The sequence below is a fragment of the Clostridium sp. NkU-1 genome, from assembly GCA_001312405.1.
The window spans coordinates 1-101,636 of record BBDR01000016.1 but is presented as its reverse complement, the minus strand read 5'-3'; the positions used below and the strand labels follow the sequence as shown (position 1 = coordinate 101,636).

Genomic DNA, 101,636 nt, shown 5'->3' with positions numbered 1-101,636 from the left:
GGGTCCCTGGACCCAGGGAAAAACAAGTATTCTTGTTTCCTGGGCCAGGGACCCCTCTTTTTTCTATCCTGCTCATTGCTTAGCCATGTTTGCAAACTTCGTATACTCTGGTCTCCAGACCAGATTAATGGTCCCGATGGGGCCGTTTCTCTGCTTTGCAATAATTACCTCCGCAATATTAGGCATATCCGTATCTTTATTATAATAATCATCACGGTATAAGAACATAACTACGTCCGCATCCTGCTCGATGGCTCCGGATTCTCGGAGGTCGGAGAGCATGGGGCGGTGGTCTGGTCTTGTTTCACAGGCCCGGCTTAGCTGGGATAAAGCGATCACGGGAGCGTTCATCTCTCTTGCCAGGGCTTTTAGGGATCTGGATATTTCTGAGATCTCCTGCTGGCGGTTTTCGCCGCCTTTTCCGCTTCCGCTCATCAACTGAAGGTAGTCGATGATGACCACGCTAAGACCGTATTCCAGCTTCATCTTACGGCATTTGGAACGCAGTTCCCCGATAGAGATTCCCGGGGTATCATCAATGATCAGCTTGGAATTGCCGATGACTCCGATCCCCTCCACGACGGCATCCCAGTCGGTATCCGATAAGGTTCCGGTTCTAAGCTTCTGGGAATCTACATTGGATTCCATGGCCAGCATACGGTTTACCAGCTGTTCCTTGGACATCTCAAGGCTGAATACCATACAGGGCAGGCCCTTTTTTTACAGCAATATGGTCTACCAGGTTCAGCACAAAAGCCGTCTTTCCCATGGAAGGGCGGGCGGCGATCAGGATGAAATCGGAAGGCTGAAGGCCGGAAGTCTTATAATCCAGGTCAATAAAGCCTGTGGGGATTCCGGTTACGGTTCCCTGGTTCTTGGAAGCCTCTTCGATCTTTTCCAGAACATTCATGGCAACCTGGCGGATGGGTACGAAATCCCCGGAGTTGCGGTTCTGAAGCAGATCAAATATGGTCTTTTCCGTAACAGCCATAATGGTTTCCAAGGGTTCTTTTCCTGCGTAGCAGGTGTTGGCTATTTCCTCATTTACCTTAATAAGCCGCCTTAGAACCGCCTTATCACGGACAATATTGGCATAGGATTTTATATTTGCGGATGTAGGGACCGTGGTAATGATGTCCCTTACAAATTCCAGGCTTGAAACTTCGGGAGGAACATCCTTTTCCTTTAAACGGTTTTGAAGAGTCACCAGATCCACCGGCAAATTCTCATTAAAAAGCTCCAGCATGGCCTCAAACATGATGCCATACTGGTGCTGGTAAAAATCTCCTGCTGTAACAATCTCGGAAGCCGTGATGATTGCATCCCGGTCCATCAGCATGGAACCGATGACGGATTGCTCTGCCTCAATGCTGTGGGGCAGCACCCGTTTGATCAGGGCATCATCCATGTTCATGCCTCCTAGCTTTCCACTACCTTAACAATCAGTTTTGCAGTTACATCTTTATGAAGCTTGATTGAAACCTCATGGGAACCAAAGGTCTTAAGCGGTTCGGGGAGGACCAGCTTCTTTTTATCAATGTCATATCCCAGCTGGCTCTTAATAGCAGCGGAAATTTCTTTTCCGGATACGGAACCAAAGGCTCTTCCGCCTTCTCCTGCCCGTATGGACAAGGTGACAGACGATTCAGAAAGCTTGGCTCCAAGCTCCTTTGCAGCCTCCAGCTGTTCCGCTGCGATCCTTGCCTCATTGGCCTTCTGAAGCTTTAAGTCATTTAAATTCTTAGCCGTTGCTTCGATTCCCAGCTTTTTAGGGAGAATGAAATTTCTTGCATATCCGTCGTTAACCTTAACGATCTGTCCCTTCTTACCTAATGCCTTTACGTCTTCTAATAATACAACTTCCATTATGATATGTCTCCCTTCTCTAACATCTCTTTAATAACCGCTTTTACACGGGTTTTAGCTTCTTCAATGCTGACGCCTCCAAGCTGTGCGCCTGCAATGGTACGGTGTCCGCCGCCGCCCAGCTTTTCCATCATGACCTGTACATTCACTTCATCAATGGAACGGGCGCTTATATACACCGCATGATTATAATCAGTCATTACAACGGATGCCTTGATTCCGGCTATGTCCAGCAGCTCATTGGCTGCCTGGGCTCCTACGACCGTAGGGCTTCCGATTCCTTCCGAAGAACATACGCTGATAGCAAAGGATCCCTCGAAAATCTCCGCATCCCGGACAGCCTCCGCCTTTGCCTTGTAATCTTCCAGGTCATCACGGAACATCTTACGCACACGGACCACATCCGCACCGTTTCTTCTTAAGAAGGCGGCCGCTTCAAAGGTCCTGACGCCTGTCTGGTTGGTGAAATTATTCGTATCAATGACGATCCCTGCATATAGGGCATCTGCCTCCGCAGATTTGATCTTAATCCCATCTGCAATGTATTGCAGCACTTCCGCTACCATTTCACAGGAAGAGGAAGCATACGGCTCTACATAGGAAAGGACCGCATTGTCAATGATCTCACTGCTCTGTCTGTGATGATCCAGGACTACAATGGTCTTTACAAGACGCAGAAGCTCCGGCGCATCGGTAATGCTGGGGCGGTTTACATCCACCACCACCAAAAGGGTATTGGCATCCACCAGCTCTGCTGCCTTCCCCCCTGTCAGGAATAAATCTTCCGGGTAATCAGGATTACCCACAAAACGGTCCAGAATAGGACGGACTGAGGTAGTCACTTCATTAATAATGATATGGGCCTTCTTATCCATGGCAGTAGCAATTCGGTAAATTCCAATTGCAGCACCAAAGGCGTCGATATCTGTTAACCGGTGCCCCATGATCAGCAGCCGGTCCTTTGTTTCCATCAGCTCTCTGAGGGCGTGAGCCTTTACGCGGGCTTTTACCCGGGTGGTCTTCTCTACCTGCTGGGCCTTGCCTCCGAAATACTGGATCCGTTCCCCATCTTTAATTACCGCCTGATCGCCGCCCCGTCCAAGGGCCATATCAATAGCAATTCTTGCAAATTCGTAATTCCGGTAGTAGCTGTCTCCATTCATTCCAAGACCAATGCTTAGGGTCACTGCCATCTCATTGCCGATATTGACGGTCTTAACTTCCTCCAGAATGGAAAAACGGTTCTCCTTAAGCTCGGTGATATAGGACTGCTTAATAGCGATAAAGTACTTATCCTTTTCCAGCTTTTTAACAATTCCATTCATATTGGTAATGTACTTGGTGATCTTCCTGTCAATGAGGGCAGTAAGCAGAGAACGGCGCACTTCTTCCACACTCTCCAGCGCCTCATCATAATTATCCAGATAAATAAGGCCGGCAACCATTTTCTGATCATCCACCATCTGCTTGTAGGTGAGGATTTCCGTTTCATCAAAAAGATAGACTGCCACAAGCATCTGTCCGGCAGCCTCCACTCCAAGCGATGAAACAATGACCTCCGGTGATTCTTTCATATAGACAGCCTTTAAGCGGATCTGGTATTTCCGTCCATTGCACTCGGCATGGAGAACGGCAATACCCTCGTTAAGCTTTAACACTTCCTTCGTTATCTCCGGAAAAATGGTCATGATGTTCTTTTTCGTGACCTTTAGAGGCTTTTCTTCCCCTAACACCTCTGAAAACGCTGTATTCCCCCATAGAATCCTTCCGTTTTCATCCGTCATTCCATACGGAAGTTCCAGATCGGTAAGGAGCTGCTTCTGCGTCCAGGAATATTCTGCAGAAAATTCCACAAGTCCGCTCATCAGAAGTCTCCTTCTGTAAGTATAAAGCCAGACTGCTATGCCTACATACAGGAGTGTAAAAAAACGCCATGATAATGCCCGCCTTTGTACTGGCTGCGCCGATCACCGTATTGGCAGCGATCAGCAATGCGCTCAGATAAAGCGGCCACTGCATATACGTCCTCAGCTGTCCCTTTATTTTGAACTTTTCTTTCATATCTTTCTCCTTATGGAAAAAAAGGGTTCTCTTTTCACTGTCCTAACATTATAACATAGTCATCTGTGTTCGTCCATTAAAATACAAAACTAAGGAAATACAAGGTCTTCAGCAGATTTGAAACAATTTTTAAAGGGTTTTTGCGTTACATAAAACGCAAAACCCCCTGTGACGGTATAACCATATGCCATTGCTATTTGATGCAGCCCCCAGCCTTTTTCCTGTTTTATACGACTTTGCTTTTATCCATTCTATATTGATCAATCATTTTAACAATCTGCGTCTTTTTATAGGGCTTTATAATAAAGCCAAAGGCCCGGATCTTCCAGGCTTCCAGCGAAAAGCCGGGAATACCGGAAAGCAGTACCACTTCCGGCGGTTCCGGCAGCTCATACAGCTTCGCCGCAAGGGTAATTCCGCTGATATCCGGCATAACCACATCCGAAAACACCATATCAACCGGATTTTCCCTTACATATTGCATGGCTGCAATGGCTTCATTGAAGCTTCCGCACAGTTCAATGCCGTCTATTTCCTTTAAAATACGAGTCAGTTTCACTAATAATTCCTCTGAGTTATCCACTGCTACAACCCTGATGCTCATAATTCCTCCCTGGTTCATTCTAACTTTTTCATTGAATGTAATAATACTATTATACATAAAATTGAATATTCTTTCAACGGGGACAGTAACAAATTCATTTATAACCTGTTTCTGATTTTTTTATTCCGTTTCTATTTAATCTTCTGGTTATTTTTACTGAATTTGCTCCTTGATTCAGTCAAGCGGGCATTCGCAATCCGCGCCCCTACTTGCTTACAGCAAGCCCCGCTCCATCGGGCATAAGCGAACAGCAGCTATTGCTGCTTGATTCGGTTAAAATAAAAGAATGGATAAAATGACGATATTTTTTTGTATCTGGATTGCGTGTACTGGCTTTTTCAATGGAATTGGATCACAATGGCGGCCGGGACAGGAAATTACAATGAATATGGCTTACCAATGGTTTCCTGGATCAGACTTGAATGAGCGTGGGATTGTGGGCTATAACGAAAATAGGGAGCAATGTCACCAAGACACTGCCCCCCGTAATTACTCCTATACTCATAATAGCTATCTAAGCTTTTTGCTAAAATACAGAATTAAGTTATCATCGTTGCAATAAGTTTTATGCGGCTCAGCTATTTTATCTTTATACCATACACCCTTGCCGTCAGGTATGTAACCACGCTTATAATACATTCTTTGAGCGCTGCCATATCCGCTGTGTAAGCCTACCCCAAGATAAACTACATCTGCATATTCCGAAGCAATCTTTTCAGCGGTATCCATTAGTTTAGAGCCTATTCCGCAACAACGGTATTTTGCTAATACGCCAAAATCAACAATTTCGCAATACCCCATATTTGCAAAAGAACCCCAGGAAGCATCGATATACACATTTATATATCCAGCGACGTTGCCTTTGTATTCCGCGACAAGAGAAACAGCTTTACCAGAAGTGTTGTCCGCTAATCTGGTCAAATACTTTTCTTCGTTTGCCTGCCATCCTTGTGCTACTTCCTCTTTACAAATAGTTTTAGGGTCCGTTTCAATAATTGTTCTTATTAAAACCTCCTCATCAAAGTAATAAACCATACCTCCACCTCCTATTATATAAATAATCAGAAACTCAACTTTTCTTATTGTCATCATACCATACATTACAGTAATTATCTATCCGTCTTATGCAGGGATCAATACATATACCCCGCTTTCCAATTAGTGGAGGCAGTGCTTTCTGCTTATTTCATTTGCCGCATAACTTCATTACTGATAATCTCCACAGCTCCCTCGATTTTTTCAATATCAATATTTGCAACGTCGAGTTTTAATCTTTGATCCGTTTGACTATTTGTATAATAGTTCTTCTCCAAACCCTCAATTATAACATCTTTCCTGCGCAAAGAATTTATTAAAAGATGTTTGCTTATAGAATCAGGTATTTCCAAAAATGTCTTTGCCCCCTTTATCTTCGTATCGGGCAACAACCAGCCGATTTTATGGAGTTCAAATGAATCCACAAGCTTTTTTGCTTTTTCATCATAAACTTTTCTAACTTGATGAATATGTCTGTTGAACATACCGCTTTTTATATAAATATCCAGTGCTCCTTGCGAAAACATTGAGCTATCAATGTCAATCAATCGTTTGTACTCTGCAAATTGTGAACAAATAGTCTCAGGGAGTACCGCAAATCCAACCCGTAAGCCTGGAAACATTATTTTGGAAAAACTTTTCAGATAAATGACTCTCTGATTTATATCATAAAAGTATAATGGGTCGGCCTTTAAATCCGTTTCAAAGTCTGCTATATAATCGTCCTCAACTAAATAAACATCATATTTGTTTGCCAAAAAGACAATCCGACTTTTTTGCGCCTTGGTATAAGACACGCCCAAAGGATTATGAATACGGGGCATAAGGTAAAAAAAACTTTATATCTCCAGTACGAAAGATTTCTTCTAATTTATTAAAATCAATTCCATCAGGTTCTCTTTTTATAGTAGAAACAGATATATTCATGATTTTTAATGTTTGCATGAATAGGTGATAGCCAGGTTCTTCAATCAGAACGGTCTTTTTGTTATTAGGAAAGGGGATTTGGCATAAAATAGTCAACGCCTGCTGTATACCAGAGCAAACAACAATCTGTTCGTTTTTACAATAAACCTGATATGATTCCAGAAGCCGTTTGCCTTCGTCAATTAAAGACGGGAGGCCACGGAGCGTTCCGTATTGAAATAAATCCTGTTGATAAGTGTCAATAGCCTTATTAAGACAATGCTGAAAATCGGAATAAGGAAAATGCCTCCAGTTGGGAGCGGTGTTAGTAAAATCAACCAGCCCTTTGTTTTCCGGTAATTCATCAAAGGTTCTCTTTATAATATAATATCCGCTTTTGGGTACTGCATAAAGCAGGTGTTTGTTCTTTAAATGCTCAAGCGCTTTTATGACAGTGCTTTTACTGCACTTATATTCTTGTGATAATGCCCGAATGGATTTTAGTCTGGCTCCTTCCTGTAAAACAGAAGTGTGTATAAGCTCTTCCAATTCATTAGATATCATAATATATTTTTCCATATATACCTTCCCCGTTTTGTACCGGTACAGATTAAATTTATATTGATTGTAGCAGTTTCCTTTCTATAATACAATATAGACAGGAGCATACAGGCTGAAACAGCAGTTTATCTATCAGTTTGTTTCATGTGGGCTGTATTCCAGAAGGGTGGTTTTAATGAAAAATACTATAAAAGCATATTTAGCAATAACACTCCAGGCATTGATTATTGGCTTTTCTTTTCTATTTGTTAAAATAGCACTGAAAAGTGCTGATACCTTATCCTTATTGGCCCATAGGTTTACGTTGGCGGCCCTTTGTATTTTTATTTATAGATTTTTTTACTCCCAATAAAATCAGGGTCAGTGCAGCTGACTGGTTCAAGATTATTCCCTTTAGCATCGCTTATCCTATTTTATTCTTTTTGTTTCAAACACTTGGGCTGAAAATAATATCTTCCTCTGAGGCGGGGATTGTGCAGGCCACAGCTCCTGTTTTGACACTCATTGCTGCCAGAATCATATTAAAAGAACAGGTACGGAACTTGCAAAAGCTTTTTATGGCCATATCTGTATCAGGTGTTGTTTTCATCAATGTAATGAATGGATTTAATATTGGCAATTACAGTTATCTTGGTTTCCTGTTTATTCTAATGTCCGCAGTATCATTTGCAATTTATAATGTGTTAATTAAAAAAATATCGAAAAATTATTCTGTTTTTTTCAATCGTTTATGTTATGAGTATTGCAGGCTGTATTGTTTTCAACTTGATTTCTATCATTCAACATATTTTAAATGGTAATATTTCCGCCTATTTTGAACCATTTTCAGACCCGTCCTTTGTTTGGGCAATTATATATCTTGGTGTGTTTTCATCTTTAATAACAGCTTTGCTTTCCACATATGCATTGGGCAAATTGGACGCAACCAGAGTTGGTCTTTTCAACAATGTATCAACCGTTGTAACTATCTTAGCTGGAACCATCTTTTTACATGAACCATTGTTCTATTATCACTATATAGGAATCATTGCAATTTTATTTGGAACCATGGGATTCAACTTAATCAGATTTCCCCTAAAGGATATTCGTAAATGAAATGGCTTCATAAAGAATCATAGCGATTTCCATATATGATTAGTCAATCGTTAGATAAAGCAAAAAGATGAAGCCATAACCCTGTGCGCCGCTGCACAATGTTATGGCTTCATTGTTTTGAAGTTTTCTGCTATCTCCAGTATATGGCCGGATTAAAAGAGAGCAGGCCGCTGCTTTTACAAAAGTATTATTCCGCCGTTTTTCCTGATCTCCACCTCAGAATGCCTTTTCAAATAATCCAGGGCCATCTGGGGAACCTCTGTCCCAATGCGTTTTATGACCCGGCATTCCCTGTATACCTCATAGCCGCCGGTGCCGCTGGCCCGGTAATCGCTCATGCAAAGGCTTAAGGAACGGTCTCCCAGAGGCTCTCCCTTATACAGGATCTTTTTCACCCGTTTTCCCACGGGCTCTTTTAAGTCCACTTCAAAGGTTATCCCGGAAAAGTAATCATAATTATAATGCTCCACTTTAGGCTTTAAAAACACATCTGATATTTCAATATTCCCATCTTTTAAAGCAAAATATTCGGCGCAGCGTTCCAATGCCTTTTTAAGGGATTCTTCATTTACCTCCAGGACCACAAGGGTATTGGAAAATGGATACACCCGGACCATGTCCCGCATGGTCACATGATCCGGCAGACTGATGGGCGAATTTCCCAAGCCAACGCAGGAAATATCCGCTCCCGAATATTCCAGCTGGACCTGATTAAAAAAATCTGCGATGGCTGACCCATGGAGGGCCATTTCCAGCTTATTCTTTTCCGGAACCGGCTCTTTTAAGCAGCCGATGTCTACATCCAGCCATTCCTGTACTGCCTCCTCCAACGGAAGCAGGGACTCATAAGGCTCTTTCCCATGAACCTCTCCGGCAGGGCAGATGGAAGACTCCACTGAAACCTTTCCGTTTTCAAGCCTGATATCCAAACAGGCATATTGTATGGCATTAGGGGCCAGCTGCAGGGTATGGGTCCCAAAAAGCTCTCTTCCGGAAACGGACATGTGCTGGTGTGCCGTCAAAAGGATATCATAATCCAGCTCCTTTAAAATACGGCAGCCCACATTTTCACCTGTTGTACTTAAAACCATTCCGTTGTCAAGATCACATTCATAGCCGCCATGATAAATGCATACAGTGACATCTGCCTGGCTTTTCAGCTTATGCAGCTCTTCTGCAGCCGCTTCAAACGCATCGGTAATGCGGATCTTCTCTAAATGCTCCGGCTGCTCCCACACGTTTACATAATCCGTAACAATGCCGGTCACTCCCAGGCGAAGCCCGTTTTCCAGGGTAAAGACATGGCTCCCTGATATCCGCGCCTTTCCTTCCAGGTCCTTTGCATTGGCACAAAGGCAGACTCCCTGAAGCGCCTGAAAGTATTCTGCAAGGCATTCATAGCCAAAATTAAAGTCATGGTTTCCCGGGACTACGGCATCGTATCCAGCTTCATTATACACCCTTGCTATGGGGTTCATCTCCGGGACAGCTTCTTTCCGGGAAGTGATATAGGTAGCAAAAGGGGCTCCCTGCAGGGTATCCCCTCCGTCAAAAATAAGAGTATTTCCATCCTTTTTAAAGTTGGTAATACAGTTTAAAAGCCCCATGTGCCGCTCTTCTCTGTCTCCGTAAGAGGTAGGGAACAGGTATCCGTGAACATCCGAGGTGTAATAAATTCTTGCCTGTTTCTCCAACTGATCACCCCCTGGCCAGCTTTACGCGGATTTTGGTGGAAATGTATTCCACAATAAGAACCAGAACCACAAGGCCTACCAAAATAGCTCCCGCCTCATTCCACCGATAGGAATTCATGGCAAAGATCAATGGTGCGCCAATGCCGCCGGCTCCTACAAGTCCCAGAACCGTTGCATCCCTTAAATTAATGTCAAACCGGTAGATCACCGTTGATGCAAAGTTTGGAATGAGCTGGGGCAGGATTCCATACCGTATTTTCTGGAAGGTATTGCAGCCGCAGGCATCTAAGGATTCCAGAATCCTGGTGTCTAAATCCTCAATGGCTTCTATATACATCTTGGATACCATACCAATGGAGCAGACGGACATGGTCAAAAGTCCGGTAAAAGCACCGGGTCCGCTGACGCGGATGAACATAAGGCCATATACAAAGGCCGGAATGGTCCTCACCGCCATGATCACCAGGCGGCTTAAATAGGCAATGGGAGCCGGCATTAAATTAGAAGCAGATAAAAAGGACAAGGGAATGGCAAGAACTGCCCCCACAATGGTTCCTAAAAATGCAATACAAATCGTTTCCAAAAGAAGATAGGGAACTCCCTGTACGGTCAAGTTAAACAGCAGTTTCCTGTCCGGATGAAAGATGCCGTTTAAAATATTTCCGGCAATCTGAAGCCTCCAAGTCCGCCTCCTGAAAAATCCACGGCAGAACCGGACCATAGAATGAGGGCCAGGATGACCATTGACACGGATATCTTATAAACCGTGTTTCTTGGGCGCTCTTCATATGCTTTTTCAATCTGTTTATTCATCTGTCAGCCCTCCTACACCAGTTTCCGGCGGCAGTAACGGCTCACCGACTCAATTAAAAATACGGCAACAAACAGCATAATGAGGATCATGCCCACGCTGGGGTATTCTCTCCAGCCTAATTTCTCATTCAGGATCAGGCCAAGACCGCCTGCACCTACATAGCCTAAAATGGCTGCGTAGCGGACATTTCCTTCAAAGCAGAACAATCCATTGGAAATATAGGAAGGAAGCACCTGAGGAATGATGGCACTCACAAAAGCCCGGACCTTGGTGGCTCCAATGGCTTCCATGGCCTCAAAGGCCCCCATATCGGCAGTTTCGATCTCTTCATATAAAATCTTACCCATATAGGCAAAGGTGAAAATTGCTATGGCCGTAGTTCCTGCCAGGTACCCAGGCCGAACACATAAGTGGCGATCAGAGCGGTCACCAGGGTGGGAAGTGTCCTTACAATGCTTAAGAACAATCTCATGATACCGACGATTGCAGCACTTTTTATGATGTTGGTGGAAGCAGCCATTGCAAAGGGAATGACCACCACGGCGCCTGCCACGGTCCCCAGAAGAGACATCTTAATGGTGTCAAACAAAGGCTTCCACACCTGGGCACTATAGGAAAATGCCGGTGGAACCATCATCCCAAGAATAACAAAGAACTGGTTTCCCCTTTCCATTAAAATCTTCATGTCAAAGCCGGTGATTTTCACGGACAGCACGGTTAAAAAAACCAGGATTAAGGCGATCAGAGGAAGCTGGAAGCCGGCCGAAAGACGGTCTTTCCGTCAGACAATACGATTTTCCTGGGCGGAAATATCTTGTCATATAAACTCATCCTGCTGCCTCCTCTTCTTTTCCTTCATATATTGTATCTAAAATATCCTGGGTAACTTCTGAGGCCGGGCCGTCGTATACGATCTGGCCGGCCCGTATGCCTACAACACGGCTGGCATATTGGAGCGCCAGATCCACATGGTGAATGTTCAACAGGATGGTAATGTTCATTTCCTTATTGATCCTTAAAAAAATCCCCCATAACCTGTTTTGCCGTAACCGGGTCAAGGGAGGCTACCGGCTCATCCGCCAGGATGATCTGAGGGTTCTGGGCAAGGGTCCTTGCAAGGGCGACCCTTTGCTGCTGGCCTCCTGACAACTGGTCCGCACGGACAAAGGCCTTATCCAGGATCCCCACCTTGTCAAGGGCTTCTAAGGCCCCCAGCTTATCCTCTTTTGGATAAATGCCGAATAACGCTTTTAAAAACGGCAGTTCCGGTACCTTTGACATAAGGACATTGTTAATGACCAGGGTCCTGGTCACCAGGTTAAAGGACTGGAAGATCATGCCGATCCTGCGGCGGAAGCGCCTTAACTCCTTTCCCTTTAACTGCATCACATCAGTCCCATCCACGGTCAGGGTACCTTCCGTGATATCATGCATGCGGTTGATAGTCCGAAGAAGGGTGGATTTTCCGGCGCCTGAAAGGCCGATAATCGCCACAAATTCTCCCTGCTCAATCTTTAAGTCAATATCTTTTAAGGCGTGAAAGCCATTGGGATACTTTTTTTCCCACCTGATTAAATTCAATCATATTTTCCTCATTTCCCAGGATAGAGAACGGAGGCGCCGCAAATGTTTTCCGTTTACGACGCCTCCGCAGCCTGTATGTATTATTTATTTTGCATTTAATTCCTTAATCATCTTCTGTGCTGCACGTTCGTTATCATAGTCGGCGCTCTGCGCAGGCTCATATCCCATGTGGCTATAGATGGCGATGACCTTCTTGCCCTCTTCTGTGTTTCCGATATTGATAAACGCATTCTGAACTGCTTTTTTTAAAGTCATCATCCATGATCTTGGAGGTTTTGCTTACGCTGACCGTATCATTAAAGATTGGAGGGGTCACACCGATTACACCTGTTTCTTCCCAGATGGAACCGGCTCTGCCGTATTCGGAGTTCCATTTGTCCACATAATCTGCGGGCATCTGCATAGGTACAGAGAACATCCACCTGGCCGGAAGCAAGTCTTGCAAATGCACTTCCATAGGAATCAGACTGTACGGCATGGGAAAGATTTAAAATATTCTTCTGGAAATTATCCTGAAGCCATAAGGAAGGGTAAATGTATCCTGCTGGGGAGGAGGATGACATAACGCTCCAGTTTGCTCCGTCTAAATCCTCAAAGGTCAATGCTTCGCCTTTGTTTACCTTATCTGCTAAGGCTTTCCCCTTTTCAGAAGGTCCTGCAATAATAAGCGCCCGGTAGGAAGTTGCCTGATCCGTAGTTCCCTCGGTGGCCTTCCCGTCATTCCAGTCTTTTGGGGAATCAGAATTCTTATTCAGTGCATCTCTGGTAGCCGTAAGAACCACTTCTGCACCATCATCATAAAGAACATAAGTTCCTCCGGGAATCAGACCGATATCTGCGGTGCCTGCGGAAAGGGCTTCTCCAACCGCTTCATAGCTGGTGCCAACCGTAATCACTACTTCACCGATCTCATAGCCTTCTTTTCCCAGCTCTGACTTCAGCATGTCTTTTAAAGGCTCTGTAGCGGTGACGATCTCTTCTGGCTCTCTGGAAGGAACAAAGTAAACATTCAGTTTGTCAATCTTCTTGTTCTCTGCTTTTGCAGTCTCTCCTGCTGCAGAGGTCGCTGTCTCCGATCCTGCTGCGGTTGTGGCTCCTGTTTGGCTGCCGCCAGAACATCCGCCGATCATTGCTGCACAAAGTGCTGCTGCCATTAATACAGAAACTGTTTTTTTCATACTGCTCTCCTTTTTGTTTGGTTCATCGGTTCTTGGGATCATGGGTCATTACGCGCTGTCCCCTACCTCTAGCTTTGTCGGGAGATAAATTGTCATATTGTCTTTGCGGCCTTCCTGGATCTGCTCCAGCAGAAGCTTGATCGCTGTCTGCCATACGATATCAGGAAACATCCGGACCTTGGTGTAAGAGGGCCATTTGGATTCTAAGGTCTCAATGTCCTTATAGATGACTACCGCCACATCCTTTGGCACGCGAAGTCCCGCATCCTGAAAGGCTTCCAAAGCACCTTCCGCAACTTCTTCGCTTCCTAAGAGGACCGCTTCCGGCAGACGGCCTGTCTGGATTGCCTGCTTTGCCAGCACATAACCGCTTTCCCTGCTGATATCGCCTATGTAAAAATTCCCTTCCTCATAAAAGCCTCTCTGCTTAAAAGTCGCCCGGATTCCTTCCAGCCTCCGGTAGCCGATCCTTACCTGGCCTTCTTCATAAAGGCCTCCGATATAGCCGACACTGCAGTATTTTTTCCTGTCCATAAGATAGTCCAGCATTTCATGGATTCCCTTATTAAAGTCCATAACAATGCTGTCGTAGGCATAATCCTTTGGATCTGAATTGATGAATACGATTGCATAGCTCTGCATCCGCAGAAACTCCATCTCTTCCTCAGAAAAAACGCCGAAGGCCATGATACCGTCGTACTGTCCAGGCTTATTTTTATCCAGCCGCTCAAACCGCACATCATTTTTTCCTGACATGGACTTTACGATCAAGTCCAGGGAAGAAAGCCTGATATTAGTCCGGTCCTTCCGGATAATATGCCAGTCAGCCACTCCTATGACAATTTCTCTTTCTTTTTGCGCATGACGCCTCCTGGGTGGGACATATTTTAATTCGTGGGCAATTCTGAATATCCTTTTTTTTCACTTCCTGACTCACCACAATGGTATCATCCTGATTCAGCACCCTTGATACCGTTGCAATGGATACATCCGCAAGCTGTGAAATTTCTTTTATTGTAGCCATAATCTATATCCTCACCTTTCAATTTTCATTATAATTGCAGTTTCTGCCACCGTCAATAAGCAAAGTAAAATTTTACTAAATTTTTACTTTGCTGGAAGCCCATATTCAGAAAAAGGATGTCTCAAGCGTATATTTCTTAGCAGAAAACATACTTGAGACATCCTCTCATTGACCAGGCCGGCACATGGGCCTTAGGCGGACAGGCTACTCCTCATTCCCTCCCAGGTTCAGCTTTGCAAAGGCGTCTGCAAAGGCCGAATTAATGGGCTTATTCCCTTCCTTTTTCTGCTGGTTCAAATACTTCGCCACATCCTTTTTGGATACCCCGGCCCCTTCCCTGGTACGCCGTTCCTTAAAGGCTGAAAGCTTTTCCTTATAGCCGCATCTGCATACAAAGATCTGTCCGTCTCCCTTTCCCCTAAGCTCCAGCTTCTTATGGCAGACCGGACATCTTGCATTGCTGGTCCTGGAAACCACCTCCCGGTGCCCGCACTCCCTGTCCTGGCAGACCAGCATCTCGCTGTTTTTCCCTTTGACTGCCAGCATCCGCTTGCCGCAGTCCGGGCATTTGTGATTGGTCAGGTTGTCATGGTTAAAGCTGCCTTCCCCTGCCCTGATCTGGTGGATCAAATCCCCGGAATACTGCCTGATATCCTTCATAAACGCGGCCCGTTTTAATTTTCCCCCTGCGATTTCAGAAAGCCTCATCTCCCATTCAGCCGTCAGCTCCGGTTTCTTTAGATCCTCCGGCACAAGAGACAGAAGCTGTCTGGCCTTGGAGGTCAGATAGATATCCTTTCCGTGCCGTTCCAGAAGAAAGCTGGAAAACAGCTTTTCAATGATATCCGCCCTTGTGGCCACGGTTCCAAGCCCACCTGTTTCTCCCAGGGTCCTTGCCATATCCCGATCCTTTGTTTCCATATAGGAAACAGGATTTTCCATGGCAGAAAGAAGGGTCGCTTCCTGAAATGGTGACGGTGGCTTTGTCTTTCCTTCCGTCATGGCGACTGCCAGCCCCTTAAGCCAGTCCCCTTTTTTCATGGCAGGAAGCTTCTGTTCCTTTAATTCCTGTTCCTCATCTTCCTCATCCTGGCTTTCATATACTTCCTTCCAGCCCAGGGCTTTTACGGCCTTTCCTCTTGCTGCCAGAGTCTCTCCCCCTAAATCCAGGGTGATCTCTGTCTGTTCATATTCAAAGGGCGGATACAATACCGCCAGGAATCGGCGGACCACCAGATCATAGATCTTCCGTTCATCAATGGTCATATGATCCAGCTGGACAAACTGCTCCGTAGGAATGATGGCATGATGGTCTGTTACCTTCTTGTCATTTACAAAGGAAGGAGATGCCTTGATCTTCTGGTTCACCATTCTTCCTGCCAGCTTCCGGTACGGCCCAACGCCGCAGGCTTCAAGCCTTTCCCTGATGGATGGAACGATATCAGAGCTTAAATACCTGGAATCTGTTCTGGGGTATGTCAGGACCTTATGGTTTTCATAAAGCCTCTGCATGATATTTAAAGTCTCTTTTGCAGAATAGTTAAATCGCCGGTTGGCTTCCCTCTGCAGCTCCGTCAGATCATAAAGCTGGGGAGAATCGGTCTTCTTTGGGACGCTTTTCACCTCTGTGACCACGCCTTCGCCCTGAGCTTTCATTTTACTTAAAAGGACTTCCACCCGGTCCTTGTCAAAGGAACGGAAGCTCTTTGATTTCTCATCCCGCCAGGTAAAGGAAAGAGCCGGGCTTGTACATTTGGCCGTAATCCCATAGTAGGGCCTGGGAACAAAATTTTTGATCTCTTCTTCTCTTCCCGCGATAATCGCCAGTGTAGGCGTCTGCACCCGGCCACAGCTTAAGCTTGCGTTGTACTTGCAGGTCAGCGCTCTGGTGGCATTGATTCCCACCAGCCAGTCCGCTTCGGCACGGCACATGGCTGCATCGTACAGGTTATCGTACTCATGGCCGTTTTTTAATTTTGCAAAGCCTTCCTTAATGGCCTTATCCGTAACGGAAGAGATCCACAGTCTTTTTATGGACTTCTTATTCCCTGCCTTTTCCAGGATCAGCCTGGCCACAAGCTCCCCTTCCCGTCCGGCATCAGTGGCAATGATGATTTCACCCACATCTGCCCGGTGGATCTGGGATTTTACCACACGGTACTGCTTTCCGGTCTGTTTGATGACTTCAAGCCGGAACTGCTCCGGCATCATGGAAGATCTTCCATCTTCCATTCCTTATATTTGGGATCGTAATCTTCAGGGTCAGCCAATGTAACCAGATGGCCAAGACCCCAGGTGACCACATATTTTTCTCCTTCTATCACACCGTCATGATTCTTTGCGCAATGCAGCACACGGGCAATGTCCCTGGCTACTGACGGCTTTTCCGCTATAATTAATGATTTCATCCAATTCCTCCAAACTCAATTCTTATCCAATTATAACGTATTGCCTGGGTTATTACAACTTTTACATAGGATCCTGACCTTTTTATTTTCCCATTGAACCCATAACAAAAAGGCCGGCCCTGTCATGCGGTTACAGGGGCGGCCTTTCCGTAGGAGTTATGGTCCTTCACAGGTTAATGAAGGATATTCTCAGAGGGTTAGTCTGATGTATAGAATATTCACATTTAGTTAGTGTAGGCTAACTACCTTTATATTAGCATAAGACGGCTTATAATACAAGAGTTTTTTTGAAAGGATTTCTCATTAATCCTCTTGTCCCAATACGATGTTTTGTATCCAGAGTCCCTTCTTTACCAGTACAAAGCCAATGGCGCACTTCATGATATCCACCATCTGGCACGCAAAATATAGGGGAACGATAGGAATTGCCGTATACCGGCTGAGAACATAGGCAACCGGAATGCTGGCCACCCACATGAACACGCTGTCAAACAAAAAGGTGACAATGGTCTTTCCGCCGGAGCGCAGGGTAAAATAAGAAACATTTATAAAAGCATTCATGGGCATACATAAGGCCAGAATACGGATAAACTGTGCAGCCAGGCTTTTGACCTCATCCGTAGTGTTGTAGATCATGGGGAAAAGCGGGGCCATGAAAGCCAGAAGGCCTCCGATCGCCACACAGGAACCAACGGAAAAAGCAATCAGCTTGTTATCCGTATCCCTGGCTTCCTCCATTTTCCCAGCCCCCAAAAGCTGGCCCACGATAATGGAAACCGCACTTCCAAGTGCTATGTATACCACGTTAAACACATTTCCTATGGTAGAGGATATATTAAGCCCTGCAATGGCTGTCAATCCTCTCACCGAATAGCACTGCATCAAAAACGCCATTCCTCCGGCCCACAGAGCCTCATTTACCATGAGGGGAGTCCCTTTAACCAGAATCTTGCCCACAAGGCCGGCCGGTATGTGAAGGCTTTGATAAGCTCCCACAATAAATGGATTTTTCTTTTTATTTTTGTGGGTCCATCCTATGACAATGGCTGTTTCCACAAATCTGGCAGTGACGGTAGCTGCTGCTGCCCCTGCAACGCCCAGGGCCGGAGCGCCGAATTTTCCAAAAATCAGGATGTAATTGAGCACAAGATTTACCAATACTGCTGCAATCCCCGCCTTCATGGGAACCACGGTTTCCCCGCACTCCCTCAGCGTACTGGTATAAGCCTGATTCACTCCAAAGGGCAGCATTCCCAAAATCATGACCAGCATATATATTCTTCCGTGGGCCAATGCGGCAGCAAGCTCCGGATCATTCCCTTCCCCATGGAGATACATGGCGATCAGGCTTTCTCCTGAGAGAAAAAAACACTGCTGCTGCAGCTACACTTAAGAGCACACAGCAGATGATCTTAAACCGGAACGTATGACGGACACCGTCATGTCTGCCGCAGCCGAAGAACTGGGCTCCGAATATACCTGCGCCGGATATGATTCCAAAAATGCTGATGTTAAAGACAAACATCAACTGGTTTACAATGGCTACACCGGACATCTGTTCCGTTCCTACCATTCCCACCATAATATTATCCAACAGGCTGACAAAATTTGTGATACCGTTTTGAATCATAATGGGAATGGCAATTGTCAGCACCATTTTATAAAATGCCTTGTTTCCAATAAATTTTTTTCATACGTGTTTCCAGTAAAAGCGCGCTTTTCTGTTATACCTCCGCGATGTGTATTTGCCGCCATATGCAGCCTTAATTTTTCCGTATTATAACTTTATATGGAATAGCGGTTTATGTCAACAGAATCCCACAATTTTATCTGGTCTTCTTTCTATTTCAGTTCCTCCCCGTTGGTTTCAATTACCCTTTTATACCAGTCAAAGGATTTCTTTTTCCTTCTGGATAAATCTCCGGTTCCATCGTCATATTTTTCTACGTAGATAAAACCGTAGCGTTTTGCCATTTCACCGGTGGAGGCGCTGACTAAGTCAATGCAGCCCCATGGGTATACCCCATCAGATCCACACCATCCTCCACGGCTTCCTTCATCTGTTCAATGTGTTTCCTTAAGTAATCAATGCGGTAATCGTCCCTGATGCTTCCGTCCTCTTCCTTCTTATCATAAGCGCCGAGACCGTTTTCCACTACCATCAAAGGAATGCGGTAACGTCCGTAAAGCTCATTTAATGTATAACGGAGTCCCTTGGGATCGATCTGCCAGCCCCAGTCGCTGGATTCCAGGTAAGGATTCTTTGCCCCACCCATTAAGTTGCCTGAGGCCGCTGCCTGATCCGGAGAAACGGTGGCGCAGTTGGACATATAATAGCTGAAGGTATAGTAATCCACACAGCCCTCTTTTATGGTTTCCAGATCTCCAGACTCCATCTGGATGGTGATCCCGTTTTCCCTGAAATAACGGTTCATAAAGGCAGGATATTCTCCCCTTACCTGCACATCGCCGCAGAACTGGTTTAAAATCTGGTTCCGTCTCTGGGCCTCTAAAATATCATCCGGATTGCAGGTCAAGGGATAGGTCGTAATATGGCAGATCATGCAGCCGATCTTACAGTCCGGATCAATTTCATGTCCGGCCTTAACCGCCAGGGCGCTGGCTACAAACTGATGATGAAGGCCCTGGAAACGGAGCTGGGGAATATCCAGCTGATTGGTAAAATCTGTTGTTCCCTCATTTAAAATGCCTAAGGAAAGGAAACCGCCCATGGGCATTGTCCCTGCATTGATCTCATTAAAGGTCAGCCAGTATTTCACCTTTCCCTTATACCGTTTGAACAGAGTTTCTGCATATTTAACAAACAGCCCGATGCATTCTCTGGATGCCCAGCCATTGTACTTTTCCGTAAGGGCAAAGGGCATCTCGTAATGGGATATGGTGACCAGCGGCTCTATGCCATGGTTTAAGCACTCTTCAATCACCCTGTCATAAAACTCCAGACCTGCCTCATTGGGTTCCTCTTCCATGCCCGTAGGAAAAATCCTGGTCCATGCAATAGAGAAGCGGAACACCTTAAAGCCCATCTCCGCAAACAGGGCAATATCTTCCTTATAATGGTGATAAAAATCGATGGCTTCATGGCTGGGGTAACATGTGTCCGGTTCTATGGTCCGGGTGATCCGCTTGGATCTTGTATATGAACCTCCCGTACATACATCAGGATCTGCGATTCCTTTTCCTGCCTCATCCCATGCGCCCTCACACTGGTTGGCTGCCACTGCGCCTCCCCATAAAAAATTTTCAGCAAATACAGACATATTCCACCTCTTTCTAAATAAATCAAGCGGATATTCGCAATCCGCGACCCTGGTTGATTCGGTTAAACAATGGTCAAAAGCTTTTCTCCTGCCTTGACCTGCTTTTTATCGCTGGCCTTTAAGCTTACAAAGCTGTTCATATTGGATATAAGCACAGGAGTGGTTAAGGATAAGCCTGCTTCCTTAATTTTTTCCATATCAAATTCTAACAGCAAGCTTCCCTTTATTACCCGGTCTCCTTCCTTGCAGTGAAGGGTAAAGCCTTCTCCTCCAAGACGCACCGTATCAAGCCCTACATGGATGAGAACCTCTGCTCCTGTATCCGTAGTGATGCCAACCGCATGCTTTGTGTCGATCACCGCACTGATGGTTCCGTCCGCAGGAGCATATACCTTTCCCTCGTCCGGATTATGGCTATCCCTTCTCCCAGCACTCCGCCTGCAAATACCGGATCCTCCACCTCTGTTAAAGGAATCACAGATCCTGTAAGAGGACTTGCCAGCTCAATGGTCTCCACCAGCGGCTTTTTCTCCTCAGAAGGTGCATCCCCGGAAGCTTCCGGCTCCCCTGCCTTTTCCTCCGGCTTATAAAGTATAAGAGTCATGGCAAAGGATACAGCCAGAGAGATAATCATGGCAATCACACCATTTATCAGGTTGCCGAAGCCTCACCGCCGATCATGGTAATCAGGGTCAGGGAGGATGGCGAACCACCCATGGAATAGGCTACCAGATGGGTAATTCCGGCATAAAGACCTGATGCTGCTGCACCGATCACAGCTGCTATCATGGGTGTTTTGTATTTTAACGTTATACCATACATGGCAGGCTCTGTGACACCTGCTACAATTGCTGAGATTCCGGAGGCAGATGCAGTAGATTTTACATTTTCATCCCTGGAACGGACTGCAACACCCAGGGAAGCACCACCCTGTGCCAGGTTGGAGCAGAACATGGTAATGAGTACTATTGCATCAAATCCAAAGGTTGCCATACTGATGGCGAACATGGGTATCAATGCATAATGCATTCCAGTCATAACGATAAACGGCATGGCCGCAGAGATCAGCATAATGGTGAGCCAGCCGGCTTTGCCATATAAGAAATTGATTCCGGCTGCCAGATAATTTCCGAGAATGCTTCCCAGTGGTCCGACAACAACCAATGCAATGGGCACGGTAATGAATATGACCATCAGCGGTTTCAAAAATACCTTTAAAAGGCTGGGGCAGACCTTATCAGCAAACCGTTCAATATATCCCATAATCGGAACGATAAGGAAAATAGGAAGAACGGAGGAGCTATATACAGCCGCCGTAACAGGCAATCCAAAATATGTGGTGTTTCCCTGGCCCAGCAGATCCACAATTTCCGGATGGATCAAAAGCGCTGCCACTGCCATAGCCAGATAAATGCTGGAGCCAAGGCGCTTTGCTGTGGTCATGGCCAGTAAAATGGGCAGGAAGTAGAAGAATGCATCTCCTGCTGCAGATAGAATCACATACGTGCTTCCAGTCGTATCCACCAGTCCAAAGGTAGTCAGAAGGGTCAGCACGACTTTTAGCATACCGCAGCCAAGCATGGCCGGAAGCAGAGGGGTCATGCAGCCGGCTACAAAGCCGCACATACGTGAAAACAGATTCTCTTTAGGACCTTCCCCATTATTCCCGGTGTTTTCTTCAAAATGTCCAAGCTTTAAAAGCTCCTTATATACATTTGATACCTCGTTGCCGATGACCACCTGGTACTGTCCGCCCTGGCGAACCACCCGGATCACTCCCGGTACCTTTTCAATTTCAGAATCCTTTGGAATTGTGCTGTCTTTCAGCACGAACCGCAGACGCGTCATACAATGGGACAGCCCGCTCACATTTTTCTCTCCGCCAACCTTCTCAAGCATGGTCTGCGCGGACTTTGCATAATCAAATGCCATATTGTCTCCCCCTTATTCTAAGGTTTATTCATTGTTATCTATCTGAAAAGACGTCTGCCGGCTATCTTAAAACGTCTTATCATTCAATAAAACAGGATTCCGGTAAGGAATTTCCGTAATATAAATAAAAAGGGCCCTGCCGAAAAGCAGCCTGCAAATAAAAAACCTGTGCAGCCTACTCTCCATGCAGGGTCCTGCCCGGACCATATTTCCCGTCCGGTAACAATCCCAGCCCTCTATTTTAAATCAGTTCTCTTGTAACTTTCTCTATGTGGATCATCAGATACATCATTTCTTCCCGGTCTATTTCATAGTAATACCGGTCATGTATATAATCTGCTATTTTAATAATACAATTATAAGCTCTGCGGTACTTATCCTTCAGCAGCTGATACCACTCTTCATTGCTTTCTTCATATTGCTTATTCTGGAACATGCGCTGGGCAAAAAAACGGATATGGGTAACAAAACGCCTGTAATCCCAGGACTCCGTATTCAGCCTGATCTGAAAAGAAGCCTCCACAATATCCACAATATCCTTGATAATTCCTGTAATAGCCTCCAGATCATCGGTTTCCTGCCGGTTTAACTGTCCATAAACAAAATGAAACGCCAGGAACATGGCTTCATCCTCTTCCATGGAAATATTCAGCCTTCTCCTGATTAAGTCAACCGCATACTGGCCCACCTTAAACTCATTGGGGTAATACCGCCTTCCCTCCCAAAGCATGGCATTGCGGAGAATGGCCCCGTTTTTGTAACGGTCTACCGCACCGGCGATATGATCGCATACCGGAAGGATGATCCGGGAATCCAGCCGCATTCCAAACTCGCTTTTGGCGTAATCAACCGTCTGTTCGCTGATCTCCCAGTATTCCTGGGGAAGCTTTGCGAAGTACTCTTCAAAGTGTCTGGCTTCCCGCTTATCATTCTGTACAAATACCCGTTCCACCAGCTTCCGGTCCACCTCATCGCCCTTTTTCTTTCCAAAGCCGATGGCTTTTCCCTTCAGTATGATTTCTTTTCCCTCGGTATTGTAAGCTGATACCATGTTATTGTTCAAAACTTTTTCAATCTTCATATGCCCTTCCAGTAATAAAAAAAAGACAAGCTACGCGGACTATCACATAACAAGGATATGTGATAACAACCCTGTAGATCTTGCCTGCCTTACCAGTCACAAACTACTAATCTATTTTCTAAACGCAGTATATCATGAATCATTGAAGAAGTCTATTTGCAAATTTGTTTAATAACACAAATATTTTTTTGTGCAATGTGTATAATAAATGCAAAATGTTCTGCATTCCTTATACCAACATACTGCAGCCTTATACACAGAAGCAGGGAGATTGCGAAATTAACCTGCGTTAGTTTCACAGCCTCCCCTTCCCTTATGAAATATCCTATTATTCAGCTTTTCCGTCTTAATCTTCTAATGGAAAACAGCTTCTTACTTAATATCAGTCATCTTCCTCCGGAATCAGTTCTGTAGTTTCTTCCTTAGGCGGCATGGCAAAGGAAAAAATAATAAAACAGATAAATGCTGCAATCAGTCCGGGTATGATTGGCTGGCTGAATTTGATCCCAAAGAGCACACCTCCGGAAATATGCTCCAGATATACGACTACAATGGTTCCTGCTATTAAAGAGGCAATGGTCCCTGCCGGCGATGCCTTTTTCCAGTAATGTCCCATGACATAGGGGAAGAAAGAACCAGCCGCGCGAAGGGTAAAGCAGAACATGAGGATGGATACAATACTCTGGGTATTAAATAAAGCAATCAGCATGGAAGCCACACCCACCAGGCACATGACGATCTTTGTAACTCTCATAACAGACTCACTGGAAGCGTTTGGTTTTAATACTGCCTTGTAAATATCGTTGGAAAAGATCGACCCTGCCCCCAGTAAGTCGGAATCTGAACTGGACATAGTGGCTGAAATAATGCCGGAGAATAAGAGTCCGCAGACAACGGCCGGCATGGTATTGATCGCCAGGATGGGAAGCGCATAGCGGCTCCCACCTCTGCAAACTGATCAGAGCTGAATTTCCCCATATTCATTAATGCCAGTGTTATAATACCGAGAATTGTGGGAACAAAGGCATAGATGAAGTTAATAAGTGCTGCCAGCCAGGCGCCGTCTCTTGCCGCCTTCTCATCCTTTGCCGCATAAAAACGCGATACCGCCTCCTGCCCCACGGAGAATGTAGCGGTGTACATGATAATAAGGGAAAGAATCCCAAATAAATCATAGCCCTGGAACATGCTTAAAGTCCCCTCCGGAATGTTAGCGGTCACATTGCCCCAGCCCCCTGCATACCGGAGCGCAAAAGGAACCGCTATGATCATACCGATAACGATCAGGAATACCTGGACAAAATCCGTTAAAGTAACGCTCCATAAGCCTCCCATAATGGAATAAACCGTTACCACCACCGCTACGATGATGACTGCCACCTGATAATCAATACCAAGCATGGTGGACAAAATGACCGCCGATGCAATGAACTGTCCTGCCGTAAGCCCGACCAGGGGAAGAAGCATGATAACAGCCGTGATAATGCCGCAGGTCTTATTGTAACGTCTTCTGAAATATTCCGGCACGGTCTTGACCGTTGCTGCCCTGAACCTGGGCGCAACAAAGCTTAAAATGGAAAATGCGATTCCCATAGTGATTATGTACCAGGCTGCGCTGAGTCCAAAGCCTGACATCCCGTTCTGCACCACTCCCAGCGAGCTTCCCCCTCCAATTTCCGTAGCCGCCAGCGTTCCGGCCATAAGAAGCGGCCCCAGACGCCGGCCTGCCACCAGAAAATCCGTATTGGTCGTAATCTTGGTGGAAGAATACCAGCCGATCCACAGCATGAGCAGCAGATAAATGATTACAATGGCAGTTACAACAACATTTGCTCCCATAAAAACCCCTCCTGTTTTCTGTAAGAAAATTCTTTTGTAAATCCAGTTTAACATAATCACCGGCCCGGTCACACAACCGATTCTGCCAATTTCCCACCAAATATGCAGATTCCTTCTCTTATCTTGACTTCTGACAAAAATCTAAATACAATGGAATGAGATCGGAGGGATTTTTCTATGCTGAAGATTGCCATCTGTGACGACAGCAGAGAAGACAGAAAGAGAATTCTTGACTCTGTGTGCGACTACTATAAAAAGCATGATATGGATGCTCAGATTGATGACTTTGAAACTGCCGGAAAATTACTTTCCGCAGAGGAAGCCTATGACATCTATCTGCTGGATGTCATTATGCCTGACATGACCGGCATAGAAGCTGCCGAGCGACTGCTTAAAAAGGCCGAAGCTCCTGTTATCATATTCATCACCTCATCCCTGGAATCCGCTGTAGACGGTTACAGGGTGAATGCCGCAGGCTTCGTCCTAAAGCCCTTAATCCAACAGGACTTTGAGGAAACCTTAAGACGGGTCATGGAACAACATTTCAAATCCAGGGAAGCCTCTATTTCCATTGTACATAACCGGGTTCCCATGGAGCTAAAGCTAAGCCGGATCCTGTATTTTGAAAACAGACTGCACCGGGTCTACATTGTCCTTAGGAACGGAGAGATCCTTTCCATCCACCAAAAGCTTAATGAGCTTCAGGAAGAATTGAAGCCTCAGACCAGCTTTCTCCGCTGCCATCAAAGCTATATCGTAAATTTGAACTATGTGGAAGCTCTGGAACCTATGGGCTTTTTGATGATAAACGGGCAGACCGTTCCAGTTTCCCGTAATTTTTACAAAGAATGCAAGCATGTTTACTACCATTTTCAATTAAAGTGAGGCCGACATGAATGAAGCAGCATGTAACGTCGTATTAAATCTGATCAATCTTGCAGTCCGCATGATGCCTATTTTCGTTTGTCTGGAGCCAAAGAGAAAGAACCGGGAAAACATCGCGGCAATATCGGCATATCTCTGGGTCATCATGGTTTCCCTCCAATCCCTGTTTCCTATCAGGGAACCGGTTTTTCTCATGGTCCAGTGGATATTTTCCTGCCTCTTTTTTTTCTTCTGCTCCTCATATTTTTTTAACGGGGAATTGATGAAAAAGGTATTTCTCTACTTATCCGCCTGGCTTTTTGCAGTCCTGTCCATGTCATTAAACGAGTTTGCCGCCTCAGTTCTGGGAAGATCCATATTCCTTTCCTATGGCCAGATCTGCGTCATTGTCTCTCTCCTGTCTGCCTGCGGATTCTATATCTTTGTCCGCTGCTGGCTGAAAGACATGACAAGCCAGCTGTTCATCCAGCTGTCCAAACGCTCCAACTTACTCCTGACCGCCTATCCGGCCATTTCACTGGCCATTTCACTGTTTGGCACCTCCACCATATTTTCCAGAGAATCCCTGACAAAAAGAGGCTTTGAAGATGTTGTATTTTATCTTGCATTCTGTACCATGATCCTGGTGCTTTATGTCATGATTCTGGCCAGTACCCTGGAGGCTGCTTCAAGAAAAAAAGACAGAGGAAGAGCTTTTATTTGCAAGACAATTAATCGGAAAACAGAGAGAACATTATAACCAGATGCTGGAACATGCAGAGGAGCTTCGGATCATACGCCACGATTTCAGGCACCACATCCACGCTCTTCTCAATATGGACAGGAACGAACAGAGGAAATACCTCCTTGACTTAAATAAAGAACTGGATACCTCAAGGGAACAAAATTACTGCGAAAACCCTGCCGTCAACCAGATCCTTCAGGAATATGGCATCCGCTGCCAGGAAAACCAGATAGAATTCATGGCTGGCCTGGATATATCCGCTCATATCCCCATTGATGACCTGACCCTTTGCATTGTCATAGGAAACCTGTTGGAAAATTCCATGGAAGCCTGTATGAAGCTTAAGGAGAACCGCTTTATCCATTTGCAGGCAAGATGGATGCAGGATCACCTGATGATGCTGGCGGAGAATTCCTATAACGGTCAGATCAAAGAAAGCGGAGGAAAACTTTTATCCAGCAAGCAGGATGGCGGCCTGGGACTTTTAAGCATCCGCAGGATATTAAACCGGCCCGGTGATGATTTTGACGTATACTTTAATGAAACCACCTTTACAGCCATGGTAAATATCATGGACCGCTCCAGTATTTCATTTGAATAGGCATAATCCTGAAATTCATCTGCAATACTTCCACCAGCCAGTAATAAACCTGGATTCTGCACTTGAATCATATATAGAAATTTTCTATTAATATACTTTATCTATAGCATATTTCAATTTGACTATTTTATATGGCTGCGGCATAATAAAATAGTCAAATTGAAACAGCAGTCTGATACAAAATAATCGACATCAACAGATTAGGGGCAGCCGTGATTGAAATAAAAAACATAAGTAAAACCTTTGGAGATCTGCAAGTTTTAAAAGATATCAGCCTGACCATAGAAGATGGAGAGGCATATGCTGGTAGGGCCAAGCGGAGTTGGAAAATCTACACTTTTAAATTGTCTGGCCGGACTGGATTTTTATGAGTCCGGCTCTATTATTGTGGACGGTGTGTGTCTGGAGTCCCTGGGAGAGAAGCAGGCAAGGCTTTTCCGTAAAAATATGGGAATGATTTTCCAGAACTTTTCCCTGGTAAACAGAAAAAAATGTATACCAAAACATTGCTCTCCCCATGGAGTGCTGGAAGATTCCAAGATCTGATATCAAAAAAAGGGTCTATGAGCTGGCAGAGATGGTAGGGCTGCAGGACAAGCTAAAGGCCAGGCCTTCCGAGTTAAGCGGCGGGCAAAAGCAGAGAGTCGCCATTGCCCGGGCTCTGACCATGAACCCCAAATATATACTTTCCGATGAAAGCACCTCCTCCCTGGATCCCAGCATCACCGCCTCTATTTTAAATCTTCTGGATAAGATACGAAAAGAAACGGGCATTACTCTTATCATGGTTACTCATGAAATGCCGGTGGTACAGCAGTTTTGCAATAAAATGACAATTATGGAGGCCGGAAAAGCAGTTGTCTCCGGAAATGTAAGAGAGCTTTTCTTCCAAAAGCCTCCTGCCCTGCAAAAGCTTCTTGGGATGAAGGAAGGAGAAATGATTCCCGGATCAGGGTCAACCTTATATTTGAGCTTTCCTTTGATTCCCTGCTGTGGGAGCTTGGAAAATTGCTGGAAAGACCTTATACCATGGTAAATTCAGACTTTTTTTGAATTTCAGAACCAGAAGTATGGCAATGTAACGATAAATATAAATGCAGAAGATTTGCCCGTTTGTGAGAACTATCTTAAATCTCACGGCATCGTTTACCGAACCGAGAGGAGGGCCCTTTGATGAACACCATATCACAATGGCTGGAAAGATCCTATTTACTGCAATATCTTCCTACGGTAATCCTACCGGCTATCTTAGCTACCCTTCAGATGGTTTTTGTCTCTGCCGTTTTATCCATCTTTTTCGGTATGATCCTGGGCATTATTCTCTTTATCACAGACAAAGATGGGCTTTCTCCCAATCGAACAGTGAATTATGTCCTTGGAAAGATAACGGATATTATCCGGTCATTTCCCACCATGATATTGATTGTTGCCGTTGGTCCATTGACCAGACTGGTGCTTGGAACAAGAATCGGAGCGGAAGCTGCCATATTTGCAATTACCATCGGCTGTACGCCCTTTGCAACCAGAATGACGGAGAATTCCCTCCAGACAGTGGATCCTCAGCTCATAAAAGCGGCCAAGGCCTTCGGTGCTTCCAAGCCCCAGATTATATACAAAATCATGTTAGTAGAGGCATTGCCAAGCCTAGTATCCAACTTCACCCTTATGATGATCAACATGCTGAATATGACAGCCATGGCAGGAGCCGTGGGAGCCGGCGGTCTTGGGGCTGTCGCCCTGACATACGGATACCAGCGGTTTGACTATGCAATTATGTATTTTGTAGTTATCATTCTTATTTTGTTCGTTCTTCTGATCCAGGGATTAGGAAAAATGATATATAGCAAGCTGAATTAGCAAAGGAGAAAATTATGAAAAAAAGAACTTTATTTTTAGCTTTAACTGCCATGCTGGCAATCGCAGGCACAGTAGGATGCGGAAAAAATGATCTCCCGCCGAAAGCAGAAGAAGCCACTCAAAGCGCAGAAAACCAAAAAGAAGCTTCTAAAAAAATTGTAATTGGCGGAACCTCTATATCCAAGGTTTACTACGATGCCATTAAAGATATTTTCGAAGCAAACGGTTACGAAACAGAATTCAAAACCTTTGATTCCAACCCGGTGGTTCTGGAAGCATGTGCAAGCGGAGAGACGGACATGGCTTTGGGACAGCACAAAAAAATTTGTTATGAGCTACAATAAAAATAACAATGCAGATCTTGACATGGCAAAGCCATACGCCATGTATACAGGAATCGGCCTGTATTCTGAAAAACATTCCTCAACCGCAGAATTCCCTGACGGTGCAAAAATTGCAGTGATGAATGATGCCATGAATGAAGACATTGCCCTTCGGATTCTGGAAAGCCAGGGTCTGATCAAATTGAATGCGGACCAGAAACAGGCAACCGTCGCCGACATCGTGGAAAACCCCAAAAAACTTGAAATCATTGAGATGGATCAGGGACAGACAGTGACCACTTTATCTGACGTAGACGGTGCATGTGTTTTTTTTACCCATATGGCTGCAGCAGGTAAGGATGCATCTTCTTATATTGCAAGAGATACTTCCATGATCAATTATCCCATGGGTGTCATTGTACGGAAAGAGGATGTGGATTCCGACTGGGCTGCTGCCTTTGCAGAATGCTTTAAAGACCAGACTGTTCAGGAAAAGATAAACGAGGCATTTCCAAATGTATTTGAATTCTATACAAGCGACGATCAGGTAAATGAATAATGTCTGACCATTGGAAAGAAGATGTTTCAAAATTATATGCTTCTCTGGACCTTGCCCGTAAGGCCGTAGGAGTAAAACTGATTGAAACAGAAGCCGAATTTCAAAGCGTGGAAGCGGTATTTCCTCAAAAGCCCATCCGTTACTGTCAGATGGTGAAAGGAGCCAGCGCAGGGCACAGCATTAAGGCCAATGCAAGCTCTTTCTCCTGCCAGAGCGGCCCAAGAGTCCTTGGAATCAACCAGGCCGATGAAAAGAACGCTCACGGAGAAAACTGGGCCAGATTAGGTCTTTACTCCAGCCTGGAATTAAGTGCGCAGGTGCGGGCAGGACTTTCCTACTCCCAGCAGCCCATGTACGGAGTGCTGGTACAGCCTTTAGAAAAATATGAGGAAGCGCCGGATGTGGCCGTGATCGTGGCCAATCCCTACAATATCATGAGAATCACCCAGGGATACGCTTATTCTTACGGCATGCCTGGGAACATCAATATGCTGGGCAATCAGGCCGTCTGCCTGGAATGCTCCGCAAGGCCATATGTGACCCAGGACATGAATATTTCCCTGTTATGCATCGGTACACGGCATCTGGCCTGTTGGGGAAAGGATGAGATGGCTGCCGGAATCCCTGCATCAAGGTTTTCCAAGGTAGTTGACGGAATTTATCAGACCATTAACATCATGGAAGATGATGAAAGCAAAAAGAGGATTGCAAAGAATTTTGCGGAATGCAACATTCCATTTGATATGAAATATCAGTATAATTACTATAAGGATTGTTAAGACAGGTTTAAGATCCTGCAAAAAACAAGCATGAAAATCACCAGGAAAACCGGTATTTTTCATGCTTGTTTTATGTCCTGGCTTTTATCACAAAAGAGGTATATCAAATAATCTGTACTGTATCATACAGTCTATTTGACATACCCCTTTTGCTAAACATGAGTATTCAGATCGCTACAGGATATTTTTTTACTATTTTACTCAGTCTTTTGTCTTCTCACTGCATTTACAATCCATAATAAAATAACGGAACCAACGATAGAGACGATCAAGCTCCAGACATTAAATCCGGTAATGCCGGTTCCTCCAAGAAGGTTCATTAAAAACCCGCCAATTAAACCGCCGATGATCCCTACCACGATATTGGCGCCAGCGCCCATACTTTTATTATTACCAGTGAACATACTGGCAATCCAACCGGCAAGAGCACCAATAATAATCCAACTTATAATTCCCATCGTTTATTACCTCTCTTTAAAAGAATTATTTATAATGAAATTCATCATTATTTGTGTAAAACCTGTCAGTCAATAAATTCAAAAAAACAAATCATTTTGAATTATTATAAAACCAAATAAGCATCCTCGTAAGACATACGGGATACCATGTATAAGTTTTGTCCTCACCAGGTATTTATAGTTAGTTTGTACCATAATTGTATTTTTTTATACACAGCGTAAAAAAAGGTGCTGTTTCCAGCACCTTTTGGATAATAAAAGAACCAATGATCTCATTATTTACTCTTGACTAAGATTTATTCCCATGATTCCTGCCTGCACTTCATTAATCCTGTCATTGGCAATAATTGCTTTCCCCTTTACACCCTCCAGACTATTTATTATCTCTCCATCCGGTACATTGGAGTAAGCACCATTCTTAAACTTCAATACAGAATACTGAGCCTTGTCTTCGTAATAATACGGAACAATTAATTCATGATATCCATTTTCTAACTTATCACTGACAATGATTGGTTCGTTGATTAATGTAAATTCCTGGACAACGTGCAGCTTTCCACCATTTTCGGATAACAGCAATGCACTGCTTCCACCGGAGCCACTGGTATAAGGACCTGTTACCATTACAAATATTTCATCCTTACCATCATCATTTAAATCAATATAGTTATAAAAATAATTTGTCGTTTCATAATATTCCTTCGGTACCTCCATGTCTTCAATGATCAGATCTCTTAGTTCTTTCAACGGTTTTGACTCCGCCTTCATGCCTGATATGCCTTCCGGTAACTTCAGCATTGGTACTTCATCGGTTCCGCTGTTATTGGCAGCCGATGTTTCTTTAGAGCCAGCATTTTCAGAATTTGTACTTTCTGACTGGGCCGGCTCTTTCTGGGTTACTTCCTTTGTTATTTCTGCAGACCCAGTATCCTTTTGTGTGCTTAATGCCCTATTTCCGCAAGCACTTATGGACAATGTTGCTGTAATTACAAGGCTTCCTAATAGCAGCATCCCGTATTTTTTTTGTTTTTCATCTGAATATCCTCCATTTGTTTTTAGGTTATACTGTATTCTCACAAATAAATGTAACAAACTTGTATTATGCCTATGGGTTTTTTTAATATTTTTCCCACTGCATTTCCAAAATATCATCTTTTTCTCCTACTGGCTGAATGAACAATATCTTGCCGCTTTCCTCTTCCAGAGTGATTTGATATTTGATATCCTTTATTGTCAAAGAGCCTTTCCAAATGAGTATGGAAATTGATGGTGTCTCTGGGTCAATTAACAGGTAAGGACTGATATCAATCTCTCTTAATATGGGACCATATATACTCATCTCCAAAACGGGAATTTTACTCAGTTCCCGAAAGCACTGTCTGCGTGCCTCATATAAACTAAACCTGTCTCCGGTTTTAAGTTCAATATGCTTTAGGTTTGCATTGCCGTCACTTAACAGCTTCATTTTTTCATCTAGTGTTAACATATTATTTTCTGTTTTATCCATCTGAAAAACGTTCATATCCATTTCTTTTATCTCACTTAACAGCTTCCTGTCCTGATATTGAAAATAAAGATATGGAAAAATCAGGATTCCCAAAGCTAAGACAGCTGCCTTGGCCAGATATAATACATAGTCAAATGTCCTGTTCATCTATATTTCCTTTCCACATCATTGTCACCGTAGTCCCTTTACCCACTTCACTCTCAAACAGCATCTCTCCTTTATGGATACTCATAATATTAGAACAAATAGCTAATCCCAGGCCTGCTCCCCCATCTGCTGGAACGGGATTTATCCACCCGGTAAAAGGCTTCCTGAATTTTCGAAATTTCCTCTTTTGGCATTCCCAGCCCGTTATCCGTTATTGAAATCCACACATTACCGCCCTTACAGCCGGTTTCAATCGTAATCTCACCATTCACGCCAGCCGCTTTTCCGCCATTATCTAATATATTTAATAAAACATTTTTCATAAGTTCCATATCTGCTTTTATAGGAAAATCTACAGAAGATTTTTTTACGGCAATTTTCTTTTTGTCAAAAACGGGTTTCATTGCTTCCAGGGCATCTTCCAACAAATTCTGTACTGTACTAATGGTATAATTAGGTATTGCATTCTTTTCTATTAACAGCTGCATCATTCTGTTAGAGAGTGCCTCCAGTCTCTTTCCTTCCGAAATAATATAATTCACGGCATATAGGAAATCCTGTTCCTCCATTTTGCTTCTCTTTATTAAATCTGCATATCCTATCATGGCAGTAAGAGGCGTTCTGATTTCATGCGCCAGACTTCCCGCCAGTTCTTCCTGCTTTTTTTGCGGTTTCCTTCAGCAACCGGATTTTTTTCTTCTAATTGCTCCGCCATACCATTAAAATCGGAGCCAGAATGCCAACTTCATCCTTTTCCTTATATTCCACTCTCTCAGAGTAGTCTCCTGACCTGATTTTTTTTACCGCATAAATCAATTTATGAATTGGTTTTGTTAACTTTATAACATTGACAGCATTGATCAATGCGCTTATGGCTCCCACAATAATTATGGTTATAATAAATATTTTTTTGCTGCTCTGCTTTCTCCAGAAAAATCTGTGTAAGCTCTTTATGAACCTCTATTATAACAGGTCGTCCAAGCAGTTCTGTCAGAACCGACATTTGTAAAAAAAATAACCCTTTGCATTCTTTTCCACACGGTATACTATCCTATAAAGAGATAATTCATCACTCTTTTTATCTAAAAATCCTGCATCATCGTTCTGAAATAGTACCTTTCCACTTTCATCGGTTATTCTATAGGATTCTCCAGACCAATTATCTTTCAAAATATCAATTGCTTCCTCAATGCTTTTCATTGGTTCTTTGTACAATGTACTGCTGTCATTGGCAAGCAATGTCACCAATTCCCGATGAATGTTTTCGATATTTTCTTTTTCCCTCTCAACCTCCAGCGAATATGCTTTATGGAATGTCATTGACAACAGTGCAACCCCTTCTAATGTCAATGCGAATAGAACGACCAGAAATGTATTTGAGAATATCTTCCAGGAAAGCTTCATCTACTCCTCCAAACGGTATCCGATTTTAAATACCGATACCAATTGATCATATAAATCTAATTTTTTTACGCAGCCTTTGTATATGCATATCAACCGTTCTGCTATCTCCAGTATACTCCCCTTCCCATACTCTCTCATAAATCTGCTCCCTAAATAATGCTAAATTTTTATTGTTAATAAATAGCACCAGTAATTTAAACTCTTTCTCTGACAATGTAACCTCCTGTTCATCCTTTGTTACCTTGTGAGATGATACATCCACAAAAATATTTCGATAAGACAAGATCTCATTTATTTTATAATACCGCCTGAGCACGTTTTCAACCCTGACTTGCAATTCCTCAATTTGAAAGGGTTTTGTCAGGTAATCATCTGCACCTAACTTGAAGCCCTTTACTTTGTCCTGCACACTTCCTTTTGCAGTCAAAAATATTACCGGGATCTCCATGGGGCGGATAAATTCCATTAATTCAAATCCATCGGCCTTTGGCAGCATGATATCCAGAAGAATCAACGAATACCTCTTTTCCAAAATTTTATTTGCTGCCTCTTCCCCGTCATAGACCTGTTCGCATTCATACCCCATCGTTCTCAAGCTTAGCTTGATAAAATCAGATATAGGTTTTTCATCTTCCACAATTAAAATATTATGCATTATTATTTCCTCTCTATCCAGCATCCCTTTTCCCATTTGATAAGTCAGATCCAGAAACTAATTTATGGTATCTGTTTTTTTCTTATCATCTCATATTGTTCTCCTTAATATATAAAAAAACATATATATGTATCAATCTTGTAAAAAAACCGGCACGCAACATAATCAATGATAATACGTGATTTTATAAATTTCAACAAAAAAGACCCCACACTCTCATGTGAAGTCCTTTTTATCACCGGGTGCTCTTCCCGGCTGCAAATGCAGCTGAAAAAATCATCCCGATTTGTTTTAAATTTTTATATACTCTTTATCCTGTCTGCAAATCCTCATAAATTAAGGTTTTACTTTATTGAAAAAGACAGAAGCGCTATTTATATACCATTCATACCATCACGCTTCATCAGCACTTATTAGCTGCTTTTCTGTCAGTCTATATCATTTCCATTGCTTTCAATTACCTTTTTATACCAATCAAAAGATTTCTTTTTTTCTCCGCTGCAGTGTCCCGCTTCCGTCGTCTGCCTTGTCCACATAAATGAAACCATATCGTTTGCTCATTTCTCCTGTAGAAGCAGATACAATGTCAATACAGCTCCAGACCGTATACCCCATTAACTCCACTCCGTCGTCCATGGCTTCTTCCATTGCCTGGATATGGTTTCTTAAATACTCGATACGGTATTCGTCCTGTATGCTTCCATCCTGTTCTATCTCGTCTTTGGCACCTAAACCATTTTCAACAATAAACAAAGGTTTCTGATAACGATCATACAACTGGTTCATGGTAATGCGAAGTCCCAACGTCAATGCTCCAGCCCCACCCGCTTGTTTTTAAATAAGGATTCTTTACAGAACGGATAATATTGCCATCATTTGATGCTTTATCACTCATATCCGCGGCCACGCAGCGGCTGGTATAATAGCTGAAGGAAATGAAATCCACCGTATTTTTTTAGAATCTCCAAGTCTCCCTTTTCCATGGCAAGGCTGACTCCCTTATCACGAAAGAGTTTACGGGCATAAGACGGATAAGCTCCCCGAACCTGTACGTCAATAAAGAATAAATTTTCCTGTTCTTTCTTCACAGACTCCCAAACATCCTCAGGATTACAGGAATAAGGGTAAAAACTGCCTCCTGCAAGCATACATCCTACCTGATTGCCAGGATCCCATTCATGTGCCAGCTTCGTGGCCAAAGCACTGGCTACTAAAATATGATGTGCGGACTGATAGGTGACCTGAGCTTTATTTTCCCCATCCTGAAACGCAATTCCCGCACCGGAAAAGGGGCTGTGTAAAATAATGTTGATCTCATTAAAAGTCAGCCAGTATTTTACTAATCCTGAAAACTCCTTAAAACAGGTTTCCGCATAGCGCAGAAAGAAGTCTAAAACCTTTCTGTTTCTCCACGAACCGTATTTTTCCACCAGTCCCATGGGAGTATCAAAATGACACAGCGTTACCAAAGGTTCCATACCATATTTTTTTACACTCCAGAAACATATTGCGGTAAAAATCAATTCCAGCCTGGTTCGGCTTTTCCTCATCCCCAACAGGGAAAAGCCTTGACCAGGAAATAGAAGTACGAAATACTTTAAAGCCCATTTCCGCCATTAAAGCAATATCCTCTTTATAATAATGGTAGAAATCAATTCCCTTATGGCTTGGGTAATATTCCTCTTTCTGCAATTTGGGACAAGGAACCTTCCCTGTCTTTACTTCCAGTCTTCGCACACCATGAGGAATTACGTCAATATTACTTAACCCCTGCCCCCTTCACGAAAGGCGCCTTCCGCCTGATTGGCGGCAATGGCCCCTCCCCAAAGAAAACCCTCCGGAAATTTAAACTCGCTCAAATTATTCCTCCTCTTCCGGAATATCCTTAAAACCGATCACTAAGGTCAGTACAAACGACAATACAATAGATAAAATCGTAATACCTGCAATCCAGGCAATACTGGTTCCCGGATGTTCCGGATCAATAAACTGCACTCCTGTTAAAACACTGGGGGAAACCATGGAACGGCTGGCAAGTCCCCCGATTCCCGCCAAACAGCCGCAAACAAATCCTGTAATCAAAGACGCAATCAAAGGACGTTTTAAACGAACTGCAACACCGTAAAGCGCCGGTTCCGTAGTTCCTGCAATCAAAGCAGAAGACGCTGCCGCAAGAGCAGTTTGACGAAGCTCCCTGTTTTTGGTTTTTAAAGCTACTGCCAGGGAAACTCCGCCCAGGGAAAGATTAGCCCCTATTTCAGACGGCATAACGGTTCCTTCCATTCCTGTATCAGAAATTGTCTGCAAAATAGTAGGTGTAAACACCCTGTGCATACCAGTAATAACCAGTAAAGGCCAGATTGCACCCATAATACCAACTGCCAGGAAACCAAGTTTGGCCTGTACAAAGAATACAAATTTAGAAATTGACGTACCAATAAAATTCCTGCAGGTCCGATGATTAAAATCGCAATAGGAGCGGCAATTAAAAAAAATCAGCATTGGCTTTAAGAAATTTTTCGTCACTGCCGGTGTAATTCTGTCAACGCCCCGTTCAATATAAGATAAAATCCAGGTCATGCAGATTGCCGGAATTACTGTATAAGTATATTTTACGGACGCTATGGGGACCCCCAGGAAATGTGCCGCCGTTTCTCCAACCGTTACAGCCTCCATCAAACCACGGAAATCCGGATGAATTAAAGTTCCCGCAATGGCAATGGCAAGAAACATATTTGTTTTAAATTTCCTGGAAGCAGAAGCTGCTACCATCACAGGTAAGAAATAAAAGGCACCGTCACCAATGGAGTTAATGATCTTGTAAGTGTCGCTGTCTGCTGACAATATGTTTGCCATAGCCAACAGCATAACTAACAATTTTACCATGGAACCGCCGATAATTGCCGGAATTAATGGAGACATGGTTCCCACAATGGCATCTAACATGTTATTTCCGATTTTCTTCAGGGTCAAAGGTTCTTTCTTTTCTCCCCTTGCAACTTTACTTTCTTCCCCAAAGTCACCTAATTTTAAAACTTCCTGATAAGCAGTTCCCACATGGTTTCCAATAATAACCTGTAATTGTCCTCCCTGCCTTACAACTCCCATAACGCCGTCAATGGCTTTGACTGCCGCTTCATTTGCCTTGCTTTCATCTTTCAGGACAAATCTTAAACGGGTCATACAGTGGGTAAGGCTGGAAATATTGTCGATTCCCCCAATATGTTCCACAATCGCTTTTGATACAACCGCATAATCTCTCGCCATATTTACATTCCTTTCTTATCAGTTGATGATTTTACATCGTTTACGCTGATTGTGATTATACTGTTTATCAAGTTCCTTGTCATCAATTCCAGGGCGTAAAAAACAAGTGACGGAAATTCTCACTTGTTTTTTCTACGTAACAGTATGTTTTTTTAAATTCTCAAATTTCCTAATTTAAAGTATTGTCCGTTCCTTCGGAAGTATACCGATACAGCTTCTTTCCCAGCCGTTCCACAATACTGATGGCAGGCATTTGAGTGGTAATATCATAGATCTTTAGGCGCATATAAGTTACATAGTAAGCAATGTTATAATCGGATAATTTCGCCGCCGTACAATTTTCCGTATTGGTCACACTTAAAATCTGGCAGTTTTGTTCCTTAAAACGGATCACATGGCCAATGGTATCGTTAGACTCTCCGGAAACTGAAAATACAATGACCAGGGCATTTTCAAAAAAACCTGCTTTCTGTGGGATAATGAGGTTCGTCAATATAAAGACAAAACTTTCCCATACTGGAAAAATACCTTGCCCCATATTTAGCCACAATTCCAGACATGCCGCTGCCCACAAAAATTATGTGGTTTGCACGGACAATCACTTCCGTCAGCATTTCCAGCTTTTTCTCAAATTCTTCCGAAGTGGTTTTCTTTAAAAAGTCAATGACTTCCGTTACATCATCCGCGGCATGCAATTCTTTTCCCTTGTCAAAATGCTGCTTTAACTTTATCTTAAACTCGGCATAACCGTTGCAATCCATTTTCTTACAAAAACGCAGCACCGTAGAGGTGGAGACATGGGCTTCCTGAGCCAGTTCCCGAATTCTCATGTATTTTACTTTATCATAGTTTTTCGTCACATATTGATATACTTCCATTTCCAGATCATTCAGTGACTTAACCTGCTCCACTCGAAACATCCCTGTGTCCCCTCCTATGAAATTACGCGTTCCGTAATTTTAATTTTATGCTTATAACCACTGCCCAAATTGAAATATGACAAGCTGGTCCTGCCTATAATTTTCGAACAGGAAAAAACATATAAACTTTACCCGTCTCTGGGCAATTAAAATCATGCACAGCACCTGCAAGAGAAATATTATTTTCTTCTAAATACTTAATAACACAAGGAAAAGTATCGTTATTTTCTCTTTCAGCATAAATATATTCATATCCAGGAATCACCCATTTAGTCCAGCCATGCGGTGCTGCAGCATCATCTAAGCACTCAGCACCAGCAAGATATAATCCTTGGGAAAAGTTATCCCACGGTTTAAAGGAGCGGGAGAAATCAGTCATCGCACCCCAAATTCCCAAAAGATTCCCATCGGCATCCTTTTTCGCCAAATGTGCTATTTCGTTAAAGTGTGAGTTTGCATCATTCCAAAGTTTTTGAATGAAACCTTTTCCGTCATCTGTAGTACCTTCTTTTCCAATGACAGCAAATGATTCTTTTGCGCATTTTTCAATTTTCATCAATATACCCCCGTCAAATTCCTATTTATATAAACATAATTAAAAATTCAAATTATACTACAAATTATAATTTATCTAACAATTAACTAATTCAAACGATTATGTAAATCAAATCCATATATACACTTCTCTGTTTCTCCGTTCAATCTCATATCATTTTGATCTGGCAATTGAACTACTTCTTCTAAAATTCCGCCGGCATACTCACAGGTCTTCCTTGAAGCATAGTTATCCGGATTACAGGTAATAATTAGGTATTCCATATGGTGCTTTCTTGCAAGTTCAAATAATAGCATACAAGCCTTTCCTGCAAAATGATGTCCTCTGTATTCTTTGTCTATGCCATAACCAATATTGCCCCCATAGTAAACTTTTTCGTTGTGACCGATACGTAAATCGCATTTTCCTATTTTGGTTCCATATTTATCACAAATATCAAAATGATATGCCGGAAGCCAATCTTTATCTGCGTTACCTTCAACAGTTTTTTTCTAATTTAAGAAATATTTCATCACCTCTAAGAAGTTTGTATCTATAAACATAATTTGTCCCTCCCGAAGCTAACACTTCAAATAGTTTATTCTTCCTGTTTATCATTATAGCCAAATTCAAAAGTGTATACATTCCTTAAACCAGATAATTTTATGGCATTCATTTTTCAAACAAACATAACATTAAAAATCCCGCTTCATTTGCTCTAAATAAAGCGACTTATTATCAACTGCACGCATTGTAGCTAATATCCCATCTAAATGATCATACTCATGCTGTAATAGCCCCCAATATTCAGTACTCATTAAAATTGACTTTTTCTACAGCTTCGCATTCTGTTTATTTGGTGTAACGATGCTTAGACCCAATTATTTTTCTTTAACAGGCATTAGGTAATCTATGATTACTTTTTCACCTCGGCGCAGCGGCTCAGAAAAACGCTGATGGGTGTAGACTTCACCCCAATAGAAATTTTCGTAGTCAATTACTCCACCGGTTTTTTCAATAGCTTCCGTTATCAACAAATATGCTGAATCAAGTATATCTGCAATATTATTGCCCTCAATTTGAACATGTGCAATTAAACCTTTCGGAATATGTTTAGCCAACAGTCCTTCTGGTATTTCGGTATTTGTTTGCACAAAGTCACCGATGATGATATTGAAGTTCTGTTGATCGCTAAAATCATACATGAAGCCTATGCCGTCATTTTCGTCAATATCATCACAACATTTGACATCTGAAAGCTTGTTAAGCTTCTCAATTGTATCGCCCTGAAAAAAGTCCTGCCATACATGACCAGCACTTGAAAAAGAGGTTTCACGGAACATACCGACCATCAGGCGTTCTTCTGCTTCCTTGTAGATGATTTTTTTCATTTCTGCCATAATTCGTTTTCCTCCTATAAATCTCATTTCTGAAAAGTTAATCGGAAGGTAATCATTCAGTTTTGCAGACTCGCATTTTGCCTGTGAAGGCGTAATCCCATGATGCTCTTTGAATGCGCGGGTAAATGCAGAATGAGATTGAAAACCATATTTAATTGCTATGTCTAAAATAGAAATATCGTTATTCTTAAGTTCATGACCAGATATTGTTAATCTGCGTTTTCTCACATAATCAGAAATACTGATTCCTGAGACAAAAATGAAAATACGCTGAAATAAGGCTGCGGGGCTCATAGTGATTTTAGATATTTCATTATAATCAATATCACAGCCATCAGATATAATCTTTTCCAGATACATTATAACGTCGTCAAAAGTTTTGCTGCTATCCATGATTACCTCCGTCATTTGATATATTATCAAATTTATAGGTTATGTGTTTTACATCTTGCGTACTGTTTTTGTTCAGTTACTCTGCTTTATATTAAATTTTCCAATACACTCCATTAGGTAATTTACATATATAACCAGAATGTTTTTCTTTTACCCTTCCCGTATCAAAATCTCTGATTATAACATTTTCATGATATTCCGGGTCTTCATACCATTGGGAAAAATATAAATCTTCCCCATCTCGGAATAATAATCCTTCTGTTTCCCCTATCTCTATTTTTTTTACTTTCCGGCCAAACAATCTCGTAGATTCCATCGTTCCCAGCCCGGCAAAGCATAAGGGGAGAGACTTCTAACATAAGATTATAACAATCTTCCACAATCCCCAATGGCAGTGCTTTTATCATTTCAAGTCTATTGTTATCTGGAATATAGCTGTATATCTGTATTATTTGTTTGTAAAAATCAACACCTAAAAAATACAATATTCCCTTGTCCCAGATTGGCCGCTCAATATATACATTTTCCTTCCGTTCAAATGGGCTGTATACAGTTCCCTCCGGATAATGAATCAAATGACAGACCATACCAGGAAACACTTCTCCAGATTTAATTATTTCTTCAGCCTCATATAAATCACAAAAGCAATTATTGCTGTCTTTGCAAAAATACCACTCATTGGTACCAACGACCGGTTCAGGATATGAATCCCATACTCCCTTGATTTTTATTATGTTCATCCAGTTCTCCCTTAAAAAAACTCCTGTTTATTTGATCATAACAAAGTTTAAGTTAAAAATACAGCACTGAATATTTATGACCAATATTCAGTGCTTATTTAAGATCAACCTGTTCTGCCGTTTAAAAAGGAGAACGGAAGCCACCTTTTTAATAATATTTAACAGTTTTTATAATGGAAATAAGTTTTACTTTTTCATTCCGACTTATGTATTTAATTATACCTAATAAGCATAACTTCTTCAATAGAAACTCGGATTAATTACTTTGACTTACTATAACACCCGCATCTGATTCAATATTTTCATATCATCCAACAATTTCTGCTAGCCACCATCCAAACTTTTATGCGCGTATTTCCTTGTTGTTTTGCTGCCTGCCTTTTTCGTATGCCCTGATCTGGTAATTAACTTCAAAAGTGCGTCTAGTTCATTATCTTTTTAAATTCATCACTAATATTTGTTTTTAACATCCCAAATAAAATAAATTATATTTTAAATAATAACATCTATCATACTTCATCTTTTAACGAATAAAGGAAAAAAAAGGCCCCCACACTCTCATGTGAAGTCTTTCCATATCACGAAACTCTCTTCCCGACTGAAAACCAGTCAAAAAAATCATCCCGATTTGAGTAAATTTTGAGTAAAAATCCCTTACCCAACTCGCAAACCCTTATAAAATAAGGATTTATTCCATAGTGTAAGGCATAAGAGTGGCATACCACTTCTTCGATACATCATGCTTCATCAACTACCATCTTCTTGTAAATATCAATGACTGGACTTTTATTTTAACTCATTTTAAGTTTAATGTGTCCATTTCCATGGAATGATTCATATTCCACACACTTATTATTTGTAATTGTGCTAAGAGTTCTTTTCATAGGCTTAATAATAGCAGTTTCCCCTGAATCAGAAAAATCTACTAATTTACCATAAAGACATCCAGTACATTTTAATAATTTTTGAGCAATGAAAGGTTTTAGTGCACAATTTTTGTGTTCATAATTTCTTATTGAAGAGTAAATAAAACCTTCTATAGAATTTTCTGCATCAAACATATCTTTAATTAAATTAGTAATATTGTACAAATATTCGGTACCCATGCCAACATCTTTAACAAACTCCGACCTTATCAAATTACAAATAATTTGATAATTACAAAATCCAATTTCTGACAAACCAATTTTTCTTATTTCTTCATTCGATATAGATGGCACTCCCTCTATCATTAATGCATTAATTTTTCACAGGAGTTATATGAATAAAACATAAGTGTTAAGTTATCACCTTTTTGTATCTTTGCCTCATGGATTGGGGTAACAGGATCTAAACTTATATAGAACATGGATTCGTTTTTTTTATTTAATCGCCCTAACGATGCCAAATTTGCAGGCGGCGCCCAAAAGTCTTCATAAGTTTTAAGTGGCTTTAGACTTTTCCGAACTCTATAAAATTCCGGCGCATTAACTGTGGTAAATGCGATTAAGTGTACAGGAATAGCATTCCCTAATCTCTCATAAAGCTTTTCTAATGGTGTAGTACGTGGAGAAGACTGATAATAAATGTCTATAAGACTCAATAAATGAGCAGTATCAATCTTATTTAATATCGTAACTACTGATGAATAATTATGAAATTCTGTTAACATCATTTAGTCTCCCAAACTTTACCTTGGATAATTTTTCTGAAGAGTTTTAATAACTGTTTATGGTAATAAAATCAAATACCTTTATTATTTTACTTTATTACCATTCTTACTTTTGCAAACTCATGCCTCAAACAATATTTCCCATTATTGTTATAATGCTAATCTATAATTAAAGAAATTAACATCTAACTCCGAATTTTGTTATATTCGTTTATTGCATAAGAATCCGTCATGCCAGCGATAAAATCAGCTATATTTCTCACAAGTACTTCATTTTTTTCAAGATATTCATTATTCGCTAAGTCACAATCACCTTCGTCTGATTCGGCATTAATAACCTTGCGCCATTCTCTTTCAATGATAAGCGGATCCCCTTCTTCAAAGTCAATAACGTTTTTTGTAATTTTGCGGAAATCTTGCATTATTCTATGGAGTGTACCTCTATGCAGTAATCGAGGATTATTATAATATGAAGTAAAAAGTGACTCAATGACTGCCGCTCCATTACTGTCAAACAAAGACACTTCTGAACTGTTTATAACTTTTTTTTGAAATAATCTTTTCAAGATAGTCACATAGTTTTTTTCCCTTCAACGGAAAAATCAATAAGAATTTTAGAAACTCTACAACCATCTCTCTCAAATATAGATGCTCCATCAGCAGAAAGATAGTTATCAATATTTGCAGTAGATTGAATTAGAACATTATTTATAAAATAATATATGATTCTTGACGATATACGTTCTTGTAAAAGTTCGTCATCGTCAGCACCAAAACGGTTGGCATTTTTTGCATCTTTAAAAGCTAGTTCTATCTGCTCAATCTGACTTTTCAATTCAATCATCTTACTAAGAAGCAAATAATTTTTTTAGTTCTTCTATTGATAACCTTTTTGCCGCAAAGGCATCTTCCAAATCATGGCTTCGTTGTGCTATTTCGTCCGCAACCTTAACAACTTGTCCTTCCAGGGTACATGGAACTTGTTTGCTTTTTAAATATTTGTATAATTTTTGAGAAGAAACAAATTTTATGAGTGTTTCATCTGCTAAGTTTGTTTTAGTATGCTTCCAAATTCCATCAAGAGTTTGATATGATAAATTCAGTCCATCAAACTCAATATAACTTTCTTCTAACCTAGTTGCTACCCTAAGTGAATGATAATTATGCTTGAATTCTCCATAGGTAACCCCTTTTTCTAAGACGTTTCTTAGTAATGGCTTTTTACCAGTTAATATTGCGTTTATAGTGCGCTCTCCTTGATGCCCAAATGGAGTATGCCCTATGTCATGACCTAAGGCAATTGCTTCTGTTAAAAAGTTATTCAAGTTTAATGCATTACTTATACTTTTGGCAATTTGGCTAACTACAATAGAATGTGTCATCCGAGTCCTATAGTGATCACCCTTTTCAGCTGAAATATCTGTGCTTTATCTACCATCCTCCTAAATGATTTAGAATGCACTATGCGCTCATAATCTCTTTGGAATTCTCCACGGTTGTTGTCTATTCTAGCTTGCGAATATTCCCGAATACAGTATTGATTTTTTTTGAGCTAATAAATGTAATGACTTCTCTGAATTTATGGCACTATATGTAACAGTTCGTGATATATCAATATTTTTGTATGGAGAATAGGTAACAAAATTCATTTGCCTAACAAGACTTGGGGAGTTTTCGATAGATATATAGGAAGCATATTCAAAGTCTTCATTAAGGTCAATTTCTGAACAAGACAAAAAAATTTTCTATAATTAGCCTATTCAGGACTTTTTGCAATATAGATACTTTTAACGAAATCCCTTTGTGCGAGTTGCATTTACTTCCTGATCCCAAATAAATATGTTCTACCTTTTTTACTCTGTCTTTCTCGGAAAATACCAAAACGTAAATAGGATAGGAGACCTCTAACAAACCACTTACCGTCTCCTTATCTAACTTGCTTCCAGTAATATTAAAGTGCCTTTTTGCTCCATTGGCCATATAGCTTTCCTCTATAAATTTTAAAGAAGGCAAGGAACTCTTAGCTTTTATCATAATAAACTCACTCATAAAATCACCCCTATAAATATAATTTAAATATTTTACTGTTTCTACTATAGTTCATTTTTTTATTAAATTAAATTTGAAACTGATTCTCTATTATTAAAATAAAAAAGTATACCATCTACCCCTTTCTATATATAATAAACTAATTTAGAAATACATTGTTTTTTTATAACTAAAACATTTTTATTGTGTAAGTACTTTACGATAAATACTACTGTGTATAAAAGTAAATCATATTATTAAATGATCTGCTACCACCGATTATATACTATATTGTCTTAATTTTCTATAATATCATGATATTTTATTGGTCATTTAATTATTGCATCAAATTAACCTGATACCTTTTAAATATTGGTATCTATTATATTTAATCTACACTTGTATCACATATAAACAAATTATTCAATAAATTTTTACAACAAAAAAAGACCCCACACTCTCATGTGAAGTCTTTCCATATCACGAAATTCTCTTTCCGGTTTCAAAACCACTTGAAAAAAACCATCCCGATTTGAGTAAATTTTGAGTAAAAATCCCTTACTTTACTCACAAACCCTTATAAAATAAGGATTTATTCCATAGTATAAGGCATCAGAGCGATATGTCTTGCTCTCTTAATTGCAACTGTAAGCGCTCTCTGATGCTTTGCGCAGTTACCAGTGATACGTCTAGGAAGGATTTTTCCTCTCTCAGACACATATCTTTTTAATTTATTTACATCCTTGTAATCAATAACGCCGTTCTTCTCTCCGCAGAATACGCATACTTTTTTTTCTTCTGCGCATGCCGCCTCTTTTGAACTTAGCGCCATCAGCTTTATCATTCTTATTATATGCCATTGGTACTACCTCCTGTTAGATTTAGTTGAATGGAAGCCCTTCGTCTTCGACTCCATCCGGAATATTCATAAATCCATCGCCGATTGCACTGGAGGGTGCCGGTCTGGAGACTGGCTGATAGCCGCCGCCTTCTCCGGAAGATCCGCCCTTGCTGTCTGCGAATTCCTGGTCTTCTACAACGATATCTGTTGTATAAACTTTAATGCCGTCTTTATTCGTATAACTTCCAGTCTGGATCCTTCCGGAAATCAGTACTCTCATGCCCTGACGGAAATACTTCTCGGCAAACTCACCTGCTCTGTCAAATGCAACGCAATTGATAAAATCGGCTGTCTGCTCATTGCCGTCCTGATTTCTGCGTCCTCTGCGGTCAACTGCAAGGGTATACCTTGCGATCGCCATAGTACGCTCTCCCTGGGAATATCTTACTTCTGGATCACGGGTCAATCTGCCCATAAGGATTACTTTGTTCATACGATCACGCTTTCTTTATCTATTATGCCTCTTGTCTTACGCATAAGTATCTGATGACAGGCTCCATAATACGAATGTGTGCTTCCAACTCGTTGGGAGTTGTGGAATCGCCATCAAATTTGATGAAGTAGTAGAATCCTTCTTTCATTTTCTGAATCTCGTAAGCTAATCTCTTCTTACCCCATTCATCAACGTTTGTTACAGCGCCGCCGAAACGAGTGATATAACCTGTAACTTTTTCGATGGCTGCTGCTCTCTCTTCATCCTCGAGCTTTACGTTAAGAACAACGGCTAACTCATATTTGTTCATGCTTCTTTACCTCCTTGTGGTCTCTGGCCCCTGCTTTCAGTTTCAGGAGCAAGGAATCTATATGTCACGGATTAATATTATACCGGAAACATCTGATAAAAGCAAGTCCTTTTCTCATCTTTCCCAACTTTTTCCTTTGGTTTTCATCGTTTTAGGCCTTTGGCTGACCATCCTGCCCTTTTAAGCCCCTGGTGTTCTTTTCCACCAGCTTCCTTGGCACCATGACCTGATGACTGCATCCCATGCATTTTAAACGGAAATCCGCACCGACTCTTAAGATTTCCCACTCCTGGCTTCCGCAGGGATGGGGTTTTTTAAGTTTCACAATATCTCCAACCTCGTAATTCATATCATTCGCTGTCCCTTCCATCCTGGCAAACGTTCATTGCTTCCTGTTTATTTTAAAATAGAATCGATCCTTTCCAATTCTTCCTGTGTAAATTTAAGATTCTCAAGACAAGACGCGCTGTCCTCCAGCTGTTTTACGCTGCTTGCTCCGATCAGAACGGAAGTCACTGCTTCTTCCCGAAGCACCCAGGAAAGGGCCATCCGGGCCAGTGTCTGTCCCCGCTCGAGTGCCAGCTCATTTAATTGTCTTATCTGCCCCAGCTTTTCCTCTGACAAATAACGTCCGCCTACGGTCGTTCCCTTTCTTGCTGCTCTGGATTCCTGAGGGATTCCCTTTAAATACTTGTCAGTAAGCGCTCCCTGAGCCAGAGGGCTGTAACAGATACAGCCTGCGCCGTTTTCAAGAAGGGTGGAAAACAGTCCATCTTCCGCCCCTCTCTCAAACATGTTGTATCTTGGCTGATGGATCAGGCAGGGAACTCCCATATCCTTTAACATGAGAATCGCCTTCCCTGCTTCCTGATCTCCGTAATTGGAGATACCCACATAAAGGGCTTTTCCCTGTCTCACAATGTCAGCCAGCGTCCCCATGGTTTCCTCTAAGGGTGTCTCAGGATCCGGCCTGTGGTGGTAGAAAATATCCACATATTCCAGCCCCATCCGTTTTAAGCTTTGGTCCAGACTGGCCATTAAGTACTTTCTGGAGCCCCAGTTTCCATAAGGTCCGGGCCACATATCGAATCCGGCCTTAGTGGAAATGATCAGCTCATCCCGGTATTTTCCAAGATCGCTTTTTAAAATCTCTCCGAAATTCTCCTCGGCCTTCCCCAGTGCCGGAGAGCCATAATTATTGGCCAGGTCAAAATGGGTGATCCCAATATCGAATGCCCTTAAAAGAATCTCCCGCTGCTCCTGCAAAGGCTTTTCCAGGCCAAAATTCTGCCATAACCCCAATGACACCTTAGGAAGTAAAATTCCACTTCTTCCGCAACGCTTGTATTCCATTTTCTCATATCTGTCTTCTGCTGCCTGATACATACCTTTTCTCCTTTAATTCCTTTTAATCACTTTTTCATTCTTCGACCAGCAGCATATTCCGCTGCCAGGCAACTGATTCTAAAATATAAGGCGGATTCAAATGAACCCGCCAAAGCTGACCTGCTTTATTTCCCTTCCAGGAAAGTTCTTAAGTGATTTCGTCAAAAAAAGACTCCCTTTAAAGGACGGATTCGCTCCACCATGGATCTTCTGTCCTCAGGCACATCCGGCATCCCATATCCAAACAGCCAGGAGGTCATTTCACTGATTCCCATGGACAAATGTGGCTTGATCCCAGCCTCATCTTTTACCGGGATAAGGGAGGAGCCTTCGAGGTCCAACCGCCACCGGAACACCCCGTCATTCTGACGGATAAAGCCATCCTTTACTTCAATAAACAGTTCCATCTCGCTGACCGGGCATTCCTCTTTTAGGCGTATCACGGTAACAAACTGTTCCAGATGAATGATCCTGCCCATAACAGCCGGTTTTAATGGACCTGCTTCCTTTATATAATCAGACAGACAAATAAGCTCTCTCTGATTTTCTGCCGTTTCTCCGTAATAAGCCCATACACCGGCCATTTTCTCTCTCTCATCTCTGGTAAAAAGAAGGATCAGATCCCCTCTATCGCTTCTTACTTCCCTGCTTAGGTTCAGATAATATTCCTCATCCCTGAGTGCATAGACCTCATACCTTTTTTTCCAGCTGCCTACCCACAAATCTTGCAACTTCCCTGCATTCATCCGACCGTTCCACGAAAGCGCGGCGGCTAAGGCGCTGCCGTCCTTTTTCGTTTAACGCCACTTCCGGCAGATCGCATATATAGGTAAAATCAAAAGGAAAGTAAATCGCCGGATTGGCGGGCACCAGAAAACAAAACCCCATCCGTTCCATGTACATATCAGAAAAACAGCGGCTTAAAAGCCGCCTCATATATCCCTGATGGCGGCAGTCCGGATCCGTAGCAACCCCGGCAATATAATCGATCTTCCATAAACGATCCTTCACCACCACCTCATAAGGATTGCGGTGCAGCATGGCTACTACCCGCTCATCCTTCCAGGCAGTGAGAATCTTATTTTTCTTTACCCTGTCCGAATAATAATAATCCATAAAGCTCTGGGAATCCTCAGAAAAAAACCTTTTCCCAAAGCGGCCGGCTCTCGCCTTTTTCTTCCTGCTTCAAATACCGTATCATAGTTAAAAGCCCTTCTGAACGACTCCGTACTTTCTTGCAAAATCAATGGGGTAATAAGACATTTTTGCCTTTCTTAAGCCTTCCATTCCAACATCATCCTCCCGGTTGATAAGCACCGGTTTTTCCGGGAATGCATGGATCAAAAACTGCTGGTTAATAAACTGATAAAGCCCCTTAACAGTGGGGTCAGCCTTTTCAATGTGGATGACTGCCATGTTTTCAAAGGGGTTGTAGGTGCCGATGGTAAAGGCTTTTAAAGTTCCGTCAATATAAACGCCTGCCATCCTCACGTTAAGCAGGGAACAGTTCTTAAGTATATCATGGATCCCCATAACCTCATAGTCCAGCTGCCGGACGAATTCTGCGGCTTCCACCTTATTCTCCCACCAATCATCCAGGAATTCCAGCACATTATCCCGGTCAGAGCAGCAAAGAGCCCGGTATTCGTATCTGCCCTCATATTCCCTTAAAAATGAGTTTAAGTGATTTTTCTTCTTATGAAGCTTTTTCCCAGCCAGGGTCCTCATGGCTTCCCCGTCGTAAAGATAATCCTTTAAGTCCTCTTGTTCTTTAACCTCAAACTTTTCCGGATCCAGCTTTAAGAATTTAATTGCCTCTTCATCCGCAAGAAAAATGCGAAGGGGCTTTTTTTAAAACCTGATTAAAATAATCTACCATTTCCTGAAAATAGTGAGGAAGATCTTCCTCTTTGCACATGGGCATTGCGGAAAAAGGCTCTCCATCTTTTTCCATCAAAAACTGCAATGCCTTATCATCGCTTATGGCATATTTCACATGATAATAGTCTCTCCAGATAAAGCTGTCTAAATAAACACTGTCACAGGTCCTGTTGGGCCGCAAGGCATAAAAAGGCGCTATCTTCTTTATGTCCTCTGCCTCGATCGGCTTAAATTGTAAATTCATAGTTGTTCCCTTCTATATTACTGTTAACTTTTTTTTATAAAATCATTGCCGCATTTCGGACAATGAATGCTGATCCTTCCTTTTCCTCTGGGAATCCTGATCTTCTGCCTGCAATTCGGGCATTTATAAATATGATATTTCCTGGCTTGCTGAAGCTTGAAACGCCACCTTCGGAATACTTCCGAGATTTGAAACCAAATGCGTTCAAATTTCTGGTTTTCCTTAAAACGTTTTCCAATATCCTTTGAAAACACGCGAAAATAGCATAAAATCAGAAAAACCAGAGCTCCAATGTCCAGCCACCTGCTGCCGCCAAACAAGCCGGCCACAAGAAAAATACAAGCTGCGGCGTTTAAAAACTGTCCCAGCCTGTCCATGCCGTATCTTCCAATCATAAAACGCGCAAAACGTTCTCTAAATCCATTCATCCTGTATCTGCCGCCTCTTTTCACTTTGCCTTAACTATAATAACGTATTGATTGAAAGTCAATGTTCCCAGGAAATATTTCATAATCTTTTCAGAATTGATGCTTAGACTTATCCCTGTACTGCTTGGGCGTCATACCATACCGTTCCTTAAACAACCGGTGAAAATAACTGTTGTTTTCATAGCCCACTTCTGCAATGATCTCTTCTACCGGCTTTGATGTGGAGGTAAGAAAATTTGCCGCCCTCATCATCCGGATAAGCTGCAGACATTCCGTAAACGTCACCTGATAATGCCGCTTAAACAAACGGCTGATATAATATGGCGGCTGCATGGAAAGAGCTGAAAACTCCTCTAAGGTTGCGGAAGGATAATTATTCTCTAAATATTGATATGCATTCATTGCAATTTTTTCCTCATATTGGGCCATATCATGCAATTCTGCCTTATCCGCATTATGAAACAGCTCCATGATAAGGATTCCCATGGTATCCTGATCAATGTCCTGTCTGTCCTTTTTACCTCTCATCATTGACCAGATCATATTCTCCAGCAGATTTTTCGCAGGCAGCATATCCTGCAAATGAAAGTGGAGGTAATCTGCCATAGAATTCTTTCCTGATGGGGACCCGTTAAAAAAAGTGGCGCAGAACATTCCCCTCCTCGGCATCAGCTCAAGATGGAAGAAAAATTCCGGCAGCAAAAAGAAATGAACTGCAATATCCTCCCCGTCTGCGGGTTCAACGGCATGGCTCGTCCCCTGCTTTATGAGCAGAAGATCATTGGTATCCAGCCGCAGGACACTGGTTTCGTTAATCACATGTACGGTGGATCCGCTATACATATAAACCAGCTCCACATAATTGTGGCAATGATCCGGAATGGGAACCTTGTGAGGCTGGCAGCACATGTCCATCACCTTTCTCTGTCCCATTGCAGCGTCTTCATCAACCGGGCTGCTTCCCGGTTCCTTAGCGCAGTGGCACAGGGCTGAAGCATTTTCCGTCCATATACCATTCTTCCCCTCTGATGCGTTCCTTAAATGTTCCAGAAGTTCTTTTTTCATGCTTCCCCTCCAAACGACAGATTTCTATGTTTTTCCCCAGATTATTATACCACCTTTGCAGAATTATTTGCAAGAAAAGACGGTTTTTATACAAATTAAGACATGGCTTATTTATCAGATATTACATATAATCAGCTTGGAATTTTATCTTAATACAACCATCTTTTTAACGAGGTGAGCCATATGAAAAGGTACCCAATCCGTTTAGGAAATGTAGACGAAGTGACTGCATTCGTCAAAGCAGTCAGTCAATACGACTGCGACATGGATTTATGCAAAGGAAGCGTTATCATTGATGCCAAGTCCTTTCTCGGCCTTATGACCATTTGTCCGGATGCCGGTCTGGAGCTTATCATCTATGACAATGACCACGAGGAAATTCTGGACTCTCTGTCAGATTTTTTGCCTGAAAAAAAACAGCATAACCATTACATAGGAACAAAAAGATGCCCGGTAATCCAACGATTTACCGGGCATCTTTTTACGTTTTCTCAATGAAGCTTAAATTCATTTACCAGTTCCTTTAACAGCTCTGCCTGGTCGAAAAGCTCCTCACTGGAAGCAGCTCCTTCCTCCGCAGTGGCCGAATTCGTCTGAACCACGCCTGATATCTGATCAACTCCCACAGAAACCTGTTGGATCGCCTCGGACTGCTGAACGGAAGCCTCTGAAACCCTTCCTATCATTTCAGAAACCGACCGTGTACTGTTCACAGCATTTGCCAGGGACTCAGCCGCTTCATCCACAAGCCTGGAGCCATTTGCCACAGCCTTAATGGATCCTTCAATCAAATAGGTGGTGCTTTTGGCGGCCTCTGAGCTTTTAGAAGCCAGATTCCTCACCTCATCGGCAACAACTGCAAAGCCTTTTCCGGCCTCTCCTGCCCGGGCCGCTTCTACGGCTGCATTTAAGGCCAGAATGTTGGTCTGGAAGGCAATGTCCTCAATGGCCTTAATGATCTTCCCGATCTCGCTGGAGCTTTCATTGATCTCTTCCATGGCTGAGACCAGTTCCCTCATGTGGTGGTTGCTGGTTTCCAGCTCCCTGGAAGCAAGGAGTGCCTGTTCATTGGCTCCTGTAGAATCCTTTGCATTCTGTTCGATCTTATGGGAAATTTCACTGATCGTTGCCGCCAGCTCTTGCACGGAACTGGCCTGCTCTGTTGCTCCCTGGGCCAGAGCCTGAGAACTGGCTGAAATGCTTTGGGAGCCGTATGCCACCTGATCAGAGGTTGCAGTGATCCGCTGCATGGTAGTGGTGAGCGTGCCACTGATCTTGAGCAAGGATCTTTTAATCTTCTCAAAATCCCCTTTATAATCATACTGTAACTGGAAAACCAGATCTTTATCCGCAATCTGGTTTAATACCGCGGCGATTTCATCTATATAATTCACATAATTCTTCAATTGGCTCACCGTATTTCCCAGGGACGCCGCCACCATGCCGATCTCATCATTGCCGGATACGTCTACTTGAAGGTCAAGTTCTCCCTCTGCGATCCTTTCTGCAATGGCCGACAGCTTTTTAAGGGGATTGGATATGCCCTTAGCCATGATGAAAATAATTAGAATGAGGACAAAAGAGCCCAGGGTAAAGACAGTGGTTATAGTGCCTACCACTGCTTTTTTAGAGGAAAGCACCTCTGACTGGTGAATGCTTGATAATACCAGCCATCCAGAGTCTCCTACCCGGTTAATGGAACCAAAATAAGGAACCTTTTCCATGGTATAATTGTAATTTCCAACTGTCTGGCCTGCAAATGCATCCTTGATATTCTGAGAAATGTCAATCTCGGAAATGGTCTTCTGGATCAGGTCATTGTTGGGGTGATACACAATCTGTCCGCCATCTGTTGCAAGGATAACAGAGCCGGTTTTCCCGATCTTATAATTGCTTAAAATTGTGACCAGCTGGGATAATTTTATATCAACTCCCATTACTCCTAAGGGTTCTCCGGTTTTGCTGTTATACACTCCGCTGACAGCGCTGACAATTGTCTGTCCCGTGCTCGCATCCACATATGGCTCCGTCAGGATCGGATGATCCAGTTCCATAGACCGGTACCAGGGCCTTGAGGAAATATCCCATCCGTCTTCCGAGGTGAAATTATCCGACTGGGTCACCTGGTTCACATCCAGGTCCGCAATCCATGCAGCAATGATATTTTCCTTATCCGTAGCCTGGATATTATCAAGGGTTTTCTTTATCTCGGGATACCCCTCGCAGTCTGGCAGCCTTACCTTTCCGGTTGCATTTAAAAGAAAGGCTTCCGTCTGGCTGTTTGCAGCCCCACTCTTTACTTCAGCTAAATAAAAAGTCAGGAATGAATTCACCTGGTTTGCTGCCGCAAGGGAAGCCGAGTCCAGTGTCTGTACCGACTGGGCCTGCATACTCTTTCCTGCCTGACCTGAAATGAAAACTCCTGACAAAATAAAGATAAATATAACTGGAATGGAGATACCGAATAGCAGCTTCGTAAAAATATGCTTTTTTTCTTTTGTGCTTCATAGACATCGTCCTCCTTTGTTTGGTTACACTAAATATAGCATGGCGCTTGCAAGTATGCAATAAAAAAATATTAATTTAAGACGGTTACAGACTGTTGTCTTTCAAGTGGGGAAAATAGGTTTTCATAACCTGTATTAACGTCTCTTTATCCTTATCCTTCATAGGGGTAAGAGGAAGCCTGTAGCTTTCATCACACAGCCCCAGAAGGGACAGGGCAGCCTTAACCGGCACAGGATTTACATCCATAAACAGGGCATTCATCATTGAAAGCAGCTCCAGCTGCATATTCCTGCTCTTTTCTATTTTACCCTCAAAAAAGTACTTGCATATCATATGGGTCTCAAAGGGCATAATATTGGCTATGACAGAGATCACTCCCTTGCCTCCCAGGGAAAGGATGGGGACGATCTGGTCATCATTTCCTGAATAAAGGTCAAGCCTGTCGCCGCATAGGGCCGCAGTTTTCGCAATACTGGAAATATTTCCTCCCGCCTCCTTAATGGCCCGGATATTGGGGTGTTCTGAAAGCTTTAAATACGTTTCCGGATTAATATTTACCCCGGTACGGGTCGGGACATTATAAAGGATGATGGGGATCTCCACGCTGTCTGCCACTGCCGTAAAATGCTCCACCAGCGTGCTGGGAGGTTTTGTTGTAGTACGGAGTCACCTGCAGAAGTGCTGAGGCCCCTAAAGACTGAGCCTTTCGGGACAGGCGCACAGCGTGGGACGTACAGTTGCTTCCGGTTCCCATGATCACGGGAACCCGATGATTTACATAATGTACCACAAATTCTATCAGTTCCAGCTTTTCCTTTTCTTCCAGCGTGGCGGATTCCCCTGTGGTTCCATTGACCACAATGGCATCCGTTCCGTTTTCCAGCTGAAATTTCAGTAATTTTTCCATTGCCTTAAAATCCAGGTTTCCATGCTTATCCATTGGCGTAACAATGGCTACCGCTGAGCCTTTAAAAATCGCATCTTTCATAGGCACTCATTCCCAAAATTAGAGGTTCATACTAACAAAAGTATGACAAACATCCCCTGTTGGTACCATACACAAATCATTTTTTTCATCATATAAACCATTATAAGGAGTGATGACCGTATGTATAATTTTCTTATTTTAGGCGGCGATTCCAGGCAGCTATATCTAAACCAGATATTAATCAAAAACGGCTTTCAAACAACCCTTCACTATAACAATGAGGATTCCTCATTTTCCATGGAAGAAGCCATGAAAAACAGCAATGTCATACTTTGTCCCATCCCATTTACCAGAGACAAAATCAACCTGTTTTCCGACAACAATATGGATGATCTGGGTATCGGGAATCTTTTAAATCTTTTGACCCCTGACCACATCCTTTTCGGCGGAAGCATCCCTGCTTATGTAAAGGAATATGCCAGGGAAAACGGCATTGCATATTTTGACTATATGGACATGGAGGATATCACCGTTAAAAATACCATTGCAACTGCGGAGGGCGCCATTGCCGAAGCAATCCGCTTAAGCCCCGGCTGCCTTCACAAAAGTAAATGCCTTGTGACCGGCTTTGGACGGTGTGCAAAAACCCTGGCACTGAAATTAAAGGGCCTGGATGCGGCCGTGACCATTGCCGGCAGAAAGGAAACACAGCTTGTTCAGGCGTCCTCCATGGGATTTCATGCCAGAGCGCTTTGTGATCTGTCCCCGGTTATTGGGAATTATGAGTTTATCTTTAACACCATCCCAGCCCTTATCATTGAAAAAGAGCTGATCCAATCCATGAACCCTGACGTAACCATCATTGATATCGCCTCCGCTCCCGGCGGCGTTGATTTTGATTCCTGCAGGCAGCAGAATATCCGCGCCAGGCTTTGCCCGGGCCTGCCTGGAATCTACGCTCCCCAGTCATCTGCGGAAATTTTGTTTGAAGCAATTGTTAAGTCTCTGTCGTAAAGGAGTGTCATATGAAGCTGGAAGGAATGAAAGTAGGCCTGGCAATCACCGGGTCCTTTTGTACTTTTGATAAAATAGAAAAGGAAATTAAGGTTCTGGTTGATAAAGGATCCGATATATACCCGATCTTTTCCACCAATGTACAGACAACGGATTCCCGTTTCGGAGATACTGGAGAATACATTAACCGGATCTTTGCCATAACAGGCAATAAGCCTATCCTGAACCTGGAGGAAGCAGAGCCTATCGGACCCAAAGGTTATCTGGATATCCTGCTTATCGCTCCCTGTACCGGAAACACCCTGGCTAAGCTTGCCAACGGCATCACGGATACCCCGGTGCTCATGGCAGCCAAAGCCCATTTAAGAAATTCCAAGCCTCTGGTGATCTCTCTTTCCACCAATGATGCACTTGGAATCAACTTTAAAAATGTGGGTGAATTATATAACGTAAAAAATATTTATTTTGTTCCCTTTGGCCAGGATGATCCTGTGAAAAAGCCCAATTCCATGATCGCACACACGAATCTCATCGCAGATACACTGGAATACGCTTTAGAAGGAAAACAGATTCAGCCAGTCATTTTTTAACTTCTGTGATAAGGCTGCTGCAAGGTGAATATTCGGTTGTAAATTGCACGAAACAGCAACCCGGAATCATGCAGATTTATCTTGCGGCAGCTTTAAGTATATTATTATTGGGATTATGCTTTTCCGCCATATGAAAATAAGCTATAATAAGAAAAATCACACGCTGAAAGGAGCCTGTTTATGAACCAAATGCCAGTAGGGATCACGCTTAACAGCATTAAAAATATACTGCCCCACACCCACAGCGGTCTGGAGTGCGTGCTGCTGCTAAAGGGGAGATTACAAGTGGAAATCAATGGCGATATTTATCACATGTCCCCGGATGATATTGTGCTGATCAATTGCAGGGATATCCATTCCTACTCTGCCCAATATAACAACCTGGCCATTATGCTGCTCATAGAAGAAGATTTCCTTAAAAACGAATGCGGAGAGGTATTAAACTGCACCTTTCAGTGTAATTCCATCCTGCAATCGGATTCGGACAGTTTTTACGAAATCAAACGTCACCTCACCCGTATGCTCCTGGTACATATGAAGAAGGATGAAGGGTCTGATCTGGAATTCCGTGCCCTGCTGTTCCGCTTTTTAGTCACCCTTATGAAACGATTTAAAGCCACCAACAATTCCCCTCATGGTAATCAGAAGCAAAATACGGCATCTCTCAGCCATGTTGTGGATTATATCCACCGCAACTACGCTTCCACCATCACATTGGCGGATACAGCCAAACAGATGTATCTGTCTCCCCAATATTTTTCCAAATATTTTAAATGCAAAATGGGGACAAGCTTTTTGCAATATTTGAACCAGGTCCGCCTGGAGCATGCCGTCGTGAGCTTGCTTGGAACCAGTCAGCCAATCATTAAGGTTGCCATGGATCATGGATTTGCCAATGCCAAAGCCTTCACAGCCGCCTTCAAAAAAACAATATGGAAAGTCTCCGGGAGAATACCGGAAATTATATGCAGGACCTACGGAAAAAAGGACAAGCAGTCTGGAAGAAATCTCATCAAATTTTCAGGACAACCTGCTGGAACTGGTCAAGTATATGAAACGGCATGATATGCATCATGATACGGCCCTGTATTCTCCTGATACAATCAGGCTGGACATGTGCCAGGTATCCCGCATCCAGTTAAAAAAAGCCGAAAAAGATGATTCATATCGGCCGCATAACGGATATTCTTCAATCAGAGATCATGGAACAGCTTAGGGAACTCCAACGGCTTGACTTTGACTTTATATATTTTGAATCCTTTGATTTAGATGAGATCAAGGTAAAGGATGACACCTTTTATTCCAATTACATTTACAACCAGTGCATGCATCAGATCGAAGAGCTTAAGCTCATTCCTTACGTACAGATTGATGTATCACGCCTATTGGAGCGCTGGCAGGGCAATTTAAACGGTTATATGGAACGCTTGTCCTGCTTTGCCGGCATACTGCTTTCTAATACCAGCTGGCAGACCATGGAGCCCTGGAGATTTGAAATTGCATGCAAGGATCCGTCCCATTTAAATAGCCTTGCCGATTTTTATAATTCACTTTGGCGACTGTTTAAGCAGAAGGGTCTTAAGGTCCAGTTAGGCATTCTCATACCGGACTGGGCCTTAACGCCAGGGGAAGGGCATGAGGCCTTTTATGAGGCTTTAAAGAGCCTTATTTCCCCTGCCTGTTTTGCCGGATTTCACGGATACCCCCATCCTGTCCCGGAACAGGACAATTCAAGAACAAAACAGCTGCTGGAAGATTTCTATGTATGCCGTGTGGAAGCCATAGAGGCGTCTTTTAAGGCTCATAAGCTGCCCATACCACCTTTGTATATGACCCGATGGAATACCCTGGCAGGTACCGGTGTAGCAGAATCCGGGACCTTCTTCCGTTCTGCCCTGATTTTTGATACAATGATGAAATTATGGGGCAAAGTAGAGGCGATTGGATTTCTCATCAGCACTTATCATATCCAGGAATTTGAAGGAATCCATGATTTTGGAATACTGGGTCTATTCCTTGTAAAAAAAATCAAACGACCGGTTTACTTTGTGCTGGAAACCTTTAATTATGTAAATGACGAATTGATATTTTATGACAATAATATTGTCGTTACCAAAGAAGGGCAGGATGAATTTCATATCGTTATATACCGTCCCTATTACATGAATCCCCTTTACTCTGTGGACCTGTATTTGATCGAGCATGAGATCCATCAGATCACTCTGATCCTTCAGGGACTGGTACCGGGCAATTACCGGATCAAGAAATTTATATTTGACCAGGGAAGTGCAGGCATCTTCAACCGCTGGTCAGGAGCTGGTCTGCCGGATCTTAATGATCCCGATGTTGTAGACTATCTGGAACGGGTAATACAGCCGGATTTCTATTTTTTAGAACAGAAGGCAGACGGCGAATGCTCCCTGCATACAAGTCTTACATTTAATGGCTTAGTGCTTTATATCGTAAAAAAAACAGTAAAATTATTAAAAATTGACCTCCATTTTTTTTATCCTCTTTCTAATACAAGTCTAAAAAAAGGCTTGAAATCCCCTACATTATATACAATTAATCATTTATTTTTTATGTTTTTTTATATAATATTTACCTATCAAAGGTGGGGTCACCCCAAAAAAGAGAAAGAGGAGGTCTTTTATGGACAATTATTTGGACATTGCAAACGGCGGTGTGGTATTTTTGCTCTGCGCTATTGTTATTGCATATGTGCTGGCACAGGCCGTCATATTCATGCACAAGGCATGGGCAAGGGGCCTGGAACTGGGTATGGAGAAAAAATCCATGAAAAAGGTCATGATCAACAGCTGCGTGGTATCAATTCTGCCAAGCTTACCGATCCTGATCATCCTGTTACTGTTAATGCCTTCCCTTGGACGTTATTTCCCATGGCTGCGTCTTAGTGTAATCGGTTCCGGCGTATATGAAAATATGGCGGCAGACGTTACTGCAAAGGCTTTTGGCCTTGAAGGCATTGCCGACAACCGTTTTACCCTTGAGGTCTTTGTCAGTGCCATGTGGGTTATGACAATCGGCATCATCTGGGGACCATTATACACCGCTTTTGGTTCCAGGCTGATCCAAAAGGGGATTAAGATTCTAAAGGGAAAACAAGAAAAACGTTTCCAGGCAATTTTTGCTTCCATGTTCATTGCCCTGCTTTGTGTCTTTTCAGGTCCTTATTTATCCGCTCCTTTCCGGGTAGGAACTACCGGAGCCATCGGTCTTATTCCGCTGCTGGTGGTAATTACATCCATGGCGATCAGCTGGCTTTAGATATTGCCGCTAAAAAAAGGCAATATCAAGGCCCTGTCGGAATTTTGTTTTCCTATCAGTCTTGTACTGGGCATGATCTCTGCTATCATATTCAGTCAGATATTAGGGTAAAGGAGGAAAAATAAATGAAACAGAACGATTATTACAGCTCCATTCACCGGCTAGGGCGCTGGTCCACCCTGATCGGCATTGCACTTATGTTTATGGTGCCAATTGTTACAACCATTATTTATGATGTAAAACTGAATCCTGCTGCCATTATTGCCGCTGCCATTCAGCTTTGTATTGTATTTATTCCTACCCAGCTTACAGAAGTTATTTCTTTCTCACCCATCCTGGGAGCCGGCGGAACTTACCTTTCATTTATTACCGGTAATGTTATGAACATGAAGCTTCCGGCCGCAGCAGCAGGCCACCGCCTTATGGATGTGGAGCCTCACAGCGACGAGGGAGAGGTGGTTTCCGTGCTTGCCATCGGTATGTCCTCCATCACCACCACATTAATCATATTTGCAGGCATGTTTTTATTCACCCCTTTTATACACTATTTAGACAATCCCATATTAAAGCCAGGCTTCAACAGCGTTATGCCGGCGCTTCTTGGAACCATGCTGCTGCCCTATCTGCGTAAAAACTTTCCTTTGGCAATCACCCCGCTTATTATCAGCACCTTATCAGGAGTCCTCTTCTCTGCCAAATACGGCCAGGTTCAGGGGTATCTGCTCCTTGTTACAATGATTCTTTCAGTGGGTGCATCTATTTTAATTACCAATATTAAAAATAAATAAGATGGAAATAAGGAAAGGAGCTTCGCTATGAACGGCAAAAAACGGATTATAGAATTAATTGAACAAAAAAGGGATGTGTTTACGGATATCTCCGATCAGGTATGGGGATTTGCGGAAATTCGTTTTGATTTAAATAAGTCTGCAGATTTATTATGTGCTGCAATGGAAAAAGAAGGCTTTAAAATAACCAGGAACCTTGCAGGAATGAAGGATGCCTTCATTGCCGAATATGGCCAGGGAAGTCCTGTGATCGGGATTCTTGCCGAATACGATGCTTTGGCTAACATGAGCCAGGAATCCGATGTTGCGGCTCCATGTCCTATCAAGGCAGGGGAAAGCGGCCATGGCTGCGGACATCACTTATTAGGTGCCGGAGCGCTTGCAGGCGCCGTGGGCATTAAGGATTACATGGAAGAGGCTAAGCTTTCAGGAACCATCCGCCTGTTTGGCTGCCCCGCAGAGGAAAGCGGCTATGGGAAGGCATTTATGGCAAGGGACGGCATTTTTAATGGGACTGATGTTGCCCTTACATGGCATCCCATGGATTCTACAGGTATTTGGGATTTCAGCTCTCTGGCAGTTTTTCAGACATACTTCCGGTTTAAGGGACGTGCGGCCCATGCTGCCGCCGCTCCTGAACATGGGCGCAGCGCATTGGATGCCGCGGAACTGATGAACATCGGTGTGAACTTCTTAAGAGAACATATCATTGACGAAGGACGGGTTCATTACGCATTTACAGATGCAGGCGGGACAGCTGCCAATGTAGTGCAGCCTACGTCGGAGCTTTACTATTTTGTACGCGCACCCAGAACAGACCAGGCAAAAGAAATTTACGACCGTGTCGTTAAGATTGCCCAGGGTGCGGCAATGATGACGGAAACAGAGCTGGAAATCGATTTTGACTCCGCCTGTGCAAGCTATTTGGTCAATCAGGAACTGTGCAGGGTAATGCATGATAACTTAAAGCAGGTAAGTCCCATTGAATATACCCCGGAGGAAATGGCTTACGCAAAGCAGTTCTATGACCAGCTTCCGGAGGCCACCAGGAACCCGATTGCAAGAAAGATCGAAGCATTTTTTCCAGGTGAAGAAAAGAGAGTTATTGAAGAGGAAGCCAAAAGCCCTATTAACCGTCTGATTGCTCCCCTTGTCTTCCCGGGCAAGCCCATGAGTGGTTCTACCGACGTAGGGGATGTGAGTTGGACAATTCCAACGGTTACCGCAGTGGTCACGACTGCACCAAACGGGACACCTGCCCATTCCTGGCAGTGGGTCGCCACCGGCAAATCAAGTATTGCCCACAAGGGAATGATCGCCGCCGGAAAGACTATTGCAATGACCGCTCTTGATCTTTTGGAGAATCCTGAGATTATAAATAATGCAAAGGAAGAGCATAAAAAGAGCCTTGGCGGAAAGCCTTATGAGAGTGCTATTCCACCGGAGGTATCTCCCCGTTAGGAACTACCGCCCAAACAGTGGGGCTGCTCAATATCTGTTTGGGCGGATATCATTCGGGTGATTATGGCATGGGATCCAGTAATTTGAGGATCCAGTGATTTGAGAATCCTGCGATTTGAGAATCCTGCCGATAATAGCCAGCCTTTTAATATTTGCTTTGTGTATGAAAGGCTGGCTGTTTTTATATACGTTTCTTCCTAGCTCTTTATTAAAATGCGGTTTATGTAGCTTTTGGAATCGTATGAGTTACTTATATCATTTGAATTGTGTTGATTAAAGCTCATTAAATATTGTGCCCTTGATTGATCATATATTTTAAATCCAAATTGCTTATATAGTTCTTGAACTGGATCGGATTTATATACGTTTAAAAATATCGGCTTGTTTTCTTGTTTGGATAGGGTTGTAATATGCCTCAGATAAAATGATTCTATCCCTTTCTGCCGGACAGGTTCGGTAAGCTGGAGGGATATCTCGCTAATCTTATCCGGCAGTTCATTAAATGCGAGAAAGCCAACTATTGTATTGTATAGCAGTATTTTTTTGAAAACAACTATATTTTAGCATTCTATGAAAACTGTCAGCGTTTATTATAATTTGTATATCCTCGATCCAGCCGCCATTGTATTCATCTACGAATTTCTTATGGCAGGTTCTTTTTATATCAATGTATTTTTTTTAAGTCGTTTTCATCTACATCTTGTAAGGAAAATCCTTTAGCAATTAAATCTTCTGATAATACCATATGTCCTCCTGACTGTCAGCGGCCATCTACCTGTTAACAGACTCCTGATTCATGATTGATGTCTCATGTGGCAGGTGATGGCAGATGCGTTATTTTGAAATCATATATTTGTATTATCATAATAGCTTGGGCAAATAATTATTACCATGTTTTTATTTTGTGCTATATAAGTTTTATCTTGTAAGATATATCGTCCTAACGATAGGAGTCCTGTCCGTTTAATAAATTAAAATTCGGCCAAGAATGACAGGTACTTTTCCGGTTTTTAAGCATAACATAAGACAAATTGTTTTATTGAAAGGCAGTAAAATTATGGCTACTTGTCCTCGAGGACTGTTTCCTTATACCATTCGACACGGCGACACACTATGGATGATCGCACAACGTTATTATACTTCCGTTGCTGCAATTAGAGCGGCAAATCCAGGCTTAAATCCACAGAACTTAACAGTGGGGCAGACCATTTGCGTTCCGGCAAGAAGAGCTCCCCGTCCTCCGTTTCCGACTCCACCCTCCGGCGGCGGATCAAGCCGCTGTCCCGTAGGTCTTCGAACCTACACCATTCAGAGAAATGATACTTTATGGCAAATTGCCCAGCGATTTTGTACTACCGTAGATACCATTATGGCCGTGAATCGCGGCTTAACCCCTAGTAATCTGAGGGTTGGTCAGACGATCTTAATACCTGCCGGATACAGTCTGCCCAATTTACCTTTCTGGTTCCGCTCACAGGATGTTCAGGATTATCAGAGTATCTCTCCTAGGGAAATGGCTGACAGCAGTGATATGAACTTCTATCCGGGAGATACCTATTACTATAATGCTGATTCGGACGATACACAGTAGCTGTGTTTTGGTGAACTTCATTCCCAGGCAGTGGAATAATGATTTTCCGTAATTGTTTGTATTACAGGCGATTACGTAATCGGCGCTCAGGTCTGCGCAATCCATAGATGAAACCGCCCTCTTTTTTTCCCCTTGGTGAACAAGAGGGCGTAAAATTTAAATAAATTCCTTCGCTTTTTGCAGATAAGTAACCGGTAAAGAACTGCCCTATAAATTTAACTCCAACTTTCAATTAAGGTTTGAAAGTTGGAGAATTAAGTTTTATCTGATCACCATTCTATGGGATGCACTGTCCACGTTCGGACAGCTTTCACCGTTTGTTTTCCACAATCTCAAGCAGTTCTCAACCAATTCATTAAGTTTCTTTAAATCGAACCTTCGAATCGATCCAGCAGGATCATTAGGAAGTATTTCCGGATCTTCCCCTTCTTGCTACACCCTTTTCCAATTCTTATTTCACATCAGACTTATTTTATCAGGTTTCAGAGGCTTTCATAAGAGAGGCGACAACTAGATTTGAACTGGAGATCGCTCAAAAAAACGTAGGAAAAGGAGGGTTTGGCGTGCCGGGATGGGTTTGCGCAAGCGGGGGCAAACAAAATATGACTTCAGTAATTATAAGTTTTGCATAACAATTACACTTTCCCATAATCCATCAACGGTATCCTTTTGCTGACTACTTGGATTAATTTTCCTAGCATGACGTATCTCTTGTATTAAAAAACCATGTTGCTGTGCTATTTCACAGATAATCTCGTCGACCCTAACAATTATATTACAATAGGCTGAATTAGCTATGTTAAAAAAATACGAGTCCACCTTTTTTTCATAACCCTATGTAACTCAGAAAATAATAGATCCATATCAACAAAATATCCTTTAATCATATTAATAAGCTCTTTATTCCACATAGTTTTTTCATAATTCTGCATAATCATGAGCGTATCTATTAATGTATCACTATTTACAGTTCTAGTAGTTCCCCATTTTACTTGAACGTGAGAGCGGATTGTATTACTTCTCAAAGTTCTTACTTCTTCAGGTGTATTTAAATACCCTAACACTCTCAACTCTACCATATAAGTATCAGTATAATCTCTTGAGTTTAAATATGGAGGTGATGTAATTAATAGATCTATTAAATTATCCTCAATCTTATTATTAATTAATTCCCTGGCATCACCCTTAAAGAGATAAGGCTTATTACTATATAATTTACTTGACATTTTATACTTATTTAGCTTAGATATATCTTCAAAAAAAGACTGTATTTAGTTGATCAAAAAAAAGCTTATGCACTTGAGTTCTATTATACTTTGGTAATTCCTTCCATCGTTTTTTGTATGAAATACATTTACCATTTCGATAGACATTACTAACTTCCAGTAAAATAGATGCTAGAGCCACCATAAATAAATCCCGATACAAACTATTCGGAATGCATTGAATAGCGTTTTTAATATCTAGGATTCCATATAAAGTATCTCTATTAAAATTCCACTTTTCAATATCACTTTTTTTCAACTATTGTTTTAAACTCCGGAAAAAGTGGCTCTCTATAAATATTGTTGGATTGCAAGATATATCTTTCCAAGAGCTTTTTATACTTATTAAAGCTTTTTATTGTATACTTGGTTTCCAATTTTGCTTTAGATAGATTATACATAAATGGGCTTACCTCAAATGCATAACATTTAATACCCAACTTTTGAAGCTCAAGCGCCGTGGTTCCGCTACCAGAGAATGGTTCCAAACAAACCTTTGGCATTTCACCATGTATATTAGTATATTCAGCAACAATATTTCTTATAAATTCTTTGGAATATCCTTCGACAAATGGATACCACTGATGAATATATTTATTTTTATTTTTTCCAAATTTCATAATGGATCCATATAATTCTGTATAATCCGTAATTTCAAAATTAGCCATCGAATATTATTCCCCTTTTAGCACTCTTTTTATGCCTATACACACTACTTGCACTAATATCTTTTTTATCAACTCTATAAATTTGTGATAGATCTATATTGGGGTATTCTGAAAATAGTTCAGGAAATACTATATCAGTATAAGTTTCCCTAACATCATAAACTAGCAATATTGCACAGTCAATGGGATATTCCATTAAATATTCTTTATACTCCTCTGCCCTATCAACATACTTTTTTTAATTGATATGCCCCTTCAATCGCTCTGTCTGGTGAATTATATTTACTAAAAACATTTAATTCTGATGTAATTGATCTACCAAGCCACTTTAATTCAATAATATACACTTTATCATCTTCTGTTGCAACAAAAATATCATATCGATCTTCTACTGCATTAGTATACTCGTTAATAACTGTATCGGAACAATATTCTCTTAAAAACTTTGCAAGTCCTTTATGTAATAAGTTCTCTGGTTGAGCCCGAAGTAATTTATTATATTTAACAATAGTCTCTTGCCTTTTATCTTTAGGAATATCAATGCTTCTAGCAAAAAGCATTTCACACGGATCAAATTGTACATCTTTCTTATAATATTGGTCAAGTAGAACCCTGTACTTACATATTGGTAATCGTCTAGACGAATCTAGTAAATCATTGTAACTTTTAAAGTAATTTTGAGCACTATAAGTTTTTCCACTTATTAATAAATCTACTCCACGTATTCCTAGATGAAATACTATGCTCTGTAGACTGGTCGATAAATTACAACTACTTTCAATAGTACACTCACTACTTCCTTTTTCTACCCTTATTAAATGACCATCCTTATCAATAACATAGATAAATGTTTTTGCAACATTCTCTTGTTTAATCAAAGATATATCTTTATTGAAATCATAATTATAGATAAATATTGGCCCATCCTGTACCTCTTCAATAATAACAATGCACATCTGAATTCGAAAATTTTTATACTTCTCCCATTGCTTTGCAACCTTAGTATGAATCTGTAATATATTGGCAGAAGATATCCAAGGGATATTTAATTTATATTTTTCTAATGTCATTAACGGATTTTCAGTAAATACATCATCAATCGTATTTTTTAAAATTATCAAAAATGTTTTCTAACACTATTTATCCTCCTTATATTTTCTATAAAGAAGGTCAAAAAACAACATTAAAAATTCTTCATCTGAACTATCAACTAAACTTAATTTATCTCTCCCACTCTTTTTTTTAAATAGTTGTATAATTCTTTGGTTAAGTTGTCATCTGTATCCGCGCAAGGAATTTTACCACTTTGATTCATAGAATTCATAAGTGATACATTGGGATCTTCCTTTACTAATTTAGATAAAAATTCTTCGCCATATACACTCAATACATTAACCATTATTTCAAACCATTTTAACTTAGATCTTTCAGAATTAAGCCTAAAACTTGTTTCTTCTAATGAGTCACACCCCATATCAGATATAACATATTTTTCTTCAACTCGATTAGATATGACTTTTCTGTCGGACAGTTCCAAATAGCCTTTTGTAAATAAATCTTCTAACTCTCCTGTTATATCTTTATTTCGAGGTCCAAAAATAGTATTAGAAAATGCATAAGTCCATTCATAATTTCTTAAAAATACAGTTGACAAAACAGCAGAGAAATAAAGTACTCTTTGAAAATTAGTTTTACTAATACCTTCCCAGCCATTTTTTTTCATATAATAAGCGATAGCCAACAGGTCATTCTTTATTGCAAAGTTTTCTTCCACCTTATCCCTCCATAATATTATCTAATATATCACTTAGTTTATCCAAACTTTTCTTTTGTACTCGTGTAAGATTACCTTTTTTCTAACATATTAAGAATTCTCAAAGGCCTTTCTTCCCTATTGAGTCTAGAAAAAAATATCATATAAAAAATTAGAACTATTTAAATTCGAGGTGAAAATTATTTTATTGTCCGATTGCGCAAAAATGGAGAACATCTCTGCAACTTGATTTTCATATGCTGCATCTAAGCTCCCCTCAGGTGTCTCTGTAATAAAGAAGGAAGAAAAATCACTAATGTTCTTTTGTAAATAATCAATTATTGCCATTCTAAAAGCTTGGTCTAAAAAAAAACGTTGTGATTCTGATACTGACCATATATCTTTTCTTATTTGGTTTGCTATTTTGGGTATATAAACTATGTGCGGAATTTTCCTTATAACCTTTTCAGAAACCGTTAATTCACAATCTAAACCTATAAATGTACTTGCATACTTATTAAAATAACTAGATAGTTCCACGGTTAAATGACTCATAAGTGATTTAAATTTTTGTGTATAGCTATTTAAATCATTTTTATATTCATCACGCTTAGCATATGCTTCTTTACTTTCTTGTCCCAATCTTTCTATAATTTTTTTCTTTATTTTTTTTAATATTTCATTATATGTATCTGTCTTGTAATTGTCATCAGTACGATCTATTTCGTTTTCTATAATTATCATTTGCTTTTGTAATGAATCCAATTCTGTTTTTTTTGTATACTGTTTTTGTTTAACTTCATTAACTTTATTAGTCAAATCATTTAAACGGCTCAATAAATTTTGATTTCTATTTTCCTGTTTTTCCTTTTGTAAATTTAATTCATTTAATATTTCAATATCCTTATTACTAAATTTTTCTACAGTGGATAATTTACTCGAACAAATAAAACATTCATTATTATTTTTTTTCCTTATAGCCTCTATCTTCAAATTATTTGACTTAGAATTGCACACAAGACATTTTCCATCAGATAATAAATTCTTTTCTAATGTATAATAATAATCAGGCATTTTGCTATATATACTTTTATATAATGAAGCTTCCTTCTTTCTTATTTCTTCTTTAATTACATCACATTTAACAGACGAAGCCGTTAATTCTCCCTCAATATTATTTAAATCTAAAATCAGACTATCAAGGTCTTCTTGAATCAAACTTATATCATAAGCCAAATTATCAATTTTACCAGTAATATTATTTCTTTTAATCTTTAATTGCTCTTTATCTAATTTTTCTTCCTGTTCAACATTAGTTCCTACTTTTATTTCATCTATAAGCTCCTTTTGTGCTTTTATTAACTCCTCATAAGATTCCTCTGCTATTCTACGCTCTTCACTCTTATGCCTTCCTTTAGTATCTTCCTGAATAATCTTATCTTCCAAATCTTTAAACTTTACAAAGTATTCCTCATCGAAGAGCAAAACTTTTAACAAATAATCCTGCATATCTACTTCCCAAGCAATATTACGTCTTCTTTCATCAAAAAAATAAAAATTCACTTACAATTTTCCCAAAATCATCAAAATCTGTTAACCCAGAATACTGGCATATAATTTGTTTATAATCTTTATTATCTGCGTTTTCAATATTTTTATCATTTATTATTAACTCTTGTATTTCATCTTTAAACAGGCTTCTTTGAATATGAATATTAACATTACCCAAACTATATTCTAACTCGACTGATGCCAACTCATTTATACCACTATCAAAGTTATAATTCATTCTGTCTTTAAAAAAAGTTAATATCTTTTAAAGTTGCATCACGAATAGAATTAACTTTCCTGGATTTGCTTTCTTCATCTCTAAATCCAATTAATGCATAAATAATCATATTGACAAAAGTCGTCTTACCTATACCATTTGCTCCTACAACTGCACTAATACCTTCCTTAAAAGAAAATTCAAAAGTTGGATTCTGTGTATATAACGAATAATTGTTAACAACTATTTTTCTTAAGTTCGGCAAATATACTCTTTTCATCTTATACACCTCGCCTGTTCTAAAGATTTACTTTCCATACTTCAAAAGATACCTATAATATTTTGAAACCAAAAAACCATATACAGCCTATTCCTATAATAACCCTATTATATCTTCTCTGTCCATATCCTTCAAGTTAATTACCTCTGAGAAATAGTATAACTTTACTATAAATTTTTATGAACACAATCTCTCCAGCGTTATTACTGCCTTCTAAGGTACTATATTTCCGCTACGTATTTGTATTCCTCACTCGTTTTCTCATTTTGATCTCCATACCCTTCTTCGGTTTTTCTACAACCTCAACAGGTTCTCAGACCGGGGTTAAGTCATATCCCTTGCCTTTACGGTCTTAGTGGCTTCTCGGCCAGTTACCAATATATAATCATTTTCCGGTTTATCATTTTATTTGCATTTCTGTACTGTTGCTCCCTGACTTACGCTTAAACCTAGCATTACGGCTCCGCCTCTAGGGACTCGGCACATACAATTGGTTTAACCCTAGCCAATGGTCATTACCTGCTGTATCTCTATAAACTTATAAAAGCGAGCAGCAACTTGCTTTCACTTACTAGTAAAAATCAGCATGATAATTTCATAGCCGCACGCTTGTAAACATTATAACATACTTTACCCCCCATCATAACACTTCTATCCATTTTATTATATAAAATAAATTTATTCTGCATATTGCTCCTATGGTTTTCACCCATAGGAGCAATTAATGACATACAATAATCTAATTTTATTCTATAAGACTAATACTACAATCATGCCAAGAATACTTATAAACCCTATCAGACAACACATCCTCCTCCGGCACATCACTTTCATTTATCTCGCTAACCATTTTCCGAAGTTCCCCATAATCTAACTGCCCATCATCAGGAACCAAAATAGTCTCATGCAAGCTGGACGGCAATATAACAATATCGGAATTCTGAGAATCAGCGAAATTTTTCAAACACCCATCGTATAAAATGCACCCGGCACCGTTAATCTGTTTTATATTTGAAAGGACATATAAGGTTGGCTTCTGCGAATCAAAATCAAGCAGATCATCTACTATCTCCCCATTTCCAATTCCTCTATATGTCCTTTCAATATATCACACATAATCTCTTTCATTGTTTTAATTTCCGACGGCAACAATATGGGGGTATTTTTCATTGCCAGACAATACAGTTCTTCTTTCTCCACGCCCCAAGTCTCCATATGAGAGTTATGAATCAAAGCTGTCATTTGTCCTCCTTTATGCTCATCCAGAATCAGATAGAATACCACTGCAAGATCCAGAAATTCAATATATGGAACCGCCTTTAAAAGTTCTTGATTCTTTTCCCTCTGGATCAGCTTAAAAGCTACCTTATCACTTAGTTTATTAAAACTCAAGAATTCTCTCGTATCACCAAAAGATACGTCATTGCTCTCTTTATACGCAGATATAATATCTTCCAGAATTTCCTCCAGGGACATACCATGGGTATAATGCATATAATATGAATTTAAGTAAATTGTGGGAGCGATATTTTTACTTGCTTTACCGATAATCAGCCCATCCAGGACAATTCCGTTATTTTTCGTTATCTTCTGAATGCGGATTTCATAATTGCTCCCTAATCTTTCCTGTACTGCTGTTCTGACTTCCTCCAAAAACTGATTGTAATCCATTTGCTTTTCCTCCATTGGTTAATTTTATACACATAAAAAGAAGCATCTGCTTGATGCTTCCTTCGCAAAATCAATTTATTCTTCTGCTGTTGCTATCGTCACTACATAAGCAAATTAATGAGACTCTCAGCCCATTCTTTGTTAAATAAGTATAAAGAGGCTATAGTCCAACTCTAATTCAAAATCCATTCAGCAAAAATTTATTACTGAAATCCTTATCTTTCATCGTAATGGTTCTTCTTTCTCATAACTTTAAAATATCTTTTTATCAAAACCGATTCTCCCTAATTACCTTTCTCTTCCTCTGCTGAAGAACAAAGTCACTGACTATGGAATAAAATTCCTGTTCCTCTTCCGTCTCTGCCTCAAGGATTAACTGTGTAGCCTCAGCCAGATCTAATTTCAGGCATTCGTTGTATAACATTTTCAAGGTCTCATTCGTTGACATATCATAACCCTTTTCTTATAAGTAAATCCATTATATTGTAGAAACATGGCAGAATACAACAAGTACACAAACATTTAGCCAATGCCTTTTTTTAATGTATCCATTACTCCGAATTCTCTTTTTTATTCCACCTCACTGCTTTCCAATGTTTCCGGCAGACACTCATTCCGGATCTCGCTCATATCAATAGAAAGCTGGGTTTTCACCGTTTCATCCAAGGTTATTGCTTTCTGAAAATCTGACTTAATCGGTGCATATTTTAACAGCTGCTTAATCACCGTCTTTTTCGCCATCCCCTCATAATTATTTTTCCATGGACTGAAATCCGAGGTAAAAGCCTTGGAATAGCGGGTGGCATAGGCATCCACATAGTTTTTGCTCATAACTTCAAAACGAAAACCACCGTTATCCAGCCGGAAAATTGCATAGAAAGCCCGGATCTTTCCCTGCTCATCAAAAGACGGACGATGAGTCAAAGACGGATGAAGTCCCAACTCATAAGAAAATTCATCATTTTCATAGACCACCTGTGCCTCAATACTCTGCATCCTGTCATTGCGATATGCCAGATCAATCAGTCCTCGATACCCCAGCTGAAACTGACACTCCAATACCCCTTTATTTTTATATGGAATTAAATATGCCTGTCCCAGAGGCGTATTTGGCTCCAGCCCTAGCTGAGCCGCATTCATCAAAGCCGCAATAAAGCTCATAGGAGTACATTCTCCCAGCTTAGGAGTATTGTTTATTGCAGACAATGCCATACGCGTAAATCGTTCTGGCGTAAGAATACTGGGAAGCGCCCGTTTGATTTCCGGTTCCAAGGCCTTAACCATATCAACGATTGTCATATTTTTTTGTCAGCCTGACGGATTGGCTATGCCCTCCGCCGCCTGCCGCCCTCTTCTCTAATTCCTGCTTTACATCTGACATTTTCTCATTCCTTTCATTTTAGTTTATTTAACCATTTAAAAAGGACCATCCTGCATCCAGCAAGATGATCCCTCTCATCAATACTCAAAATATCAAATTAACATAATCACGTCTGAATTCAACGACTGAATATATAATTCTGTTTGATTCCGCTCTTCTATCTTATAAAAAACCAAATCATTTACCAGACTGTCCATCTTTATATTCTTATTACATTACAGGTCATGAGATTTCCTAACTAAAAGATTTTTTTCGGATATTTGAAAATCTATCCTTTATGGGAGTAGTACTCTCGTTATCCACATCAGCCTGAGCTTCCCCCAGCATTTTCCACAATTCCAGTTCAGTTTTCATTTTTCCATACTGGACATGGCTCAGCAAAACGGTATCCTCTCGACCATTTACCGTAATAAAAACTGGTTCTTGGGATTCCCTCATTAAGGCTGATATCTCCAAATACTTATTTTGTAAATCAGATGAAGATCTGGCTGCTTCAATTGTGGGGCCTCCTCGTCATGATTTTATTACATTATTATAACGTAATAACGATACATGTACAATTTGCATTTATTCATTGAGCAAAACAAGCATTATGTTAAGTGCTAAACTTGAGCCTCTACAACTTTAAACCTCAAGCAATTACGCAGCTCTGACCGTAAATCGCCTCGACTGGCTGCTCTTGGCAAAGTTCCGGTAAAGATCCGGTCGTTCCTCTTTTAACCGCTTACTGTCAATGCGTACCGTATCCACATTGCTCCAGGAAACTTTATAGTGTTCATTAAACGCCATTTCATATTCGCCCATATAAAGCTTAAGCTGTTGTTCAATCTGATTCTGCTCCTGTGTCAATTTCTTTGCCAAAAGAATGATTTCTTCCCTTCTTTTTAACTGCTCATTTAAGTGTGACGGAAGAGGAATCGTCTTTTTAAGCGCCGTTGGAAAATACCGATTAATCACTTCATTTGAAATATCACTGCCATCGGGGTCCGGCATATTTCCTGGCAAAACATGCCCCTCCCAGAATTCTTTTTCTATGGCAATCAAATTTTGAATCAACTCTTCATCACGTTCAATCTTCTTATACTTAAATTCCCTTCCCAATATTACAACAGCCAGATACCAGGCCCTCGCCCCAGTCACCGCCATATAATGATGACATTGGATTTCATAATGAGCTGGAACTGAATCTCCGGTCCATTTATCTGCATTGTAGGCGCTGGCTGTTTTGCATTCAAGCCCCATATTTCCCCCTGAAATAAGGCGGTCAACATTTGCCAGCATAAAAGGATATTCTTTACTCTGATACATAGCATTGGACCGCCGTACCTTTAAGCCTGTCTCTTCCATAAAACGCCGGGCCACATATTCTTCCAGATCCCGCCCCTGTCTCATGGATTCATTATCATAATCCTCTACTTCTGATCTTGTTTTTTCATAGAAAACACTCATAGGCTGACATAAGGATTAAGACCGCAGATTGCACCTGCATCAGACCCGCCGATTCCCTGTTTTCTGTATTTCAGCCACTCTTCATGAGATAAGCCATTTGTTGAAATTAACTTTTTCATTATGACATTTTCCTTTCTTCGGTCATTAATTATCAAGCAGCAAAGCACCCCTTACCCAATTTGCCCAAAATTATAGAGAGTACATGAACTGTACTCCCTAATCCATATCATATCTTAACTTTTCAAATATTGTTCTACCGCATTCATAAATGATTCCGCTGCATCTATTTGCTCCTGAGCTTCTTCTCTTGATGCGATATAAAACTCATCATAATCACTGGCATGGCGAATTTCCTGTGCTCTGCTGAACTATCTTCCAAGCGCCCTGGGGAATTTTTCTGTTTTTACATATTACTTATTAAAATATGCGATTGTATCTTTATGTCTTTTAAAAGCCAGTTTGTTTTATTATGCAACATACAGTTCAATCCCTTCTTTTTTTATATTTTGATAAAAGGGATCTGCCTGTAACCAATACTGAAAATGGCTGATATTTTTTACGATTGGCATAATCAGCATATCATGATCCAAATTAAAGTCAAATGTGATATCCGAGAGCATACGGCCTTTCTCCTTTATGACACTCTCATCGGCATTCACCAGAATCATAATATCGATGTCCGAACTCGCATGAAAATCACCACGGGCATAGGAGCCATACAAAATAACTGATTTTAACTCTCTTCCATATATTCTCTGTACCTCTTTCACATACTGTAAAAGTAAGTTCTGCATCTGATCAGGCATAACACCACATTCTCTCTAAGATAATATGAAATCATTGAAGCATACAAAACATTTCTCTTCCTATTATACCCTGACAGTTAACTGCTTACAACTCTTTTAGAGGATATATCATACAAAATAAAAGCTAATAAAATGTGTTTCTCTACATTCATGCCGCACCCCCAATCCCAAAAGGCTCAATCCCTTCTTCCCGGAAACTTACATATCTGCCCTCTGAGCCAATCACAATATGGTCAAGCAATTCAATTCCCAGCAATACCCCAGCTTCCTTGATCCGACCTGTGATATGAGAATCTTCCCGACTTGGTTTCGGCTCTCCGGAAGGGTGATTATGAAAGCAAATAATTTTTGAAGCATTTGAAAGAATCGCATGCTTAAATAAATCCCGGGTATCTACCACACAGGCACTCACACCTCCCACTGCCACAACCTCCAGAGCTACAGGTGTCATCGCCGAGTCCAATGACATAACCATCAGAATTTCCCGATCTGAATATTCAAAAAGAGGCCTTACGATATCTGCTGCCTCTTTTGCTTCATGAAAACGCTGAGTACCATAGACAGCCGTTCCTTCCCGGATCATTTTTAGCTTTATAATTCCCACTTTTTTTCTTGGGAATAGGCCGTTTCATCATATTGATTACTTTTTCTTCCTGAGTCATACTTTTCATATACGTTAGATCCTTTCCATAGAAAAAGGAAGCATCCAGTATTTAAGCAAGATACTTCCTATCTATATAACTATTTTTTTCTACTACTTTTGCTGGATATTTTCTTTCTCGCAATAATTCCATAAAATATGATTATTTAATTCTCATCCCTGTAGTTCTTAACACTTTCCAGTACAGCTTCCATGTTTCCTTTAAAATTCTCATATACATGGACAATCTCATTTCTGTCAGCAAAAGCGGCTACTTCATCAGTTAATTTTCTAGAATGGCGCCTCCTGACTCATCTGTTTCACAATCATCTCTTGAGGATTATCTCCATAGCGTGCAATCATCTTTTTTTGTATAATCAATTAACATTTCAGGGCAATAATCTGTTACAGCATATTTCTGTCCCGTCACAATGGAAATATTAATATATTGAGATTCAGACAGTTTCATACGTACTACATCACTGTCAATATGTAATTGATCAAAATAATCTTTTGTAAAGGAGTATAGGCGAAAGGTAAGTCCGGGTATCATAGAGAAAATACCCATGTCTATGTCAGATTCATCTGTATAGCGTTCCGTAAGAAAGCTGCCAAATATCAGGACATTATACTGATCTGTCTGTGGATACTTTTGTCTTATAGCAGCTGCAAAATCTTCTATACTTTCAATCTTTCTGAAACAGTCATTTACATATTTCTCCCTTCACAGATTTTCACTTACTTTTATTATACCCAAGCAATGCACATACTTCAATTCTAAAACAGAATCATTTCATAAAAATACATAGTCTTTCATTTCCATTAGTAACATTTCTGTGTCAATAAGCCCCTCATACCAGCATACGCTCATGGGAACATTCTTCAAATAGCACTTTGTAAGTTCACCCATATTCAGATATTCTTCAATCTGGCCCTCAAATAAATCAAGTATCTCTGGATCCATATTCTGAACCATAAGCAGAAAATCTCTGCACTCACTTAGGATTTTCCATTTTTTTGCTCTCTGTATCTCGTTTTTAAGTCCTAATTTGCAAGCCATTTTTTTACATCTATGTCTCACTTCGTCATCACCAACTCATAAGCTTTATCAATCATTGCATTTCCTTCTATAGTACGTGAAAAAAAGACTTTCCTTATAATTCGTCCTCTCTCTTATCGGTTTTGCATGAGTCGCGAAATCAGACACGGAGTTCACAAAGCGCCAGCCATTATATCCTACACTTTTCAGATCAGGAGCATCAAAATACCTGATTTTTAAATCCTCTTTCATTCTCATCAAATTCTTCTGCTGCTGTTCTGTAGGCTCTTCAAGCAAAGGAAATAATGCATCAATGTACTCATAAACCTGATGATCTGTAATCTTTATACGGCTTAATGTATCAATTGCCTTACCGAGTTCGGCCATATACTTACCAGCATAAAGTAACGCAGCTCTTGCATCTTCCATCTTTCCCTCAATATTACCAGTATGATTTGCAGACCAGGATCTCTTAGCTGTTGTTAAAGCCAAATTCAAAGTGTTCTGACAAACTACTCGAATCGGAGTAACTGCTGCCTTTATCCCACCTGCCCCATCATGCGCATTCATAAACACAATATAAGTTTCAAGTTCATCTCCACTTATAATATAACGCTGGGGAAGTTTTGCAAGAAGCCAGATCCGGTGCCCTCCCTGGAGAGAACCAGCAGTTTCATACGTAACCCCCTCTCCCAGTAGTTGATCCGTAAATGCAAACGCATCTGTGTTCTGGACAACTTTATATCGATTTGTAACGACACCTAACACTTTCTTATCCGTTTCCCTTATGTTCGCCTGAAATCCCGATATCATTATTCCTTCACTGGTCTGAATCGGTTGCTGAATTACATTCCAATCCAGTCCGGCCAGTACTAAAGCCTCCGCTGAGGCTGGCGCCTCCTGCACCATTGTCCCCAATCCATGCCACGGTTTTTCTCTCGTGTAAAACATGCTTTCAACATTTGCTGACATAAAAATTACCTCCTTGAATTAATTTGATTTTTTTATTCAAGGAGATAATATATATCAAAATTATTTTAATTTTCCAAACTACCTTTTATATATACCAGAAGCCGTATTTGATGTGTGCCAACCATAAGAAGGAATGTCATACACGCCGGTAAAAACCCCTCTCATGCTGCTCGAGTAAAATTCATATATATGTGATGCACCATACAGCACATCTATGTAATCATACCAGTACACCTGAAAATTAGTACCGTCAATAGCTGTTACCTGACCATACGGTCCATACAATCCACCTGCTGCCAAATCCAGCAATATAACTTTATCCCCAACATTAAGAGCATTACCTTTTGCATCCCCAGCATAAGTATAATTTCCATCAAACTTCCTTTCTCTAGGATCACTGGTACTAGAACCAGTAGATTCATCAAAAGTATATTTTCCTGTGTACAAAATTGAATTCTCCCATTGAAGTGAATCCGCATTATAATAGCGGTTATCCTGAGTTTCTATTTTGTAACTGCCCTGCAATAAATTCCCTTCGTCTGCAGTCCGATACCAGTTTCCCCCGGTAGTGATCCAGGCATTGGCAATCATCATTCCACTCGGATCAGAATAATACCAAAATCCCTTATCTTTAAACCAGCCAGTTTTCATATTCCCATTGTTGTCATAATAAGCCCAACCTGATTCTGTCTGCACCCAATGTCCATCAGACTCAGAATTATCGTACCCTCCATCACTGCTTTCAGTCTCAAAGGTCTCATCCCATTCTTGGTTATCACTATCCGCATATACAGGAATTGCAGACAATACACTGCTCAGACAAATGGTTGCTGCTAATAATGTAAATCTCTTTCTCATAGTATGTACCTCACCTTTTGTTATTTTGTTCCTTCAATGCTCTTAATTAAATCCAGATTCGATTTTTCGTACTCGTTTAAAACGGAATCATCAAACTCCTCTGCAGATACACATCCAACATACCAAGCCATACTATTAAAATAGTCATTTAAATCCGAGGAGCTAAATATTCTCCCATGCCTTGCATATATCTCATTCCTGGCTAAACGTAACTCCTCTTTGGACATGCCGTTTATATCATTTACATCCATATATCTGGAATTACTATCTGGTAAAATATATTCATCTGATGGATCCCCTTTCGAAACTGTACTCATGTCTTTTTTCTTCCTCTGTCAGCATATGAGAAAATGAATATTTTCCACTATACGCCATACCATTGTTACCTTGCACATGCACCTCTGGAAATGCTGCCTGTTCCGAAGAACTCCATGTGATCTCTATCCAGCTTTGAATTGCTGCAGGGTAATCATAGCCGTTCATTCTTAACTGCAACCCTCCATGTTCCATAGGTGCATACCCTGCAAGCGTTCCATCCCATAATATTCCGGATTGATTAAAAAAACTGAATATAAGAAACATTATTGTTATTACCTAAAATCATTCCAGTACCAGTTGTATCAGATATATACACTGAATTATCAAACACTTTTTCTAACGTCAGAGGCGCCAAAGTTTCGCTGTTACTATTTTCTCTTCCAGTATCTAAAACTGAGCTAGAATCATTCTTGGATTCCTCTGTACCCATTTCACCATTATCCATACTCTTAATAGAGTCCATGATAGATTGAGAGCCAGAAGCCATATATAAAATTTCCGTTATCAAATCTTCATTATTTAATACAATACCAATCTGCCTGTCCCCTCCTGGCATATCGCTTCCACTCATTATTCCGTAAATTATCGTATTATCTACATCCGCAATATAACCGTAATTATGTTCTGTCAGTTGTTTTCCTTCTCTTTCCAAATTGAATTCACTGCCAACCGTCAAACCATAAAGAGAATAATCTGCAGATGATATTAGTAATACCTCAATATTACCATTTTCATTTAACACCACTGCCAGTTCATCATTTTTATAAATATTATCCGTCTCATCTTTTTTCAATTGATGTTTATTAATAAACTTTATTACGTCAGCCCTGGCAAGAGGAAGATATCCTGACAGTTCATATGTACTGTTCCCGCTTCCTATAATCACTGCTGCAATGACAACGAACACTGCTACAGATACAAATCCAATAATTTTCCTTCCTGATTTCCTATTGTTTTTCTCAGTTTTTTTCTTTATCTGATTTATTTCACTATTGGGAATTTTCCGTATACTAGGGTCTGTATCAGATCGTTCCCTCTCTTCTAGTATTCTGCCTTTAAACCCTTTTGCTGATCCTTTCCCCACCATACGCATACATATCTCCTTGTCTAAACATTTAACAGTGAGCTTTTCGCCTACGAAAGTACCAGTCACCGCATTGGAAGGTTCATCTGCATCAACCGTCTTTAGTTCAGGTAAGAAACAGATCTCTATTCTGGGCTTGCAGTATCTCATTTTTTTCAAACTTAATAACCCTCTGGTTTGTCAAAGCAACAAATTCTTTCCTGTGTCTTGCAAAGAGCAGCTTTGACTGTATAAAATCCATGGTAACTAATTCTTCACCCTCTAATAAGAACGGATATAAATATTTACTAAATATCTTAGTTCCAAACATTGCCAAAACAGCTTTACTGTTGCTATCCCGTTGTGATAGCTGTTTTAGTTCTTCAATAAAGCTTTCTTTTGTTCTTTCAGGCCGAATGATCTGATTCTTTTCCTGTATAAGGGAGTATCCACAATTAACACAAAATTTCATCCCTTCTGTCAACAATTTCCCACATTTGGGGCAGCTTTCTGCTGACCTTTCACCACACTCGGAGCAGAATTTCTCGCCATCTTTTAATTCATATCCACATTTTAAACACTTCATTTTTTTCTCCCAATAATTCTTTTGTTAATCATAAAGCAAATTATCCCACCAAGCTCATAAGCAATAATATCTCTATAATCTGTGACTGCCTCCAATCTATATAATGGTGCAATAAACTCCCAGTAAATCCCCGAAAAAAACACTAATACTATTGTTTGTGTAAATGAAATTTCTTTAGTGAAAAACAGTAAAAATACTATTTGGACATAGGCTAAAAGAATAATCCCAGCCAAGCAATCATTAAAATATCCATGTATCCAAATACTGCTAAAACTTCTTTTAAAATAGAGTTCATTGCATAGATACATAAGCATACAAATAATTATAATCATTACATTGCCTTTTACTACGTTGCTATGCCTGTTAAAAATCCCCCTAAATTTCAATACAATCTTTTTCATTTAACAAAATGACATGAGAACCAATAATAACAAGACCAAAGCAATCGCAAAAATACAACCTGGATTAAAACTATGACCTGATTCTAATGAAAGGACAGCTGCTTCTTTTCCTACTTCGTTCTTAATCCGATCATATTTATCCAGCCTTTTTTTGAGATTTTCCCAATCCCAAGATCCAACAAACAATAGTAAAAACGACAAAAAGCAATATGAAAACAATAACCGCTGTTAAAAAAACCAGCATTCTTATAAGAAATATATGATAACCAGAATAGCCAAATCACCAGAGGCACACATAACAAAAATTCTGCCAGAGTTCTTTTGATAATTGTGTTTCTGTACTGGTCTTCCGTCAGTTTAGGAATTTCGAAAATGCTGCATAACCTATTGATCACCTTCTCTAAATCGTTAAACTCGTAATCATCACCCTCTATTGCCTTGTCTGAAAATTCCTTATTACTTTCCTTGGAATCACTAAGTCCAAGATCTTCACTGTTACTACTTTGAAAATTTTCGTTAGTATTTTGTGAGGCAAACCCACAATCCGGGCAAAAATTTCCATCGTATTGTTTCCCACAATTACTGCAGTACATATTACGCCCCTCCTGTTTTATCTATTAAACTGTATTGTATGTGTTCCTATACTAATTCAATTTTGTTTTTATTTCCCGCTTTACAACTTGAATAATTTTACTTACAAGAATATTAAAATTCATTTCATCCAACGCACTATAATACATAACTTGAGATGTCCCAAACAGTCTCTTAATACTTCTGATCTTTTTCTGTAAATTTATCTTTTGTTCCTCTGTAATTTCCCCAATCCGATTTAGAGGCTCCACCTTGTCAGCAAAATTTAATGCAATAATCACCTTTTCCTTATCTGATCTCTGGGGAAACAAGGAATGAAACAAAGCCTCATCTAAAGCATAGTCTCTTTGATCTGCTCTCAATATATAAACAACACAATGAGAGTAATTAAGCATTTCTTTATACCATTCCATATACTTGATGTCCGCCTGTGCTTCTTCACCAATCCCCGGAAAATCATTAAAGGAAAAATAAAAATCTGATTCATTAATTTTGTATTCTACAGAATGTAGAACCTGGTGCAAACCTCGATGTCTGATGTTTCAAGTACATCTCTACCTACTAGTCGATTAATAGTAGTTGATTTACCATAACCCGTTTTCCCTAGAAATAGTACCTGTATCTCATGTGATGGCATACCATTTATAATCCAACAGCTTGCACTCTGATTCTTCAAATCTACTTTTTTTCAAAAACTCAAAACCAGAGTGCCTATCAATCAATTCCTCAATGGAAGCCAGATATTCTATTTTCACATCTAACTCCATCACTTATAATACCTTTCTCATCTCATCAAGCATCTCCAGATATAAAATTTTACAATCCTCATAAAGCTTATGATCTATGTAGTTTACACAAGGTATTATATAAGTCTCATTAAGGGCTCTGTACACCTTCTCCCTATCTTCTTTTGAATCAATCTTTTTTACGATAGAAGGTGCATACTTATAATATTTAAGAATCAGTTCATCTCCACCTTCCTGTTTGGCAAGCCACTCGTCTCGAAACTTCCGGAATTGAGTCAGTTCATGGCAATCATCAGGTTTTCCATAAAATTCGCATACAGCGGTTGTAATATAACACCCTCCCCTTCTGCCAAATGAAAACCTACCAAGCAAATCACCAAGTCTTTCTTTTGCATTATCCAGAAGTTTTATAACAACCTCTCCAGTTTTTTCTACTACCTTGCCTACAGTCTCGCCAACAACTTCCAATAAAGATTTTTTTAACCTCAACCTCCGCTTCCATTGATTGAAATCTCTCATCTACCTGATTAAAAACAGTAATCTTTTTTTCTTTCGGAAGTGCATAGATCATCTCATCAACGAGCTTTGTCAAATTATATTTTTCATTGGCTGAAACCGGAACAATAATGGAGGATGCAACTCCAAAAAATGCTGCAACATCATCCGCTTTCCGATGAATATTCTGATATTGCTTCGGTCCTGGTTCGTGCGTTTCCTCATTCCATTCACGAAATGGTTCTATTTTATCTACTTGATTCAATACAAAGAAAAATGGCTTGTCCTGATCAATATGTGGCTTTACAATTTCTTTATAAAATTGTTCATCCGAAGCCATTGCTCTGTCATCCGCTTTAATAAGCCATAAAACTAAATCCAACTCAGGGAGTAGCTTTTTATACAGTTCCCTATATTCGATATCCCTCTTACTGCTCTCTCCTACACCCGGAACATCAATCAGCTTAATTCCCTTTTTGCCATCAAGGTTCAAAAGAACGTCTTTTGTATCTCTGGTACATGCCTCCACATCACTTATGGCACAAATATCTCTGCCGAACAATGCATTACAAAGAGAGGACTTTCCTACTCCCGTCTTACCAAACACTCCGATTCTGGGTTCATAGGTCAGTACCTGATTGAGTTTATCCCGTATAGCTTTCTTTTGATTTTCATTGACTTTGATCCCTGATTTTTCCAATCCATCAAAAAAATCTTTTGTATCACTCATGTTGATCCTCCCTCACGTATCATTAACCCTGTTATTAGTCTGCCTCTTTCTTCTCTCCACTAAAACCGCTGCCGGCCTCCAGGCCCGCAATAAAAATCAATACCTTTTCCACCTGTTCTACTGGCATATTTATAATCTTTTTTATTACAATATCCTTCTCAGTAGGTTCCATATACCCTCCTTTTAGCCAAGAATTCTAAACTGAATTTAGTTTATCATGATTGAATTTAGTTGTCAACTTTACATTCTTGACTGAATTAAGTTACTATGATATTATTTTGAACAAAGGTGGTGACCAATTTGAATTTAAGTGAAAGAATAAGGTTGATACTTGATGAAAACCATTTAAAGCAAAAAGATTTGTCTGGAGAGATCGGAGTAACAGAGAGTTACATATCTGCACTCTTAAATGGGCGGAACTCTAATATGTCCCAGGCACTTGCTACATTAATTGAAGAAAAATACGGATACAGTTCAGCCTGGATTTTGTACGGAACAGAACCCAAGTTAAAAGTGTCAGGAAAAAAATAAGACCTTATCAGATATCCATAAAAAAAGCCATTTTACAAATAGAAAAATTGAATCCGGAGCAGATAAAGGCCGTGCTGGCTTTTGTAAAAGCACTAGAGGAAATAGAAAACGACTTCAAAAATCAAACTTAAACTCTATTGTTTTCAGAATTAAGATGCTCTTGTTATAAATAAACAGGGTGGTATGGAAAATATCATGAGATAAAAGGATGCCCAAATATTGAGCCCTAGCTCAAAGAAGGGCATCCTCTATTCAGTTCTCCCATACCTTATTCTTATGGAAACATTCCCTCGCTCTGCTTAGCGGTAATTAAGATTTTCTTGAAATATCTTTCTGTATACCCAAGTTCTTTTGCCAGAGTTTTTCCATTTGTTCCGTCATAGCGTTCTTTTATCTGTTTTTCTATATACGATCTGCTATATAACTTAACTGGGAATGTAACCTGCAATCCATGAAGATGCTCATAAATACGGATTGTAATTTCTTCTCCAAACACTTCTGCCAGATCCCGGTATATACCATAAAAATCTTTTGCATCCATGAATCCTCCTCCTTTGTCTTCCTATTATAAGAGTTTCACGAATACTATTTCTTCTGTCATTCTCCTTATTTTTCCTCCTGATTTCTATTCTATTACCTTACATATCCCCCTCCTTACTTGTTAATATTGTTAATACTGACAGCAGATAACAGTATCAAATAAATAATATATAATCAGATGCTTCAATCCTTACACAATAATATTGTAAGGCAACAAAAAAACCGCAGCTTCCCATACTACGGTTTTCTACGTTCCTATGTTCCTCATACAGACATGCTGCAGATATACATCGATATAATATATAGTTAAAAAAATAAAAGAAGGCTTCTTTTATCTTTTGTAGTTATATCTGAGAGCCCGCAGTATATATAACACATTATATTTAGCATTGCAGCTATGTCTGCATTCATAATAAGCATATAGAACAACCTTTAACCCCGTTTTTTTAGCTCTCTATTTATATAATCAGCTTTCTAAAATCCAAACTGATTATCCCAAACTATATGCCATTTAACAATATTCTTTATTATTTCAATTAAAAAAAGTAAGATACTATAATACGGCGCGTAAACACCTTATTTTCATATACCTCACTGCTCAATATCTTTTATATATTCATCCTGTATCAGTTCAGCCTGTTCACAGGGAAAATCTGAAAACAGGTAAACAGTACACGGAAACCTTAGTAGTCTGGCACGCCCGATGCTCTGCTCTAGTTCACTTTTAATAAAATAGAGCTGTATTTCCCGTAATAACGGATTATTGTATGTGGTGAACCCAAATTTATAGCCTCCATATTCTATTATTTGCCAATGCAGTGCGTCACAAACATCAATTCCTAAGTGACATGCAATTAACTTGTAAACTGCTTCTGTATTATGTGGAGTGCCTACTACAGCAATGTTCTTACCTGTAAAAGCATTTATTCCCTCAGTATTTCCAAAATGAAGATTATATTTATTATACCCCTGTCCCAGTGCTTTGAATGTTATTATTGGAATATCACCACAAATGTCCTTAACTGCCTGGAAAACCTTGAAACCTCTTCTAGATATATCTTTCCGGCTCATGGAATGAGCTGAATATTGCAATAAGCGACCTGAATATTGTGCTATCAGCCTTGGATATTCCTTAACATACCAACCGCGGAAATATTCTCTGTATAGTTCTGGTGACAATGAGGCAGATAAAATAATGTATTTTGCTTTAGGTAACATCTTGGGACAGAAGTATTGCACCTCACCATTTTTTTTCTTTGAAATAGACGGAGGCCTGTAGTAAATCATTAACGTTTTCTGATATACCAAATTTATAGATATCTTCTTCTGAAATTACAGCTCCTTCTAGCATTGGCCTCACTTTTATATAAGCATTGTCTTTTGTATCTTTTATCTGTGACAATAATGCATTTAATGCCATAGGGCAGTGATCCCAACTCAGTACTTTTTCTACGGATTTTAAGCTGACTCTCTTTATACTTTTAAAAAAAATATAATAAAATATCCTCATCTATAATAACGGTATAATTCTTCAATTCATCTTCTGAGAAGGTAATTAGCCTGGCATGAGTAGTAACAATACATTCGAATTTTGTTATATTGGAAAAAAAACTTAAATACTCCTTACATTTTTGAACTGTCAAAATTATTTCTGGACTCATATCATCCTCGTGGTCAATCATAAACCTTCTCAATACTTTAGCTGCCATACTGCTTATTCCAATGTCATAATAATATTTGACCTCATCAACCAGTTCCTTTGGCACATTCATTTCGTCAATGGAGGGGGTAACTACAGCATCAATGCCTCGTATATGTAATTCTTCTGCGACTTGTTGTTTTAATAAATTGGTAGGAACTGCAATTATAACCTTCTCATTATTTAGAGATTTTACAAGATCACAATATGCCTGGGTCTTACCGGAGGCCGTCTGGGCTGGAATTAGATATAACCCCTTTCTAATCTCGCTCATAGCGTCTTTTAGACAGCTTTCTATATGAGCATACACCTTTTCCACACTGACATATTGCTTGGAATCATCTAACCTCTGAATCTTCTCTTTTTCTGCTATTGTCAGCAACATATTTGATTTATGATTACAATAGCTGCAATACTTGCAACCATTCTCACAAGACTGCGGTTTATATCCCATGGATTTAGCATATCCAAAATAGAAACTCCACTCTTCTAGATCATCACCCCTGTTTTCAATATATGAAAGGAATTTACTCCTTCCTCCTCTTATATTAACAAAATTGGTCAATAGCAAAAATTTTTCATTATGTTCAAGCTCTCCACCATTTAGAAAGTCCTTATATAATGCACACTTTTTTTTCGTTTCCTGTCCATTTAACCCTTATTTGATCACTTAATACCTTATTATCGCGCTTATCAGTCTGGTAGGATGTCATTTTAATAAAAAATGAAGATTTTACGTCATTTCCTATTATAATATAAATAGGTTCTTCCGAAAAATCTTCAATCCTACCAAGTTGTGATGCGCGTTCGATTACTAAATACGAACCATTTAAGGCCACTTTGTTCTTTTTTTGCGAATCCTTTAATCCTTCTGGAATAATTAGAATAGTTAGTAATGTATTCGTATTTTTGATATTGTAGTGCCAAACCTGCTATATTAAACGTTTCTTCTTGGAAAAATATCAGACCTTTACCGCCCAAGAACATTCTAGAAACATCTTTACATTGTCCATCAGCATCCGGAAATATTTCAATTAATAATGCTAATATTACCTTTGCTGCATTAGCATTACTTACAGGACATTCATGAATAAATGCGACTCTAAATCGTTCCAATGACTCTGTAGAGCTAAACGTATGATACGCAAACGCAATTGGTAAGTCATATTTCTCTGCTCTGGTTCTTATTATTTCAAAAGTAACCTCTGAATCAAAATCAAGAGCAAATACTTGCATTTCATTAAATGCATCTGACTTTCTTTCTCCATTATAAAATACTGCCGGGCAAAATGAGCAACCATCATTACCCACATATGAGGCCAATTCCTCCAGCGATAAATTAACTGGTCTTTTTGAAATTCTTTTACTTATTTTAGCCATTTCCATTTTATCTGGCTTTGCTTTATACTCTGTTTCATCTAACTCACATTAATATTCATAACTATCTGTACCTTCCCTTTAAATTTATCATAAGGATTTCTATAGCTTTTTATTGCTTCCTAATTTATTAAATTGTTAGAAGATTTGTAACTATTTAATAAAATAAATTTTAAAGGAGATCCAAATATGTTAGAACAATATGATGATGTTATTTCTGTAAAAGAGCTCTGTGAAATTTTGAGAATAGGAAGAAATCGAGCATACGAACTGTTACAGACAGATCAAATCAAAGGATTTCAGATGGGGAGACCTTGGAAAATACCTAAAGCATCCGTCGAAAATTTTTTAAAAACAATATCTGGCTTAAAATAATTCAACTTGTTACTTAAAGAGGGAACTGCCACAATATGTGTGCAGTTCCCTCTTTCACAACCGTATAAAATTTTATGCGCCATAAAAACAAAAATTTATTAAAATAAATCAATATTCTTATATCTAGATACTAAGATATTTATATTTTTTTTATTATTTAGCGCACTACTTAATTATCCTTATTTTCCATTCTCAAGTAATGTAAATAATTATAGGTTTGATCTGATGCTCCACAATTACAATTATTAACTAATATACTTTGTAGATTTTGTAGATATACTTCAATTGACCAGACATTGTTGGGTAAAGAACTATAATCTATTAAATCATAAATATGTGGTTGATTATAAAAGCCATTTGTTAAATTTATGTCAAACGTCTTAATAGCTTTATTATTTCTTTTTTTATCTTGAGGATCAGAGATTTTAGTACTCACACCGCCACCATTTCGTTTTTTTATTCGGTGAAAGAGGATATTCAAGTGTTTTTAATTTATTTAAGTAGCATTCGATTTCTAAATGATATGGAAACTCTGTAGAATTGCTTGAAATATATTTTTCAAGACACTCTTTCATAGCTTTCAAATCTCCCTGTTTTAAAGTATACAACGCTCTAGCCATGGTCGTTTGTAAGAGCGGAAAAACACAATATGCCAGAAATAATACTGTATTCAATTCCTTTAAGTAGGCCAGCCAAGTCATGCTCTTTTCTTTTTCAGATGCCATGACGTAATTTTTTAGTGCATTGAGATATTTTCCGGAATCCATTTTTTTGGACAGACAAAGGTAATCGATAAAAAGGACACAGTAAACGTATTGTACGTTCACGTACAGGCTCTTGATATTTATAAAATAGATCTCCAAAAGCAAATATAGCGTCTGATATAAAACTCGTTAACCTAACGGGTTGAAAGAGTTCTTCAAATATATATGCTGAAAAATTATCCTCCTCCTTTTCAACAAATGAATCTTTTTCAAAAAAATGATTATATGTTTTTACTAAGCTTTCCAAATTCATACCATATTTATTAGTTTCATAAAAAGGCCAAGAAGTATATTTCTCTTGATAATAATAAAAATCCAATAAATTAAACACTTTAAATTCCTTGTCAGGAACACCAAATGGAATAAAATATTGCAAAGAATTAGTCTCTACATATTGACCAGTTATATTGACATTAGGAGTTCTGCCAATAACTCTGGAATTTGTATTTACTGATGCTTTTATTGAGTTTCGCGTATCTATACTTGAATTAGCAGCTGGATCAACTTTTATATAAGAATTAGCAACATCAGTTTTAGACACAAATTCAGCTGTAGTATAACTTAACGAAGCATATAATGACATAATTACTTCGCTTTTAAACGGCTGAAATATATCTTCTGATGAAAACAATGGAAATAAAAGATTATGTCTATTTACAACCTCATTCCATAATACACTTACTGAATTATTTTCATCATTAATTGCTTCTTCAACACTTTCATTATGAGAACATACCCCTAACCCTTCGTAAAACTGATTTATATTAAATGGAATATGGCAAGACTTCTCTAGTAAATCATAAAAGCTATAGTATATCATAACTCCTCCTCATTTGTAAATATAAATAAAAAAATTTCAACGGATTTTTTTTCGTATACGATTATAGTTCCTGGAAATATATCAAGATCTGATATAAACTCATTTCAGTAAAGAAAGGAGCCATATTTATGACTAATTATAATCCTAATTATGCTTTTCCGCAACAGCAAGTAGCTATGTCCCCACAATACACAGGAATCCAAACGTTTCCTTATGCAAATCAAGGATATGATCCAACGTATAGTGTACTTCAAACAGAGTACCAAAACGCGCTAATCGCCTTAGCTCAGACAAGAGCAGCACTTGAGGAAATAAAAAACCAAAAGGTTCGAGACAGAGTTGAATACCTGATTCCAAACAAAATTTCGGGCTGTACTAATTTAGTTAGTCTAAATAGTCAAGGGCAAGCAACCAGTTATGTTCCATTTATGAATGCCATAATCGAAAAGGTATGGGGCTATTACTCCGATAATGGAGAATTAGGAGCCTTGGTTGTTATCGTTCCAAGGAACACCAAGGAAAGAACCTATTTAGTTATACCTGCAAAAGATCTCTCCAGCACTACTCTGGTGAATAAGATACAAATACCTAAGGCTGGCATAGTTGCAAGCTGCTCTAAATCAAGAGCTGCCCGTCTCTTGCTATCATTAATAAAAAAATGAAATGAATCCTGATGATCTGTTGCTGCCTAAAGGATCTGCAGGCTGGTACTTAGAAAAAAAACATGCTTCAATATATCGATGGACATAATATGAGGCCAATAGATTCAAATGAGATAGCAGCCAAATGTCTACTTAGATATAACGGGGAATTTACTCCTCCTGATGCAGTTATCAATGAGGTTTTTAATTTACTTCAAGTATTTAAAAATCCTTCCTATGGTGCCCTTCTTCTTATGTTCTGCATTGGAGGTTTCATGAAAAGTATTATTTTAAGGAATGATTGGTGTCCGGATATGACAGTTTGCTTTTGTGGTAATGGAATTAACATTAAGCATATCATAGACAGCTTTATTTCCATCTGGGCTAATCGTACATACCTTTTGGTTAATACTACAACTTCAGAAAAGGACTTTGAGGAAGCAGCCACAAAGCAAAGCGATGAGTTGCTTATTGTAGATTGTGAAGAAGAACTGTTACAGAATCAATATAGGGAAAAGCAGAGAAAAGCCAACATTCAAATGGCCGCAAAATGGAGCATTCATAATAAAAAAATGCTTCCCTTTACTAATCTCCAATAAAGCCATTGATATCTGTCGAATGGAAAATCTTATCCCCATTATACTGGAAAAGGAAGATATCCAATGGGATATATGGGAGCAGGTTAAGAAGAAGCCATTCATATTGGCTAACTTCTTAAATTTAATCCGCTGCTATGCCGAGGAAAGGGGTCCCCTTATTCTGGAACAAATCAGCGTGGAGATAGATAAGCAATATGCTGCGCTACAGTCGCAAGGAACCGAATCGGCAGAGTTAATAGCTATTTTTCGCACTATTGCATTGATAATGCAGGATTCCATCAGATGGCGGAAAGTAGACGAAGCAGTTATCCGTACATTTTCAGCAATATGTAATGAAGCTATTGAGTTACTCAAAACCAGCACTCCGCATCAGGAATTCATAATGGAAGAATTTATAGGAACTATGAAGAATTTAGCCGACAATCACACATTTTTGTTTTGGAACCGAGACAATGAATATCCGGCCTCCTGCAAGAATGAAAGATTTCTTCTATATTATGACCAGGATTACATTTATATGAGTATAGACAGTTTCAAAAAATGTCGTTTTAAAAAAGCATGCAAGAGGCGGAGAAAATTCCATCATGATTCTTTCTGCTTTAGAGGAAGTTGGAATTTTATACCGCTATAAATCAAAAGACTTTTGTGTTGATGTCTCAATCAAAGGCCTTTGCAAACGAAAAAGCATGTTACGTTTTAAACGTGAAGAGTTCAATACTATTGGCGAGCTAGATATTGTGCAGAGAGGTAAAGATTATGAATAACACAGAAAACAGAAACAACACAAACAAAATATCCTGTATCGAACTTGGAACATGTTCAGGCAAAAAGATATTTTGGGATCCAATTAACCACGAAACCAATGGGCATATATTGATTCCCGGGCAATCTGGCTCTGGAAAGTCATATTGTATTCAAGTCATTATGAAAGGGTTAGGGCTTAACGGTGGCCGGGCAATAATATTAGATTTGTCCGGCAGTCTGTCAAAAAGCCAGGGAGAAAAGCATTTTTTTTCTGACCTATCCAATTCACTGGATTATATTAATGCCGCCAAGGACGGTGTAGTGTTGATTTGTTTCAACGCATCAAATTAGATGAAGAAACTTGGGAAAAAGATTGTGATTTAGCAGGACGTATGGTTGATACATTATCATCTTTTCTGCGAAACGGTAAATCTCAAGACGGATATCTTTATAACTGTATCATGCAGGTTCTTAGATATAGCAAAGTAACCGGTGATACACCTAATTTAAACATGCTTAAAGCTATGTCGATAAACGAAAACGGCAAGCTGGCCCAAACCATTCTTAATAAAATGAATCCTTTATTTGATGGAAATTATTTTAATGGGTACTCTGACTGTACTTTTTTTAGGTGATGACAAGCCGATAAAGCTGGTTCAAATGCAGTCAGTTCCCTTTGGTGTTAAAAGGATGCTAACAGATATCCTACTTTGGTCGATCTGGTCTTTAGCAGTGCAAACAGGGCTTAAAGAAAACCCAATATTTATTGTGATTGACGAATTCCAGAATGCAAATTTGTCTGCCTCTTCACCTCTTTACAAGATCCTTTGTGAGGGCAGAAAATTCAATATAAATCTAATATTGGCGACACAATTTATAAAAGGAAAATTTTCTTCTGACATTGAAACCGCTATCGATCAGGTTGGAAATAAGATCTTCTTTAGACCTCCGGATAAGGAGATTAGATCCATTGCATATGAACTTGCAGAAAATGCACTAAACTTAAAGCAATGGGAGCAGCAACTTAAATCTTTAAGAAAAGGCGAGGCAATCGTGAAAGCCGATTTATGTTTCGATGAATTAGGTAATAGTCATTTCCACCAACCCCTGAAAGTAAAAATCAAAAGCCTTTAATCTATATTTTTAAAAGGTTCTACATTTGATATTGTTTTAATCTTCAGAAATATATTATAACACTGACCTTATACATAAAGAAGCTAAACAAGAGCAAAGACAAGGAGGTGATGACGGAGTGTCCAGAAAAACAAGTCCTTTTAAAGAACAAAATGAAGCAATTGCAAGAAGCCTGACGGCCAATCCGTCAGAGCCTCTTACTAATGCGGGCGATATCGCTATTAACCAGTTACTGCAACTTTGTGAACAAGATAAAAAAATTGTCAACAACCGCACGTGCTAAAATTATAGTGGATTTTTCAGAGAGGGAAGAAAAAGTCGCAGATGCATGTAACTTATCCAAAATCAAAGTACGCTCTGATGATGGTAGGATCTACCTCATCATCAAACGTAAACCAATCACCAGCATCTGCTATGTTAGTTTAATTGATAAGCTTTACGAACACTTTTTTTGGACTAAAGCACTCCACCCTTGAGACCTTTTTTTCCTGACTGGCAAAAATGGCGTGATGAAGAGGCAAGCGTTTCAAAGAAAACCATCAAAGAAAACTATTTTCTCTGGAATGCTCTTCTTAAGGAGGATGATATTGCTAAAGTTCCTTTAAAAGACTTAAAGGTTCAAGACTACATAGCTTTCTTCCGCCGAATTACAAAGGATCGACAGCTAACCAGAAAACGTTTCAATGATTTAAAAAGTATAATGAATTCCATGCTGTACCTCTGCGTTGAAAGAGGTATCATTGAACACAACTGCCTACGGGATATTAACTACAGACAGTTTACATATAAATCCGAGAATGTAGTCATAAAACCGTTCACGGAGGAAGAACGTCTGCTTATCATTAATCACTTAGACGATGATGATTTTTATTCTCTTGCCATAAAGCTTGATTTCCATCTAGTATTACGGATCGGAGAACTTAAAGGGTTAAAGTGGGAAGATATTAAAGATGATACCATCTATATACACCGTTTTATCGATAACCAGAATAAAGTTGTCGAAGACATAAAGGGGCATGCAAGTCAGGGAAAACGTCATATGCCATTGACTCCAAATGCCAAGAAAATATTAGAGCAAGTTCGTCTTCAAAACCCGGATAGCGAATATATTTTTATTCGTAATAAACAGCCACTGGCGACCGTAACTTTTAACCGACGCCTGAAGAAATGCTGTGAAGAGTTAGGTATTGAATACCGCTCCTCTCACAAGCTACGCTTCTCCACCGCATCTATCATGTACAAAAATGGTGTAGAAGATACTGAACTGCAAAAACTCTTAGGTCATTCCAGCCTCAATATGACCCACCACTATCTTAGAAGCATCACCCCACAAGAAGAAACTGCTTCAAAAATGAGGGCAATCCTTGGATAATTGTCCTCATTTTTGAATTATTCCCTCTAGACTGTTAAATATAGGTGAGTGAATCATTAATTCCTTACTGTCATTAACAAGCCATTACCTTAAAGTGCTGTTAAGTACTTAAGTGTCATATTTTTTTTAACAAGAAACCTATTGTACGGGTGGTAATTTTTTTTCAATACCGTAATAATAAAAATTATTCATGGATTTGTACATCCACTGCATTATCCTCACAACGAACTTCATATCGTCTTTCGGGCTTACCATATACATTTACTAATTGATGGCTGGTTGAAAATGAATTATCCTCAAGATACGTTTTACTACCAAACATTTTCTCTTCAATCAGAGGAGATAATTGTTCACACCATACTGGCTGTTCCTTGCAAAGCCCCTCAACCTTTTTAATAAGTGAAAGATTATCAACATTTTCAGTTTCGTCATCAGGCATTAAGATTATTAAACAGTCCCTTGCACGGCTTATCGACACATTTATAATATTTAGCTTGTTTAGGAACATATCTTTATGGGTGGAGATTTTAGGTGGAGGATTAAACAAAGCAATAACGATATCACACTCATCGCCTTGGAAACCATGAATAGTTCCAACTTGAACATCAACATTTGAGGGTAATATAGCCGATGTCATTAGTTTGTCAACTAGGTCAGCTTGAGCTCGGTATGGAGCAATTAACCCAATACGAAATTCATCATTTCCCTTATCCATAACTAAGAGTGAGGCAAGGTATTTCACAAATTCAAATACGAACAAAGCAGAATATACTTGATACGGCGTTTTGCTCTGAAGCCGCTTAGGTCTATAGATACTCTCAAAATTACTAACAGGGAATTTTATAATATTCACAGGTTTAAGATCTATGAAATTACCAATGGGCAACGTCCTCTGGCTATTAGCAGTGCGATAGTGTTTTAAAACGCCACCATATGCAAACTGACTAAATACTTCGCCGACTTCAGGAATGCTCCGATACTGGGTAGTTAAAAGCTGGACATGGTAATTATGCGGCACAGTTGTTGGTTTAGTAAACGAATTAAGTTCAACCATTGTATAGATATTTTCATTTTTCCAAGTATCAACAGTCGTAATTGGCTCTATTTGGAACGGGTCCCCCGCAATAAAAAAATTTCTTAGGTGTTTTCTTATAAATGGGATATATAATGTTAGCAAGTGGTATCATTGAGGCTTCGTCAATGATAATATAATCCCACTTTAACGCACTCAGATGAAGCCGAGTGCCTTCTTCTGGCAGAAAGTAATCATACGGAAAACGGGCAATAGTAGTAACTGTTACGTTTCTTGTAAAGGTGCGGATGTCAAAGGTCTTATCGCGAAAAACACCACTCTGCTCTATGGCATTGTCATTTGTTGCTCCAAAACGTATAAGCCAGTTCATATAATTTTGATCTGAACCCATTGTCTCCATAAGCCGCCGCACAAGAACATCCGCTGATTTGTTAGTAGGTGTTAAAACAAGAACTTTTAAATCCTGCTCTGAATGCATCATTGGCAGTAAAATATCTCTTGCAACGTGGGTTGTCTTACCTGTACCGGGTGGACCAAAAACAAACTCAATGTTTTCGCAAAGATTCTGTTTCATATTGAAATGATCTTCGTACCCATTTTCTTCTCCCAGCTTGATAAATGATTTTCGTAATTCCTCAATTAAGAATACGGGATTGTGAGCTTCGATTCGAGCCTCCGTGACTTGCGAAAGATCAATACCATCAATCTGCACGTTTGTACGAAGTTTTACCCGAAGCGTATACGACTTAACACTTACTACCTCTATAGCCACTTTGACCGTTGGTTGGCTAATAAAATGCAATTCGAGCGGAATGTCAGCAAGGTCTTCCATTGATTGTGGAATGTAACGGTTAGGGTGCTTTAAAATAAGGGTTCTTGAGGTACCAATCTCACGTTCAACCTTAGCAAACGATATTGATATTTCGCGACTGTTTGCGTTGTTTTCTCCGTTATTAAGTGCTTCCAGTTCAAGCAATGCTTTGAACCAACCATACGAATAAACATCCGCTTCTTGTGCCTGCTGCTTCAAATCCTCCAGCAATGCAATTTCCTGAATCTCGCGTTCCGCCAGTTTCTTTACTTTCTCAATTCTCTTACTGATATCAACGGTCGGCTTGGAATAATCATCCTCATCGGCAGATGCGTCATCGGCGATATAATCTATATTAGACAAATTGTTTTTGGGCGTACAAGTTGCTCGTTTTGTAATTTCTTTTCCTACACGCTTAATCGATGGACGTCTTATATTGATGTTTTCTTCATCTACATTGGTAAATCCATTGCTATTTGAGTCATCCTCTGCATCATCATTAGATTCAAACTCTCCATAAGACTCTTGAATTTTCTTTTTATTGGCAAACTCAAATAAAGCCAGTCGCTGCTCCTCTTCTGAGAGCCCCAACTGTTCGCCTAGGGAGGTTATATTAACATCTTCTTCAATTGATTCCCTAAATTCTTCTTTTATACCTAAAATTCGAAATAGTTCAATGACCTCATCGCTTGAAATATCATACTTTTCGTTTAATGTCTGTACACTCAAATTCTTTGAAGAGACAAACTTTCCATCTGCATTTATCAACCAGGGCTGTGTACGAAGAGATTTTGCTTCTTTTGATTCAAATGTTTCTGATTGTGCACTATAGTAGAAATATTCATAGCGTCCAAGTAGTACATTATTCTGAGACCAGTAGCAGTTGTCTTTTATATATCCAATCTCAATAAACTTAAGCAACTGGCACCATAGTAGCACAGAAAGGTCAAAATCATGTTTTTCAACGATTGAATTAATTACTTCTGCACAGCCATCAATTTCTTTTTCAGTCCATGTTTGACTACGGCTCGAATAAGGCCAAGAATTTTGAATTTCCATAGCCTCCTGATTGCTTAATTGACGCGATAAAATCCGTGGTACATCTTTTACTCCGAGATCGGTCAGAAAGATTACCAACTCATCTTCCTTATCTTTACCCACTAATTCGAGGTATTCATTATATCTTACAAATTTGGTTTCCGGTTTAGTTTCAAACCATTTAATCAACGGTTCAAAGGGAAAGTAGAGGTCGTCAGGTTTTCCCCTATACCGAGTACCTTCTTTTTTTCGAAGAGTAAACAACAAATTTATGTTCCTTTATAAGTGTAAGAAACGACTTCGCTTCAGCCTGTGAACAGGTCTGATAGTATTTAAAGAACTTCTTGAAGTGTGGAAAAGTGTCAATAGAAACACCATCTTTGTACTGTTTAAGAATGATATTGTATATCTCATCACGAAGAGATGGCTCTCTGACGCCAATTTGCTTTAAAAAAATCTACTGTATCATCATTTTCTAATAAGGCATCATTAATAGTATCATATTCGCTACCACCTTCAATAGGTAAAAATAGAATGGCTTGTTTCTTTATATCGAAAGCTGCTGCTGCTTTTCTTTTTTGATTGAGAAATATTGGCTTTGTCAGTATTAACTCAGTTCTTCTTTTGGTATCCGCTATCCATTTGTAGAACCTATGTAGCCATTCTATGGTTTGGATTTCTATAAATGAGCCCGTTACCCCCTCATTTGAGGTTCCACCTTCAATCCACCAACCTTTTAAAATATCATTATCATCAAGCCAGACAGCTGTTATCGAGTCTATGTAATCAGTAAGAGCTTTATTTTTTTCGAAGTGTATCTTGTCGTCCAAATGACGTAAATACCCAATGAGCGTTTTTATTTTGGGTTAAAACCGCAAGTTGCTCGTTTGAAAACAAATCTGCAATTTGGGGTACAAAAGCCCAGTATGCATTTTTTGATGTGACATAGCTACCATTTGCTGGAATAATAGCTTCGTTTTCAAAAATCCCTTTTATAGCAGTGTAGAACGGTTTGAAAGAAATAACTTTTTTTACTTGTTACATCTCCAAAATTGTTATCATCGTAAGGCACAATATCATAAATATTGTCATCAATAAGTGGCACAGTTTTGGACTGACCAATATCTCTTAAATAAACGAGGCTATCAGCTGCCAACTCCGACAATAGTGAAATCATATCGAGGTTGTGCTGCTTACCAGCTAGAATCCCCTCACGGCTGTCAGTGAGTAGAAACGGTGCATGGATTATGAAATTTAGCCCAGTAATTTCTTTAGTAGGGAAAAAACAAAATGCGCTGTGCATCTTGGAAATTAGATGCCCTTCGGGATCTACAAAGTATCCGACTGAGTATGTATGGTCTTTACCGTCATTGCGGGAAAAGAGCCATAACATATTATCGTACAGGTTTTCACGGTCTTCACCATCGTTTTGAGTAAGCCTAATAAACTCCACTTTCGTTCCATTATGATAATGCTCCTCTTCAACCGTCTTTCCATATAGTCCAAGAATACCCGATACCTCAAACTCAATATTTTTTTAGGTTAGACAAAAATAACAATGGATAATCTAATGAACGCAGTTTTTCGGAGATATCATCATAGGCTTCTTTAGGACTGCGCTTATCATGATCAAACGGGAATACAAACAGTGTTTCATTCTCTCGCCTACCTGGATAATCCTCATCAATACGAACGGGAACAATAAACCTTTCAATTTTAAAAAAATACGTTTGGGTCGTAGATGTGAGGGGTAGCTGTATATTGAAATACTGCCTTAAATCCTACTCCGAATTTCCCTATAGTAGCTTCATCAGTTTTATTAGATCCCCCAACTGCGGTGATGGCATTTATATCACCCAGTTTTCCATTTTTAAGGTCTTCCGCTTCTGTAGCAGGATTAGAAACAGAAAACCGACGTGTACCGTTATGTGAGAACACAAGCCTGTCCGTATATAATTCAAAGCGCGCTGATGTAGCTTTCGCATCGTCAGCATTTTGGAGAAGCTCATATATAAAGTGAGCTTGATCCGAATACTTTTCAACTACACTATTTTTAACACCTCTCAAACGAAATGAATCGAGAGCTTTTGCTGATTCCATTGCATCGGCAGTTAATGCTTCGAAGTAACTTATTTGTAGTTTATCCATGTATATTAACATATCCTTTCAGATTTTTTATACATTATTGAATATCACTTTACCTAGTATATAATTCCTCTGTAAAACAAGTGGAATTATATAAGTCGTAAGAAATGTTAAATATTCATAATTTCCATTTTTTACAGTATCAATTAAATGCGGCGGATTACTTGCACCTGACCACTCATATTGAGTTTTACAAGCTAACCAGATAAAATTAATGCTAAAAATATCTTCATGTTTAAAAGTATTAAACCTAAAAAATATATAACACAATATTGAATAACAACTATTTACATTCAACTTATTTTAGTCTATTTTCGTTTTTTTGATTAATAAAAAAGACCTAATTTTACATAAAATACAGTTATAATACAATTTATTCATTTATTATATATCTTTATAGTCTATCTAGCAATATTATTTGTATTCTTTTTCCATATACCTGAATATAAAAATAGATTGCACATATACAAATGCGATGCTAAGATACAACTACCGGCACGTAATTACCTTATGAATATTAAATCAAAAGAAATGCAATTAAAAAAAAGTTTGTTATTTATCAAAAATCAAAAACCGTCCGGATGACGGGCGAAAGTATTTTATCATCAAAAGAAAGCCTATAAGCAGTAGTACTTACGAAGGATTAATTGATAAGCTTTATAATCATTTCTTTGGAGATAATGCTGCCACCTTGGAAACGTATTTTGAAACTTGGATGGAATGGAGAGAAAAAGAGACAAGCGTAAGCAAAAAGACACTTAAAGAAAATCGGTTTATGTGGAATTCTTTATTAAAGGATCAGGATATCGTGTTAATTCCCTTAAAGGACCTGACAGCAAAGGATCTGATTGTCTATTTCAGGAACATAACAAAAGGCCGACAAATGACAAGAAAACGCTTCAATGATCTAAAAAGCATTATGAACGGAATTCTATACCTTGCAGTAGAAAATGATATCATAGAACGAAATTGTCTTCGGGATATAAACTATAAACAGTTTACCTACAAGGCAGAAAATACCAGCATTACTCCATATACCGAAGATGAACGCCTGCAAATTATAAATTACTTGGGAGTTGATTTTTACTCATTGGCAATAAAGCTAGACTTCTACCTAATTCTACGGATAGGTGAATTAAAGGGATTAAGATGGGATGATATTTTCGGTAATTTACTACACATTCAACGCTTTGTAAATGATAAAAATGAGATCATTGAAGATATAAAGGGCCACGCTAGCGAAGGGAAGCGTTACATGCCATTGACACCGAAAGCGGAAGAAATACTGGCACAAATCCAAACTCTCAATCCAGATAGCGAATACATCTTCATCCGCAACGGCCAGCCTCTGGCAACCGTAACCTTTAACCGCCGCTTAAAGAAATGCTGTGAGGAATTAGGCATAGAATATCGCTCCTCCCACAAACTCCGCTTCTCCACTGCCTCCATCATGTACAAGAATGGAATGGAAGACACCGAGCTCCAGAAGCTCCTGGGCCATACCAGCCTCAACATGACCCACCACTACCTCCGCAACATCACTTCCCAGGAAGAAACAGCATCAAAAATGAGGGCAATCCTGGATTAAAAGCCCTCAAAAGCAAGAAAAATGTCCACGCAAACAAGCGCAAACACCAAATACACAAAGCAAAAACCCCAGAAACCCTTATTCTATCAGGTTTCTGAGGCTTTTATCATAGAGGCGACAACCAGATTTGAACTGGTGATCAGGGTGTTGCAGACCCACGCCTTACCACTTGGCTATGTCGCCATAAATTGTAAAACTAAACTCACTAAATCAGTGACCCCAACGAGATTCGAACTCGTGTTACCGCCGTGAAAGGGCGATGTCTTAACCGCTTGACCATGGGGCCGGACTTGCATTTCGTTCTCCTCATAGTCTTCGCTTGAGTATCACGAA

Annotated in this window: 115 protein-coding genes, 2 tRNA genes and 13 pseudogenes; 28 read left to right on the top strand and 102 right to left on the bottom strand. The window is 40.0% G+C overall.

The window, feature by feature from the left end; genetic code table 11:
- Window positions 1-72: 72 nt before the first annotated feature.
- From dnaB to JCM10519_RS32195, 25 genes and pseudogenes are all read right to left on the bottom strand, one after another.
- A pseudogene (dnaB, locus tag JCM10519_RS19930) lies at window positions 73-1,408 on the bottom strand (replicative DNA helicase).
- Window positions 1,409-1,419: 11 nt separating this feature from the next.
- Window positions 1,420-1,866: a 50S ribosomal protein L9 gene (gene rplI / locus JCM10519_RS19925; protein ID WP_054741360.1), complete on the bottom strand. Its 447-nt coding sequence runs from the start codon at window positions 1,864-1,866 to the stop codon at window positions 1,420-1,422.
- Window positions 1,866-3,927, bottom strand: a pseudogene (locus tag JCM10519_RS19920) (DHH family phosphoesterase). Before JCM10519_RS19920 ends, rplI begins: the two are co-directional and overlap by 1 nt.
- Window positions 3,928-4,153: 226 nt before the next feature.
- Window positions 4,154-4,531 carry a response regulator gene (locus tag JCM10519_RS19915; RefSeq protein ID WP_054741358.1) on the bottom strand — a complete coding sequence of 126 codons (378 nt, stop codon included), beginning with the start codon at window positions 4,529-4,531 and terminating at the stop codon, window positions 4,154-4,156.
- A gap of 510 nt (window positions 4,532-5,041) precedes the next feature.
- On the bottom strand, window positions 5,042-5,566 hold the full coding sequence (locus JCM10519_RS19910; RefSeq protein WP_054741357.1) for a GNAT family N-acetyltransferase: 525 nt from the start codon (window positions 5,564-5,566) through the stop codon (window positions 5,042-5,044).
- Window positions 5,567-5,712: 146 nt separating this feature from the next.
- Window positions 5,713-6,324, bottom strand: a complete 612-nt coding sequence (locus JCM10519_RS32235) for an aminotransferase class I/II-fold pyridoxal phosphate-dependent enzyme (protein WP_347844885.1) — start codon at window positions 6,322-6,324, stop codon at window positions 5,713-5,715.
- 49 nt (window positions 6,325-6,373) lie between these two features.
- A complete protein-coding gene (locus JCM10519_RS32230; protein ID WP_347844884.1) occupies window positions 6,374-7,051 on the bottom strand; it encodes a PLP-dependent aminotransferase family protein in 678 nt (225 codons plus the stop codon).
- Window positions 7,052-8,304: 1,253 nt separating this feature from the next.
- Window positions 8,305-9,822, bottom strand: a complete 1,518-nt coding sequence (locus JCM10519_RS19890; RefSeq protein WP_054741351.1) for a 5'-nucleotidase C-terminal domain-containing protein — start codon at window positions 9,820-9,822, stop codon at window positions 8,305-8,307.
- Between the two features lie 4 nt (window positions 9,823-9,826).
- Window positions 9,827-10,543, bottom strand: coding sequence for a phosphonate ABC transporter, permease protein PhnE (gene phnE / locus JCM10519_RS19885; RefSeq protein ID WP_347844883.1), 717 nt, complete (start codon window positions 10,541-10,543; stop codon window positions 9,827-9,829).
- Window positions 10,474-10,635, bottom strand: a complete 162-nt coding sequence (locus tag JCM10519_RS32225; RefSeq protein ID WP_347844882.1) for a hypothetical protein — start codon at window positions 10,633-10,635, stop codon at window positions 10,474-10,476. Before JCM10519_RS32225 ends, phnE begins: the two co-directional genes overlap by 70 nt.
- A 12-nt stretch (window positions 10,636-10,647) precedes the next feature.
- The gene (locus JCM10519_RS32220) at window positions 10,648-10,983 is read right to left on the bottom strand and encodes an ABC transporter permease subunit (protein ID WP_347844881.1); all 336 of its coding nucleotides are present in this window, start codon (window positions 10,981-10,983) and stop codon (window positions 10,648-10,650) included.
- Between the two features lie 20 nt (window positions 10,984-11,003).
- Entirely contained in the window at window positions 11,004-11,351 is a 348-nt protein-coding gene (locus tag JCM10519_RS32215) for a hypothetical protein (protein WP_347844880.1), read from the bottom strand.
- 112 nt (window positions 11,352-11,463) lie between these two features.
- Window positions 11,464-12,217, bottom strand: a pseudogene (phnC, locus tag JCM10519_RS19875) (phosphonate ABC transporter ATP-binding protein).
- Window positions 12,218-12,304: 87 nt separating this feature from the next.
- Window positions 12,305-12,478: a hypothetical protein gene (locus JCM10519_RS32210; protein WP_347844879.1), complete on the bottom strand. Its 174-nt coding sequence runs from the start codon at window positions 12,476-12,478 to the stop codon at window positions 12,305-12,307.
- 38 nt (window positions 12,479-12,516) lie between these two features.
- Window positions 12,517-13,398 (bottom strand): PhnD/SsuA/transferrin family substrate-binding protein, encoded by an 882-nt coding sequence (locus tag JCM10519_RS19870; RefSeq protein WP_347844878.1) that lies wholly within the window; start codon window positions 13,396-13,398, stop codon window positions 12,517-12,519.
- 48 nt (window positions 13,399-13,446) lie between these two features.
- Window positions 13,447-14,229, bottom strand: a complete 783-nt coding sequence (locus JCM10519_RS19865) for a substrate-binding domain-containing protein (RefSeq protein WP_347844877.1) — start codon at window positions 14,227-14,229, stop codon at window positions 13,447-13,449.
- The gene (locus JCM10519_RS32205; protein WP_347844876.1) at window positions 14,222-14,422 is read right to left on the bottom strand and encodes a LacI family DNA-binding transcriptional regulator; all 201 of its coding nucleotides are present in this window, start codon (window positions 14,420-14,422) and stop codon (window positions 14,222-14,224) included. Before JCM10519_RS32205 ends, JCM10519_RS19865 begins: the two co-directional genes overlap by 8 nt.
- Before the next feature lie 204 nt (window positions 14,423-14,626).
- Window positions 14,627-16,830 (bottom strand): annotated as a pseudogene (locus tag JCM10519_RS19860) (DNA topoisomerase III).
- A gap of 303 nt (window positions 16,831-17,133) precedes the next feature.
- A pseudogene (locus JCM10519_RS19855) lies at window positions 17,134-18,487 on the bottom strand (MATE family efflux transporter).
- Between the two features lie 185 nt (window positions 18,488-18,672).
- Window positions 18,673-20,111: pseudogene (locus JCM10519_RS19850) on the bottom strand (glycoside hydrolase family 1 protein).
- Between the two features lie 62 nt (window positions 20,112-20,173).
- Window positions 20,174-20,715: pseudogene (locus JCM10519_RS19845) on the bottom strand (PTS glucose transporter subunit IIA).
- A gap of 47 nt (window positions 20,716-20,762) precedes the next feature.
- A complete protein-coding gene (locus JCM10519_RS19840) occupies window positions 20,763-22,043 on the bottom strand; it encodes a PTS transporter subunit EIIC (protein ID WP_054741349.1) in 1,281 nt (426 codons plus the stop codon).
- 241 nt (window positions 22,044-22,284) lie between these two features.
- On the bottom strand, window positions 22,285-23,124 hold the full coding sequence (locus JCM10519_RS19835; protein WP_054741347.1) for a PRD domain-containing protein: 840 nt from the start codon (window positions 23,122-23,124) through the stop codon (window positions 22,285-22,287).
- 382 nt (window positions 23,125-23,506) lie between these two features.
- Window positions 23,507-24,028 (bottom strand): hypothetical protein, encoded by a 522-nt coding sequence (locus JCM10519_RS32200; protein ID WP_347844875.1) that lies wholly within the window; start codon window positions 24,026-24,028, stop codon window positions 23,507-23,509.
- A 149-nt stretch (window positions 24,029-24,177) separates the two neighbouring features.
- A pseudogene (locus tag JCM10519_RS32195) lies at window positions 24,178-24,825 on the bottom strand (sodium:solute symporter family protein); the annotation flags it as partial.
- A 315-nt stretch (window positions 24,826-25,140) separates the two neighbouring features.
- Here JCM10519_RS32195 and JCM10519_RS19825 point away from each other — a divergent pair.
- The 9 genes from JCM10519_RS19825 (at window position 25,141) to JCM10519_RS19795 (ending at window position 30,691) form a co-directional block, all read left to right on the top strand.
- Window positions 25,141-25,848 (top strand): LytTR family transcriptional regulator DNA-binding domain-containing protein, encoded by a 708-nt coding sequence (locus JCM10519_RS19825; RefSeq protein WP_054741345.1) that lies wholly within the window; start codon window positions 25,141-25,143, stop codon window positions 25,846-25,848.
- Between the two features lie 7 nt (window positions 25,849-25,855).
- Window positions 25,856-26,587, top strand: a complete 732-nt coding sequence (locus JCM10519_RS32190) for a hypothetical protein (protein WP_347844874.1) — start codon at window positions 25,856-25,858, stop codon at window positions 26,585-26,587.
- 4 nt (window positions 26,588-26,591) lie between these two features.
- Entirely contained in the window at window positions 26,592-27,173 is a 582-nt protein-coding gene (locus tag JCM10519_RS32185) for an ATP-binding protein (RefSeq protein ID WP_347844873.1), read from the top strand.
- 300 nt (window positions 27,174-27,473) lie between these two features.
- Window positions 27,474-27,719: an ATP-binding cassette domain-containing protein gene (locus JCM10519_RS19815; protein ID WP_054741343.1), complete on the top strand. Its 246-nt coding sequence runs from the start codon at window positions 27,474-27,476 to the stop codon at window positions 27,717-27,719.
- A complete protein-coding gene (locus JCM10519_RS19810) occupies window positions 27,691-28,209 on the top strand; it encodes an ATP-binding cassette domain-containing protein (protein WP_054741342.1) in 519 nt (172 codons plus the stop codon). The genes JCM10519_RS19815 and JCM10519_RS19810 overlap by 29 nt, the downstream gene beginning before the upstream one ends.
- A 137-nt stretch (window positions 28,210-28,346) precedes the next feature.
- Window positions 28,347-29,030: an ABC transporter permease subunit gene (locus tag JCM10519_RS19805; RefSeq protein ID WP_054741340.1), complete on the top strand. Its 684-nt coding sequence runs from the start codon at window positions 28,347-28,349 to the stop codon at window positions 29,028-29,030.
- A gap of 14 nt (window positions 29,031-29,044) precedes the next feature.
- Window positions 29,045-29,374, top strand: coding sequence for a hypothetical protein (locus tag JCM10519_RS32180; protein ID WP_347844872.1), 330 nt, complete (start codon window positions 29,045-29,047; stop codon window positions 29,372-29,374).
- Between the two features lie 22 nt (window positions 29,375-29,396).
- On the top strand, window positions 29,397-29,912 hold the full coding sequence (locus tag JCM10519_RS32175) for a MetQ/NlpA family ABC transporter substrate-binding protein (RefSeq protein ID WP_347844871.1): 516 nt from the start codon (window positions 29,397-29,399) through the stop codon (window positions 29,910-29,912).
- A complete protein-coding gene (locus JCM10519_RS19795) occupies window positions 29,912-30,691 on the top strand; it encodes a DUF169 domain-containing protein (RefSeq protein WP_054741338.1) in 780 nt (259 codons plus the stop codon). Before JCM10519_RS32175 ends, JCM10519_RS19795 begins: the two co-directional genes overlap by 1 nt.
- A gap of 197 nt (window positions 30,692-30,888) precedes the next feature.
- Here the strand turns inward: JCM10519_RS19795 and JCM10519_RS19790 are convergent, their stop codons facing one another.
- The 32 genes and pseudogenes from JCM10519_RS19790 to JCM10519_RS19650 all read right to left on the bottom strand — a co-directional run bounded on the left by JCM10519_RS19790 (window position 30,889) and on the right by JCM10519_RS19650 (window position 52,444).
- Entirely contained in the window at window positions 30,889-31,149 is a 261-nt protein-coding gene (locus JCM10519_RS19790) for a GlsB/YeaQ/YmgE family stress response membrane protein (RefSeq protein WP_054741336.1), read from the bottom strand.
- Between the two features lie 279 nt (window positions 31,150-31,428).
- Window positions 31,429-32,241 (bottom strand): hypothetical protein, encoded by an 813-nt coding sequence (locus JCM10519_RS19785; RefSeq protein WP_347844870.1) that lies wholly within the window; start codon window positions 32,239-32,241, stop codon window positions 31,429-31,431.
- Between the two features lie 25 nt (window positions 32,242-32,266).
- The gene (locus tag JCM10519_RS19780; RefSeq protein WP_054741334.1) at window positions 32,267-32,803 is read right to left on the bottom strand and encodes a hypothetical protein; all 537 of its coding nucleotides are present in this window, start codon (window positions 32,801-32,803) and stop codon (window positions 32,267-32,269) included.
- 89 nt (window positions 32,804-32,892) lie between these two features.
- Window positions 32,893-33,453 carry a HAMP domain-containing sensor histidine kinase gene (locus tag JCM10519_RS19775; RefSeq protein WP_347844886.1) on the bottom strand — a complete coding sequence of 187 codons (561 nt, stop codon included), beginning with the start codon at window positions 33,451-33,453 and terminating at the stop codon, window positions 32,893-32,895.
- A 340-nt stretch (window positions 33,454-33,793) separates the two neighbouring features.
- Window positions 33,794-34,207, bottom strand: a complete 414-nt coding sequence (locus tag JCM10519_RS19765; protein WP_054741328.1) for a hypothetical protein — start codon at window positions 34,205-34,207, stop codon at window positions 33,794-33,796.
- Window positions 34,208-34,253: 46 nt separating this feature from the next.
- Window positions 34,254-34,898 carry a response regulator transcription factor gene (locus tag JCM10519_RS19760; RefSeq protein WP_347844869.1) on the bottom strand — a complete coding sequence of 215 codons (645 nt, stop codon included), beginning with the start codon at window positions 34,896-34,898 and terminating at the stop codon, window positions 34,254-34,256.
- A 392-nt stretch (window positions 34,899-35,290) separates the two neighbouring features.
- A pseudogene (gene ascB / locus JCM10519_RS19755) lies at window positions 35,291-36,721 on the bottom strand (6-phospho-beta-glucosidase).
- A 1-nt stretch (window position 36,722) separates the two neighbouring features.
- Window positions 36,723-38,129 (bottom strand): PTS transporter subunit EIIC, encoded by a 1,407-nt coding sequence (locus JCM10519_RS19750; protein ID WP_347844868.1) that lies wholly within the window; start codon window positions 38,127-38,129, stop codon window positions 36,723-36,725.
- A 169-nt stretch (window positions 38,130-38,298) separates the two neighbouring features.
- A complete protein-coding gene (locus JCM10519_RS32170; protein WP_347844867.1) occupies window positions 38,299-38,622 on the bottom strand; it encodes an SIS domain-containing protein in 324 nt (107 codons plus the stop codon).
- On the bottom strand, window positions 38,582-39,049 hold the full coding sequence (locus tag JCM10519_RS32165) for a MurR/RpiR family transcriptional regulator (RefSeq protein WP_347844866.1): 468 nt from the start codon (window positions 39,047-39,049) through the stop codon (window positions 38,582-38,584). The genes JCM10519_RS32170 and JCM10519_RS32165 overlap by 41 nt, the downstream gene beginning before the upstream one ends.
- Window positions 39,050-39,143: 94 nt before the next feature.
- Complete coding sequence (locus JCM10519_RS19740) at window positions 39,144-39,605, bottom strand: transcriptional regulator (protein ID WP_054741325.1); 462 nt, start codon at window positions 39,603-39,605, stop codon at window positions 39,144-39,146.
- A gap of 86 nt (window positions 39,606-39,691) precedes the next feature.
- Window positions 39,692-40,051 (bottom strand): annotated as a pseudogene (locus JCM10519_RS19735) (GNAT family N-acetyltransferase); the annotation flags it as partial.
- Between the two features lie 228 nt (window positions 40,052-40,279).
- Window positions 40,280-40,381, bottom strand: a pseudogene (locus tag JCM10519_RS32160) (peptide deformylase); the annotation flags it as partial.
- An 84-nt stretch (window positions 40,382-40,465) separates the two neighbouring features.
- Complete coding sequence (locus tag JCM10519_RS19730) at window positions 40,466-41,377, bottom strand: helix-turn-helix domain-containing protein (protein ID WP_054741323.1); 912 nt, start codon at window positions 41,375-41,377, stop codon at window positions 40,466-40,468.
- Between the two features lie 206 nt (window positions 41,378-41,583).
- Window positions 41,584-42,117, bottom strand: a complete 534-nt coding sequence (locus tag JCM10519_RS19725) for a hypothetical protein (protein WP_347844865.1) — start codon at window positions 42,115-42,117, stop codon at window positions 41,584-41,586.
- A 791-nt stretch (window positions 42,118-42,908) separates the two neighbouring features.
- Window positions 42,909-43,349: a hypothetical protein gene (locus JCM10519_RS19720; protein WP_054741321.1), complete on the bottom strand. Its 441-nt coding sequence runs from the start codon at window positions 43,347-43,349 to the stop codon at window positions 42,909-42,911.
- Window positions 43,349-43,771 (bottom strand): hypothetical protein, encoded by a 423-nt coding sequence (locus tag JCM10519_RS19715; protein WP_347844864.1) that lies wholly within the window; start codon window positions 43,769-43,771, stop codon window positions 43,349-43,351. Before JCM10519_RS19715 ends, JCM10519_RS19720 begins: the two co-directional genes overlap by 1 nt.
- Before the next feature lie 182 nt (window positions 43,772-43,953).
- Window positions 43,954-44,343 carry a hypothetical protein gene (locus JCM10519_RS19710; RefSeq protein WP_054741318.1) on the bottom strand — a complete coding sequence of 130 codons (390 nt, stop codon included), beginning with the start codon at window positions 44,341-44,343 and terminating at the stop codon, window positions 43,954-43,956.
- A complete protein-coding gene (locus JCM10519_RS19705; RefSeq protein WP_347844863.1) occupies window positions 44,340-44,603 on the bottom strand; it encodes a hypothetical protein in 264 nt (87 codons plus the stop codon). Before JCM10519_RS19705 ends, JCM10519_RS19710 begins: the two co-directional genes overlap by 4 nt.
- Before the next feature lie 13 nt (window positions 44,604-44,616).
- Entirely contained in the window at window positions 44,617-45,150 is a 534-nt protein-coding gene (locus JCM10519_RS19700) for an HD domain-containing protein (RefSeq protein WP_054741314.1), read from the bottom strand.
- A 334-nt stretch (window positions 45,151-45,484) separates the two neighbouring features.
- Entirely contained in the window at window positions 45,485-45,817 is a 333-nt protein-coding gene (locus tag JCM10519_RS19695; RefSeq protein ID WP_054741312.1) for a hypothetical protein, read from the bottom strand.
- A 571-nt stretch (window positions 45,818-46,388) separates the two neighbouring features.
- Window positions 46,389-46,656, bottom strand: a pseudogene (gene rpsR / locus JCM10519_RS19690) (30S ribosomal protein S18).
- 21 nt (window positions 46,657-46,677) lie between these two features.
- The gene (locus JCM10519_RS19685; protein WP_054741310.1) at window positions 46,678-47,130 is read right to left on the bottom strand and encodes a single-stranded DNA-binding protein; all 453 of its coding nucleotides are present in this window, start codon (window positions 47,128-47,130) and stop codon (window positions 46,678-46,680) included.
- 22 nt (window positions 47,131-47,152) lie between these two features.
- A complete protein-coding gene (gene rpsF, locus JCM10519_RS19680) occupies window positions 47,153-47,440 on the bottom strand; it encodes a 30S ribosomal protein S6 (RefSeq protein WP_054741308.1) in 288 nt (95 codons plus the stop codon).
- Between the two features lie 151 nt (window positions 47,441-47,591).
- Window positions 47,592-47,789, bottom strand: coding sequence for a DUF951 family protein (locus JCM10519_RS19675; protein WP_054741362.1), 198 nt, complete (start codon window positions 47,787-47,789; stop codon window positions 47,592-47,594).
- Window positions 47,790-47,836: 47 nt separating this feature from the next.
- Window positions 47,837-48,826 carry an aldo/keto reductase gene (locus JCM10519_RS19670; RefSeq protein WP_054741306.1) on the bottom strand — a complete coding sequence of 330 codons (990 nt, stop codon included), beginning with the start codon at window positions 48,824-48,826 and terminating at the stop codon, window positions 47,837-47,839.
- Window positions 48,827-48,987: 161 nt separating this feature from the next.
- Window positions 48,988-49,548: a sterol carrier protein domain-containing protein gene (locus JCM10519_RS32155; RefSeq protein WP_347844862.1), complete on the bottom strand. Its 561-nt coding sequence runs from the start codon at window positions 49,546-49,548 to the stop codon at window positions 48,988-48,990.
- Window positions 49,517-49,942: a GNAT family N-acetyltransferase gene (locus JCM10519_RS32150; protein ID WP_347844861.1), complete on the bottom strand. Its 426-nt coding sequence runs from the start codon at window positions 49,940-49,942 to the stop codon at window positions 49,517-49,519. The genes JCM10519_RS32155 and JCM10519_RS32150 overlap by 32 nt, the downstream gene beginning before the upstream one ends.
- An 87-nt stretch (window positions 49,943-50,029) precedes the next feature.
- Complete coding sequence (locus tag JCM10519_RS32145) at window positions 50,030-50,554, bottom strand: phosphatidylglycerol lysyltransferase domain-containing protein (protein ID WP_347844860.1); 525 nt, start codon at window positions 50,552-50,554, stop codon at window positions 50,030-50,032.
- Between the two features lie 91 nt (window positions 50,555-50,645).
- Window positions 50,646-50,951: a hypothetical protein gene (locus JCM10519_RS32140; protein WP_347844859.1), complete on the bottom strand. Its 306-nt coding sequence runs from the start codon at window positions 50,949-50,951 to the stop codon at window positions 50,646-50,648.
- 23 nt (window positions 50,952-50,974) lie between these two features.
- The gene (locus tag JCM10519_RS19655) at window positions 50,975-51,379 is read right to left on the bottom strand and encodes a hypothetical protein (RefSeq protein WP_054741304.1); all 405 of its coding nucleotides are present in this window, start codon (window positions 51,377-51,379) and stop codon (window positions 50,975-50,977) included.
- Window positions 51,380-51,469: 90 nt separating this feature from the next.
- A complete protein-coding gene (locus tag JCM10519_RS19650) occupies window positions 51,470-52,444 on the bottom strand; it encodes a helix-turn-helix domain-containing protein (RefSeq protein WP_054741302.1) in 975 nt (324 codons plus the stop codon).
- A gap of 183 nt (window positions 52,445-52,627) precedes the next feature.
- Here JCM10519_RS19650 and JCM10519_RS19645 point away from each other — a divergent pair, with 183 nt between their 5' ends.
- Window positions 52,628-52,942 (top strand): HPr family phosphocarrier protein, encoded by a 315-nt coding sequence (locus tag JCM10519_RS19645; RefSeq protein ID WP_054741300.1) that lies wholly within the window; start codon window positions 52,628-52,630, stop codon window positions 52,940-52,942.
- On the opposite strand, the gene JCM10519_RS19640 is transcribed toward JCM10519_RS19645, so the two are convergent.
- Window positions 52,936-54,834 carry a methyl-accepting chemotaxis protein gene (locus tag JCM10519_RS19640; protein WP_054741298.1) on the bottom strand — a complete coding sequence of 633 codons (1,899 nt, stop codon included), beginning with the start codon at window positions 54,832-54,834 and terminating at the stop codon, window positions 52,936-52,938. The genes JCM10519_RS19645 and JCM10519_RS19640 overlap by 7 nt on opposite strands.
- 202 nt (window positions 54,835-55,036) lie before the next feature.
- A pseudogene (dapA, locus tag JCM10519_RS19635) lies at window positions 55,037-55,940 on the bottom strand (4-hydroxy-tetrahydrodipicolinate synthase).
- A gap of 120 nt (window positions 55,941-56,060) precedes the next feature.
- On the opposite strand from dapA, the gene dpsA reads away from it, so the two are divergent.
- The 7 genes from dpsA (at window position 56,061) to JCM10519_RS19595 (ending at window position 64,612) form a co-directional block, all read left to right on the top strand.
- Window positions 56,061-56,894 carry a dipicolinate synthase subunit DpsA gene (dpsA, locus tag JCM10519_RS19630; protein WP_054741296.1) on the top strand — a complete coding sequence of 278 codons (834 nt, stop codon included), beginning with the start codon at window positions 56,061-56,063 and terminating at the stop codon, window positions 56,892-56,894.
- An 11-nt stretch (window positions 56,895-56,905) separates the two neighbouring features.
- Entirely contained in the window at window positions 56,906-57,484 is a 579-nt protein-coding gene (locus JCM10519_RS19625) for a dipicolinate synthase subunit B (RefSeq protein WP_054741294.1), read from the top strand.
- A 180-nt stretch (window positions 57,485-57,664) separates the two neighbouring features.
- Complete coding sequence (locus JCM10519_RS19620) at window positions 57,665-58,549, top strand: helix-turn-helix domain-containing protein (RefSeq protein ID WP_054741292.1); 885 nt, start codon at window positions 57,665-57,667, stop codon at window positions 58,547-58,549.
- 1,587 nt (window positions 58,550-60,136) lie between these two features.
- A complete protein-coding gene (locus JCM10519_RS32135; RefSeq protein ID WP_347844858.1) occupies window positions 60,137-60,772 on the top strand; it encodes a DUF5058 family protein in 636 nt (211 codons plus the stop codon).
- A gap of 125 nt (window positions 60,773-60,897) precedes the next feature.
- Window positions 60,898-61,560: a hypothetical protein gene (locus JCM10519_RS19605; protein ID WP_054741286.1), complete on the top strand. Its 663-nt coding sequence runs from the start codon at window positions 60,898-60,900 to the stop codon at window positions 61,558-61,560.
- Between the two features lie 27 nt (window positions 61,561-61,587).
- Window positions 61,588-63,021 (top strand): amidohydrolase, encoded by a 1,434-nt coding sequence (locus JCM10519_RS19600; protein WP_054741284.1) that lies wholly within the window; start codon window positions 61,588-61,590, stop codon window positions 63,019-63,021.
- A 988-nt stretch (window positions 63,022-64,009) separates the two neighbouring features.
- A complete protein-coding gene (locus JCM10519_RS19595; protein ID WP_054741283.1) occupies window positions 64,010-64,612 on the top strand; it encodes a LysM peptidoglycan-binding domain-containing protein in 603 nt (200 codons plus the stop codon).
- A 794-nt stretch (window positions 64,613-65,406) separates the two neighbouring features.
- Here the strand turns inward: JCM10519_RS19595 and JCM10519_RS19590 are convergent.
- The 30 genes from JCM10519_RS19590 to JCM10519_RS32115 form a co-directional block, all read right to left on the bottom strand.
- Window positions 65,407-65,838: a DNA modification methylase gene (locus JCM10519_RS19590; protein ID WP_054741281.1), complete on the bottom strand. Its 432-nt coding sequence runs from the start codon at window positions 65,836-65,838 to the stop codon at window positions 65,407-65,409.
- Between the two features lie 284 nt (window positions 65,839-66,122).
- Entirely contained in the window at window positions 66,123-66,545 is a 423-nt protein-coding gene (locus tag JCM10519_RS19580) for a DNA adenine methylase (RefSeq protein WP_054741277.1), read from the bottom strand.
- The gene (locus tag JCM10519_RS19575) at window positions 66,538-66,741 is read right to left on the bottom strand and encodes a hypothetical protein (RefSeq protein WP_054741274.1); all 204 of its coding nucleotides are present in this window, start codon (window positions 66,739-66,741) and stop codon (window positions 66,538-66,540) included. The genes JCM10519_RS19580 and JCM10519_RS19575 overlap by 8 nt, the downstream gene beginning before the upstream one ends.
- 28 nt (window positions 66,742-66,769) lie before the next feature.
- On the bottom strand, window positions 66,770-67,666 hold the full coding sequence (locus JCM10519_RS19570) for a hypothetical protein (protein ID WP_054741272.1): 897 nt from the start codon (window positions 67,664-67,666) through the stop codon (window positions 66,770-66,772).
- Window positions 67,667-67,761: 95 nt separating this feature from the next.
- Complete coding sequence (locus tag JCM10519_RS19565; protein ID WP_347844857.1) at window positions 67,762-68,319, bottom strand: hypothetical protein; 558 nt, start codon at window positions 68,317-68,319, stop codon at window positions 67,762-67,764.
- A 126-nt stretch (window positions 68,320-68,445) separates the two neighbouring features.
- Complete coding sequence (locus JCM10519_RS19560; RefSeq protein WP_054741270.1) at window positions 68,446-69,861, bottom strand: hypothetical protein; 1,416 nt, start codon at window positions 69,859-69,861, stop codon at window positions 68,446-68,448.
- Window positions 69,842-70,054, bottom strand: coding sequence for a hypothetical protein (locus JCM10519_RS19555; protein ID WP_347844856.1), 213 nt, complete (start codon window positions 70,052-70,054; stop codon window positions 69,842-69,844). Before JCM10519_RS19555 ends, JCM10519_RS19560 begins: the two co-directional genes overlap by 20 nt.
- A gap of 40 nt (window positions 70,055-70,094) precedes the next feature.
- Window positions 70,095-70,346, bottom strand: coding sequence for an AAA family ATPase (locus JCM10519_RS19550; protein ID WP_054741267.1), 252 nt, complete (start codon window positions 70,344-70,346; stop codon window positions 70,095-70,097).
- A gap of 1,065 nt (window positions 70,347-71,411) precedes the next feature.
- Window positions 71,412-72,017, bottom strand: a complete 606-nt coding sequence (locus tag JCM10519_RS19545) for a DUF5688 family protein (protein ID WP_054741262.1) — start codon at window positions 72,015-72,017, stop codon at window positions 71,412-71,414.
- Window positions 72,018-72,285: 268 nt separating this feature from the next.
- Window positions 72,286-72,441, bottom strand: a complete 156-nt coding sequence (locus tag JCM10519_RS19540; RefSeq protein WP_347844855.1) for a hypothetical protein — start codon at window positions 72,439-72,441, stop codon at window positions 72,286-72,288.
- Between the two features lie 146 nt (window positions 72,442-72,587).
- Entirely contained in the window at window positions 72,588-73,316 is a 729-nt protein-coding gene (locus JCM10519_RS19535) for a recombinase RecT (protein ID WP_347844854.1), read from the bottom strand.
- A 316-nt stretch (window positions 73,317-73,632) separates the two neighbouring features.
- On the bottom strand, window positions 73,633-73,896 hold the full coding sequence (locus JCM10519_RS19530) for a type II toxin-antitoxin system Phd/YefM family antitoxin (RefSeq protein ID WP_054741260.1): 264 nt from the start codon (window positions 73,894-73,896) through the stop codon (window positions 73,633-73,635).
- 141 nt (window positions 73,897-74,037) lie between these two features.
- Window positions 74,038-74,847, bottom strand: a complete 810-nt coding sequence (locus tag JCM10519_RS19525) for a lambda-exonuclease family protein (RefSeq protein ID WP_347844853.1) — start codon at window positions 74,845-74,847, stop codon at window positions 74,038-74,040.
- Window positions 74,844-74,966, bottom strand: coding sequence for a YqaJ viral recombinase family protein (locus tag JCM10519_RS32130; protein WP_347844852.1), 123 nt, complete (start codon window positions 74,964-74,966; stop codon window positions 74,844-74,846). Before JCM10519_RS32130 ends, JCM10519_RS19525 begins: the two co-directional genes overlap by 4 nt.
- Before the next feature lie 348 nt (window positions 74,967-75,314).
- Entirely contained in the window at window positions 75,315-75,653 is a 339-nt protein-coding gene (locus tag JCM10519_RS19520) for a nucleotidyltransferase domain-containing protein (RefSeq protein WP_054741259.1), read from the bottom strand.
- Between the two features lie 148 nt (window positions 75,654-75,801).
- Window positions 75,802-76,257, bottom strand: coding sequence for a JAB domain-containing protein (locus JCM10519_RS19515; RefSeq protein ID WP_347844851.1), 456 nt, complete (start codon window positions 76,255-76,257; stop codon window positions 75,802-75,804).
- 829 nt (window positions 76,258-77,086) lie between these two features.
- Entirely contained in the window at window positions 77,087-77,269 is a 183-nt protein-coding gene (locus JCM10519_RS19510; RefSeq protein ID WP_347844850.1) for a hypothetical protein, read from the bottom strand.
- Between the two features lie 132 nt (window positions 77,270-77,401).
- Window positions 77,402-78,304, bottom strand: a complete 903-nt coding sequence (locus JCM10519_RS19505) for a DUF932 domain-containing protein (protein WP_347844849.1) — start codon at window positions 78,302-78,304, stop codon at window positions 77,402-77,404.
- Window positions 78,305-78,382: 78 nt separating this feature from the next.
- Window positions 78,383-79,162: a hypothetical protein gene (locus JCM10519_RS19500; protein WP_054741257.1), complete on the bottom strand. Its 780-nt coding sequence runs from the start codon at window positions 79,160-79,162 to the stop codon at window positions 78,383-78,385.
- Between the two features lie 20 nt (window positions 79,163-79,182).
- Window positions 79,183-79,479 carry a YARHG domain-containing protein gene (locus tag JCM10519_RS19495; RefSeq protein WP_054741256.1) on the bottom strand — a complete coding sequence of 99 codons (297 nt, stop codon included), beginning with the start codon at window positions 79,477-79,479 and terminating at the stop codon, window positions 79,183-79,185.
- The gene (locus tag JCM10519_RS19490; RefSeq protein ID WP_347844848.1) at window positions 79,445-79,645 is read right to left on the bottom strand and encodes a hypothetical protein; all 201 of its coding nucleotides are present in this window, start codon (window positions 79,643-79,645) and stop codon (window positions 79,445-79,447) included. Before JCM10519_RS19490 ends, JCM10519_RS19495 begins: the two co-directional genes overlap by 35 nt.
- A gap of 73 nt (window positions 79,646-79,718) precedes the next feature.
- On the bottom strand, window positions 79,719-80,723 hold the full coding sequence (locus JCM10519_RS19485; protein WP_347844847.1) for a hypothetical protein: 1,005 nt from the start codon (window positions 80,721-80,723) through the stop codon (window positions 79,719-79,721).
- A complete protein-coding gene (locus JCM10519_RS19480; RefSeq protein ID WP_054741253.1) occupies window positions 80,671-81,129 on the bottom strand; it encodes a zinc-ribbon domain-containing protein in 459 nt (152 codons plus the stop codon). The genes JCM10519_RS19485 and JCM10519_RS19480 overlap by 53 nt, the downstream gene beginning before the upstream one ends.
- A 511-nt stretch (window positions 81,130-81,640) precedes the next feature.
- A complete protein-coding gene (locus JCM10519_RS19470) occupies window positions 81,641-82,123 on the bottom strand; it encodes a hypothetical protein (RefSeq protein WP_054741251.1) in 483 nt (160 codons plus the stop codon).
- Window positions 82,124-82,174: 51 nt separating this feature from the next.
- Window positions 82,175-82,534 (bottom strand): hypothetical protein, encoded by a 360-nt coding sequence (locus JCM10519_RS19465; RefSeq protein ID WP_347844846.1) that lies wholly within the window; start codon window positions 82,532-82,534, stop codon window positions 82,175-82,177.
- Between the two features lie 86 nt (window positions 82,535-82,620).
- Window positions 82,621-82,758 carry a GTPase gene (locus tag JCM10519_RS32125; protein WP_347844845.1) on the bottom strand — a complete coding sequence of 46 codons (138 nt, stop codon included), beginning with the start codon at window positions 82,756-82,758 and terminating at the stop codon, window positions 82,621-82,623.
- Window positions 82,745-82,891: a hypothetical protein gene (locus JCM10519_RS32120; protein WP_347844844.1), complete on the bottom strand. Its 147-nt coding sequence runs from the start codon at window positions 82,889-82,891 to the stop codon at window positions 82,745-82,747. The genes JCM10519_RS32125 and JCM10519_RS32120 overlap by 14 nt, the downstream gene beginning before the upstream one ends.
- Window positions 82,892-83,335 carry a CFI-box-CTERM domain-containing protein gene (locus JCM10519_RS19460; RefSeq protein ID WP_347844843.1) on the bottom strand — a complete coding sequence of 148 codons (444 nt, stop codon included), beginning with the start codon at window positions 83,333-83,335 and terminating at the stop codon, window positions 82,892-82,894.
- On the bottom strand, window positions 83,262-84,092 hold the full coding sequence (locus tag JCM10519_RS19455) for a GTPase (RefSeq protein WP_054741248.1): 831 nt from the start codon (window positions 84,090-84,092) through the stop codon (window positions 83,262-83,264). Before JCM10519_RS19455 ends, JCM10519_RS19460 begins: the two co-directional genes overlap by 74 nt.
- Before the next feature lie 34 nt (window positions 84,093-84,126).
- Window positions 84,127-84,264 carry a hypothetical protein gene (locus JCM10519_RS32115; protein WP_347844842.1) on the bottom strand — a complete coding sequence of 46 codons (138 nt, stop codon included), beginning with the start codon at window positions 84,262-84,264 and terminating at the stop codon, window positions 84,127-84,129.
- 128 nt (window positions 84,265-84,392) lie between these two features.
- On the opposite strand from JCM10519_RS32115, the gene JCM10519_RS19450 reads away from it, so the two are divergent.
- Window positions 84,393-84,623 (top strand): helix-turn-helix domain-containing protein, encoded by a 231-nt coding sequence (locus JCM10519_RS19450; RefSeq protein ID WP_054741246.1) that lies wholly within the window; start codon window positions 84,393-84,395, stop codon window positions 84,621-84,623.
- Window positions 84,624-84,897: 274 nt separating this feature from the next.
- Here JCM10519_RS19450 and JCM10519_RS19445 read toward each other — a convergent pair whose 3' ends face one another.
- From JCM10519_RS19445 to JCM10519_RS19425, 5 genes are all read right to left on the bottom strand, one after another.
- Window positions 84,898-85,164 carry a Mor transcription activator family protein gene (locus tag JCM10519_RS19445; RefSeq protein ID WP_054741244.1) on the bottom strand — a complete coding sequence of 89 codons (267 nt, stop codon included), beginning with the start codon at window positions 85,162-85,164 and terminating at the stop codon, window positions 84,898-84,900.
- A 590-nt stretch (window positions 85,165-85,754) separates the two neighbouring features.
- Window positions 85,755-86,450, bottom strand: a complete 696-nt coding sequence (locus JCM10519_RS19440; protein ID WP_347844841.1) for a hypothetical protein — start codon at window positions 86,448-86,450, stop codon at window positions 85,755-85,757.
- The gene (locus JCM10519_RS19435) at window positions 86,404-86,583 is read right to left on the bottom strand and encodes a hypothetical protein (protein ID WP_347844840.1); all 180 of its coding nucleotides are present in this window, start codon (window positions 86,581-86,583) and stop codon (window positions 86,404-86,406) included. The genes JCM10519_RS19440 and JCM10519_RS19435 overlap by 47 nt, the downstream gene beginning before the upstream one ends.
- Window positions 86,584-86,644: 61 nt before the next feature.
- On the bottom strand, window positions 86,645-87,427 hold the full coding sequence (locus JCM10519_RS19430; protein ID WP_347844839.1) for a hypothetical protein: 783 nt from the start codon (window positions 87,425-87,427) through the stop codon (window positions 86,645-86,647).
- Window positions 87,428-87,648: 221 nt separating this feature from the next.
- Window positions 87,649-88,248 (bottom strand): hypothetical protein, encoded by a 600-nt coding sequence (locus JCM10519_RS19425; protein WP_054741236.1) that lies wholly within the window; start codon window positions 88,246-88,248, stop codon window positions 87,649-87,651.
- Between the two features lie 180 nt (window positions 88,249-88,428).
- Between JCM10519_RS19425 and JCM10519_RS19420 the strand changes: the two genes are divergently transcribed.
- Window positions 88,429-88,614, top strand: coding sequence for a helix-turn-helix domain-containing protein (locus JCM10519_RS19420; protein WP_054741233.1), 186 nt, complete (start codon window positions 88,429-88,431; stop codon window positions 88,612-88,614).
- Window positions 88,615-89,328: 714 nt separating this feature from the next.
- Here JCM10519_RS19420 and JCM10519_RS19410 read toward each other — a convergent pair.
- Complete coding sequence (locus JCM10519_RS19410; protein ID WP_054741228.1) at window positions 89,329-90,198, bottom strand: hypothetical protein; 870 nt, start codon at window positions 90,196-90,198, stop codon at window positions 89,329-89,331.
- A 128-nt stretch (window positions 90,199-90,326) separates the two neighbouring features.
- On the opposite strand from JCM10519_RS19410, the gene JCM10519_RS19405 reads away from it, so the two are divergent.
- The 8 genes from JCM10519_RS19405 (at window position 90,327) to JCM10519_RS19375 (ending at window position 94,688) form a co-directional block, all read left to right on the top strand.
- On the top strand, window positions 90,327-90,860 hold the full coding sequence (locus tag JCM10519_RS19405; protein WP_054741226.1) for a hypothetical protein: 534 nt from the start codon (window positions 90,327-90,329) through the stop codon (window positions 90,858-90,860).
- 62 nt (window positions 90,861-90,922) lie between these two features.
- On the top strand, window positions 90,923-91,438 hold the full coding sequence (locus JCM10519_RS19400; protein ID WP_054741224.1) for a hypothetical protein: 516 nt from the start codon (window positions 90,923-90,925) through the stop codon (window positions 91,436-91,438).
- Between the two features lie 19 nt (window positions 91,439-91,457).
- On the top strand, window positions 91,458-92,069 hold the full coding sequence (locus JCM10519_RS19395; RefSeq protein ID WP_054741222.1) for a hypothetical protein: 612 nt from the start codon (window positions 91,458-91,460) through the stop codon (window positions 92,067-92,069).
- Between the two features lie 125 nt (window positions 92,070-92,194).
- Complete coding sequence (locus JCM10519_RS19390; protein ID WP_347844838.1) at window positions 92,195-92,533, top strand: DUF87 domain-containing protein; 339 nt, start codon at window positions 92,195-92,197, stop codon at window positions 92,531-92,533.
- Window positions 92,512-92,817: a hypothetical protein gene (locus JCM10519_RS19385; RefSeq protein WP_347844837.1), complete on the top strand. Its 306-nt coding sequence runs from the start codon at window positions 92,512-92,514 to the stop codon at window positions 92,815-92,817. Before JCM10519_RS19390 ends, JCM10519_RS19385 begins: the two co-directional genes overlap by 22 nt.
- Complete coding sequence (locus JCM10519_RS19380) at window positions 92,786-93,316, top strand: hypothetical protein (RefSeq protein ID WP_054741216.1); 531 nt, start codon at window positions 92,786-92,788, stop codon at window positions 93,314-93,316. Before JCM10519_RS19385 ends, JCM10519_RS19380 begins: the two co-directional genes overlap by 32 nt.
- A gap of 118 nt (window positions 93,317-93,434) precedes the next feature.
- Window positions 93,435-93,599, top strand: a complete 165-nt coding sequence (locus JCM10519_RS32110; protein WP_347844836.1) for a hypothetical protein — start codon at window positions 93,435-93,437, stop codon at window positions 93,597-93,599.
- 189 nt (window positions 93,600-93,788) lie between these two features.
- A complete protein-coding gene (locus JCM10519_RS19375) occupies window positions 93,789-94,688 on the top strand; it encodes a tyrosine-type recombinase/integrase (RefSeq protein ID WP_054741214.1) in 900 nt (299 codons plus the stop codon).
- A 184-nt stretch (window positions 94,689-94,872) separates the two neighbouring features.
- Here JCM10519_RS19375 and JCM10519_RS32105 read toward each other — a convergent pair whose 3' ends face one another.
- The 5 genes from JCM10519_RS32105 to JCM10519_RS32085 form a co-directional block, all read right to left on the bottom strand.
- A complete protein-coding gene (locus tag JCM10519_RS32105; RefSeq protein ID WP_347844835.1) occupies window positions 94,873-95,742 on the bottom strand; it encodes an AAA domain-containing protein in 870 nt (289 codons plus the stop codon).
- A 28-nt stretch (window positions 95,743-95,770) separates the two neighbouring features.
- Window positions 95,771-97,834: an AAA domain-containing protein gene (locus tag JCM10519_RS32100; RefSeq protein ID WP_347844834.1), complete on the bottom strand. Its 2,064-nt coding sequence runs from the start codon at window positions 97,832-97,834 to the stop codon at window positions 95,771-95,773.
- A gap of 149 nt (window positions 97,835-97,983) precedes the next feature.
- The gene (locus JCM10519_RS32095) at window positions 97,984-98,400 is read right to left on the bottom strand and encodes a hypothetical protein (RefSeq protein ID WP_347844833.1); all 417 of its coding nucleotides are present in this window, start codon (window positions 98,398-98,400) and stop codon (window positions 97,984-97,986) included.
- A gap of 149 nt (window positions 98,401-98,549) precedes the next feature.
- The gene (locus JCM10519_RS32090) at window positions 98,550-99,023 is read right to left on the bottom strand and encodes a hypothetical protein (protein WP_347844832.1); all 474 of its coding nucleotides are present in this window, start codon (window positions 99,021-99,023) and stop codon (window positions 98,550-98,552) included.
- A 263-nt stretch (window positions 99,024-99,286) separates the two neighbouring features.
- The gene (locus JCM10519_RS32085) at window positions 99,287-99,718 is read right to left on the bottom strand and encodes a hypothetical protein (RefSeq protein ID WP_347844831.1); all 432 of its coding nucleotides are present in this window, start codon (window positions 99,716-99,718) and stop codon (window positions 99,287-99,289) included.
- A 712-nt stretch (window positions 99,719-100,430) separates the two neighbouring features.
- On the opposite strand from JCM10519_RS32085, the gene JCM10519_RS19365 reads away from it, so the two are divergent.
- The gene (locus JCM10519_RS19365; protein ID WP_347844830.1) at window positions 100,431-101,303 is read left to right on the top strand and encodes a tyrosine-type recombinase/integrase; all 873 of its coding nucleotides are present in this window, start codon (window positions 100,431-100,433) and stop codon (window positions 101,301-101,303) included.
- Between the two features lie 112 nt (window positions 101,304-101,415).
- Here JCM10519_RS19365 and JCM10519_RS19360 read toward each other — a convergent pair.
- Window positions 101,416-101,486 (bottom strand) — tRNA-Cys (locus tag JCM10519_RS19360).
- Between the two features lie 31 nt (window positions 101,487-101,517).
- Window positions 101,518-101,589 (bottom strand) — tRNA-Glu (locus tag JCM10519_RS19355).
- Window positions 101,590-101,636 lie beyond the last annotated feature (47 nt).

Bases quoted from the DNA above. Each gene is read 5' to 3' on its own strand.
- rplI (WP_054741360.1), bottom strand. From the start codon at position 1,866: ATGGAAGTTGTATTATTAGAAGACGTAAAGGCATTAGGTAAGAAGGGA.
- JCM10519_RS19915 (WP_054741358.1), bottom strand. From the start codon at position 4,531: ATGAGCATCAGGGTTGTAGCAGTGGATAACTCAGAGGAATTATTAGTG.
- JCM10519_RS19910 (WP_054741357.1), bottom strand. From the start codon at position 5,566: ATGGTTTATTACTTTGATGAGGAGGTTTTAATAAGAACAATTATTGAA.
- JCM10519_RS32230 (WP_347844884.1), bottom strand. From the start codon at position 7,051: ATGGAAAAATATATTATGATATCTAATGAATTGGAAGAGCTTATACAC.
- phnE (WP_347844883.1), bottom strand. From the start codon at position 10,543: ATGGTCCGGTTCTGCCGTGGATTTTTCAGGAGGCGGACTTGGAGGCTT.
- JCM10519_RS32225 (WP_347844882.1), bottom strand. From the start codon at position 10,635: ATGAATAAACAGATTGAAAAAGCATATGAAGAGCGCCCAAGAAACACG.
- JCM10519_RS32220 (WP_347844881.1), bottom strand. From the start codon at position 10,983: ATGGGTAAGATTTTATATGAAGAGATCGAAACTGCCGATATGGGGGCC.
- JCM10519_RS32210 (WP_347844879.1), bottom strand. From the start codon at position 12,478: ATGATGACTTTAAAAAAAGCAGTTCAGAATGCGTTTATCAATATCGGA.
- JCM10519_RS19870 (WP_347844878.1), bottom strand. From the start codon at position 13,398: ATGAAAAAAACAGTTTCTGTATTAATGGCAGCAGCACTTTGTGCAGCA.
- JCM10519_RS32205 (WP_347844876.1), bottom strand. From the start codon at position 14,422: ATGGCTACAATAAAAGAAATTTCACAGCTTGCGGATGTATCCATTGCA.
- JCM10519_RS19840 (WP_054741349.1), bottom strand. From the start codon at position 22,043: ATGGCATTTGATTATGCAAAGTCCGCGCAGACCATGCTTGAGAAGGTT.
- JCM10519_RS19835 (WP_054741347.1), bottom strand. From the start codon at position 23,124: ATGAAGATTGAAAAAGTTTTGAACAATAACATGGTATCAGCTTACAAT.
- JCM10519_RS32200 (WP_347844875.1), bottom strand. From the start codon at position 24,028: ATGCCGGCCGTTGTCTGCGGACTCTTATTCTCCGGCATTATTTCAGCC.
- JCM10519_RS19825 (WP_054741345.1), top strand. From the start codon at position 25,141: ATGCTGAAGATTGCCATCTGTGACGACAGCAGAGAAGACAGAAAGAGA.
- JCM10519_RS32190 (WP_347844874.1), top strand. From the start codon at position 25,856: ATGAATGAAGCAGCATGTAACGTCGTATTAAATCTGATCAATCTTGCA.
- JCM10519_RS32185 (WP_347844873.1), top strand. From the start codon at position 26,592: ATGCTGGAACATGCAGAGGAGCTTCGGATCATACGCCACGATTTCAGG.
- JCM10519_RS19815 (WP_054741343.1), top strand. From the start codon at position 27,474: ATGCTGGTAGGGCCAAGCGGAGTTGGAAAATCTACACTTTTAAATTGT.
- JCM10519_RS19810 (WP_054741342.1), top strand. From the start codon at position 27,691: ATGGAGTGCTGGAAGATTCCAAGATCTGATATCAAAAAAAGGGTCTAT.
- JCM10519_RS19805 (WP_054741340.1), top strand. From the start codon at position 28,347: ATGAACACCATATCACAATGGCTGGAAAGATCCTATTTACTGCAATAT.
- JCM10519_RS32180 (WP_347844872.1), top strand. From the start codon at position 29,045: ATGAAAAAAAGAACTTTATTTTTAGCTTTAACTGCCATGCTGGCAATC.
- JCM10519_RS32175 (WP_347844871.1), top strand. From the start codon at position 29,397: ATGGCAAAGCCATACGCCATGTATACAGGAATCGGCCTGTATTCTGAA.
- JCM10519_RS19795 (WP_054741338.1), top strand. From the start codon at position 29,912: ATGTCTGACCATTGGAAAGAAGATGTTTCAAAATTATATGCTTCTCTG.
- JCM10519_RS19790 (WP_054741336.1), bottom strand. From the start codon at position 31,149: ATGGGAATTATAAGTTGGATTATTATTGGTGCTCTTGCCGGTTGGATT.
- JCM10519_RS19780 (WP_054741334.1), bottom strand. From the start codon at position 32,803: ATGAACAGGACATTTGACTATGTATTATATCTGGCCAAGGCAGCTGTC.
- JCM10519_RS19765 (WP_054741328.1), bottom strand. From the start codon at position 34,207: ATGAAGCTTTCCTGGAAGATATTCTCAAATACATTTCTGGTCGTTCTA.
- JCM10519_RS19760 (WP_347844869.1), bottom strand. From the start codon at position 34,898: ATGGGAAAAGGGATGCTGGATAGAGAGGAAATAATAATGCATAATATT.
- JCM10519_RS19750 (WP_347844868.1), bottom strand. From the start codon at position 38,129: ATGGCGAGAGATTATGCGGTTGTATCAAAAGCGATTGTGGAACATATT.
- JCM10519_RS32165 (WP_347844866.1), bottom strand. From the start codon at position 39,049: ATGTTTCGAGTGGAGCAGGTTAAGTCACTGAATGATCTGGAAATGGAA.
- JCM10519_RS19740 (WP_054741325.1), bottom strand. From the start codon at position 39,605: ATGAAAATTGAAAAATGCGCAAAAGAATCATTTGCTGTCATTGGAAAA.
- JCM10519_RS19730 (WP_054741323.1), bottom strand. From the start codon at position 41,377: ATGGATAGCAGCAAAACTTTTGACGACGTTATAATGTATCTGGAAAAG.
- JCM10519_RS19725 (WP_347844865.1), bottom strand. From the start codon at position 42,117: ATGAACATAATAAAAATCAAGGGAGTATGGGATTCATATCCTGAACCG.
- JCM10519_RS19720 (WP_054741321.1), bottom strand. From the start codon at position 43,349: ATGATAGAGGGAGTGCCATCTATATCGAATGAAGAAATAAGAAAAATT.
- JCM10519_RS19715 (WP_347844864.1), bottom strand. From the start codon at position 43,771: ATGATGTTAACAGAATTTCATAATTATTCATCAGTAGTTACGATATTA.
- JCM10519_RS19700 (WP_054741314.1), bottom strand. From the start codon at position 45,150: ATGACACATTCTATTGTAGTTAGCCAAATTGCCAAAAGTATAAGTAAT.
- JCM10519_RS19695 (WP_054741312.1), bottom strand. From the start codon at position 45,817: ATGAGTGAGTTTATTATGATAAAAGCTAAGAGTTCCTTGCCTTCTTTA.
- JCM10519_RS19685 (WP_054741310.1), bottom strand. From the start codon at position 47,130: ATGAACAAAGTAATCCTTATGGGCAGATTGACCCGTGATCCAGAAGTA.
- rpsF (WP_054741308.1), bottom strand. From the start codon at position 47,440: ATGAACAAATATGAGTTAGCCGTTGTTCTTAACGTAAAGCTCGAGGAT.
- JCM10519_RS19675 (WP_054741362.1), bottom strand. From the start codon at position 47,789: ATGAATTACGAGGTTGGAGATATTGTGAAACTTAAAAAACCCCATCCC.
- JCM10519_RS19670 (WP_054741306.1), bottom strand. From the start codon at position 48,826: ATGTATCAGGCAGCAGAAGACAGATATGAGAAAATGGAATACAAGCGT.
- JCM10519_RS32150 (WP_347844861.1), bottom strand. From the start codon at position 49,942: ATGGATTATTATTATTCGGACAGGGTAAAGAAAAATAAGATTCTCACT.
- JCM10519_RS32145 (WP_347844860.1), bottom strand. From the start codon at position 50,554: ATGAGGACCCTGGCTGGGAAAAAGCTTCATAAGAAGAAAAATCACTTA.
- JCM10519_RS32140 (WP_347844859.1), bottom strand. From the start codon at position 50,951: ATGAATTTACAATTTAAGCCGATCGAGGCAGAGGACATAAAGAAGATA.
- JCM10519_RS19655 (WP_054741304.1), bottom strand. From the start codon at position 51,379: ATGAATGGATTTAGAGAACGTTTTGCGCGTTTTATGATTGGAAGATAC.
- JCM10519_RS19650 (WP_054741302.1), bottom strand. From the start codon at position 52,444: ATGAAAAAAGAACTTCTGGAACATTTAAGGAACGCATCAGAGGGGAAG.
- JCM10519_RS19645 (WP_054741300.1), top strand. From the start codon at position 52,628: ATGAAAAGGTACCCAATCCGTTTAGGAAATGTAGACGAAGTGACTGCA.
- JCM10519_RS19640 (WP_054741298.1), bottom strand. From the start codon at position 54,834: ATGCAGGCCCAGTCGGTACAGACACTGGACTCGGCTTCCCTTGCGGCA.
- dpsA (WP_054741296.1), top strand. From the start codon at position 56,061: ATGTATAATTTTCTTATTTTAGGCGGCGATTCCAGGCAGCTATATCTA.
- JCM10519_RS19625 (WP_054741294.1), top strand. From the start codon at position 56,906: ATGAAGCTGGAAGGAATGAAAGTAGGCCTGGCAATCACCGGGTCCTTT.
- JCM10519_RS19620 (WP_054741292.1), top strand. From the start codon at position 57,665: ATGAACCAAATGCCAGTAGGGATCACGCTTAACAGCATTAAAAATATA.
- JCM10519_RS32135 (WP_347844858.1), top strand. From the start codon at position 60,137: ATGGACAATTATTTGGACATTGCAAACGGCGGTGTGGTATTTTTGCTC.
- JCM10519_RS19605 (WP_054741286.1), top strand. From the start codon at position 60,898: ATGAAACAGAACGATTATTACAGCTCCATTCACCGGCTAGGGCGCTGG.
- JCM10519_RS19600 (WP_054741284.1), top strand. From the start codon at position 61,588: ATGAACGGCAAAAAACGGATTATAGAATTAATTGAACAAAAAAGGGAT.
- JCM10519_RS19595 (WP_054741283.1), top strand. From the start codon at position 64,010: ATGACAGGTACTTTTCCGGTTTTTAAGCATAACATAAGACAAATTGTT.
- JCM10519_RS19590 (WP_054741281.1), bottom strand. From the start codon at position 65,838: ATGTCAAGTAAATTATATAGTAATAAGCCTTATCTCTTTAAGGGTGAT.
- JCM10519_RS19580 (WP_054741277.1), bottom strand. From the start codon at position 66,545: ATGGCTAATTTTGAAATTACGGATTATACAGAATTATATGGATCCATT.
- JCM10519_RS19575 (WP_054741274.1), bottom strand. From the start codon at position 66,741: ATGGAATATCCCATTGACTGTGCAATATTGCTAGTTTATGATGTTAGG.
- JCM10519_RS19550 (WP_054741267.1), bottom strand. From the start codon at position 70,346: ATGAAAAGAGTATATTTGCCGAACTTAAGAAAAATAGTTGTTAACAAT.
- JCM10519_RS19545 (WP_054741262.1), bottom strand. From the start codon at position 72,017: ATGGATTACAATCAGTTTTTGGAGGAAGTCAGAACAGCAGTACAGGAA.
- JCM10519_RS19540 (WP_347844855.1), bottom strand. From the start codon at position 72,441: ATGTTATACAACGAATGCCTGAAATTAGATCTGGCTGAGGCTACACAG.
- JCM10519_RS19535 (WP_347844854.1), bottom strand. From the start codon at position 73,316: ATGACAATCGTTGATATGGTTAAGGCCTTGGAACCGGAAATCAAACGG.
- JCM10519_RS19525 (WP_347844853.1), bottom strand. From the start codon at position 74,847: ATGAGTGTTTTCTATGAAAAAACAAGATCAGAAGTAGAGGATTATGAT.
- JCM10519_RS32130 (WP_347844852.1), bottom strand. From the start codon at position 74,966: ATGAAAAAGTTAATTTCAACAAATGGCTTATCTCATGAAGAGTGGCTG.
- JCM10519_RS19520 (WP_054741259.1), bottom strand. From the start codon at position 75,653: ATGCCTGATCAGATGCAGAACTTACTTTTACAGTATGTGAAAGAGGTA.
- JCM10519_RS19510 (WP_347844850.1), bottom strand. From the start codon at position 77,269: ATGGTTCAGAATATGGATCCAGAGATACTTGATTTATTTGAGGGCCAG.
- JCM10519_RS19505 (WP_347844849.1), bottom strand. From the start codon at position 78,304: ATGTCAGCAAATGTTGAAAGCATGTTTTACACGAGAGAAAAACCGTGG.
- JCM10519_RS19500 (WP_054741257.1), bottom strand. From the start codon at position 79,162: ATGAGAAAGAGATTTACATTATTAGCAGCAACCATTTGTCTGAGCAGT.
- JCM10519_RS19495 (WP_054741256.1), bottom strand. From the start codon at position 79,479: ATGAGTACAGTTTCGAAAGGGGATCCATCAGATGAATATATTTTACCA.
- JCM10519_RS19490 (WP_347844848.1), bottom strand. From the start codon at position 79,645: ATGAACGGCTATGATTACCCTGCAGCAATTCAAAGCTGGATAGAGATC.
- JCM10519_RS19480 (WP_054741253.1), bottom strand. From the start codon at position 81,129: ATGAAGTGTTTAAAATGTGGATATGAATTAAAAGATGGCGAGAAATTC.
- JCM10519_RS19470 (WP_054741251.1), bottom strand. From the start codon at position 82,123: ATGTACTGCAGTAATTGTGGGAAACAATACGATGGAAATTTTTGCCCG.
- JCM10519_RS19465 (WP_347844846.1), bottom strand. From the start codon at position 82,534: ATGGAATGGTATAAAGAAATGCTTAATTACTCTCATTGTGTTGTTTAT.
- JCM10519_RS32125 (WP_347844845.1), bottom strand. From the start codon at position 82,758: ATGCCATCACATGAGATACAGGTACTATTTCTAGGGAAAACGGGTTAT.
- JCM10519_RS19455 (WP_054741248.1), bottom strand. From the start codon at position 84,092: ATGAGTGATACAAAAGATTTTTTTGATGGATTGGAAAAATCAGGGATC.
- JCM10519_RS32115 (WP_347844842.1), bottom strand. From the start codon at position 84,264: ATGGAACCTACTGAGAAGGATATTGTAATAAAAAAGATTATAAATATG.
- JCM10519_RS19445 (WP_054741244.1), bottom strand. From the start codon at position 85,164: ATGGATGCAAAAGATTTTTATGGTATATACCGGGATCTGGCAGAAGTG.
- JCM10519_RS19440 (WP_347844841.1), bottom strand. From the start codon at position 86,450: ATGATTTACTACAGGCCTCCGTCTATTTCAAAGAAAAAAAATGGTGAG.
- JCM10519_RS19435 (WP_347844840.1), bottom strand. From the start codon at position 86,583: ATGGCATTAAATGCATTATTGTCACAGATAAAAGATACAAAAGACAAT.
- JCM10519_RS19425 (WP_054741236.1), bottom strand. From the start codon at position 88,248: ATGGAAATGGCTAAAATAAGTAAAAGAATTTCAAAAAGACCAGTTAAT.
- JCM10519_RS19420 (WP_054741233.1), top strand. From the start codon at position 88,429: ATGTTAGAACAATATGATGATGTTATTTCTGTAAAAGAGCTCTGTGAA.
- JCM10519_RS19410 (WP_054741228.1), bottom strand. From the start codon at position 90,198: ATGATATACTATAGCTTTTATGATTTACTAGAGAAGTCTTGCCATATT.
- JCM10519_RS19405 (WP_054741226.1), top strand. From the start codon at position 90,327: ATGACTAATTATAATCCTAATTATGCTTTTCCGCAACAGCAAGTAGCT.
- JCM10519_RS19400 (WP_054741224.1), top strand. From the start codon at position 90,923: ATGCTTCAATATATCGATGGACATAATATGAGGCCAATAGATTCAAAT.
- JCM10519_RS19395 (WP_054741222.1), top strand. From the start codon at position 91,458: ATGGAAAATCTTATCCCCATTATACTGGAAAAGGAAGATATCCAATGG.
- JCM10519_RS19390 (WP_347844838.1), top strand. From the start codon at position 92,195: ATGAATAACACAGAAAACAGAAACAACACAAACAAAATATCCTGTATC.
- JCM10519_RS19380 (WP_054741216.1), top strand. From the start codon at position 92,786: ATGGGTACTCTGACTGTACTTTTTTTAGGTGATGACAAGCCGATAAAG.
- JCM10519_RS32105 (WP_347844835.1), bottom strand. From the start codon at position 95,742: ATGGTTGAACTTAATTCGTTTACTAAACCAACAACTGTGCCGCATAAT.
- JCM10519_RS32085 (WP_347844831.1), bottom strand. From the start codon at position 99,718: ATGGATAAACTACAAATAAGTTACTTCGAAGCATTAACTGCCGATGCA.
- JCM10519_RS19365 (WP_347844830.1), top strand. From the start codon at position 100,431: ATGGAATGGAGAGAAAAAGAGACAAGCGTAAGCAAAAAGACACTTAAA.